The 115,343-nt window shown below is 70.0% G+C and carries 83 protein-coding genes and 13 pseudogenes (2 of these 96 cut by a window edge); 54 read left to right on the forward strand and 42 right to left on the reverse strand.

What is annotated here, in order from left to right:
* Positions 1-481, forward strand: the 3' portion of a protein-coding gene (locus ACFZCD_RS30270) for a hypothetical protein (RefSeq protein ID WP_391836253.1). 227 nt of this gene lie to the left of the window's left edge; the window shows 481 of its 708 coding nt (coding positions 228-708); the start codon falls outside the window, past its left edge; it ends in the stop codon at positions 479-481.
* A gap of 316 nt (positions 482-797) precedes the next feature.
* Here the strand turns inward: ACFZCD_RS30270 and ACFZCD_RS30275 are convergent, their stop codons facing one another.
* From ACFZCD_RS30275 to ACFZCD_RS30290, 4 genes and pseudogenes are all read right to left on the reverse strand, one after another.
* The gene (locus tag ACFZCD_RS30275; RefSeq protein ID WP_391836254.1) at positions 798-2,678 is read right to left on the reverse strand and encodes a ricin-type beta-trefoil lectin domain protein; all 1,881 of its coding nucleotides are present in this window, start codon (positions 2,676-2,678) and stop codon (positions 798-800) included.
* Between the two features lie 646 nt (positions 2,679-3,324).
* Positions 3,325-4,185, reverse strand: a pseudogene (locus ACFZCD_RS30280) (SDR family oxidoreductase).
* A gap of 182 nt (positions 4,186-4,367) precedes the next feature.
* Positions 4,368-5,537, reverse strand: a complete 1,170-nt coding sequence (locus tag ACFZCD_RS30285) for a hypothetical protein (protein WP_391836255.1) — start codon at positions 5,535-5,537, stop codon at positions 4,368-4,370.
* Positions 5,538-5,611: 74 nt separating this feature from the next.
* The gene (locus ACFZCD_RS30290) at positions 5,612-6,778 is read right to left on the reverse strand and encodes a protein-L-isoaspartate O-methyltransferase (RefSeq protein WP_391836256.1); all 1,167 of its coding nucleotides are present in this window, start codon (positions 6,776-6,778) and stop codon (positions 5,612-5,614) included.
* Positions 6,779-7,330: 552 nt separating this feature from the next.
* Between ACFZCD_RS30290 and ACFZCD_RS30295 the strand changes: the two genes are divergently transcribed.
* Positions 7,331-7,891: a hypothetical protein gene (locus ACFZCD_RS30295; RefSeq protein ID WP_391836257.1), complete on the forward strand. Its 561-nt coding sequence runs from the start codon at positions 7,331-7,333 to the stop codon at positions 7,889-7,891.
* Positions 7,892-7,982: 91 nt separating this feature from the next.
* On the opposite strand, the gene ACFZCD_RS30300 is transcribed toward ACFZCD_RS30295, so the two are convergent.
* Both ACFZCD_RS30300 and ACFZCD_RS30305 read right to left on the reverse strand, forming a co-directional pair.
* On the reverse strand, positions 7,983-8,537 hold the full coding sequence (locus ACFZCD_RS30300) for a hypothetical protein (RefSeq protein WP_391836258.1): 555 nt from the start codon (positions 8,535-8,537) through the stop codon (positions 7,983-7,985).
* A 92-nt stretch (positions 8,538-8,629) separates the two neighbouring features.
* Positions 8,630-9,652 (reverse strand): NucA/NucB deoxyribonuclease domain-containing protein, encoded by a 1,023-nt coding sequence (locus ACFZCD_RS30305; protein ID WP_391836259.1) that lies wholly within the window; start codon positions 9,650-9,652, stop codon positions 8,630-8,632.
* A 693-nt stretch (positions 9,653-10,345) separates the two neighbouring features.
* Here ACFZCD_RS30305 and ACFZCD_RS30310 point away from each other — a divergent pair.
* The 8 genes and pseudogenes from ACFZCD_RS30310 to ACFZCD_RS30345 all read left to right on the forward strand — a co-directional run bounded on the left by ACFZCD_RS30310 (position 10,346) and on the right by ACFZCD_RS30345 (position 16,363).
* Positions 10,346-11,569 carry a hypothetical protein gene (locus tag ACFZCD_RS30310; RefSeq protein WP_391836260.1) on the forward strand — a complete coding sequence of 408 codons (1,224 nt, stop codon included), beginning with the start codon at positions 10,346-10,348 and terminating at the stop codon, positions 11,567-11,569.
* 213 nt (positions 11,570-11,782) lie between these two features.
* On the forward strand, positions 11,783-12,598 hold the full coding sequence (locus ACFZCD_RS30315) for a class I SAM-dependent methyltransferase (RefSeq protein WP_391836357.1): 816 nt from the start codon (positions 11,783-11,785) through the stop codon (positions 12,596-12,598).
* Between the two features lie 87 nt (positions 12,599-12,685).
* Positions 12,686-12,826, forward strand: a complete 141-nt coding sequence (locus ACFZCD_RS30320; RefSeq protein WP_391836261.1) for a hypothetical protein — start codon at positions 12,686-12,688, stop codon at positions 12,824-12,826.
* Positions 12,827-12,974: 148 nt separating this feature from the next.
* Positions 12,975-13,418 (forward strand): NUDIX domain-containing protein, encoded by a 444-nt coding sequence (locus ACFZCD_RS30325; RefSeq protein WP_391836262.1) that lies wholly within the window; start codon positions 12,975-12,977, stop codon positions 13,416-13,418.
* Positions 13,393-14,023 (forward strand): annotated as a pseudogene (locus ACFZCD_RS30330) (class I SAM-dependent methyltransferase); the annotation flags it as partial. The gene ACFZCD_RS30325 and the pseudogene ACFZCD_RS30330, both read left to right, overlap by 26 nt.
* A gap of 53 nt (positions 14,024-14,076) precedes the next feature.
* Positions 14,077-14,469, forward strand: a complete 393-nt coding sequence (locus ACFZCD_RS30335; protein WP_391836358.1) for a CbrC family protein — start codon at positions 14,077-14,079, stop codon at positions 14,467-14,469.
* A 482-nt stretch (positions 14,470-14,951) separates the two neighbouring features.
* Positions 14,952-15,833: a methyltransferase domain-containing protein gene (locus ACFZCD_RS30340; protein WP_391836263.1), complete on the forward strand. Its 882-nt coding sequence runs from the start codon at positions 14,952-14,954 to the stop codon at positions 15,831-15,833.
* 38 nt (positions 15,834-15,871) lie between these two features.
* Positions 15,872-16,363 (forward strand): DUF4265 domain-containing protein, encoded by a 492-nt coding sequence (locus ACFZCD_RS30345; RefSeq protein WP_391836264.1) that lies wholly within the window; start codon positions 15,872-15,874, stop codon positions 16,361-16,363.
* 423 nt (positions 16,364-16,786) lie between these two features.
* On the opposite strand, the gene ACFZCD_RS30350 is transcribed toward ACFZCD_RS30345, so the two are convergent.
* Positions 16,787-17,374, reverse strand: a complete 588-nt coding sequence (locus tag ACFZCD_RS30350) for a histone-like nucleoid-structuring protein Lsr2 (RefSeq protein ID WP_391836265.1) — start codon at positions 17,372-17,374, stop codon at positions 16,787-16,789.
* A 389-nt stretch (positions 17,375-17,763) separates the two neighbouring features.
* On the opposite strand from ACFZCD_RS30350, the gene ACFZCD_RS30355 reads away from it, so the two are divergent.
* A complete protein-coding gene (locus ACFZCD_RS30355; protein WP_391836266.1) occupies positions 17,764-18,525 on the forward strand; it encodes an SDR family oxidoreductase in 762 nt (253 codons plus the stop codon).
* 317 nt (positions 18,526-18,842) lie between these two features.
* Positions 18,843-19,160 carry a hypothetical protein gene (locus tag ACFZCD_RS30360; RefSeq protein ID WP_391836267.1) on the forward strand — a complete coding sequence of 106 codons (318 nt, stop codon included), beginning with the start codon at positions 18,843-18,845 and terminating at the stop codon, positions 19,158-19,160.
* 1,724 nt (positions 19,161-20,884) lie between these two features.
* Here ACFZCD_RS30360 and ACFZCD_RS30365 read toward each other — a convergent pair.
* Positions 20,885-21,835 carry an SDR family NAD(P)-dependent oxidoreductase gene (locus ACFZCD_RS30365; protein ID WP_391836268.1) on the reverse strand — a complete coding sequence of 317 codons (951 nt, stop codon included), beginning with the start codon at positions 21,833-21,835 and terminating at the stop codon, positions 20,885-20,887.
* Between the two features lie 527 nt (positions 21,836-22,362).
* Here ACFZCD_RS30365 and ACFZCD_RS30370 point away from each other — a divergent pair.
* Both ACFZCD_RS30370 and ACFZCD_RS30375 read left to right on the forward strand, forming a co-directional pair.
* Positions 22,363-22,584, forward strand: a pseudogene (locus ACFZCD_RS30370) (transposase); the annotation flags it as partial.
* A gap of 40 nt (positions 22,585-22,624) precedes the next feature.
* Positions 22,625-22,846, forward strand: coding sequence for a hypothetical protein (locus tag ACFZCD_RS30375; RefSeq protein WP_391836362.1), 222 nt, complete (start codon positions 22,625-22,627; stop codon positions 22,844-22,846).
* Positions 22,847-23,179: 333 nt separating this feature from the next.
* Here ACFZCD_RS30375 and ACFZCD_RS30380 read toward each other — a convergent pair whose 3' ends face one another.
* A complete protein-coding gene (locus ACFZCD_RS30380; RefSeq protein WP_391836269.1) occupies positions 23,180-23,302 on the reverse strand; it encodes a hypothetical protein in 123 nt (40 codons plus the stop codon).
* Between the two features lie 587 nt (positions 23,303-23,889).
* Here ACFZCD_RS30380 and ACFZCD_RS30385 point away from each other — a divergent pair.
* Entirely contained in the window at positions 23,890-24,282 is a 393-nt protein-coding gene (locus tag ACFZCD_RS30385; protein ID WP_391836270.1) for a hypothetical protein, read from the forward strand.
* A gap of 9 nt (positions 24,283-24,291) precedes the next feature.
* Here ACFZCD_RS30385 and ACFZCD_RS30390 read toward each other — a convergent pair whose 3' ends face one another.
* Positions 24,292-25,407 carry a serine/threonine protein kinase gene (locus ACFZCD_RS30390; protein ID WP_391836271.1) on the reverse strand — a complete coding sequence of 372 codons (1,116 nt, stop codon included), beginning with the start codon at positions 25,405-25,407 and terminating at the stop codon, positions 24,292-24,294.
* A 360-nt stretch (positions 25,408-25,767) separates the two neighbouring features.
* Here ACFZCD_RS30390 and ACFZCD_RS30395 point away from each other — a divergent pair, with 360 nt between their 5' ends.
* The 5 genes and pseudogenes from ACFZCD_RS30395 to ACFZCD_RS30415 all read left to right on the forward strand — a co-directional run bounded on the left by ACFZCD_RS30395 (position 25,768) and on the right by ACFZCD_RS30415 (position 31,623).
* Positions 25,768-26,295, forward strand: a complete 528-nt coding sequence (locus ACFZCD_RS30395; RefSeq protein ID WP_391836272.1) for a hypothetical protein — start codon at positions 25,768-25,770, stop codon at positions 26,293-26,295.
* A gap of 238 nt (positions 26,296-26,533) precedes the next feature.
* Positions 26,534-26,738 (forward strand): annotated as a pseudogene (locus ACFZCD_RS30400) (ATP-binding protein); the annotation flags it as partial.
* Positions 26,739-26,807: 69 nt separating this feature from the next.
* A complete protein-coding gene (locus ACFZCD_RS30405; RefSeq protein ID WP_391836273.1) occupies positions 26,808-27,170 on the forward strand; it encodes a VOC family protein in 363 nt (120 codons plus the stop codon).
* Between the two features lie 492 nt (positions 27,171-27,662).
* Positions 27,663-30,224, forward strand: a complete 2,562-nt coding sequence (lanKC, locus tag ACFZCD_RS30410) for a class III lanthionine synthetase LanKC (RefSeq protein WP_391836274.1) — start codon at positions 27,663-27,665, stop codon at positions 30,222-30,224.
* A gap of 193 nt (positions 30,225-30,417) precedes the next feature.
* Complete coding sequence (locus tag ACFZCD_RS30415; protein WP_391836275.1) at positions 30,418-31,623, forward strand: MFS transporter; 1,206 nt, start codon at positions 30,418-30,420, stop codon at positions 31,621-31,623.
* Between the two features lie 112 nt (positions 31,624-31,735).
* On the opposite strand, the gene ACFZCD_RS30420 is transcribed toward ACFZCD_RS30415, so the two are convergent.
* Positions 31,736-32,647: a helix-turn-helix domain-containing protein gene (locus tag ACFZCD_RS30420; RefSeq protein WP_391836276.1), complete on the reverse strand. Its 912-nt coding sequence runs from the start codon at positions 32,645-32,647 to the stop codon at positions 31,736-31,738.
* 224 nt (positions 32,648-32,871) lie between these two features.
* Here ACFZCD_RS30420 and ACFZCD_RS30425 point away from each other — a divergent pair, with 224 nt between their 5' ends.
* On the forward strand, positions 32,872-33,795 hold the full coding sequence (locus ACFZCD_RS30425; RefSeq protein ID WP_391836277.1) for a BTAD domain-containing putative transcriptional regulator: 924 nt from the start codon (positions 32,872-32,874) through the stop codon (positions 33,793-33,795).
* 54 nt (positions 33,796-33,849) lie between these two features.
* Here ACFZCD_RS30425 and ACFZCD_RS30430 read toward each other — a convergent pair whose 3' ends face one another.
* The 8 genes from ACFZCD_RS30430 to ACFZCD_RS30465 form a co-directional block, all read right to left on the reverse strand.
* Complete coding sequence (locus ACFZCD_RS30430) at positions 33,850-34,929, reverse strand: zinc-binding dehydrogenase (RefSeq protein ID WP_391836278.1); 1,080 nt, start codon at positions 34,927-34,929, stop codon at positions 33,850-33,852.
* A 39-nt stretch (positions 34,930-34,968) separates the two neighbouring features.
* On the reverse strand, positions 34,969-41,250 hold the full coding sequence (locus ACFZCD_RS30435; protein WP_391836279.1) for an acyltransferase domain-containing protein: 6,282 nt from the start codon (positions 41,248-41,250) through the stop codon (positions 34,969-34,971).
* Between the two features lie 227 nt (positions 41,251-41,477).
* Positions 41,478-41,885, reverse strand: coding sequence for a hypothetical protein (locus tag ACFZCD_RS30440; protein WP_391836280.1), 408 nt, complete (start codon positions 41,883-41,885; stop codon positions 41,478-41,480).
* 270 nt (positions 41,886-42,155) lie between these two features.
* Positions 42,156-44,504, reverse strand: a complete 2,349-nt coding sequence (locus tag ACFZCD_RS30445; RefSeq protein WP_391836281.1) for a CHAT domain-containing protein — start codon at positions 44,502-44,504, stop codon at positions 42,156-42,158.
* Entirely contained in the window at positions 44,501-45,310 is an 810-nt protein-coding gene (locus ACFZCD_RS30450; RefSeq protein ID WP_391836282.1) for a hypothetical protein, read from the reverse strand. Before ACFZCD_RS30450 ends, ACFZCD_RS30445 begins: the two co-directional genes overlap by 4 nt.
* Entirely contained in the window at positions 45,307-46,362 is a 1,056-nt protein-coding gene (locus tag ACFZCD_RS30455; protein WP_391836283.1) for a hypothetical protein, read from the reverse strand. The genes ACFZCD_RS30450 and ACFZCD_RS30455 overlap by 4 nt, the downstream gene beginning before the upstream one ends.
* Positions 46,359-46,715: a hypothetical protein gene (locus ACFZCD_RS30460; protein ID WP_391836284.1), complete on the reverse strand. Its 357-nt coding sequence runs from the start codon at positions 46,713-46,715 to the stop codon at positions 46,359-46,361. The genes ACFZCD_RS30455 and ACFZCD_RS30460 overlap by 4 nt, the downstream gene beginning before the upstream one ends.
* 512 nt (positions 46,716-47,227) lie before the next feature.
* Positions 47,228-47,866, reverse strand: a complete 639-nt coding sequence (locus ACFZCD_RS30465; RefSeq protein ID WP_391836285.1) for a hypothetical protein — start codon at positions 47,864-47,866, stop codon at positions 47,228-47,230.
* Positions 47,867-48,275: 409 nt separating this feature from the next.
* On the opposite strand from ACFZCD_RS30465, the gene ACFZCD_RS30470 reads away from it, so the two are divergent.
* From ACFZCD_RS30470 to ACFZCD_RS30510, 9 genes are all read left to right on the forward strand, one after another.
* Positions 48,276-49,205 (forward strand): ADP-ribosylglycohydrolase family protein, encoded by a 930-nt coding sequence (locus ACFZCD_RS30470; protein ID WP_391836286.1) that lies wholly within the window; start codon positions 48,276-48,278, stop codon positions 49,203-49,205.
* A 785-nt stretch (positions 49,206-49,990) separates the two neighbouring features.
* The gene (locus ACFZCD_RS30475) at positions 49,991-57,496 is read left to right on the forward strand and encodes an SDR family NAD(P)-dependent oxidoreductase (protein WP_391836287.1); all 7,506 of its coding nucleotides are present in this window, start codon (positions 49,991-49,993) and stop codon (positions 57,494-57,496) included.
* A gap of 151 nt (positions 57,497-57,647) precedes the next feature.
* Complete coding sequence (locus ACFZCD_RS30480) at positions 57,648-58,031, forward strand: hypothetical protein (protein WP_391836288.1); 384 nt, start codon at positions 57,648-57,650, stop codon at positions 58,029-58,031.
* Complete coding sequence (locus ACFZCD_RS30485; protein ID WP_391836289.1) at positions 57,995-58,711, forward strand: 3-oxoacyl-ACP synthase III family protein; 717 nt, start codon at positions 57,995-57,997, stop codon at positions 58,709-58,711. Before ACFZCD_RS30480 ends, ACFZCD_RS30485 begins: the two co-directional genes overlap by 37 nt.
* 526 nt (positions 58,712-59,237) lie before the next feature.
* A complete protein-coding gene (locus ACFZCD_RS30490) occupies positions 59,238-59,603 on the forward strand; it encodes a hypothetical protein (protein ID WP_391836290.1) in 366 nt (121 codons plus the stop codon).
* An 893-nt stretch (positions 59,604-60,496) separates the two neighbouring features.
* A complete protein-coding gene (locus ACFZCD_RS30495) occupies positions 60,497-66,652 on the forward strand; it encodes an amino acid adenylation domain-containing protein (protein ID WP_391836291.1) in 6,156 nt (2,051 codons plus the stop codon).
* Positions 66,653-66,671: 19 nt separating this feature from the next.
* Complete coding sequence (locus ACFZCD_RS30500) at positions 66,672-66,881, forward strand: MbtH family protein (protein ID WP_391836292.1); 210 nt, start codon at positions 66,672-66,674, stop codon at positions 66,879-66,881.
* A complete protein-coding gene (locus tag ACFZCD_RS30505; RefSeq protein ID WP_391836293.1) occupies positions 66,878-67,720 on the forward strand; it encodes a methionyl-tRNA formyltransferase in 843 nt (280 codons plus the stop codon). The genes ACFZCD_RS30500 and ACFZCD_RS30505 overlap by 4 nt, the downstream gene beginning before the upstream one ends.
* A gap of 300 nt (positions 67,721-68,020) precedes the next feature.
* On the forward strand, positions 68,021-68,224 hold the full coding sequence (locus ACFZCD_RS30510; RefSeq protein ID WP_391836294.1) for a hypothetical protein: 204 nt from the start codon (positions 68,021-68,023) through the stop codon (positions 68,222-68,224).
* 161 nt (positions 68,225-68,385) lie between these two features.
* On the opposite strand, the gene ACFZCD_RS30515 is transcribed toward ACFZCD_RS30510, so the two are convergent.
* A complete protein-coding gene (locus ACFZCD_RS30515; protein ID WP_391836295.1) occupies positions 68,386-69,150 on the reverse strand; it encodes a class I SAM-dependent methyltransferase in 765 nt (254 codons plus the stop codon).
* Between the two features lie 314 nt (positions 69,151-69,464).
* On the opposite strand from ACFZCD_RS30515, the pseudogene ACFZCD_RS30520 reads away from it, so the two are divergent.
* Positions 69,465-69,581: pseudogene (locus ACFZCD_RS30520) on the forward strand (IS5/IS1182 family transposase); the annotation flags it as partial.
* A 53-nt stretch (positions 69,582-69,634) separates the two neighbouring features.
* A complete protein-coding gene (locus tag ACFZCD_RS30525) occupies positions 69,635-70,255 on the forward strand; it encodes an IS5 family transposase (RefSeq protein WP_391836296.1) in 621 nt (206 codons plus the stop codon).
* On the opposite strand, the gene ACFZCD_RS30530 is transcribed toward ACFZCD_RS30525, so the two are convergent.
* The gene (locus tag ACFZCD_RS30530) at positions 70,212-70,757 is read right to left on the reverse strand and encodes a hypothetical protein (RefSeq protein ID WP_391836297.1); all 546 of its coding nucleotides are present in this window, start codon (positions 70,755-70,757) and stop codon (positions 70,212-70,214) included. The genes ACFZCD_RS30525 and ACFZCD_RS30530 overlap by 44 nt on opposite strands.
* 244 nt (positions 70,758-71,001) lie before the next feature.
* Here ACFZCD_RS30530 and ACFZCD_RS30535 point away from each other — a divergent pair, with 244 nt between their 5' ends.
* The 3 genes and pseudogenes from ACFZCD_RS30535 to ACFZCD_RS30545 all read left to right on the forward strand — a co-directional run.
* The gene (locus ACFZCD_RS30535) at positions 71,002-71,685 is read left to right on the forward strand and encodes a LysR substrate-binding domain-containing protein (protein ID WP_391836298.1); all 684 of its coding nucleotides are present in this window, start codon (positions 71,002-71,004) and stop codon (positions 71,683-71,685) included.
* Between the two features lie 258 nt (positions 71,686-71,943).
* Positions 71,944-72,429: a GNAT family N-acetyltransferase gene (locus tag ACFZCD_RS30540; RefSeq protein ID WP_391836299.1), complete on the forward strand. Its 486-nt coding sequence runs from the start codon at positions 71,944-71,946 to the stop codon at positions 72,427-72,429.
* Positions 72,430-72,550: 121 nt separating this feature from the next.
* Positions 72,551-73,022, forward strand: a pseudogene (locus ACFZCD_RS30545) (transposase family protein); the annotation flags it as partial.
* 110 nt (positions 73,023-73,132) lie between these two features.
* On the opposite strand, the gene ACFZCD_RS30550 reads toward ACFZCD_RS30545, so the two are convergent.
* From ACFZCD_RS30550 to ACFZCD_RS30560, 3 genes are read right to left on the reverse strand one after another with little or no spacing between them, the layout of a single operon-like run.
* Positions 73,133-73,711: a hypothetical protein gene (locus ACFZCD_RS30550; protein ID WP_391836300.1), complete on the reverse strand. Its 579-nt coding sequence runs from the start codon at positions 73,709-73,711 to the stop codon at positions 73,133-73,135.
* Between the two features lie 58 nt (positions 73,712-73,769).
* Positions 73,770-73,961, reverse strand: coding sequence for a hypothetical protein (locus ACFZCD_RS30555; RefSeq protein WP_391836301.1), 192 nt, complete (start codon positions 73,959-73,961; stop codon positions 73,770-73,772).
* Positions 73,962-73,982: 21 nt separating this feature from the next.
* Positions 73,983-74,354 carry a hypothetical protein gene (locus ACFZCD_RS30560; protein ID WP_391836302.1) on the reverse strand — a complete coding sequence of 124 codons (372 nt, stop codon included), beginning with the start codon at positions 74,352-74,354 and terminating at the stop codon, positions 73,983-73,985.
* 1,058 nt (positions 74,355-75,412) lie between these two features.
* Between ACFZCD_RS30560 and ACFZCD_RS30565 the strand changes: the two genes are divergently transcribed.
* Entirely contained in the window at positions 75,413-75,949 is a 537-nt protein-coding gene (locus ACFZCD_RS30565; RefSeq protein ID WP_391836303.1) for a hypothetical protein, read from the forward strand.
* Positions 75,950-76,516: 567 nt separating this feature from the next.
* Here ACFZCD_RS30565 and ACFZCD_RS30570 read toward each other — a convergent pair.
* A pseudogene (locus ACFZCD_RS30570) lies at positions 76,517-77,193 on the reverse strand (IS5 family transposase).
* 68 nt (positions 77,194-77,261) lie between these two features.
* On the opposite strand from ACFZCD_RS30570, the pseudogene ACFZCD_RS30575 reads away from it, so the two are divergent.
* Positions 77,262-77,581, forward strand: a pseudogene (locus tag ACFZCD_RS30575) (transposase); the annotation flags it as partial.
* Between the two features lie 17 nt (positions 77,582-77,598).
* Here ACFZCD_RS30575 and ACFZCD_RS30580 read toward each other — a convergent pair.
* Positions 77,599-77,835, reverse strand: a complete 237-nt coding sequence (locus tag ACFZCD_RS30580) for a hypothetical protein (RefSeq protein ID WP_351220362.1) — start codon at positions 77,833-77,835, stop codon at positions 77,599-77,601.
* 305 nt (positions 77,836-78,140) lie between these two features.
* Here ACFZCD_RS30580 and ACFZCD_RS30585 point away from each other — a divergent pair, with 305 nt between their 5' ends.
* Positions 78,141-78,578: an SMI1/KNR4 family protein gene (locus ACFZCD_RS30585; RefSeq protein WP_391836304.1), complete on the forward strand. Its 438-nt coding sequence runs from the start codon at positions 78,141-78,143 to the stop codon at positions 78,576-78,578.
* 34 nt (positions 78,579-78,612) lie between these two features.
* Here ACFZCD_RS30585 and ACFZCD_RS30590 read toward each other — a convergent pair whose 3' ends face one another.
* The 4 genes and pseudogenes from ACFZCD_RS30590 to ACFZCD_RS30605 form a co-directional block, all read right to left on the reverse strand.
* Positions 78,613-79,353 (reverse strand): transposase family protein, encoded by a 741-nt coding sequence (locus ACFZCD_RS30590; RefSeq protein ID WP_391836359.1) that lies wholly within the window; start codon positions 79,351-79,353, stop codon positions 78,613-78,615.
* 137 nt (positions 79,354-79,490) lie between these two features.
* Positions 79,491-79,733, reverse strand: a pseudogene (locus ACFZCD_RS30595) (IS5/IS1182 family transposase); the annotation flags it as partial.
* Positions 79,734-79,900: 167 nt separating this feature from the next.
* Positions 79,901-80,431 (reverse strand): GNAT family N-acetyltransferase, encoded by a 531-nt coding sequence (locus tag ACFZCD_RS30600; RefSeq protein ID WP_391836305.1) that lies wholly within the window; start codon positions 80,429-80,431, stop codon positions 79,901-79,903.
* Between the two features lie 81 nt (positions 80,432-80,512).
* Entirely contained in the window at positions 80,513-81,094 is a 582-nt protein-coding gene (locus ACFZCD_RS30605) for a Tn3 family transposase (protein WP_391836306.1), read from the reverse strand.
* Positions 81,095-81,389: 295 nt separating this feature from the next.
* Between ACFZCD_RS30605 and ACFZCD_RS30610 the strand changes: the two genes are divergently transcribed.
* The 3 genes and pseudogenes from ACFZCD_RS30610 (at position 81,390) to ACFZCD_RS30620 (ending at position 82,836) form a co-directional block, all read left to right on the forward strand.
* Entirely contained in the window at positions 81,390-81,857 is a 468-nt protein-coding gene (locus ACFZCD_RS30610; RefSeq protein WP_391836307.1) for a hypothetical protein, read from the forward strand.
* Between the two features lie 77 nt (positions 81,858-81,934).
* Positions 81,935-82,117 (forward strand): annotated as a pseudogene (locus tag ACFZCD_RS30615) (transposase); the annotation flags it as partial.
* Positions 82,118-82,428: 311 nt separating this feature from the next.
* Positions 82,429-82,836 (forward strand): TipAS antibiotic-recognition domain-containing protein, encoded by a 408-nt coding sequence (locus ACFZCD_RS30620; RefSeq protein ID WP_391836308.1) that lies wholly within the window; start codon positions 82,429-82,431, stop codon positions 82,834-82,836.
* Positions 82,837-83,032: 196 nt separating this feature from the next.
* On the opposite strand, the gene ACFZCD_RS30625 is transcribed toward ACFZCD_RS30620, so the two are convergent.
* Positions 83,033-83,829, reverse strand: a protein-coding gene (locus ACFZCD_RS30625) for an IS5 family transposase (protein WP_391836309.1) whose coding sequence is annotated in 2 segments (ribosomal slippage) — positions 83,033-83,740 and positions 83,743-83,829 — 795 coding nt in all. Because the reading frame shifts where the segments join, the coding sequence is not laid out codon by codon here.
* 40 nt (positions 83,830-83,869) lie between these two features.
* On the opposite strand from ACFZCD_RS30625, the gene ACFZCD_RS30630 reads away from it, so the two are divergent.
* The 5 genes from ACFZCD_RS30630 (at position 83,870) to ACFZCD_RS30650 (ending at position 87,241) form a co-directional block, all read left to right on the forward strand.
* Positions 83,870-84,139, forward strand: coding sequence for a hypothetical protein (locus ACFZCD_RS30630; protein WP_391836310.1), 270 nt, complete (start codon positions 83,870-83,872; stop codon positions 84,137-84,139).
* Between the two features lie 602 nt (positions 84,140-84,741).
* The gene (locus ACFZCD_RS30635) at positions 84,742-84,924 is read left to right on the forward strand and encodes a hypothetical protein (RefSeq protein ID WP_391836311.1); all 183 of its coding nucleotides are present in this window, start codon (positions 84,742-84,744) and stop codon (positions 84,922-84,924) included.
* Between the two features lie 367 nt (positions 84,925-85,291).
* On the forward strand, positions 85,292-86,236 hold the full coding sequence (locus ACFZCD_RS30640) for a RimK family alpha-L-glutamate ligase (RefSeq protein WP_391836312.1): 945 nt from the start codon (positions 85,292-85,294) through the stop codon (positions 86,234-86,236).
* 204 nt (positions 86,237-86,440) lie between these two features.
* The gene (locus ACFZCD_RS30645) at positions 86,441-86,665 is read left to right on the forward strand and encodes a hypothetical protein (RefSeq protein ID WP_391836313.1); all 225 of its coding nucleotides are present in this window, start codon (positions 86,441-86,443) and stop codon (positions 86,663-86,665) included.
* A 48-nt stretch (positions 86,666-86,713) separates the two neighbouring features.
* Positions 86,714-87,241, forward strand: coding sequence for a hypothetical protein (locus tag ACFZCD_RS30650; protein WP_391836314.1), 528 nt, complete (start codon positions 86,714-86,716; stop codon positions 87,239-87,241).
* 1,202 nt (positions 87,242-88,443) lie between these two features.
* Here the strand turns inward: ACFZCD_RS30650 and ACFZCD_RS30655 are convergent.
* A complete protein-coding gene (locus ACFZCD_RS30655; protein WP_391836315.1) occupies positions 88,444-88,767 on the reverse strand; it encodes a DUF1877 family protein in 324 nt (107 codons plus the stop codon).
* Between the two features lie 385 nt (positions 88,768-89,152).
* On the opposite strand from ACFZCD_RS30655, the gene ACFZCD_RS30660 reads away from it, so the two are divergent.
* Positions 89,153-89,602 carry a hypothetical protein gene (locus tag ACFZCD_RS30660; protein ID WP_391836316.1) on the forward strand — a complete coding sequence of 150 codons (450 nt, stop codon included), beginning with the start codon at positions 89,153-89,155 and terminating at the stop codon, positions 89,600-89,602.
* A gap of 263 nt (positions 89,603-89,865) precedes the next feature.
* On the opposite strand, the gene ACFZCD_RS30665 is transcribed toward ACFZCD_RS30660, so the two are convergent.
* From ACFZCD_RS30665 to ACFZCD_RS30680, 4 genes are all read right to left on the reverse strand, one after another.
* The gene (locus ACFZCD_RS30665; RefSeq protein ID WP_391836317.1) at positions 89,866-90,444 is read right to left on the reverse strand and encodes a hypothetical protein; all 579 of its coding nucleotides are present in this window, start codon (positions 90,442-90,444) and stop codon (positions 89,866-89,868) included.
* Positions 90,441-90,656, reverse strand: a complete 216-nt coding sequence (locus ACFZCD_RS30670) for a hypothetical protein (protein ID WP_391836318.1) — start codon at positions 90,654-90,656, stop codon at positions 90,441-90,443. Before ACFZCD_RS30670 ends, ACFZCD_RS30665 begins: the two co-directional genes overlap by 4 nt.
* Before the next feature lie 111 nt (positions 90,657-90,767).
* Positions 90,768-91,001, reverse strand: a complete 234-nt coding sequence (locus tag ACFZCD_RS30675; protein WP_391836319.1) for a hypothetical protein — start codon at positions 90,999-91,001, stop codon at positions 90,768-90,770.
* A gap of 122 nt (positions 91,002-91,123) precedes the next feature.
* Entirely contained in the window at positions 91,124-91,774 is a 651-nt protein-coding gene (locus tag ACFZCD_RS30680; RefSeq protein ID WP_391836320.1) for a TetR/AcrR family transcriptional regulator, read from the reverse strand.
* 51 nt (positions 91,775-91,825) lie between these two features.
* On the opposite strand from ACFZCD_RS30680, the gene ACFZCD_RS30685 reads away from it, so the two are divergent.
* Positions 91,826-92,809 carry an NADP-dependent oxidoreductase gene (locus ACFZCD_RS30685; RefSeq protein ID WP_391836321.1) on the forward strand — a complete coding sequence of 328 codons (984 nt, stop codon included), beginning with the start codon at positions 91,826-91,828 and terminating at the stop codon, positions 92,807-92,809.
* Positions 92,810-93,051: 242 nt separating this feature from the next.
* Here ACFZCD_RS30685 and ACFZCD_RS30690 read toward each other — a convergent pair whose 3' ends face one another.
* Positions 93,052-94,320, reverse strand: coding sequence for a HEAT repeat domain-containing protein (locus ACFZCD_RS30690; RefSeq protein WP_391836322.1), 1,269 nt, complete (start codon positions 94,318-94,320; stop codon positions 93,052-93,054).
* Positions 94,321-94,409: 89 nt separating this feature from the next.
* Positions 94,410-94,946, reverse strand: a pseudogene (locus tag ACFZCD_RS30695) (IS5 family transposase); the annotation flags it as partial.
* On the opposite strand from ACFZCD_RS30695, the gene ACFZCD_RS30700 reads away from it, so the two are divergent.
* The 3 genes and pseudogenes from ACFZCD_RS30700 (at position 94,893) to ACFZCD_RS30710 (ending at position 96,281) form a co-directional block, all read left to right on the forward strand.
* Entirely contained in the window at positions 94,893-95,165 is a 273-nt protein-coding gene (locus ACFZCD_RS30700; RefSeq protein ID WP_391836323.1) for an L-threonylcarbamoyladenylate synthase, read from the forward strand. The pseudogene ACFZCD_RS30695 and the gene ACFZCD_RS30700 overlap by 54 nt on opposite strands.
* Positions 95,166-95,173: 8 nt before the next feature.
* Positions 95,174-95,734 (forward strand): annotated as a pseudogene (locus ACFZCD_RS30705) (L-threonylcarbamoyladenylate synthase); the annotation flags it as partial.
* A 151-nt stretch (positions 95,735-95,885) separates the two neighbouring features.
* Complete coding sequence (locus tag ACFZCD_RS30710; protein WP_391836324.1) at positions 95,886-96,281, forward strand: hypothetical protein; 396 nt, start codon at positions 95,886-95,888, stop codon at positions 96,279-96,281.
* 19 nt (positions 96,282-96,300) lie between these two features.
* Here the strand turns inward: ACFZCD_RS30710 and ACFZCD_RS30715 are convergent, their stop codons facing one another.
* Entirely contained in the window at positions 96,301-96,942 is a 642-nt protein-coding gene (locus ACFZCD_RS30715) for a carbonic anhydrase (RefSeq protein ID WP_391836325.1), read from the reverse strand.
* A gap of 186 nt (positions 96,943-97,128) precedes the next feature.
* Here ACFZCD_RS30715 and ACFZCD_RS30720 point away from each other — a divergent pair, with 186 nt between their 5' ends.
* Both ACFZCD_RS30720 and ACFZCD_RS30725 read left to right on the forward strand, forming a co-directional pair.
* Complete coding sequence (locus tag ACFZCD_RS30720; protein WP_391836326.1) at positions 97,129-97,563, forward strand: hypothetical protein; 435 nt, start codon at positions 97,129-97,131, stop codon at positions 97,561-97,563.
* 20 nt (positions 97,564-97,583) lie between these two features.
* Positions 97,584-97,769, forward strand: a complete 186-nt coding sequence (locus ACFZCD_RS30725; protein WP_391836327.1) for a hypothetical protein — start codon at positions 97,584-97,586, stop codon at positions 97,767-97,769.
* 129 nt (positions 97,770-97,898) lie between these two features.
* Here ACFZCD_RS30725 and ACFZCD_RS30730 read toward each other — a convergent pair whose 3' ends face one another.
* From ACFZCD_RS30730 to ACFZCD_RS30740, 3 genes and pseudogenes are all read right to left on the reverse strand, one after another.
* On the reverse strand, positions 97,899-98,138 hold the full coding sequence (locus tag ACFZCD_RS30730; RefSeq protein ID WP_391836328.1) for a hypothetical protein: 240 nt from the start codon (positions 98,136-98,138) through the stop codon (positions 97,899-97,901).
* 40 nt (positions 98,139-98,178) lie between these two features.
* Positions 98,179-98,436: pseudogene (locus ACFZCD_RS30735) on the reverse strand (methyltransferase domain-containing protein); the annotation flags it as partial.
* A 67-nt stretch (positions 98,437-98,503) separates the two neighbouring features.
* Complete coding sequence (locus tag ACFZCD_RS30740) at positions 98,504-98,896, reverse strand: hypothetical protein (protein WP_391836329.1); 393 nt, start codon at positions 98,894-98,896, stop codon at positions 98,504-98,506.
* 986 nt (positions 98,897-99,882) lie between these two features.
* Here ACFZCD_RS30740 and ACFZCD_RS30745 point away from each other — a divergent pair.
* Positions 99,883-115,343 carry the 5' portion of an amino acid adenylation domain-containing protein gene (locus ACFZCD_RS30745; protein WP_391836330.1) on the forward strand. The gene runs 211 nt beyond the window's last position, so 15,461 of the gene's 15,672 nt are visible here — the first part of the coding sequence; it begins with the start codon at positions 99,883-99,885; its stop codon lies beyond the right edge, outside the window.

A 115,343-nucleotide genomic window follows, 5' to 3' on the forward strand; every position in this document is an offset into this window, starting at 1 on the left:
GCCCGAGTCGGTGGTCGAACGGCAGATCGCGATCGCCCAGGCGCTGGTGCCGGCGATCGAGGCGGTGGTGGCCAACCATGTGGGCACCGACACCCCGGTGATCCTGGAAGGGGACTACGTCCTGCCCGGACCGGCGACGCCCAAAGGCCCGGTCCGTGCCGTCTTCCTCCACGAGGACGACGAGGGACAGGTGACGGCCAACTATCTGCGCCGGGAGCCGGAGGCCGGACCGCAGCGCCATCGCGCACGCGTCAGCGTGCTGTACGGCCGGTGGCTCGCCGCGCAGGCGCGGGCGGCCGACGTGCCGGTCGTCGCTCCGCGTCCGTGGGAGGACCTGGCCAACCGTGTCGCCGAGACAGTGGGGGGTGCCTCTGCTCACACCGCGGCGTCGGCCCGAAGCGTCGCTGCCCAGAGCCTTCCGAGGAGCCCGGCGGCTTCTCGATCCGAAGGTGATGGTCAGCGCCTTCACCACTCTGGATGATCTCGTCGTGCTGTACACCGTCGCCCCGGCGGCGGACGCGCCGCTGGAGACCAGACCAGGGGTGGACGCGCCGGTGGACGACGGTGTGGGAGGCGTCCCGGGCGGAGGTGATCTGCCCGGTCCAGGACGTGGCCGCCTTCCCGCGCCGACCGCTGCCGGTCTTGGGGTTCCTGGGCGGCATTGAGGCCGCCATCCGGCCGACCCCGGCTCGGATGGCGGCGACCGGGCCCTTAGTCCCCCGAAGCCGGGTCGGCCCGGCCTCGGGAGCCGGGCCGCCCGGGCCGGTCGTGCGGCGGTCCGGGCGGCCCGGTGGGATTCAGGGGTTCACCACGTTCCAGCGTTCGGCCGGGATGTCCTGGCACTTGTAGAGCTCGGCCTTGCCGTGGTCGGCGTCGGGCGCCCGCAGGCACAGGTGGTTCGCCTCGTTGCGGTACCGGATGGTGCCGTCCGCGTAGCTCTCGGCCAGCCAGCGCTGGCCGGCCCCGGCGACGCCGCGGGCGTCGTCACACGTCTGGAGCACGGCATCCGCTTTCGTGGTGGCGTGCTCGTCCCGGCTGCCCAGGCACTGGTTGTTGCCGTCCATGCTCTGGATCCGGACCAGGTTGTCGTCCTTGCTGATCCGCTGGATGTTCCAGCCGAAGTCCTTGCGCTCCCAGAACAGCCAGTAGATCCACCACTGCTTGGGCGGTGTGGGTTGGGTGTAGGCGTCGGTCCCGGGGACATTGCCGCTCCGCCGAAGCCGGCCTCCGAGCCATGAGGATTCGAGCCGGACGTTCCCCGTAGTGGTCTGCCCGTTCGCAGGGACGGCCGTAGGGCTGTCCCACCACCGCTGGGCAGCGTTCTCGGTGCACGGTTCCGCGGTCACCGACCTGTTGGACGGGGTCAGGCAGAGCCCGGGGAAGGCCACGTTCTGCCAGCGCTGCGGTCCGCCGTTGTCCTCGTTCCACACCACGTCGTCCTCGAGGTGGCTGACCGTCCACTGCGCCCGCGGGTCGTCACACTTGCCGGCGACGATCCGGGAGGACACATCCCGCCGGGTGCCGGGCGCGATGGCGATGCAGTCTCCCGTACCGACGTTCTGCAGGTAATGGGTAAGCGCGCCGGTGGTGAACATCTGGAAGGTCTGGTTGTTGTCGTAGCGGGCGTCGCCGATCCCGATCGAGCGGTCCGGGTTCTCCTGGAGCAGATTGCCGGTGGGTGTGGCCAGCACGGTGCTGTAGACGTGGGACCGGGTCGGCGCCTGGGCCGGCGGGGGTGTGCGGGCGAAGGACACGGGCACATGGTCGGAGCCGGCGCCCTGCGGGCGGATAGCGGTGAAGCCGCCCGGCAGGCCGTGCGTGATCGCGTAGTCCAGCTCGCTCGGATGGTCGCCGTTGATGAACGTCGGCTGACCGGTGCGCAGCAGGGTCTCGTCGGCGCGCAGGTGCAGCGACTGGTTGCGGGCCTCGCCATTGGAGCGGTTGAGGATGTTCAGGTTGAAGTCGCCGGCCAGGACCCAGTTCCGGCGGTCCCTGGCCGCGAAGTCGCGGACCTGGTCCAGCAGCCCGGGGCGATTGCCTCGCCGGACCACGTCCTCGCCGCGGGCGTGCGTGTTCCAGTACCAGGTGTTCCCGAACCGCAGACCGAGCAGGGGACGTGCCCGGTAACGGTTGTTCGGGGCGTTCGGGTCGGGGTCGTAGGTGGGGTTCTCGATCACGCGGACCTCATCGGCCCGGGAGTCGGTGACCGTCGCCAGGTTCATCTGGCCGCCGTCCCACGTGTCCTGTCCCGAAAGGCCGACCCTGCGCGGGTCGCTCTGCAGGTAGTACACGTAGCGGGTGGCGTTGTTGCCGATGGGCCAGGCAACCAGCGTGACGGAACTGGGCTGGGGGTCGCGGTTGGGAGTGAGCCGGATGTGCCGGTAGTTGTCCCGGTTTTCGTTCACCGGCATGGGTGGCCCGGCGCCGACCTCCTGCAGCGCCACCACCGCGTGGTTCGCGGCCAGTTGTTCGATCTCCGACCGCCAGGTCTGGCCGTTGTCGGAGCCGTGCATGTTGTACGTGGCGAACGGCGAGGTGCCGCCGTTGTTCACCGCCTGCGCCGCCGGGGCGGCCACCGTCACGTTGGCGGCCAGGGCCGCCAGCGCGGCCAAGGCGGCGACCACGGCGGCAGTCCGCCGCCGTACCGGTTCCCGCGTCATCAGATGGGTGTGTCTCATCAACGCTCCGCTCAATGATCCGTCCTCTCCCGTCGGCCCGGGCACCAGGCGGCCCGGGGCCCTGTCAACGCCGTCTCCGCAGCACGGCGGCGAGCACATCGGTCAACGGCATGAGCGGTCCTTCCGGTCGTTGTTCGCGGTGACCGATGGGTCGACCGGGCGGCCAGGCGGCAACAGGTATCAAGCGGCACAAAGGCCCTGCGTGTAAAGGGAGTTCATGGATTTTCAGCCATTCCCGCTTGCAACGGCGTCGGCTGGGAGATGACGCTGGAAGGGCCAACGGTCCTTCTCAAGGACTCAGTCACACCGGTCTACGGCGTCCTGCCCGCCATCCCGGCCCGCTGCCCCGCCGGGGGGCTTCCGCCCACGCGTGCGCGGCGTGAGGCAAGAACCGGGCGCCCAGCCCCACCGGGCCCGGCGGCCCGTCAGCGCGGCGGCCATCGCCACGGTCAGGCTCGTTTCCATGCAGGCGAGCCGTCCGCGCCACCACGGCGGCCGCACCGACAGCACGGCCGCGTGCAGCATGCCCAGATCCTTCGGTGTGGCGTAGGGCAGGCGGGGCGCGGCCTGCAACAGCTGTATGCGGGCGCGCAGCGGCAGCCGCAGGACGGCCAGCGGTACGGTGTGCAGGTCTTGCCGCTTCGGCTTATGGGCCGACGGGCTGGGCGGTCACACCGGTGCCCATGCAGAACTGCCGGGCGCCGCGAAGTGTTTTGGTCAGTTTCCGCCTGGTTGCCCGGCTGTCGAGGTGCACGTCGAGAGCGCCGGGCAGGGTGCTGTGAGCTCGCAGGCCCTCGGGCAGCCGGGAGATGTCGAGACCGTCACGCATGGCAATGAGAATGAGGGTGTCGAGCTCGTGACGGCTCGCAGCGTCGGGCCCTGCGAGATGGTGGATGCGGACGCGTCGTTCGACGCCGACTCCAGGAGGGCGGCCGCCAGGTCGGCGACGTGTACAGGACAGCGGATGTCGTCGGTGAACAGGACACCGCTGCGGGTGCCGGCGACGAGCTCGTGCACCAGTGGCTCGTGGACGGACCCCCCGTTCCCGACGATCAGGGACGTGCGGGCGGCGACAACTGCCTTCGGATAGACCGCGAGGAATCCGGTCTCCGCGGCCGCTTTCGATGCTCCGTACGGGGTGACGGGGTCAGGGAGACAGGTCTCGTATCGTAGTGGACCCGGGCGACGGAGAACACGGCATCGCTGGAGACGTGGACCAGGCGGCTTCCGTGTTTCGCCGCGGTTTTCGTGAGCCGGACGGGCCCCTGGGCCGTTACCGCCCAGTCGTCCTTGCGGCTCGACGTGTCGATGACGGCCTGCGGGCTGACTTCGGCCATGACGGCGTCGAGGCGGACCGCGTCCCGCAGGTCAAGGGGGCACCACACGGTCTGAGAGACGTCGCCGGGCTGGTCGCGTACGTCGCGGCCGCGGCGTGCCCTGCCGCTGTCGCTTGCCGGACCAGCTCGGCCCCCAGGAAGCCGCTGCCGCTGATGATCAGAACTCGCATGCGCGGCACGGTAGACCGGCCCCCTGGCGGCGGGCCGGTTCCCCCTCATAGGCCGTCCGTGCTGGCGAACAGTCCGGTTCCCGCAGCGGGGTGGACAGCAGCGGCCACAACCCGGCGGTCCAGTCAGCCGGCCTTGATCACGGACTTATGGCCCACAGACTGCATGACCAGCGCGCTGTGTTTTAGAGTCCGGCCGCGTCGAGTTGGCGCAGGAGGGCCTTCTTGGTGGTGTGAGCCAGGCGGAAGCGCTGGTAGCGCTGGTCGAAGACGTCACCGGTGTGGTCGCTGTCGGCCAGGGTGGCAAGGTCTCCCAGGATCTGGACGGCGTCGGGGTAGTGGACGCCGGTCCGGTTCGCGATCAGCTCGCCCACGCGCTTCCATCCGGCTTCCGGGTCCTTGGCGAGGTCGGCGAGGCGGCGTAGCTGGGCGGTCCGGGCTGCTGTTTGGGCCTTCTCGTGGCAGGCTTCGGCCTCCCGCTGCTCGCGGGCGACGCGCAGGGCGGCCTGGTCGGAGACTGCGGCGCGGAGCTCGGCGGCGGTACGGCCGGGGCAGGCGGGTGCGGGGCGGGGGTGGTCGTGGTGGAAGCGGCGGCGCAGTTCGGTCAGGACGTGTTGGTCGTTGTCGTGGAGCAGGCGCGTCAGCGCGGTGTCCTTGTCGGTGGCATCCAGCCGGCGGATCCACTTCGCGTAGTCGGTCCGCCTGGGTGCGGGCGGAAGGTCGGGGAGGGGCTGGGCGGCGGTGATCAGGTCGGGGTCGATGCGCAGGAAGACGGCCAGATCACTGAGGCTGTCCGACAGCTCTGCGAGGCCCGCGGGCAGGGGCGGTTCGGCGCCCTCGTCGTCCACCTGGCCGGCCTGCAGGCACAGCAGCCATGCGAGGTAGAGGAGGCGGAGGTCGCCGGCGGCGACGTCCGGGCGGGCCCGGGCGATGGAGGGCAGCCACTGCTCCCCACGGTCGCCGTCGACGTCACTGAAGTCGAACAGATCGTTGAAGTCGTCCAGTTCCCCGTCCTCGTCGTCGGAGAACAGCGTGAGCAGCACCTGGTCACCGTGACGGCGCGCGGTGGCCGAGGGGCCGGTGCAGTAGCTCTCGGCCACCTCTGGGGGGAGCTGCTCGGCGGGCCAGCGCAGGATCACGCGCCGGGTGCCCCAGTTCGCGAAGTACAGGTGTCCGTCGTAGAGGTCGGCCACCAGGCCCTCAGGGCTTCCCTTGAAATCTCCGAACTGGTAGGTGTTGACGAACGAGGTCGGCGTGAGGCGGGCGCGGGTGGTCAACTTCCGTACCTCTGCGAGCTGGTCGTGCCGCAACGGCCGTTCAGTGGCGACGAATTGGTAGAACTGGAACTCTGACACCGTGCCTCCGCTCGCCAGTGGCCGACAGCCGTGCGGTCCTCCCTGCGGCCGGAGCGCGCAAGGGGTCTACAGCATCAGGTCTGCTGACCGCCGCCGGCTTCCCCTTGTCTCCCGCGAACGATCCCGGACCTGCCGCGTCCTGTCTCCACCCACACGGTGTGCTCTCCGGCCGTGTCCACGCTGAGCCTGTACTGGCCGATGCGGGGGCGCCCGAGCGTCTCCCAGTGGGTGTACCCGGCGGTGATCTCGTCCCAGAGCAACCTCGGGCCCGCCTGGATCACAGTAAACCGGTCAGCGCTGTGACCGTCGTAATCCACAGCTGCCCAGGACGGTCCTTCGTCGTCGGCGATGTGCAGGCGAGCAGGGGCGTGTTCACCGCTGGTGTCCCAGGCGAAGGAGGCGCCCGGGACGGCCAGGCCGAGGTGGAACTCGGCGTCGAGATCTCCGCCCGCGACCAGCCACGGGGACAAGCTCGTCACTCCCTTGCGCCGGACGGAAACGGCTGCAGGTCCCGCTGTGTCCTGGCCGCTTCGTCTCATGGGCATGAAGGAGGCGAAGGCGTGGAACCGTCCGTGCGCGGTGCCGTCGGGGCCGGCCGTGAGGGCGAGGGTTCCGTAGCGGCACCAGGACGAGGTCCACGGGGTGACGATGCGCCCGCCGACTACGGTCTGCTGCACCCAGGCCGGCGGGATCCTGTCGACGGAGAACGTCGCGATCACTCGCTCGTACGGGGCCCTGGGCTGCCACCCGGCGGCCGCGTCACCGCAGGAGGCTACCGGTGCGAAACCCGCGGTCTGCAGGTTCCGCGCCGCCTGTGCGGCGAGCAGCGGGTCCAGTTCGACCGTGCTGACTGCGCCATCGCCCAGCAAGGCGCACAGCAGGGCGGCATTGAAGCCTGTTCCGGTCCCCAGTTCCAGAACCCTTCGAGGCCGGACTTCATCTGCGGCCTCGCCGATTCCGGCCAGCAGCAAGGTGCGCAGCACCATGGAGGGCATGGAGGCTGATGAGGAGGGCAGCCCATCGGTGAACTGGGTGACGAGCGGGGTGTCGGTGTAGGCCGCGGTGAGCCACTCGTTCGGGTCCGTCGACCGGTCGCAGGGCCGGTAGCCGCCTTCGCCGTCGCGCAGCCACAGCCGGCTGGGCAGGAACAGGTGCCGAGGGACCGTGCGCAGCGCGCACTCATACTCTGGCGGTAGTTGCCGGCCCAGGAGCTCGGTGACATCGGCCAACAGCTGGTCCACGTGTGCAGCGGGCGCATCCGGGAAGGCCTGCACGACGGTGGCTACTTCTTCTCCGGAGCCGGCGGAGGCGGAGGGGGCGGTGGGACGGGCCGGTTGGGCTGATGCCCGTCATCTCCGATGGGCGAGCGGTGCTTGGCCTGCACAACCTTCACGTCAGCCTCCCCGGGTCTCCCGACCACGGTAGAGGGACACGGCGGGCCCCGCAGAGCTTCCGAACCACCACCACGCCGGAATCCGGCCAGGTTGCCATCAGCTGGGGGCTGAGGAGGTGTGAGGGTTCGCGAAGAAGGGGTGTGGTTACAGTCGAGCGACCGCTCGGACGTCTTCCTGATCGCTCGGCTCGCTGTCTCTCACCCCGTCTCGGCATATGGGCCTGGACCTCACAGTTCGGGTCTTTGTCAAGCTCTCGCGAATCTTCGCTACGGCTGCGGCCCGGCAGCGTCCGCACGGTTCAAGGGTCGACAGGAGATTTTCGCGAGAACGCGACACAATCCCCCGGCCCCGCCCGAAGTGCTCCTCCCATCGCAACTCCCCGAGTGAAAGACAGAGCAGATGAACAGACAGACGTTCGAGGGAGGTGTTGCAGCCCTCGCCCAGCACAAGAACCGCACCGGCTCCCTGACCGTCCCCTGGGCCCACGTGGAGACCCTGCCGGACGGGACTGAGGTGAAGCGGGGTGCTCCTGTCGAACACCAGACGTGGCGCGCCAAGCTCATCGCGGGCAAGTTGATGTCTGCTGCACGTACCCGAATGACCGCCACCCTGGTGGCCGTCGCCGCGTCCGCCATGGTCTTCGCTCTGGCGTCCGCCGCAATGGCCGACGACCACGATCACGGCCACGGCCTGGGCCCGCTGCCGATGGCGATGGCGATGGCGATCGTCTCCCCGGCACCGGGGGAGATCACCAAGGAGCACAAGGTCACCGACTCCTACCAGTACGACGCCAAGGGCGGATCGTCCTCCTCGCCCGAGCAGCCGCCGTCCTCTCCGACCCGCCGCCTGCCCCCCGCCCCTGAGCCCGGCCCGCTCACCTCCGCCAAGGACACCCTCAACGCCACCGCCCAGACCGCAACCGCCGGCGCCTCGAGCACCGCCGACTCCGCCCTGAAGTAACCCCAGCGGCCAGGGCCTGGGCCGTAGTACCACCAACGGTGTGCCGGCCGTCGCGCGGGCACGCGGGGAGATGCGGCCCGCGGGCGGACGGTTATTGCCGCCAGGCGGCGGTGCTCTGGTCGAAGTCCTCCTTGTAGGAGCGGCGGAGTGCGAGATCGGATGGGGTCAGTTCCGGGTGCACCGGCGGCTTCTGCGGGGCGGTCCACAATTGGATCAGGTGGTGCTCATCACGGTCGCCGACGCCGGGTTCGGGGTCTGTGGTGCGGCAGTACAGGCGCATCCGGATCCACACCGGTACCTGGTCGGTGGGCAGCGTGAGTGGGCCGTCGTCGGGTTCGGCCTCTTCGAAGTCGCCGCTGCCGAGGATGTAGATGACGGGGGTGTCCTCGGTGGCGTGCAGGCTGATTTCTTCTGCCGGGCCCCAGCCTGGGCGGGTTTCGGGTGGGGGCGGCTCGTCGTGGGTCTGGATGGTGATGGTGATGGTGCCGGTATCGGTGTCGGTGAGGATGTGCGCCGTGTCGCCCCCGATGGGCCCGCACCGCCAGCCGTACGGCCACTCGGGCGGCCATTCGTATTCCTCGCCGAGTGCGAGGAGGTAGCCGTACTCGCCGGTCTCCGGCGTCAGGGTGCTCTCAGCGATGATCACGGTGGTTTCCTCACGCAGGAGGGCACCCCCGGTTCTCGGGGGTGCCCTGTGTTGCCGTTCGGTCCAGCCTGTCAGAGGTCAGGCGATGACGGTCAGGCGATGACGTAGAACGGGTCGTTGTCCATGACGTGCATCGGCCGGCGCCAGTTCGTGATGCGGGCGCCCTGGGTGTTGTTCTCGTTCGGGCTCACCCACGTCGTCTCACGCTGTGAAGCCGGCAGCTTCTTGCCGCCCTCGTAGGTGGAGGCGAACGGGTACTCGTCACAGTACGTGCGCCCCACCCGCTTCATCTCCGGCGGCACTGTGCGGCCCCCGCAGACCGCCCTGCGGTTGTCGTTCTTCTGCTTGGTGTTGATCATCCAGTGCAGGGGCTTACCGCCGTTCGGGTCGCCGTAGCGGCCGCCGCGGGCGCGGAGCGTGCGGATCCCGTCGTCGATCCACGGGATACCCACCATCGACACCGCGGTGGGCTGGTCGGTCATGGCACAGCCGGAGGTGCCGTAGTAGTTGTCACACCGCCAGGTCGCCGAGGGGTAGGTGGTCGAGCCAGGGACATAGCCCGGTTTGGTGTACTGGAACGTGTACCTGGTCTGGGTCTTGTTGTTGATGCGGCCCTTGCGCATGGCCCCGGTCGTGTAGGCAACGCTGCCTGACGAGGCTGTGTCGAGCAGGTGCGGGCTGTAGTGCGTCTTGGCGGTGGTGCCGTTCCCGGCCGTGGCGTTGACGCTGACGGTGATCCCTTTGCCTTCGCCGGTGGTGCTGGCCTTGGAGAGCTGGAACTTCTCGTCCCAGTTCGCCGACTTCGAGTGCAGCGTCATCGTGTGACGGGCGGTGAAGGTGGCGGTGCCGACCTGTCGGGGTACGCCGTTGATGACACGGATGACCTTCAGGCGCAGGGTGACCCATTCACATTCGCTGAACCGGTTGATCGAGATCATGTTGATCTTGCAGGTGGCGTTGGCCTGCGGCGTTGCCACCACCCCCGCGGTGGTGTTCGACGGGGCGGTCTCCACGGCCACCGGGGCGATGTCGGCCTGGATCATTGCCGGGGCGGCCGGCTGAGACACAGCCGCCTGCGAAGATGCCGCGGCCGGGACGAGCAGTCCGGCCGCCAAGGCGGAGACGGTGAGGCTTCTGACGATTTGTATTCGCAAGACGCTTCCCCCTTGCGCCGTGCGACTCCCGTGGGCCGTGTTGCCCTTGGTGGGGCGCGACGCGGTCAACGAGCGTACGCCGAACGTCAGTTGCAGGGAACGTCTTTGCGGCACAGTGGCCGAGAACCGCCGGCGCCGACTGCCTACACCTCATGTGCCCAGACCTGCACCAGCCCGAATGAGACGGCTCTGTGGAGACGGCTCCGGCGTACGTGTAGCTGGCCGTCGAGCACGCCCCCCCCCCCCGGAGGGCGAGACCGTCGAGCGGACCGTGGAGGAAGTCATGCGCCCGGCATCACCGTCCTGGGTCTGTACCTCCCGCCGGCCCGGCCGTGGCTCGTCTCCCGGGGTGCCCTGCCGGAATCCCGGACCTACTCCAGGACAGGCCTGTTCTGACCGGGCGCCCGTTCCGGCACGCGCGGCGGAGGGGCGACGGGTGGTGCACCTGATCACCTGCCGCTCGTGGATGGCCCGCGGAACGCACCCGGGGGCTTTGGCCCGGGCGGCGAACGTCACCCTCCGGCGAGGTGGACGGATTATTCATGGATTTCGACAGCACCACAGCCTCGTCGAGGGCTCGGTGTGTTCGGCCGGAACGGGGCCCGACGATATCGCCTGGCGGGCCGGTGCCCGAATCGGGCAGAGTTCCGGGTGATGAGCGATGAGTACGAGATGACATACGCCCACCCCGACTCACTCGAGGGCCTGCTGCAACGGGGGCGTGGCCTGGGTGCGGCCCGCGCACTCCAGAATCCGCAGGGTGCCGCCGCAGCGGTGTACGACGGGATTCGCCGTGAGTGGCGGTGGGACGGGACCGACGATCGGTCTCTGTACCTGGCGCGGCTGGTCCAGGACCTGAAACTGTCCCTCACACCAATCGTGGACCAGCTGGTGGGGGACGAGGAGTCCTGCTTGCGGGCCTGCCACGTCCTGGAGCTGCTGGCCCTCGCCGGATCGGACGAGGCACGGGAAGGGCTTCGGGAGTATGTCCGAAGAGGCGAACATTGGGTTCGTGTCCTGGAATCGGTATCAGCCGGGTGGCCGGCAGAGTGGTGGGAAGACCTCGGTGATGTCGCACGCGCTCGAATCGGTGGAGAAGCGGAGCTTCCGTGGCCCTTCGAGCCGTGGAAGCGGTTCGGGATCCACGTGCAGAGCCGCCCGTCCACACCGCGGCCGTCACTGACCGGGCTCAGCACCGCAGAGCTCCTCACCGTGCTCGCCGACGCTCCTGCGGAAGATGCCATGGAGTGCGAAGCACTGCGCGCGCTGAACAGCCGGGAACCCGCTGAGGAACTGATCCCGCTGGTCCCCTCACTGGCCACTGCGGATGGTCACCGGCCCCTGCTCCCGCTCAGGCGGGCCGTTGAGCGCCTCGGCACCGCTGCCGTACCAGCAGCCCACGGCTGGGCGCAGGACGAACGCCCCTGGCTGGCGCAGCTGGGAGCCGATCTCCTGGCCGATCACCCAGAGCCCGATGCATTGCCAGGGCTCGTGGAAGACCTCGCAGAGCAATGGGCGGCGCGGACTTGGTGCGGCCCCGACCGGACGGCCCGGCGCCTGGCCCGGTTCGGGTCCGACGCCGCCGGCGCGGCGCCCTACCTGCGGCGCTTCTGGCTGTGCACCCCGCACTCCTATGAGCGGACCGCATATCTGGAGGCACTCGCCGCCATCAACCAGGAAGGCCTGGAGTACGTGTACACCGAGTCCCTCTGGGACTGCGAGGAGAGGGCGCGGCTACTGGGGATCTCCTCTGCGCCCGCGACCCCGGAGACCCTGGGGCGGATCGCCCTCCTGCGCGATGATCCGATGGAGACGCCCGAGGTACGCGCCGCGGCCCGAGCACGGCTGCCGGCCCCTTCCGGTCTGCGCCGGACCTGACCCTGTTCGGACCAGCAACCCGAGCCTCCTAGCGCTCACATTAAGGGTGTCTGCCGACTTCGCCTCACGGTGGTTTGAGTGGTGGTCGTAGGCGGTCAGTGCGCGGATCACCGGCCGGCCGCGCATGACCCGTCTCTCCTCATCAGGCCCCTGCAGTCGGTCATCTAGGCTGGCGCGGTGACTGATGAGCAGGAGCGGGTGCAGCCGTCGGGAGTGTGGGCCACGGCGGTGGGCGTGGCCAGAGTGCGGGCACTGGAGACCGAGCGGGAGAACGCGCTCTTCCGTGACCCGCTGGCGCAGGCCTTCGCCGCCGCCGGTGGTCTGTGGCCCTCGCCGCCGCCGCGGCCCGATGACGAGGCCGCGCAACGCCGCCGGCTGGCCGTGTCGTTCTCCATCGTCATCAGGACGAAGTTCCTCGACGATCTGTTGCAGCAGGCCTCCGCTTCCGGGGTCCGGCAGGTCGTGCTGCTCGGCGCCGGCGTGGACAGCCGGGCCTTCCGGATGGACTGGCCCGAGGGCACCCGGCTGTTCGAGGTCGACACTGCAGCCCCACTGGACTTCAAGGCTTCGGTGCTGCGCCAGGAGCGGGCCGTCCCGCGCTGCGAGCGGATCGCTGTCGCGGTGGATCTGCACGAGGACTGGCCGGGCGCGCTGGCTGCCGCAGAGCACGACCCGGCCGTGCCGACCGTGTGGATCGCCGAAGGACTGCTGATTTATCTGCCCGAGGACGCGGTGGAGCTTCTGCTGGCCCGGATCAGCGCGCAGTCGGCGGCGGGCAGCCGGATGGGACTGACGTTGGGCTCGCGCGGGGTGATCGAGCGCTTCGGCGCGGATACCGTGCCGGGGTCGCCGACGTCCCTGTGGGTCTCGGAGATGCCTGACGACCCGGTGGGGTGGCTGGCCGGGCACGGCTGGGAGGCTGAATGCCACACCCTGCGCGAGCGTGCTGCCGCCTACGGCCGTCCGATCAGCACCCCGCCGCAGCCCGAGGAGCGGCCCGGCGGCCTGATCTCGGCCGTCCGCCGGTAGAGCACCTCCCGGTTCCCTGGATGACCGATTCCAAGGAGGGCTGCGGGCCCGATGAGGGGAGTCGGTTTCATGCGAGGTCGGCCGGCCATGCGGGCACTGACCGCCTACGAGACTGAAGTCCGCCCGGAAATCGTCGGGCCGGACCGTGGTGTGGTCGGCAGCCCTGTCGGCGAAACCAGCCAAGAGGTGCATATTTATCAGCATGTGCCTTCCGATGGAAAGAGTTGAGGAGCAGGGAGGGAACCAACAAGACGTTCAGAGATTTTCCAATGTAGTTCGCGAACGGGTTATGGAGCTTCTGGGCACTCCCTAAAAAAGACTCTTCCTCGGCTCACTCGAGGGCCCCAGTAAGACAGAGGCGTATGAGCACGTCGAGGTGGCGGACGGGGTCCGTGCCGCAGCGCTCGACCGGGCTGGTCGAGCCCTGCCACTCGAGGATGGGCGGCGAGCAGAGCCGGACGAGGAACCTCTCACGGCCGCCCGCCGCGAGCTGGAGAAGGAAACCGGATGGCGCGCCGCATCTGGCAGCGCCGCCGCCCCACGGCGGCTCCGTCAGCCTCGCGGCAGCCGCCTGAGGAACAACTTCAGGAACTGGCCCAAGCACCACCCCAAGAGCCGCCGTATGCCCTTCAGCAGGGTAAGGAGCGGCCGCGCGCGCAGGGCTGCGGGCTCGGCTCGCGGCCCCTCTCCCAAGCCCGCCAGCGCCATTGCAAGCCGTCGCACCAAATGCGCTGGCCTGGGATTTTGCACTGTCTGGCCGTACCGTCTCCTCAATCACGAAAGGAGGGGGCTGGATGGACCGCCACATCCGCACCGTTGAAGACGTGCTGAAACTCCTGGACTACCTGTTCACACCGGAGACCGACCGCTGGACGAACGACGCAGCAACCCGGTGGGACACCTTCTATGCCGACCGTTCCAAATCAGTGCCGTTCTTCGCGGCAAAGCCGGACGAGAACCTTGCCTCATACCTCGAACGCCGGCTCATCACCCCGAGCCGGGCGCTCGACTTGGGCTGCGGCCCCGGACGCAACGTCCATTACCTCAACTCCCACGGTTTCCCGGTGGACGCCGTCGACCTCTCCCCAGCAGCCGTCAGCTGGGCCGAGTAGCGCCCGTGAGGCCGGGGCCTGCATCCGATTCCACACAGTAGATGCCTTCGCTCTAGCCGGCACCGAGCTGAGCGCACGCTATGACCTGATCTACGACTCGGGCTGCTTCCACCACCTGCCGACCCACCGTCGCATCAGCTACCTTGCCCTGCTCGACCAACACCTCGCGCCCGGCGGCCATTTCGCGCTCAATTGCTTCACAGACGGAGAGACGGGAGGATCCGACCTCCCCGACGCGGCCTTCTACCGCGACGCCTGCCTCCACGGTGGACTCGCCTACAGCCCACAGGCCCTACGCCTGGTCTTCTCCGACTCCCGCACCACCCTGACCCTGTTGCTACGGGCGTGGTGGTTCCGTCTGGTGCCATGTGCATCTGCTGTAGGCGGGAATGCGGGTACACCTACAGGGGTCCGGTCTATGCAGCCGAGCGACTCAACGGCCATCTGTGCCCGTGGTGCATTGCGGACGGCAGCGCCGCAGATCGGTTCGACGCTCGCTTCACGGGGGGAACGGGCCTGGGCGAGGACGTGCCCCATGAAGTCTTGGAGGCCGTCGACAGGCGTACCCCGGGATTCGCCGCGTGGCAGGAACCTCAGTGGTTCTTCCACTGCGGCGACGGCGCCGCGTTCCTGGGCCTGGCCGGGGCCGCTGAACTTTCCGCTCATCCCGACGCACTGGAGATGCTGCGGCGGGAGACGACCGGTTGGGGCTGGCAGGTGGACCAAGTCGAGGATCATCTCGGCTCGCTGGACAAGTGACGACCAGCCGACGGCGTATCTCTTCCGGTGCCGGTCGTGCGCAGCCCACCTCGCCTACTCTGACCTGCCATAGACGCACAGGCGGTCGAACGGTGTCACTCACCCGGGAGTTCGGCGTATGTCGGCAGCACTCCTCGCGTGATCCTTCGTGCTGGACCGGAGCACGGGAGCTCACCGGCCTGAGAGCCGCTGTTGGGGTCAGTCTGCGGAACCACGATGTCGGGCAGGAATTGTTCGACCGCGACGATGACCAGCACACGGTGCGCGTCCGCGACGAGTCCGAACCCGCCCGCGCCGACAGGCCGGTCATCGCCCTGTCCCGCGCCTGGTACGCGACTGTGGGGCCGAATACATATCCCCCTTCCAGTGCGCGTCACGGTGCAGAACCGTGCTGGAGGACGTGCGGGATTCGCTGGCCGTGTGAGGCATCCCTCTCCCGTCAATCGTGGCGCTGGTGGCCCAGGAAGGTTGACCATGGAGCCATGACTTCCTCGCCACACCCGCCGCACGTCGATAACCGACCGGATCCGACAGGCGGAACTCCCACGCTCGGTGGAGAGCCCACTCCCGCCCGCGGGTACCTGCTGGACAACGCGCGCGCCGAGGCGGGCGAGCGATTCGCTTGGCTGGCCGAGCTGTTCGACGGTGTGACGCGCGGGCACTTCGATCGACTGGGGGTCAGGGCCGGCTCGCGCTGCTGGGAGGTGGGGGCCGGTGGTCCCGGCATCCCGCAGGCGCTAGCGGCGGCCGTCGGCCCGACCGGGCACGTACTGGCCACGGACATCAACCCGTCGTGGCTGGAGGCGGGCGACGGGTACGAGGTGCGCCGGCACGACGTCGCCGCTGATCCGCCCCCGGAGCCGGGGACGTTCGACCTGGTGCACGCCCGGCTCGTACTGGTCCATGTACCCGACCGGGCACGCGCGTTGGCCACGATGGTGGCAGCGCTACGGCCCGGCGGCTGGCTGCTGATCGAGGACGCCGACACCGCTCTGCAGCCACTGGCATGCCTGGACGACAGCGGCCCTGAACAGCAGCGGGCCAACCGGCTGCGCGACGCAGTCCGAGAGCTGCTGAAGCGCCGCGGCGCGGACCTGCGCTACGGCCGGACACTACCGCGGGCATTGCGTGAGGCCGGTTTGGTCGATGTCGCCGCGGCAGGCTCTTTCCCGGTCGGCGGCCTGGCCTGCGACCGGCTGGAAGCGGCCACCATCCGGCACGTGCGCGGCGAACTGCTCGCGGCCGGCCTGACCGACGACGCCGAGATCGACGCGCACCTGGCCGCCATCCACGCGGGCAAACTCGACCTGACACTGGCGCCGCTGATCTCGGCCTGGGGACGCCGCCCTGCCGGCGACGTCTGAACACGCCCCGCTTCATCGAGACCAGGCAGCTGGTCTGGATGTTGGGGTGGGGCCCCAGCTCCAGGAGGCACTCCATCACCATCATCACGCACGAGGACCCGGTCGGCCGGGGCACCACCAACTACGTGATCCACGGCGACCTGTCGGACCGGCAGAACGGCTGGCGCGAGCAGCTGTGGACCCGCCAGCTCACCAAGAACACATTCGAGGTGGCCTGTCTGCCGTTCTTCACCTACGGCATCTGCTACCGCGACGTGGTGACCATCAACAGCAACCACCTGGTGACCGGGGTCGTACGCAAGTCCGGCCATAGGACCCTTCGCGTCGCACTCGTCATGAAACACGCGGACCATGACCAGGTACACGAGTTCCTGCACGGCAGGGCAGTCGAGGCCGGCCTGCCGCATGAGTGGCTTGAAGGCACCTACCTTGCCGTGAACCTTTCTCCTGGCTCGGACGAGGCGCCCTTCGTCGAAGCATTGGAACCCCTTGCCCAGGCCGGCGCCCTCCACTGGGAGATCGACTCCTGACCCGAAAGATCACTCCGTTAGGAGTTCTGAGTCTGGCCGATCCGGCCGTTGAGGCCGTATCGCACGCAGCCGGCTCCGGGCGCCACTCAGATTCCACCTGGCCCAGGCGACCACTACGGCGCCGTACGCCTTGCCCAGATGCTCGCAGCGGCCGCAGTGTCGGCGAGGAGGTGGTCCAGCGTGGCGGGGTCGGGCACGAGGCCAGCGCACGGACCACCGAGGACGACTGCCCGTTTGCATCCCGAAACCAGTACCCCAAACCGACGCCGCCCAGAGGCTCTCACCGCAGGACGGCCCAACCCCCCGGCGACGCGGGAGATACCGGTTGGTACACAGCAGCTGGCCGTGGGCACCCCGCCTCTTCGAAGCCTGCTTGTCACCAGGGGTGACGTCCGGGGTAGCGGGTATGGGCCTCTCTGGCTGCTACTGCCCGTGGGCTTGCCTCCAGCCGTCGACGATGCCGCCGGGAATGCGGCCCCGGTCGGGGACGTCGTAGCCATGGGCGCGTGCCCAGGTACGGATCTCCTGGGTGCTTATGGCGGTGCTGGTCGGCACCTCCTGGTGCAACTGCCGTGGGGCCGGCACCGAGGGAGTGAAGTAGACGCCTTGATCGAGGACGTCTTTCGGGAAGAGGAGAACCCTTGCCTGGCCCGTAAGGACCGCGACGAGGAAGTCAGCGATCCCGCCCTCATACGCGTACCAGCGGGGTCCGCGGGCTTCGTTGAGGGCGATGTGCCACTGATCGGGGACAGTGGGCGGTTCGGTGACCCAGAAGAGGTATTCGCCGTTGTCCGTTGCCCCCATGGGGAAGAGGTGCCGCGGGTCGTGCGGGACGGGGTGGGTGCCCCTGTCGCGGTCGTGCTGGAGCTGCTGCCGGATGGTGGCAGGCATGGGGCCGGTCAGGTCCACCCACTGGGTGGGGGCATGGGGATGGTAGAGGTGGAGGAATCCGCAGAAGGTGCCAGGGCCGTAGGCGTCGGCGAGTTGCTTGTAGTCGTCTGGCAGGGGCATACCGAAGTTTTGCTCGATGGTGGGCCAGTCGACAGGCGACGTACCACCGGGCGCAGGGCAGATCTCACGTAGGCCGTCGATGGTAGTCACGGGAGGAGTCCTCGACGGTGTCGCTGTTGGTGTGCTGGATTCTTCAGGATCTTATCGACGATGACGGTGTCGAGGCCCGCCCCCGGCACCCGGCCGAAGTCCTGCCCCAGGGAGCAGCTCCTCCCCCGCTCCCCGCGGCGTTCCCGCATCCGTACCGCCCGCCACAGCCCGGTTCCTGGTGGTGGCAGCACCAGGACAACCGCCCTCCTGGCTGGCCCGGCGCGTGACCCACAGGATGGGACTTGCCGCCGGCCGTACCGGTGCCGGCCGGTCATCCGTTCCTCGCAAAGGAGCCTTCCATGAACTACGCCACCCTCGCCGGACGGACCGCAGTCGTCACGGGCGCCGCCAGCGGCATGGGTGAGGCCACCGCTCGCCTGCTGGCCGCCAACGGCGCCCGTGTCGCACTGCTGTCCCGCCGCCGCGACCGGCTCGACGAGCTGGCCGCGAAGATTATCGCCGACGGCGGTCAGGCCCTGGCCGTCCCCGTGGACGTCACCGACCAGGCTTCCGTCGACGCGGCGGTCGCCGCGGTCCACGAGGCGTACGGCCCCGCCGACCTCGTCGTCAACAACGCCGGCGTCATGCTGCCCAACCCGATCGGCGACGGCCGCGTCGACGAGTGGTCGCGGATGATCGACACCAACATCACCGGCGCCCTGCGCATCATCCGCGCCTTCACCGCCGACCTCGTCGCCGCGGCCGGGGACGACCGCACCGCCGACCTGGTCAACGTCTCGTCGATCGCCGCCCATCTGATGTTCCCCAACTACGCCGTCTACAGCGCCACCAAAGCCGCCCTCACCCACCTGTCGGCCATGCTGCGCACAGAGCTCGGCCCGCAGGACGTCCGCATCACCAACATCGAGCCCGGCATGACCGACACGGAGCTGAGCGAGCACATGGACAACGCGGCAATCGCCGAGGAGCTGCGGGGGCTGCAAGACGCGGTCGGTGCTCTGTCGTCCGATGAGATCGCCGACATCATCGGCTTCGTCACCAGCCGCCCCCGGCACGTGAACCTGCGACAGGTGATGGTGCTGCCGACCCGCCAGGCGTGACGCCCCGCGATGGACCGGTCCTTGCCAGCAGACAAGGGCGCTTCTGCCCTGGGTTAGGGCGTGTCCGACGGGTCGGGCGCCACAACCCTCGGTCGGGTGGTTTTGAAGCCGCCCCTTCCCTGTCGCACCGGGCTGACCGGAAAGATGAGGTCGGCTGTTGCCGTCGGGAAGGACGTCCGGCCCGTCGGGACCAAGGGGAGGGAAACGTGGTGGGAATGAAATGGTCTGCCGCTTCACGGGGAGTAGGGCTGGCCCTGGCGACTGTCGTGGCGTCTGCGGCAGGGCCGGCGGCTGCTCACGGCCGGGCAGCGCACCAGATGGCCGAGCGCGTTGCTCTCACGAACGCGGACAACGGCCGGACCGTGGCCGCGCACACCGGTGACGACATCGAGGTCACCCTCACCGGCTCCCGCGAGAACGGACTCACGTACTCCTGGAGCATCCCGGTAAGCGACTCCACCGTGCTCCACCGGACCGCGGGCAGAAAGTCCCCGACGGGCGGCGCCACGGCGCGCTTCCGCGTGGTGAAGGACGGCATCGCCGCGATCAGCGCGGCGAAGCACTGCCGGTCCGGCGGCGGACGCCTGTGCCCGCTCGTCGTCACGCCGTGGAAGGTGCGGGTGGAGGTGAAGTGACCGACTCAACGGGGGCCATTCTTCGTCGGCCGCCTGACCCACCGGGTACGTCCTAGGGTCCGTTTGCTGGAAGCACTCGGGGCGCACAACGCCCAGGTGGTGGAGCAGGACGCCGAGCAGCAGGCCCCGAGCACCTACAAGCTCGTGCAGAAGGTTGCCCAGGGCCAGGAAAAGCGGGGCAGAGGGGCAGGTCCGACGGCCGGTCGAGGGGGTCGCCGTCCATGGGCCCAGCGCCTATGCCCGCAGCGTCGTCACCGCATGGGCGACCGTCCACCGCGGGCGCTCGCACCCGGGCATCGGCGCAGCCTCGGGCCGGGTCACAAAGGATCCGATCCAGCTGAGAAAGCCGCCTCAGCCGGTCGGGCGTTTACGCCCGCTGCTCGTCTTCGTCGCCATGGTCTTCTCGGAAGCGGTCTTCTTCACCAGAGGTCGCTTCGTCCCAGTGCTCCCGACCGCCGGAGCCGCGGCCTCCGCGCCAAGCGCCAGCTCGCGGCGGAAGACTACTTCCATGAGTGGCGGTGCCAGGCGAGGGCGGCCGGTGGTCGACCACGCAGCTGGTCTCCAACGTGGCGCTTATCGAGCAGGCCGCAATCGCTGTGCGGGGCGGTCGCCCGGCGGACCTCATCCCGGCCGTCGGTCAGCCGGAGAACCGGCCCGTCGGCCGTTCCCAAGACAACACTGAGCAGAACAGCTACAAACCTCCCTCCCCTCCCCCGACATCAACCGGTCCGGAGGATCCCCCTACCCGGATCGAGGGCAAGGAAGAGCTGACGAGGAAGAGCTCTCTTCCGCCGAGACCGCGAAGCCCGCACCGGGTGTTCATGCCGTCCCCGGACCGCTGGCCGAGCGCGGCGCATTGGCCCTCGCAGTCGTCTCACACGGCGAACAACGATTCGACTGTCCGGCCGCGGGCTGACATGCGTGGCCCCACTGGCCAGTGAATGGTTCCAGCGCGGCGCCGCAATGGCTGACCTACGTGAAGCCCTCGCCGACAGGCTTCCCTCGACGGTTCACTCTCCAGCCGGCCTCATCCGACACCGGCTACTGCACCAAATGCCCCCAGTGCCGGCCTTCACCGAGCAACACTCGCCCAATTACGCGCAACCGGCAGACAGTCACGAATTTCCGGCACACGGGAATGCCAGCCCGCCATGCCGCAACGAAGCAGCCACAGACAGCCAGAACACGAAGCCCAAGCCAGCCGTGGCGGCGACCCTGCGTTCGGTGTTCTCCGGATGGGCCTGCCCCGAGAGGGTATGACTTTGCTCCCTGCGTCCCCGCAGTACAGGAAGACCCGGTGCTCCACCGGCATGACGGGCGGCTGTGAGCGCTACCGCCGAGCCCGTGCTTACCCTGGCAGTCACGCCTCTGTCACATGACTCAAACCAGGGGCCATCCCGATCGCCCGTGGGCGTGGCCCTCCGCCTCCCCCCAATGAGGGCACCCCCTGTAGCCGGGCCTGCCCATGCGCGGCAGCCTCCGGATTGGGGGTATGTCCCCCCGGCGGGAGAAACAACACATACCCCCGCCTCCGCCCGCGCTCGGGCCGCGTTCGATTCCAGACCATAAATGTCAAGATCAGTGCCTGTGCGGGAGCCTCTTATCTTGAGGCCGTGGTCGCCCTTGTGGAGAATGGTGATCAAGGAGTAGCAGCTGTGGCTGAGCAAGCCAGTTGGCCGCTCCGAGCACATCCGATTGGCCGCGCCCTGGCCTGCTCGCCTGGCCTATCCGGGTGTGGCCTCGGGGTCGACGCCGGTCAGGTCGCAGCTGACGTCCCACAACCGCGCCGCGACGGCGGTATCGGTGAGATGAGTCCATAGCGCTTGTTGCCGAGGTGCGCCGCGCAGGCTGAAGAGGCGTGGTCCCCACAGCTGACCCCCGCGCACCGCCGGGTCGAGTACCGCTCGGACCGCGGGCCACGCGCCGGCGTGCTTGCCCTGGACGAGAAGGGCGGCGGGGGCCGCGCGCAACCGTGCGCCGACGGTTCGTACATGGACCGGCGGTCGTGACGGGGTGAGGGCGTCCAGGGCGCCGCCGGGATGGACCACCACGCTCTCCACCGAGCTGCCGAGAGCACGCAGCCGGCGGTCGAGTTCGAGCCCGAAGTGCATCTGTGCCAGCTTCGATCGTCCATAGGTGCGCTTGGGCTGGTACTCCCGCCGGGACTGGAGGTCGTCCAGGTCCAGCCTCTCGGACTTCGCCGCGAAACTGCCGACGGTCACGATCCGTGCCGCCGACGCGGCCGCCAGCAGCGGCATCAGCCGGCTGGTGAGTGCGAAGTGCCCGAGGTGGTTCGTGCCGAACATGAGCTCATGACCGTCCCCTGTCTCGCGGCGTGGAGGGGTGTCCAGCGCAACCCCGGCATTGTGGATCACCGCATCGAGACGATCCGCCTCCAGGGATTCCACCGCCGCGCCGAGAGACGACAGCTCGGCGATGTCCAGCCGTATGGCGTGCACCTGCGCGCCAGGCACACGCAAGCGGATCGAAGCGACGGCCGCTTCGGCCCTCACCGGGTCCCGGCTGCCCAGCACGACGGTGGCTCCACTCGCGGAAAGCTGCTCCACGATGAAGTACCCGATACCCGCATTGCCGCCGGTGACCAGGAAGACGCGTCCCTCGGCACGCGGTAGTCGGTGCACGTCCCAGGGCGGGGTGGAGGATGCGAACGACATGACGGCAGGCTCCCTTGGTCCGGAAGGACGAGACGGTCACGACCGCCCGGGGCGGGAGCGGCTTGTCACCAACGGTTCCAGTGGGAACCGACACATCGCCTATAGATCACCGATATGCGCGTCGGGATGCCGCCATTCCAATCGATGTGCGGCGCTGGCCTGTGTCCCGCCGCTGTGACTGAGCGCGCCAGTTGGCCTTACGTTCCTGGGACGGGATGGCCGAGCCCTTCGTATGGTTGGGCCGCCCAGAGGTGCCGGGTACGCCTTCCAGTTGGCTGCCGTCCGTAGCCGCAGTGGCTTGACTGCCCGGCGCCCCACGAAGACCCGGCCGCCGGATTGGGACGTGCGACAAAGATCGCTGCGTAAGGCCATGTCAGCGAGGTCGTCTGCGACAGGGCCCACCACACTGCGTCGCCATCGACCAGGATGGGGCGAAACTGCTGTCGCGGCGGGCGCCGAACGGAGAGCCTGAGTTGTCACCTGGGCCGTCGACATGGCCGGCGGCGAGCCCGCACTCTCCGGCCCTGATGAGCGGCCACGACCACGAGCTCCTCTGCATCCCCGGCCGGGTCGTCAATCGGGCCGGCGACGGTTACCGCGGCGAGGACAAGACCGACGCCCGCGACGCCCTGATGATCGCGGACCAGGCCCGCATCCGCCGCGGCCTCAAGCCGATGAGGCCCACCGACGAGGCCACCATCGAGCTGAAGATCCTCATGAACCGCCGCACGGACCTTGTCCGTGACCGGACGCGGGCGATTCAACCGCCTGCGTTCCACGCTGACCTGCATGTTCCCTGCGCTGGAACACGCTCTCATCCTCACCAGCACCGGCCCGCTCGTGCTCCTCGACGGCCACCGGACCCCGGCCGCGATCCGCCGCATGGGCATCGCCCGGTTGACTCGCCGGCTCCGCGCTCGGGACGTCCGCAGTCCGGAGGAGCTCGCGAGGACGGCAGTCGCAACCGCCGAACAGCAGCTCACCCCGCGGTCCCCGGCGAGGCAGCCATAGCCCAGCTCGTACGGACCAGGCAGCCGTCGGCCGCCTTCGGCAGCGGCGCCGAGACCAGACTGAACGGTGTCCTCTGACTATCGTGATGCCGCATGCTCACCCACTGGCAGCTCGGGCGGCCCGGTGCGCTTACGACGGGCACGGACGGCAAAGGCTTGTGACATGTCACAGCACCTGCGTTTCAGCAGCTTCATGCTGGTCGCGCAGGCGCCATGGGCTGGTCCGGAAGGCCGGCAAGGAGGGGGTGCTCTTGGCCTTAACGTGCCCGGACAGAGTTGTGGGCGCTGACCGGTGCGTAGTCCCTGTTGCCGTCGAAGGTGGCGTCGTACCCGTTCAGACGAGCTGTGTGAGGGGCAGTGGTGCAGGCAGGAGGGAGTTCTTGCACTCGGCGTAGCCGTTGGTGTCGGTGGTGGCCTCGCAGAGGAAGGACTTGTCTCCGCTGACGGTGAACTTCACGGGGAGGCCGGCCGCAGGGGTGCCGTCGACGCGGGTGATCTTGGCCTTCAGGTTGTTGGTCTGGCGGGCGACGACGTCGGGGGTCCCGTAGTAGGCGGTGGCGTTGAGCCGCTGCTGTGGTCGTGGTCTGCGGCACCGGCGTTGCCGACGGCAACGCCGGTGCAGGTGACCAGAGCCAGCGTGAGCACGGCGAACGACCGCCCGGGAGCGACGAGCTTCATTGAGAGCGTCTCTGGAGGAGTTCTGGTGGCCGACTGCTTCGCAAGCAGCAGCACGCGAAGCCCCGAAAGCACGGTCAGACCGGTTGCACACAGGAAACGAGGTGCGGCCCACATAGATACGACAACCAGACCGTTGTGCTCCGCATGAGTGATGAGGCCTGAGTCGTTTGCCGGACGAGGGTCGCCTATAGCGAGTACAGGCGCATATCAGCGGTGGGGATCTCCGCCTCATGCGGTGACCGTCGCTGCCGGCGGGGGCGGCTCGCGCGGAGGCGTGACTTTTGCGATCTTCGGAGGTTAGTGCAAGCGGACCGCGCAGGGTGGTCCACTCGGCTCGGCAACACTCAGGGGAAGGGGACGGTCACCATGACTCGTCATGCCAGGATCTTGGCCGTACTGGCTATTTCGGCGATCACCGTATGCGGCGGTGGAGGTGCGGCCTACGCCCACGCGGGCAAGGGCACGGGCGGCGAGGACATTGCGGGCAGTGTCCTGTCGGTGCTGGCCAGCAGCACCAGCACAGGCCACGCCAACCAGTGCGGAGCTCCCATCGGCAGCCTGGGAGTGAAGTCGGTCTGTCGGGCCAAGCGCGATCACGCCGACCGTGGCCGGCCGGACGGTGAGCGGGTGGACGGTGGGCTGCTGTCCAACGTCGCCTCCTGGAACGCGACGGGGCACAGCAACAACTGCGGCAATCCCAACGTTGCCGTGTTCAGCGACACGACCTGCATCACCGAGGACGTGCACCACGGACACTGAGCCCCGGCCTCAGAACCGTCCGGACCGCCTGGGGAAGTAGTCCTCCAGCTCGCCCTCGCGGTGGACGTCGAGCGTGGCGCAGTGCAGTCCGCCGCCGAAGGGAGCGACGTCCCAGAACGGCACTGGGACGACCTCGAAGCCAAGCCGGTCGAGTTGTTCCATCTGCGCGGTCTCGCTCGCTTCCACGCAGACCGTCCCGGGGTCCAGCACCAGTACGTTCATCGACAGCCAACGGCTGCACGCGGACAGTGGCGGCGGGCTCTGCCGTCCGGGGGTGGCGGCTTGGACGACCTGCCAGTCGTTGACCTTGAGATGGTGCAGCAGTTCCTCCTCGGCGGGCCGTTCGGCGCAGTGCAGGACGAGGCCGGGTCGGAGCGGCACCCAGGTGGCGTCGATGTGCATGGGGTGCGCGTTCTCGAATGTCACTCCGTGCACGCGGTGCTCCGGCAGATGCTGCCGGAGCCAGCGGATTCCGGCCACGTTGGTGGCGAGGGAGCGTTGGACGAACAGGTCCTTGCCGCAGCGGGCGATGTCGGCGGCGTCGAAGAGCGGCTCGGCCTCGGTCAGTACCAGCTCCCCGGCTCTGACCCGGGTGATCTGCTCCTCGACCGGCAGAGCGTCGTATTCCTCCCAGAAGCCCGGCCGGTACGACGCTTCGGTCAGCCGGGGCTTGGGGGCCGTCTCCCATCTCATGTCCGGGTCGGCGCGGAAGTAGGACTCGATCAGTGGCCGGTGGGCCAGGAACTCGAACCAGCGGCTGCGGAACGACATGGTCGCCTCGAGCAGCTCGTTTCCGATCACCACCAGGACGTCCCGCACCGGCATGGCGCCGAACATGCTCTGCTGCGACCACTCAGGGGTGCTGACCTGCCGGCCGAAGTCCAGCGGCCGGGGCCGGTCGACCCGGATTCCGCGCTCTTTGAGGATGCGCGCGAAATTGTCCAGCTGCTCGTTGGCCGCCGCCGTCATCTCCTCGGGCAGCGGTCCGTACGTTCCGCGCGGAAAGCCGTGTTCGGGCCAGTCCCGGACGACCGCCGGCTCGGGAGCCTGCACCATGGTGCCATCGGCCCGGCCGATGACGACGTGCCTGAGCGGATCCCACTCGTTCCAGGAACCGACCTTCACTGATTCCTCCCCCGGGATACGCCGTGTACGACCCGCTTGCCGAGAGCGGAAAGCGGCGAGGGGCCAGTCTGGCGTCTCCCCGGCCGCAACACGAGGGGCAGGTCCGGGGCGCGTGAGGTGACGAGGGAGTGCCCGGCGCACGAGCGGCGAGAGAAAGTTCACGGGCGCGATGGGGGTGCAAGATGGCGCACGCCCACTCGTCGAGGTGCTGGTGCACTGGAGGGCGCCCAGGGGCGCGGAGCGGGTGGCTAGCGCGCCTGTGCTGCGCGAGGGTGTGATACCGATCTGGCCAGCTGGCTGATACCTCTGCCCTAATGGCTGAACCGTGCACCACTGTTCCGAACAGCCATAGGAGGCACCGTGCTCGCCGGCATACGCTCCCGGACCTTCGGCACCACCCTTGCGCTCGCCCTCGCGGTCAGCGGTCTCCTCGTCCCCGCCACCGCCCACGCCGCCGTCGGGGACCTGGAGTGCCAGGGGACGCAGGAGACCACCTTCGACCCGCCCCTGACCAACACCACCCGGCTCACTAAGGTGAAGGTCACCGAAACATGGTCCACCTGCGCAGACCCGGCCGGCATCACGTCCGGCCGCGGTGATCTTGAGGTGACCGTCCCCTCGTCCTGCCAGTCCCTCGGCTTCGGCCCGGAGTCCACAGTCGAGTACAAGTGGAACAACGGCCGGAAGTCCGCCCTGCGCTGGACCACCGTCTCGGTGACAAGGCTGACGGCCACCAGCGAGGTGGTGAAGACGGGATCCGTCACCGACGGATACGGCCAGGACGATGCAGCAACCGAAACGATCACCCTGGTCAACCCGGACCTGCTGGCATGCGCGGCATCGGGGGTGCCCAGCGCGCAGGGGGTCGAGGTACTGACGTTCCAGTAACCCCACACGTCATACCAATGAGCGTGTCCGGCGCGCACTGGTCCGCACTCATCGGGCTCTCTCTGATGCTCGGAGCCTCCCCCGGTCAGCCCGGAGCTGCGCGGAGATGTGCGCCGAGGAATGGGAGCCCCTCGAGGATGAGCGGGTAGAAGCGCCGGACGTTTCTTTCCGCCCGGGAGATCAGGATCGAGACTGACCTACAACGGCCGACTACTGATTTGGGGACACCGCCACCCGCATCCGCACCACGGCCGCCAAGCCCCGCCTGCCCCACCTGGCCGAGCCCCTGAACGAATACGTCCATCGGGCCGACGAAGCCAAAATGGGCTACCTCGACTTTCTCAGCCTCGTGCTGTCCGAAGAACTTGCCGCCCGCGACGACCCGCCACTTCCGCAACGGACTGCGGCTCTCCAAACTGCCGCACCACAAGACGCTGGACGACGCAGAACGTGCCGACCATACCGACTATCTAGGACCCAGCCTGCCCTAGATCTCTCATACGCTCCCGCCTATGAGCCATGAAGACACGTCAGTACCCACATTCCGCTACTCGGCTGTCACCTTCGACTGCCTCGACCCCGCCGAGCTGGCCCACTTCTACGGAAAGGTCCTCGGTCTGCCCGTGGTCTTCTCCACCGACGATTTCGTCCTGCTCGGCCAAGAGGGAGCCGCCGGACTGGGATTCAACCGGCTCACCGATTACCGCCGCCCCACTTGGCCGGACCCCTCCCAGGAGAAGCAGGCCCATATAGAACTGGGCGTCGACGATCTGGACGCCGCTCAGGCTCACCTGCTCGCCCTGGGGGCCACCCTACAGGTTGGCGAGATCCGTAGGGGCCCCGCGTGCGGGGACGACGAGGCCTGCCACAGCTGATCGCCGTGATGCCGCGGGCTACCCCCGCATGTGCAGGGACGGACCTCTGGCCGCGGGGACCTGCCCCATGAACAGGATCGCAGCAGTCACGGTCACCACGGTCGCGTGGTCCGGGTCGGCGACCTGGGCCAGCGTGACACCCGGCTGCCCCTTCGGGCGCCCAGGCCCGCGACCAGACCCGCCGCGCAGTGACTTCGGCGTCGGCTTGGCCAACCCGAGCAGCCCGCGGAAACCGGCCGGCTGAGCCGGCTGCTCGCGCCTTCGGTGGCCGGTGACAGCGCGGCGTTGATCGTCGGCAGCCGGACACGGATCCGTTCGGCGATCTGGCCAGCCTGTTTGACCATCCGGGACCGGGTCTCCGGGCCGAGCTGATCCACCTGTCGACCGGTTGTCGACGGATTGTCGACGGCGACTGCCAGCATCGACCACATCGTGCAGCGGGGCTCGGCGGTGACAGCGGTGCATTCGCTCCGCATCAGAACGGGGACCGAAATGGATGAGCAGAGCTACTGGGCCTACTGCCTGGCGGACGACACCTTCTTCGAGACACCGGACCGGATGGACGACGTCGGCAACCGGTTCGGGCTGGCGGACCGTCCTGCTCCCGGCGGCTGGCAGCGTGATGAATGGGACATGTGGGTCAGTCTCCACGCACCCCACGCCGCCGCCCCCTCCCAGGGGTGGAAGATCCACGTTTCGGTGACCTTGGCCGAAGCACCGCAGTGTCTCGACGCCGTCTGGGACTACTGCGTGGCGAACGCGATGAGTTTCAAGTTCCTTCGCAGCCGGGACGCGGCTCTGCTGGCCAACGCGAAATACGCGACGCGGGGCGCCAGTGGCAAACTCGCGACTCTGTACCCGCGCGACGAGGTGCAACTCGCTCACGCGCTGAAGACGCTCGGCGACCGGCTCGGCGGTATGGCCGGTCCGTACGTCCTGGGTGATCTGCGCATCGGCGCTGGTCCGCTCTACGTGCGTTACGGTGCATTCACCGAGATGTGGTGCCAGGGCGACGACGACCGACCGGTACTGGCCATCAAGGATCCGCACGGAAATCTCGTCCCTGATCGCCGGGCACCGGTTTTCACCATGCCGGAATGGGTCCGGGTGCCGGAGGTATTGGCGCCCCACCTGGAAGCTCTCCGCTCGGGTGGCGACGCGGCACTTCCTTACGAGGTGGAAAAGGCGCTTCACTTCTCCAACGCCGGGGGCATCTACCTCGCCAAGGATCGGTCAGGTGCACAGGTGGTGCTTCGGGAGGCGCGGCCGCACGCCGGCGTCGACCGGCACGAGCGGGACGCGGTGGCCCGGCTGGGCCTGGCGCGGACCGCGCTGCTCAGGCTCGCCGGGCTCGACTGCGTGCCTCGGTTCCTCGATTACCTCGTGGTGCAGGACCACCACTTCATCGTCGAAGAGTACGTGGACGGCATGACATTGCTGGAGGCCATCCAGAGTCACCGTCCCATGGTGCATCCGGCACCGACTGCCGCGCAGATCGCCGAATACCGGACCTGGGCCGTCGAAGTGCTCGATCGGGTGACGCAGGCGCTGATGGCCGTGCACGCTCGCGGAGTCGGCTTCGGGGACCTGCATCCGCGAAACGTTCTGATTCGGCCGGACGGGCGGATCGCGTTCGTGGATTTCGAGTTCGCCACCGATTTGACCGACGAGGCGCCGCAGGAGGTGGCGGTGCCGGGGTTCACCGCCCCGGCCGACGCGACCGGCGCAGCGGTAGACCTCCACTCCCTGAGCTGTCTTCGGCTCTACCTGTTCACGATGTCCAACCAGCTGATCGATCTGGACCGGCGCAAGGTCACGACGCTGGTCAGGCAAGCCTGCGAGACCGAGGGAATGCCCGCCGAGCTGGGCACCGAGCTGATGCGAACACTGAACCCCGAAGGCACGGAGCTCGGGCGGGATAAGGCCGCCGAGTTCTTCATGACGGAACACCCGTCCTGGCCCCGGATCCGGGATTCCCTGGTCGCGGGCATCCACGCCAGCGCCACGCCGGACCGCCCGGATCGGCTGTTCCCCGGCGGGCCCGCCCAGTTCCGCACCGGCGGTGCCGGGATCGCGCACGGCGCCGCGGGAGTGCTCTTCGCACTCCACCAGGTCGGCGCCACCGTACCGGAGGACTACATCGCCTGGCTGGTCCGTGCTGCCCGGGAATCACCCGGACGGCCGCCTCATGGGCTCTACACCGGCACACACGGCGTCGCCGCGGTGCTCGACACGCTCGGCAGACACGATGAGGCACTTGAGATGCTGAAGTCGGCCCGGCAGTTCGACCACCTGCGGTCTTCGACGAACCTTTACGCCGGGACGGCCGGCCGGGCGCTCAACTTACTGCGCTTCGCGCACGTCACCGGCGACGATGAACTCCGTGAGGCCGCCTTGCGCGCAGGCGAAGACGCCGCCGCCGTGCTGGCGAGGCGGACGAAATGGACAGGGGGCCAAGGCTTGTTGCGCGGGCCCGCCGGAATGGCGGTGCTTTTCCTCCGGCTGCACGAGGAGACTGGTGCATCCCGCTATCTGGATCTCGCCCACCGGGCCCTGCGCGCCGACCTCGATCGGGGCGAACTACTTCCGGACGGCACCTTCCAGCTCCGGGACGGCCACCGATATCTGTTCTACCTCGACGGCGGCAGCGGGGGCGTCGGGCTCGTCGTCCGAGAGTACCTGCGGCGACGCGACGATCCCGAGCTGGACCGCATCCTGGCCGGTATCCGGCGGGGGTTTTCGGTGCCATTCGTCTATCAGCCCGGGATGTTCAGCGGACGCGCGGGCATCATCGCGATGATCGCGCAACTCGGCATCGAAGAGGACGGTCCCGCGCTGCGCGAACACGTGCGACGGCTCGGCTGGCACGCCCTGGACCGCGGCGGAAACCTGGCGTTCCCCGGCGAGCAGCTGCAGCGCGTCTCCATGGACCTGGCGATGGGCTCGGCAGGCATCCTGCTGGCCCTGCACGCGGTGTACGAGGGTACGGCGGCGTTCCTGCCGCTCCTCGACCTGCGATCGCCGACAGCCCAGCCAGTCAAGCGAGGGAGGTGAAAACAATGGCGTCCATTCTGGTATTGCAGAACCTTGCTGTGGCCGACGCGGTCGACAGCCGGAGCTGCTTCAGCTTCGAGTCCCCTAGCAAGACCAACTTCCGGTTCTGAGGTGCGTGGGAACGGCGCGGTTTGCCACTGCCGGGTGCAGTCGGCAAACCGCGTCGCCCTGCCGCGGTCGAGGAGGCATCGGCGTGGACGGCACGACGACCGGCCTTCCGCTGCGGAAGAACCGTGATTTCCGGTTGCTGTGGTTCGGCGGGCTGCTGGCGAACCTCGGTTCCCGGATGTGGACACTCGCCTTGCCGCTGCTGGTCCTTCGGGAAACGGGCTCCCCGGCCGAGGCCGGGCTGGTCGGTTCGGTCGCCGGCATCACCCTGGTCGCCGCGGTCATCCCGGCCGGCGCGGTCGCGGATGCCGTCGAGCGCCGACGGCTGATGCTCGGCTGTGAGCTCGCCGGGGTGGCGGTGTCCGTCACGCTGGCCATGTCGGTTCTGGCCGGGAATCCGATGCTATGGCTGATGCTGTCGGCCGTCGCGGTGGTTTCGGTCCAGGGCCTGGTGTATCTCCCGGCGGCCAACGCGCTGCTGCGGGCGGTCGTCCCCGCCGGCCAGGTCGGCCCCGCCCTGTCCCGGTTGCAGGCACGGGAGGCCGGAGCCGCGGTCGCCGGCCCGCTGCTGGGCGGTCTGCTGTTCGGGGTTTCACCGGCGGTGCCGTTCGCCGCCATGGCCGGCGGTCTGCTCGTGTCGTTCTGGTGCCTGCTGGCGATTCGGGCACGGTCGGCACCCGGCCGGACGGAACGCCCGCTCACTCCTCGGCACATGGTGGCCGGACTGCGGTTCGTGTGGCGCCAGCGCTACGTGCGAACAGTCTTGGTCGTGTTCGGCGGTGGGCTCAACGCCGCGTTCGGCGGAGTCATGCTGGTGGCGCTCACCACGGGTGCCCGGACGGACCCCAGCGGACGTTCCAGCGGAGGGATTGTCGCGCTGGCCGCCGTCGGCTCGCTCGTCGGTGCTCTGCTCGCGCCACGGCTTCGCGCGTTCGAGCACACCCGGTCCGCGGTGACCCTCTGCTGCTGGACGGCGGGCGTCATCGTGCCACTGCTCGCGGCGGTCACCGCACCGCTGCTGATCGGCGCTTTGCTGGCCGTGGTCCTGTGCGTCACGGCAGTGGGCAATGTCGCGTTCAGCACCGAGCTGCTCCAGCTCACCCCCGAGGAGCTCACAGGCCGGGTAAGCTCCGCCACGAACTTGATCTCCATGGCGTCCCAGCCGATCGGTCCGCTGGCCGGCGGCCTCGTGACCGACCGGTTCGGGCAGGCGATCGCTTTCCTCGTGTTCGGCGCCGTGATCATCATCGGTGCCGTCGTCCTGACGGCTTCGTTGCGGCACCAGACCTGATGGCACGCCGGCTTGATCACCCTCCCAGGCGCGATGGGTAACCTGGCCCGGCTGGTGGACTTTGTGGGACGGCAGTTCCGGTTGGCGGGCGGGGCGGCGGCCTGGTCCTGGGCTACCAGGCCGGACCCGTTGCCGCCTCCCGCACCTGCAGCGGGGTACACCCGTACTCGCGCCGGAACGCCCGGTGGAAGCTGGTGACGTCGGCGAACCCCGCTGACACCGCCACGTCGATGACGCGCAGGTATGACCGTGCCGGGTCTTGCAGCTCACGCCAGGCGTGCTCCAGGCGGCGGTGCCGCACCTCGGTGGCATAGCTGCGCTGCCGCCCGGCGAAGACCGCGTAGAGCAGCCGCGCCGAAACCCCCAGGCGGTGGGCGGTGGCCGGCGCGCAGAGGTTGTCGTCGGTGAGGTGCTCGTCGATGTCGTCCAACGCGGCCCGGTGCAGCCGGTCGCCTCGCACCGCCGGGATGCCGGCGGCGAGTGGCTGCTCCAGGGCCACGGCGATCAGTCCGCAGGTGTGGGTGGCCAGTCGCGCCGCAGTCTGCGGGGCGAGGTCGCCGCGGCTCAACGCGCCCAGCGCGTGCCGGACCGCGGCACCCACTCTGGCACCGGTGTCCACCCGGGTCGCGGTCGGCACGCCCTGCCCGAGCTGGCTCTCCAGCAGCGGGCCGGGCAGGTACAGCGAGAGCTGTACGAACGCCTCGGGGAAGTCGAAGGTGAACGGTTCCGCGGTGTCGACCACCGCCAGGTCACCGGGTCGTAGCACGGTGGAACGGCCCTGTTGTGTCATCCCGCTGACCCCCTGCAGCTGGAGGTTGGCATAGTAGCCACGGTGCGGGGCGCGGTCGATGTCCCGGTCGGTGCGGCTGACCCGCTGGCGTTGGGAGTCGATCCTGGCCAGGCTCAGGCCGGCGAACTGCCACTGGGTAACTGCGCCGGTGAATCCGTCGCGCCGGTCCGACTCCGGGGTCAGCGACAGGAACGCCTCGCAGATGAGCTCGCGCCAGTCGGTGAAGCTGTCCACCCGCGCTGTCTGTCGCGCTGATCCGTGCTGGACCATCAGTGCCCCCAACCCCGACGTGGCGGGTCCACAGGCCGGCTCCTGCACAACGGGCAAGTGAACCGCGCAGCCCTTGCAACACCCGCACGCGCGGGATCGTACACCGTGGAGGGTGCGGATCGAACGCCTGTGTCCGTACGGGCAACGGGAGTTGAGGGCGAATCGTCGACGGGGAGGGGGGATCGCCGGTGGTGACCCAGCAGGGCGGATTCGAGTTCAGGTTACTGGGTCCCTTGGAAGCGGTCGGGGACGGCAGGGCGATGCCGCTGGGCGGACCGCAGGTGCGGGGCGTGCTGGCCCGGCTCCTGGTGGATGTGGGGAGGACGGTGAGCGTGGCGGCGCTGGTCGACGAGCTGTGGGGGGAGCGGGCGCCGGGTGACGCGCACCGGACCGTGCGCACCTACGTCTCGCGGTTGCGCCGGGCGATGGCAGGTCCGCCGCGCGGTGGCTGTGGGGAGGTGCTGGTCACCCGCCCGCCGGGGTACCAGCTGGCGACGGACCCGGAGGCGGTCGACGCGGTCCGGTTCGAGCGGCTCGCCGCCCAGGGACACCAGGCCCTGGCCGAGAGGCGCCCCGGGCCGGCTCACGAGTTGCTCACTGCGGCCCTGGCACTGTGGCGCGGCTCTGCCCTGGCGGAGTTCGAGGGCCTGTCCGTGGTCGGTTGCGAGGCGGTGCGGCTGGAAGGGCTCAGGCTCACCGTGGTGGAGGACCGCATCGAGGCGGCGCTGGCCGCTGGGCAGCACGGGCCACTCGTCGGCGAGTTGGAGGGACTGGTTCGCGCCCACCCGATGCGGGAACAGCTCCGCGGCCAACTGATGATCGCTTTGTACCGGTCCGGCCGACAGGCCGAGGCGCTGGGCGCGTTCCAGGACGCGCGGTCCGTCCTGGTCGGCGCGTACGGGGTGGAACCCTCACCCTCGCTGGTCAGCATCCATCAGCGGATTCTCCGTCAGGAACCGGACCTCGGCCTGGGCGCTGTGGTCGCGACGGCCGCCGGTACAGGCTTTCCGGTAGGCCTGCAGGAGCGCGAAGCGAATCCGGCAGCCCCACTCCTCCCGGTCCGGCGCATCGGAACGCCGCGAGGTGTGCTGCCCTTTGACGTGGGGGGATGACAGGCCTTCCCTCAGCAGGACGGCAATGCCCTGCCCGGCGAGGACGGCAGTGCCCTACGCGGCGCCGTCGGGCGGGGCCGGCGTGGAAGGGAGGAAGGAGACGAGGGCTTGGCCGGTGTTCCGGCCGGTGCTCAGGCTCTGCAGTGCCTGGTAGGCGTTGTCGATGCCGTGGGTGATGGTGGTGGTGCAGGTCAGGGCTCCGGTGGTGAGCCAGGTGGTCATGTCGGTGGTGAACTCCGGAAAGCGTGTGGCGTAGTCGAAGACCTTCACGCCGGTGAGGCGGAGGGCTTTGCCGATGACGAGGGGGAAGTTGTCGGGCCAGTGGATGTGGTCCTGGGTGTATTGGGAGTGCATGCCGCACAGGAGGATGCGCCCGTGGGGTGTGAGGGCGTTGAGGGCGGCGGCGAGGTGGTCGCCGCCGACGTTGTCGAAGTAGACGTTGATGCCGTCGGGTGCGGCGGCTTCGAGCTGGTCGGCGAGGCTGCCGTGCCGGTAGTTGATGGCGGTGTCGAAGCCGAGGGTGTCGGTGAGCAGGCGGGTCTTGGCCTGGGTGCTGGTGCTGCCGATGACGCGGCCGGCGCCTTGGAGGCGGGCGATCTGGCCGGCGATGGCGCCGACCGCGCCAGCTGCGGCGGAGATGAACACGGTGTCGCCGTTGGTGATCGCCTCGCTCCCTTTGAGGGCACCGTATACGGTCAGGCCGTTCAGGCCCAGCGGGCCGAGGTGGACGGTGGGGTCCAGCCCGGTGTCGGGGAGCTTTTCCACAGCGGTGGCGTCGGCGACAGCGTAGGTACGCCAGGCCAGGTCGTGGCGGACCAGGTCGCCGGGGCTCATGCCCTCGGCGCGGGAGGCGAGGACCGTGCCGATGGCGGGGCCGGTCATTGCTGCCCCGACGTCGTAGGGAGTGTAGGGGGAAGTGGGGTTGAGGGGGCCGCGGACGCCGCAGTACTGGGCGGTGGGGGTGGGCAGCATGCGGCCGAGCATGGAGGAGTGCACGGACATGTAGGTGTTGCGGATCGGCACCTGTCCTTCGGCCAGGGGCGGCAGCCGGTGTTGTTCCAGCCGGACGTGTTCGTCGCCCAGGAGGCTGCCTGGGCGGCGGTCGAGGACCCAGACGGCGGTGTGGTCCGGCAAGTCCGATCGGGGGGCGGGTTGTCCCTGTGTTGGGGCTGGTCAGGGTGTCGGGCGTTGTCCGTGAGTGGTGTGCCCGCGTGGTGGGGGTGTCTCGGCGGTGGTGTGGGGTGTGCCGTGTGGCCGCGGGGCGGGGGTGGGTTCCACGCTGGTGCGGGCAGGCTGGGGCAGATGTTTGTCGAGGTAGTCGGCCAGCGCGGTGATGGTCGCCCCGCTGTGCAGGACGGTACGGGGCAGCGGGATGCTCAGGGACTGCTGGAGGCGGTTGCGGAGCCGGACGGTGATGAGGGAGTCCATGCCCAGGGCGGGCAGCGGGATCTGTGCCTCGACGCGGTGGGGTGAGCAGCCCAGAAGGGCGGCGGCCTGATCGGCAAGGAAGTCCTGCAGCAGCTGGTGGCGTCGGCCGGATGGGGCCTGCAGCAGTGCTTGGAGTCGCGCGTCCCGGCCGGTGGGGTCGTCGGCCTGGCTGGTGGATGCGGCGGCGGGCAGGAGGGGGCTGAGGTAGGGGGAGGCGGCAACGGCCGGGTAGGGCTCGAGCCAGCCGGCGAGGTCGAGGGTGACGAAGCCGGTGTGGGTGCGGGCATGGGTGAGCAGGAGTTCGAGCCCGGCCAGGGCGTCGTCGAGGGGGATGGTGGCGAAGCCGCGGTCGCCCAGGGTGCGGGCGCCGATGCCGGTCTCGGCCCAGGCGCCCCAGTTGATGCCGGTGGCGGGCAGGTCGGCGGCGGCGCGGTGGGTGATGAGGGCGTCCAGCCAGGCGGAGGCGGAGGCGTACGCGGTCTGGCCGGGAGAGCCGAGGAGGGGGACGAAGGAGGAGAAGCCCACCCACCAGTCCAGGTCGAAGGATGTGCTGGCCTGGTGCAGCAGCCATGCTCCTTGTGCCTTGGGGCGCCAGACCCGCTCCAGCAGATCCTCGGTGAGCGCGGTGGCGGTGGCGTCGTCGACCACGGCCGCGGCGTGGATGACCCCGCGCGGGGTGTGGCCGTGGTGTTCGGCGGTGCGCAGCAGATGTTCGGCGGTGCCGGGCTCGGCCAGGTCGGCGCAGATCACTTCGATCCGGGTGCCGGTGTGCCGCAGTTCGCTCAGGAGGGTCTGGGTGTGCCGGCCGGGTGGGGTGCGGCTGTTGAGAACGATGGTGCCCGCGCCTTTGCCGGTGAGCCAGCGGGCCAGCACCATGCCCAGGCCGCCGAGCCCGCCGGTGATCACGTAGGCGCCGTCGGGGCGGACGAGGGGGACGCGGTCCGGCGGCAGGGAGGCCGTGACCGTGCCGGTGGGCCACCGGTAGGCCGCGAGTTCGCCGGAGGGGGCTTGGCGGGTCGTGTGCTCGAGGGGCAGCTGGGTGACGGGCAGCAGCGGCAGTGTCTCCCGGTCGAGAGCCTCGGTGACGTTGCGGAGCAGGCATGCAACGGCACCGGGGGTCGCCTTGAGCATTGCCGCGATGTTCATGGCGCGTGCTGCGGTGCCCTGCGCACCGGCTCCGGCCGGGTGGGGGACGCTGGTCAGAAGCTGGCCGGCCGGTGCCAGGAGGCGGTGGGGGCGCGGATCGGGATCGGGGGTGGTGTCGATGATGATGTCCCACAGGCCGCTGCGGTCGGTGGCCGCGGTGCTGGTGTGCACTTGGGCCCCGGCAGCGGTGGCCGTGTGCCGGAGGGCCGTGGCCAGGGGCTGGGAGCCGAGGATCAGGACGCGGTCGCCGGGGCGGACGCGGGCCACGTGGTGCAGGCCGTAGTGGGCGGTGAGGTAGGGCAGCAGTGAGCCGGCCAGGGGCGCGGCGTCGAGGTGGGCGGGCACCGGTACGCACCAGCGGTCTTCGACGGTCAGATGGCTGACCAGGTCCGCTTCGGCAAGGAGGACGACCACCTGCTGCCCGACGGCCAGGGTCGTCCTGGACCCTGTTGCCGTCACGGTTCCGGCGCAGGTGGCCGGCGGTGGCGTGCCGGGGCCGGCTTGGGGGCGGCAGGTGGTGTGTACGGCGATCCTCACCTGGTGCCGGGCCGGCTCGGGGAGTGGTTCGGCGGCGGTGAAGGTGACGGTGGTGCCGTCGGGTTCGGCGCGTACCGGGTGCTGGTCGAGCCGGCAGGCGGTGGTGCGGCGTTCGGCCGGGCTCAGTGGGGCGGGCGCCAGGCGGGCGACGTAGCGCAGGCCGTTGCGCCAGGCCACCTCGTCCTCGGTGTCGTCGGCGAGCAGCTGGGCGGCGACGGCTTGGGCAGGGGTGCGGGTGTCGGTGTCGCAGAGGGCCAGGTGTAGTTCAGGGTGCTCGTACAGGAGGGTGCGCAGTGCTCCCCGCAGCCCGGCGTGGCCCAGTGCGACGGTGTCCTGCGGGCCGGTGGCCTGGCCGTGGTGGCTGAGGATGTGCAGGCGGGCGGGCGGGCGGCAGTCGGCCAGAGCCTGCACGACGGTGATGAGGCGGGCCGTGCGCCGGCGGGCCCGCTGCACGGCAGCGATGCCGTCGCCGTTGTCCGGTTCCAGGAGTACGACGGCATGGGTGGGTGGCTCGGTGCTGTGGCGCAGGGCTTGGTCGAGGCTCCGGCGGGCCTGGCCGGCTTCGTCGTCCAGGGGCAGGGTGAGTCGGTTGCAGGTGACCGGGGGCCGGTTGAGGACGGTTTCGAGCTCGCGGTGCCAGGGGTGGAGATCCTCGTTTTCGGTGATCAACAGCCAGGTGGCGGGTTGTCGGTTGCGAGGGGCGGTCAGCGGGCGGGGCTGCCAGCGGTGCTGGATGAGGTAGCGCTGCAGGCGACCGGTGCCGGGATGCTCGGGGGTGTGGGCGAAGCGGATGTTCTCGGCGCGGCCGACCACGTCTCCGGCGGTGGTCAGCAGTCGCAGCGAGCCGGTGACGGTGTGGTCTCCGAGTTCGTCGATGCGGACGTGGCAGTACACGCCTGTGACTGTGTCTCCGTGTACCTGCAACTCGCCGATGCTCTGGGGGTAGGCGGTGCCCTGCGGCAGGTCGACGCGGCTGGTCCACAGGGCCAGAAGGGTTTGCAGACACCCGTCCAGCAGTACGGGGTGCCAGGCGAAGCGATCGGTGTACGGGCGGGCCGCGTCAGGGATGTGCAGGCGGGCCAGTGCTTCGGGCCGCCCGGTATCCGGTGACAGGTGCAGGCTCTGTACGGTGCGGAAGGCCGGGCCATAGACCACGGAGCAGGTGGCAGCCCAGCGCTCTCGTACCGGTGCGATGTCCAGCTGGACGGAGCAGGCGCGCCGAAGTCGTTCTACCGGTACGCGGGCGGGTGGTGTGTCGTCGGTGGCGTGGGCGAGGGTGGCACCGGCGTAGGGTTCGAAGGCGTCACCGGCTCGCGCCGTCACCCTCCATGTGGCCGTACCGCCGCCCCCTTGCGCGGAGGAGGCCAGGTGCAGCGGCTCTTCGCCGAGGGGGAGGAAGGCGTCGAACGTCACCTCTCGTACGCACACCTGCTGTACCGGTTGGGTGAAGGTGTGGGCGGCGGCGGTCAGGGCCATTTCGCACCAGGCGGCCCCGGCCATCGCCGGTTCTCCGGCCGCGTGATGGTCTTTCAGCCAGCGCTCCTGCTGCGGGTCGACGGTGGCCTGCCACAGATGCCGCCCGGGCTCGGCCGGGTCGAGGACGTGTACGCCCAGCAGCGGGTGTGTGTCCGGGAAGCCGCCGTGGGCGGCGGTCAGGCCACGGCTCAGTTCCGACGGTTCGATCCAGTGGTGCTGCTCCTCCCAGCAGGTGCCGGGGGCGTCCACCAGCCGGCCCCTGAGGTGCGTGTTCCAGGGGACCGGGTAGCCGGCGCAGTGCACCGCGGCCACGTGAGCGGCGAAGTCCTGCTCTTCGTCCCCCTCCCGCCGCAGGGTGGGCACGACCACCGACTCGCCGGCACCGTGGGCGGCCAGTGTTTCGCTCATCGCACCGGCCAGCAGCGGATGGGCGTTGACTTCGACGAACAGGCGGTGGCCCGCGGCCTGCGCGGCCCGGACGGCTGAGGCGAACCGCACCGGCCGGCGCTGGTTGTCCGCCCAGTACCCGGCGTCCAGCCTGACCGGCTCGCGGGGGTCTTCGGTGACGGTGCTGTAGAAGGGGATGGACGGGGGCCGTGGCCGCACGTCAGCGAGCCGGTCGCGCAAGGGGGCGAGGATGGGGTCCATCTGCGCGGAGTGGGAGGCCACCTCCACCGCCACCCGGGCGGCCTCCACCACTCCTTCCTCTTCCCACTGGTGCAGAAGCCGTTCGATCTGGCCCGCGTCCCCGGAGATCGCCGTACTGCTCGGGGAGGCGACGACCGCCACCTCGACCCGGTCGCAGCTGCCGTCCGCCAGCACCCTGGACACCTCATCGGCCGGCAGCCGGACCACCGCCATCGCCCCGCCGCGGACCCGGGTGAGCAGCCGGGAGCGGCGGCAGATCACCTTCACCCCGTCGGGCAGGGCAAGCGCCCCGCAGGCCACCGCAGCAGCGACCTCGCCCATCGAGTGCCCGATGACAGCTGCCGGTACCACCCCGCGGGCACGCCACATGGCCGTCAGCGCCACCTGCAGGGCGAACAGTGTCGGCTGGACCCGCTCCACCCCGCTCACCACCGTGCCGGAGGCCAGGACCTCGCGCAGCGAGAAGCCGCTTTCCGCCTGCACCAGCGGCTCCAGCTCATCAAAGGCGGTGGTGAACGCCGCATCCCGGCCGATCAGCCCCTGGCCCATGCGGGCCCATTGCGAGCCGTGACCGGAGTAGACGAACACCGCCCCGTCCTGTGCCGGGCCGGTCCGGCCGGTGGTCACGGTGGCCGCCGGCCGGCCGGCCGCCAGCCGGCGAAGGCTCTCGGCCAGCTCACTGCGGTCGCCGGCCAACACAGCGGCCCGGTGTGCCTGGTGCGAGCGCCGCACCGCCAGCGTGTAGGCCGCATCCGGCAGCGGTTCCCCCGCCCCGTCCCCCTCGAGCCAGTCCGCCAGCTTCGCTGCGGACTTGCGCAAGGCTCCCGGTGAAGCGGCGCTGATCAGGAATGTCCCGGCCGTGGCCCGGGACTTGTGCTTGGGCTCCGGTGACCGCTGTGGTGGTACGGCAGGGGCTTCCTCGACGATGACGTGCGCGTTGGTGCCGCCGACGCCGTAGGAGGAGACCGCCGCCAGCCGAGGCCGGCCCGGCACCGGCCACTCGGTGGCCCGCGTGGGCACGAACAGCCGGCACCCGCCGGCATCGATCTCCGGGTGCCACCGGGTGAAGTGCAAGCTGGCCGGAACCCGGCCCCGTTGCAGGCACACGACGGCCTTCAACAGTCCCACCACACCGGAGGCGGGCTCGGTGTGGCCGATGTTCGTCTTCACCGACCCGATCGCACACCGCCCCGACCCAGTTCCGTAGACCTCCTTCAGCGCGGCGAACTCCCGCGGATCACCCACCGGTGTTCCCGTACCGTGCGCCTCCACCATCCCCACCCGCCCGGCCTCCACTCCGGCGCGACCCAGCGCCTCGGTGAACACCGCGGCCTGTGCCCGGGAGGAGGGCACGGTCAACTGGTCGGAGTGGCCGTCCTGATTGACGGCGGATCCCCGCAGCAGCGCCAGGACCCGATCCCCGTCGCGCCGGGCGGCGGCCAGCAGCTTGAGGACCACCACACCGCACCCCTCGGCCCGCAGATAGCCGTCGGCCGCCTCGTCGAAGGCCCGGCACCGGCCGGTGGGCGAGTACATCCGCCACCGGGCCGAGGCCGCACTGACTTCCGGCCCCAACGCGGCCGAGACACCGCCCGCCACCGCAAGGGGACACTCACCGGCCCGCAGGGCCTGGCACGCCAAGTGCACGGCCACCAGAGAAGAGGAGCATGCAGTGTCGACCGCCAGGCTCGGGCCGTGCAGATCCAGCAGGTACGACAACCGTCCTGCCCCCACCCCGTGCACGGCACCGGAGAACCAGTACGCATCCGCCTCCTGCGGACGCCGGTGCCCCCGCAGCAGGTTGTCCATCGAATACATCCCCGCGAACACACCCGTACGCGAGCCCCGCAGCGCCTGCAGCGGGATCCCGGCGTGCTCCAGCGCCTCCCACGCGACCATCAGCAGCAGCCGGTGCTGCGGATCCAGCCAGTCCGCCTCCCGCCCCGACATCCCGAACGCCTGCGGATCGAACCCGCCGATGTCCCCCGCGAGCCACCCGCCGACCCGCGTCAACTCCGCCACCTGCTCCGGCAGAACCCGCTCCAGCGCCTGAGCGTCCCACCGGTCCTCGGGTACCGGACCGACCGTCTCGCGCCCCTCCTCCAGCAGACGCCACAACGCGCCCAGCGAGTCGACACCACCCGGCAGACGACACGACGCCCCCACCACAGCAACCGGCTCGACGGGTGTGCCGAAGGAGCCGTCACAGTATTCGGTCATCATTCCCCCGGGTGGCGCGCACTGTCCCTTTACGCAAGCCCGCGGAAGGAACCTGCGAGCTCCTCGGGCTTCAACAGGAACTCAACCCGCAGATTCCGGACGACAGGCCGCGCTGGAACGGCATCGCTCGCTCGCCGCCTGCACGACACTCCTACCGACATTCGTCGCCCAACAGCACACAAGGCGCCACCTGACGGTGAGAACAGGCTGACGAAAGCGGTCTTCCGCTACTCGGGGAAATACCGCCACACGTGTTTCACTGTTCCCCTGCCGGTCATTTCTGCCCGGGCCAGCAACGGCTTCCCGTTCAGGTCGCGGAATTTCTCGGCAGTGCTGCGCGCATGCACAACGCCCTCGAAGCGCACCGAGTCGCCATGCACGGCTCCTGACGCACTACCCGTCAGGACCAGCAGGTCACCGCCCTGCACCGCGTGCACCACGATCCTCACGGTCGCTGTCTCCGTCCCGTCGGCCAGACGCACCGAGGTGTGGGTCGCGATATCGGCCACCTGGTGACCGTTCACCTCTCCCCCACCCGTGGCCGAATACTCCAACCGCACCATGTCGCTTTCCACATCCGTCACCCGGGTCGCGTTGACCGTGTTTTCGATCACCCCTACCACTTCATCGGACACGTCACACCCCTCTCGTCAAAGACCGGCTTTATGTATACGGTAAAGGTGAACGGAGAAAAGCAACATGGAAATTTCCAAGATCTTCCAAACGCGCAGGTTCGTAGCGTTATCGACGCTTCGGCACGTGATCCCCTGCTGCGGTACAACACGGGCAGCAGGGTTTCGGCATCAAGGCGTCTCGCGCGACGAGATCTCCGACCTTCACCACGCGGCCCGGTAGACGTGAGGCGACTCGCGGGGACGGCCACGCGGATGGAACAGACACGTGCCTCAGGCGCCGGTGAATGTGAACGCGGCCCAGAAGATGGGTGCGGCCATGGTCCGCTCCTCCGGGTCCGCCAGCACAACCTGTTCCCAGCCGGCCGTCGCGACGGCCGGGGAGAAACGGTCGGAGGTGTCGAGGTGTGCTGCGAAGAAGGCACTCTTCTCCCTGTTGGTGGTGTCGCGCACCCACTGTTGGGCGCGGCGCAGCGCCTCGGCCGGTGGGAGGCCGTCTGCCCGCCAGTACCCGTAGAACATCGTCATGATCATCATGGCGTCACGGTCGGGCAGCGGCCATTGGGACGCGACGGTGCCGGCGGCTCCAGCGCGCACGAACGCGCCGGCGAGGCCTGCGGCCTCGTCCGGGAACCGCTCCTGGGGTGTGGCGGTGTCACAGGCTGAAAGCACGGCCAGCCGGGTGTTCAGTGTGAGGGAGAAGATGTCGTCGAGGGTGAGGGTCCTGCCGCCGGCCAGTACCAGGCCGGCGTTTCCGCCGTCCCAGCCCTGCGGGATGGCGTGGCAGGCGAAGTGCACGATGTCCGCCCTGGTCAGGGTGCTCAGGACCGCTTGCTTGGTCGCCCTGTCGCGTGCCAGCCGTGTCTTGCGCGCCCAGTACGCGCCGGCCGCTTCTCCCTCGATCTCGGCGAACGGCAGCTGGGGCAGGTGCGGATCCGCCGCGCCGGGATCGGATGGGTCCTCAACCGTGAGGAGCACCTCGTCACTGGCCTGCGCGGCACGCCGTTGCGACCGTCCCAGCGCCCGCAGGCTCGGTGCGTACACGATCAGCGTGTCATCCATCGCGTACCGGCGGCCGGTGGGCCTGGATGGGTCCGGCCGCCAGGCCGCGTGCAGCGGGAGCACGCACAAAGGACCGCACGGGACGAGCGCGATCCGCGGCTGATCGCCGAGTTCCGCGAGCACAGGCCCCATCGCGCTGTTCCAGAGCCACTCGCCTGCCCAGTCCAGCATCCGCTCCCAGGTGTCACGGTCGGTGCCCCGCTCCTCTTTGGCGCGCAAGAGCCGCTCCGACCAGCCGAGCATGGGATCCGCGGCCAGATCGGGCAGCGGCAGGTAGGTCGCCCGGCCCTCACGGGCGATCACGGCGAAGCCCGACTGTTCACACGTCGCTAAGAAGACTGTGGGCGTGTCCCTGCAGGCGGCGAGCAACTCGTCGAGTTCGGGCAACTGCGGATCGGTCAGCACCGTGCGCCACTCCTCCAGGGTGAGCAGCGCCTTCTCCGGCCGTCCCGCCTCAGCCCACGCATAGGCAGCCTTCGACGCCAGTCGTACGTCCAGGCCGAGCATCCGCCGCCGATGGGCTGGATCGCCCTGGGCCTCCAGCAGCCTTCGCATCAGGGACAGTTTCACGGTGAAGGCCTCGGCGGCCTCGCGCCACGAGCGGCGTTCGAGGGACCAGTCGCCGAGTTCGTCGGCCGCCCTGATGCTGGCGGCGGGATTGCCGGAGAGCGCAGCCTCCGTCGCTGACCGAAGCGCGGTCATCCCCTCGTCGAGGTCTTCACGGCTTCCAAAGACGGCATGGCGTTCCCGCAGGGCGCGGCCCAGATTCTGAAGTGCCGCGCCACGCTCGATGAGATCGTCCTGCGCGTCGGTCACGCCCGTGCGCGCCAGTTCGACGGCACGCTGGAGCACGGCTTTGTCCCGCGTCGCCCGGTACAGGTCGAGGCAGGCCTCGGTGAGACGGTGCCGCAGGATGGCTTGGCCGTGTGCGTCCTTGCGTCCCGTGAGGCCGAGCGCCTGCTCGAAGAGTCCGACTGCCTCGGTCAGCAGGCGGGGGTCCTGGCGGAAATGGTGCTGGACGACGAGGGCTTCGCCGAGCTGCTTCCTCGCCTCGATGCGATCGTCTCTCGTTCGAGCTGTCGCCATCGCCTGACGGCCGGCGGCGAGCCCTCGGGCGAGATGATGGCTCTCTTCGGTGCGGGTGACGAGGGCGGACCAGACCTTGCATTGCATGGCCAGGACCGCGGACCTGCCCTTGCCGATCGCGGGGTCGGCGAGGGCGAGGGCGAGGATCTCCGCCGCGCGCTCCAAGTCGTCGACGGGTCCGCCACGGCCCTGACGGATGAAGAGGATGGCGGCCAGGTTGATCGCGTAGTCGGCGACGCGCGGTGACCCGCGGGACAACTCGAATGCGCGGTGGTAGGCCGGGAGTGCGGTGCCGAGGTCGCCGTCGCCGGAGTGGGCCATCGCGAGATTCAGCCAGGCGGCAGGGGAACGCGGATACATGGTGGTCATCTCGTCGGCTGGTTGTATCGAGGCTCCCTTGGCGACCAGGACCTCGAGGAGTCGGTCCACCTTGGCCGCACGCCGCTCGGCGCGGCTACGCCTGTTCCAGATCATGGCCGCTCCGCATCGCGGAGCGCGGCTTCGTAGACCATCGCGTCCTGCGAGCCCGCAAGTGCCCCATCGCGCGCCGCGCGAAGTGCGGCGATGGCCCGTGCCCGGTCGACCGGATCGCTTGTGGCCTCCGCCAACGACAGCAGCGAACGGCCGAGTTCGTACAGCGCCTCGCACCGGGCCGGTGAACCTTCTCCGGCGTGATCGCGGGCGCTTTCAAACAGCTCGACCGCCGTGGCGAGCACGTCGAGATCGCGGGTGGATTCGTAGGCGTGTTTGTGCGCCAGGCCGGCGTTGTGGCGCAGCCACCGGACACGGCCATGGGTGGCGTCCGGTTCCATGAGCCGCTGATCTGCGAGGACGTCCCGCCACGCGGCCAGGGCCGCCGCTATGTCGGCCTGGCTGCCCGTGGCCATCGATCTGCGCAGCAGGCCCTCGGCCAGCTCCATTCGGTCCCACGATTCGCGCAGCGCGCGTTCCAGGACCGCCGGTCCGACACCGAGTTCGCGACAATGCCTCAGGAACTTGATCTGGTCGAGGAAGAAGTCCAGACCTTCGCGGTCGAGCGTCGGGGCGAGGACGGAGATGACCGCGCTCGCCACCTGTTCACCGATATCGGTGAGCAGTTCGGGGAAGTCGCTCAGCGCGTCGGCCTCGTCCGCACGGGTCTCGGGGGTGAGGAACCGGGAGACGCCCGCCAGGAGTCGTTCGGCGTGTCTGACGTTCTTCGCCGGAATCTCGTAGGCGCCGATCACCAGGTGTACCGAACGGCCGTCGATCCGCACGATCGGTGCGTGGGCATCCGTCATGTCAGCCGCCTTTCACCTGACGGATCTCCCGGGGAGGCTCGGTGCAAGGCATCCCCGGCCTGCGGTGGTATGCCTCGCCAGAGGTACGCGGTCAGATCTCTACCGCGTTCGGTCTCCTCGGTGGGGTCGGCGGGTGGAGGGAGGTGCGCGGCCTCGTAGAGTCGGTGCCGGTTCAGCGTGAAGGCCGCCTCGACCAGCGTCCCGTACAACCCCGCCGAGGGGAGGAGCGAGAGGCGGTAGACCAGAACGCTCGCCGTGATCGCGGCCGGAAGCGCCCACCACGCCCAGAACGTCCAGAGAACGAAGATGATGCTCCACAACCATGCCCGGGCGGCCGTGTTGAGCCGGCTTCGCGCCGCCACGACTTCTGCCTTCGTGGGCTCGTCAAGGAGCAGCCAGAGATAGGGCCAGCACACGGCCACGTCGAGGCCGAACCGGTCGCGCGGGCGGCTCTCCACGGCACGCAGCAGGTTACCCAGCCGTGTCGGCATCACGAGATCGAGGTCGACCGGGATGGTCCTCAGGGTGAGCTGGGCGCGTACGAGAGGCCGCTGGACCCTGGCCGTCCCCTCCTGCGCCTGGTAGGCACGCCAGGCGGCGCGGGCGTCCGTCGCGAGCGCCCGAAGGCCGACCGGGGCGGGAGAGGGCGCGGCTGACGGTGACGCGGTCCGCAGGGCCTCGGCTGCCGCGGCCTGGGCGGCGCGCTGGGCTCGGAGCCGCCGGTAGAAGTGCCAGGGCACGAAGAGACGGTGGAACGGCCGGGGCCAGTACCCCTCCAGCGTTCGGAGGATGGACGGGGTGATCCGCTCCGCGAAGGCCGCTGAAAGGGTGACGACCAACAGTGCGCCGAGAAGCAGCGCCAGCTGCTGGGTGACCGGCAGCCGTGTTGCCTGCCGTCCGAGTTCGTCGAGCCTGGCCGTAAAGCCCCTGGGAGACCCCCAGATCCAGGCAGCGAGGCCGCCGAGCCAGAACCCGAGGGCGGGCGTCAGCAGGCGCGCCATCCACTGCTCGGTCGCCTTGCCGGCGAAGGTCTCCCAGAACTTCCCGATCACGCGGTTTCCTGCGCCTCGTACGGGACGCCGTCGTCCGGGCAGACGGGAATCTCGTCGCGCAGGTCGAACCGGAACCACGGTGGCCGATCGCAGCGTGGGCAGCCGTACCGTACGACCCGGATGCGCTGCGGATCCCCGAGCAGATCCTCGAACGCTCGCTCGCGCCGAGGCACGGTGAGCAGGTCGTTGGCCCACCGCCGGGTGGGCTCATGCGCGGCGAGCAGACCGATGACCTTGACCTTCACCGCTTCGCCCCGCGAGCCTTGATCGATCAGGGCGGCGAGTTCCCGGGTGATGTCCGGCGCCAGGCTCCCGAGGAGCTCCGGCAGGTGAGGTCGGATCGCCCGGGCCACGTCAAGAACCTCAGCCTCAGTGAATGCCACGTCTCCCCGCCTTGGAAGCAGCACACCACGACCAGCCGCCGATCGCGGGCATATAGTCTTGCATCCTGGTCTGAGGCAGGTGGCATTTTCGCGAGATCGGTCACGCAGCATCACGACCTGCCGGGCAGCAAGGCACGTCGGCCGCACCTGGCGCTCGGCATTACGGGGTGGATCGTGGATGCCCGGTTCAGCCGGGGGCGAGTGACGACATCCAGCGAGCTGGCCCGGCCATCCTCGTACGCCTCATCGCGGCATAGCGGTTCTCGAGAGGGTGCGGCAGCGGGAGGGGGCCAGCCGGCTCGTCAGCCGAGGCCGGTACATGCGCGGAGGGCCGGGTAGGCGGGCCGAAGCCGTTGGCGACGGCCACCTCGGCGAAGCCGCTTCAGCCCTCGGCGCCATCGCACAGTTCAGGCTGGTTCAGGTCACTGGAGAGCAGCATCTTCAAGGCCTCCTGGTGAGTGTCAGCACCGGCTGTGCGCCGCCTACTTCTTCGCGGCCTTGGCCGCCTCGTCCGCGGCGGTGGCCGTCGCACGCTCGCCGTCCTGGACCTGCTGCAGCCGCTTCAGCGTGGCGGCGATCATGTCATGGGCGCCTGTGGTGTCGCCTCGGGTGTGTTGGACTTCCACCTTGATGGCAACGCTGCCGGATCGGCTGAGCGCGTAGACGGTGCCCTGGGCATCGGGGTCGACGAGAAAGACCGATTCCTCACCCACGGTGTCCTTGCTGTCCTGCTCCTGGAGGTTCTTGTCCTGCCAGGCCGCATAGGCGCTTTTCGCGTTGTCGGGCCCGTCGAACAGACAGATCGTGGCATACGCCATGTCGTCGGTGGAGCCGTTGTGGAGGTACGAGGCCCTGCCCGCACGCACCCAGCCCTTGGGCGCCGGGCTGTCCACCAGCGCGCAGCTATCAGGAGCCTTCACAACGCCCTTGTTCCTGTAGGGCTCCCACTCACTGATCACCTCACCGGCTCCGGGGAGTGCCTGCGTGATCTGCCCCTGGGAGAGTTGCTGGGTTATGGGCTTACCCGCCCCCTCTCCTGATGCCTCTGAGGAACACCCGGTGAGGGCCGCAAGGCCGGCGAGAGCAGCAAGGGAAGTAGCGATGGTGCGTGTGCGAGGCATGGACATACTCTAAGCAACACCCCCGGCCCGGTAGGTGCGGGCTGGTTAGGCCGTGCCGTCGCCCACCGGTAGGTCGGTAGCAAGATGTGCGTTGCCGGAGCCGATGCTCGACACGCCCGTGGACCGGCTGCCTGTCTTCGACGGACAGAGCGCGGATGAGTTGAAATGGGACGTCGTCTCCCGCCGAGGCGCCGCTATGGCCCGAGCGTTCCCAGACATCGTGACGGCCAGGGAACAGGATCTGCCAGGTGACTGCATGCCGGCCGGCGTTATGTAACCTGGCCCGGCACACCAGGCCCCGGATGTCTCAGGCGGCGCTCGGACGCGATGCGTTCGCCACCGATGGTCCGGGAGCGGAAGGAATAGTAGGGCGCCGCGTTCGTCTGCGCGGTACAGATAACCTGCGCGAATGAAGCGGATTGAGCGGGCCGCCGGCGTGATCGTCGGCTCAGCAGTGGGTGACGCGCTGGGCGGCCCCTTCGAGTTCGGTCTCCCGGGAGCGTTCTCCGCGCGGTTTCCCACGCCTGGTGCCGGTGGCGAGATGTGCGGAGGCGGTGGCTGGGACCCCGGCGAGGCGACCGACGACACGCAGATGGCCGTCCTGGTCGCGGAGTCGCTGCTGGAGCGCGGTGGACTGGATTTGCCGGACGTCTTCGCCCGCTTTCAGCGGTGGGCAGCCTCAGAACCGAAGGACATCGGCTTGCAGACCGAAGATGTCCTGACCAATGGCATGCCCTGGGACCGCGCCGCCGCGGTCCATTTCCAGGTCAACCAGCGAGCAGCGGGAAACGGCTCCTTGATGCGGGCATCGACCTCCGCGGTCCACTTCGCTGCCGCCGGCCAAGAGGCCACCATGGATGCGGCCCGCCGGATCGCCGCCCTGACCCACGGTGACCGCGCGGCTTGGGAAGGCACCGCAATCTTCCACGAACTCATCCGCGTCACGTTCGAGAACACCGACCCCCTCACCGCACTCCCGGACATCCTGGCTCGTGTCCACCCCGACCACCGCGACCGTTACACCACTGTCCTCGCGCCTGACTGGCACCCCGACCAGGCGACCGAGTTCAACGGCGCCGTCTGGCCCTGCCTGGGCTCCGCTGTCTGGGCCTTGCGCACCACCACCAGCTTCGAAGACGCGATACGCGCGGCAATCGACCTCGGTGGTGACACGGACACCGTCGCCGCAGTGACCGGAGGCCTCGCGGGGGCCTACTACGGGCTGGATGCCATCCCTGCCCGCTGGACCCGGCCGCTCCACGTCCCCCTCCCAGGCTTCCACGGACGGGTACTGCGCCTAGCAGATCTGCTCCACCTTGCACACCGCCTCGGAGGCTGAACCAGGTACCTCGCTGGCCGGCACTGGAGGCCGGGCGCTGGAACTCGCGGTCGGGACCGGCCGCATCGCTCTTCCCCTTGCGGGCCTCGGTATCCCAGTCGCCGACATCGCCGTCTCCCCAGTCATGCTCGACGAACTGCACCGCCACCGCGGCGACCGGGCCATCACATCGAGGCGACCATGCCGCGCGCCCCCGGGCCTCCTCGCCGGTACGCCAGCAACGCGCCATCCGTGACCTGGCCGACGACCACCTGAGCCTGTCCGCGACCACCCACGACCCCTTCGCCCAGACCATCCGGCCGGGCCCGAGCGCAGATGTGCGTGAATCTCGGGGCCACTGCGACAGTTGGTCAGGTGAAGTCGGTTTCCGGTAGGGCAGTCGTCGTCCTGGTCGTTCTCGTCGTTCGTACGGGTCGACGCAGCGCGCAGACCGCTCCTGCGCTGGTGCGGCGCTGCAGCGTCGCTCGGTTGCGGCCGCCCGTTCCCGGACGAGGCGTCGCCCACCGCTTCGCAGACCTCCGCCGCGCCCCGTGCACTCCGGCACCCGCTCGCTCGGCTGAAGCTCCACTCGGAGCACCGGAGAAGAGACGCGATCTCCGCGATGACTCGAAAGCAAACGATGCCCCTCCGCGGCCATTGTTCATGTGTGCCCGGGGAGCCCCGTACGGGTGAGGAAGGTCTCCTTCCTCCTTGGGGGGCGCAAGAAGGGGGAAGGGTCTGACGATGCGGGTCAAGTCACGCCGGGGGTGGGGGATTTGCCGAGTTCGGGTGATGCGGACGGGCACATGGCCGCAAGGGGTGAGTGGCCGGCTGGAGCGGTGGCCGTCGTGGGTGTGGCGTGCCGGCTGCCTGGCGAGATCGATTCCCTGGACGGACTGTGGGCGGCATTGGAAGAAGGCCGCGATCTGGTCGGGGAAGTGCCCGAAGGGCGGTTCGAAGTCGCCCGGTGGTGCAGGCCCGGGCACCCGGCACCGGGCAAGTCGTACTCGGCGAGCGGCGGATTCCTGAAGGACGTCGCGGGCTTCGACGCGGACTTCTTCGGGATCGCTCCGGTGGAGGCGTCCCGGGTGGATCCGCAGCAGCGTCTGCTGCTCGAGTGCGCGGTGGAGGCGTTCGACGACGCCGGCATCGACCCGGCCGGGCTGGCGGGCAGCGACACCGCGGTGGTGATGGGGGTGTCGTCCCGGGACTACGCGGACCTGCTGCAGCGGCGCACCAGAATGTCCAATGCTTATTCGATGAGCGGCTCGGCGTCCTGCAACACGGCCAACCGCCTCTCCTACGTCTTCGATCTGCGCGGGCCGTCGCTGGCGGTGGACACCGCGTGTTCGTCGGCGCTGGTGGCCGTGCACCAGGCGTGCGAGGCCCTGCGGTCCGGGCGCGCCGCGCTGGCCCTGGCCGGCGGGGCCAACGTGCTGATCAACCCTGCCGGATTCGTGGGGTTCTCGCACGCGTCGATGCTCTCCCCCACGGGGCGGTGCCGGCCCTTCTCCGCCGCGGCGGACGGGTACGTACGGGCCGAGGGCGGCGGGGTGTTCGTCCTCAAGCCGCTTGAGGCGGCCCTGGCGGACGGTGACCGGGTGCACGCGGTGGTGCTGGCCTGCGGGGTCAACGCCGACGGTCGCACAGCCGGGCTGGCGCTACCCAGTGCGGGGGCCCAGGCCGCGCTGCTGGCAGACGTCCTCGGCGCCGCGGGTGCGGGGCCGGACGATGTGGTGTACGTGGAGGCCCACGGTACGGGTACCGCGGTGGGGGACCCGTTGGAGTGCGAGGCGTTGGGCCGGGCGCTGGGCCTACGGCGTCGTAGTGGGGCGTTGCCGGTGGGGTCGGTGAAGTCCAACCTGGGGCATCTTGAGGCGGCCTCGGGCGTAGCGGGACTCCTCAAGGCACTGCTGGTGCTGCGCGAGGGGCGTATCCCGGCGTCCTTGCACGCCGCTCCGCTCAACGACGCCATCGATTTCCCGGGGCTGGGCCTGGAGCCGGTGACGGTCATGCGGCCGTTGCCCGAGGTGGGCCGGGGCGTGGTGGGCGTCAATGCGTTCGGGTTCGGTGGGGCGAACGCGCACGTGGTGCTGGCGTCCGCCCCCGCGCCGGAGAAGGGTGCCGAGGAAACGGCTGTGGCGGGGCCGGGCGAGGGCCGGTTGCCGTTGCTGGTCTCGGCCCGTACGTCCGAGGCGTTGTCCGCTGCCGCCGATCGTTGGGCCCATCACCTGGAGCGGGAGGCGGCGGGGGATCGGAACCGGCTGGATTTCTACGATGTGGCGTTCACCGCCTGGCATCGTCGTGCCCGCTACGAGCGGCGTCTGGTGGTGCTGGCGGCGAATGCCGAGGAGGCTGCCGAGAGGCTGCGGACGGCGGCCGGGGGCGATGCCGCTCCGGGAACGGCCCGGGCGGCAGGGGTGCGCGGCGGCCGGGTGGGGTTCGTCTTCAGCGGCAACGGGTCCCAGTGGGCGGGCATGGGCGCTGCTCTATTGCGGGAGGACACCGCTTTCCGCCAGGAGGCCGCCGCGCTCGACGCCCTGCTGACGCCGCTCCTCGGTTGGTCGGTCGTGGAGGAGCTGGCCGCGCCGGCCGACGACGGGCGGTGGGAGCGGACCGAGATCGGGCAACCCCTGTTGTTCACACTACAGGCGGCGCTCGCGGCGGCGCTCGGTGCGCGCGGCATCGTGCCGGAGGCGGTGGCCGGGCACAGCGTGGGCGAGGTGGCGGCGGCCTACTGCTGCGGGGCGTTGGACCGGGAAGCCGCCTGCCGGGTGATCGCGGAGCGCAGCCGGGCCCAGGCCGTGACGGCGGGGTCCGGGCGGATGGCCGCAGTCGGGCTCGGGCTTGCCGACGCCGAGCGGCTGCTGGTGTCCCTCGGCGTGAGGGGACGCTTGGTGATCGCGGCCGTCAACGGTGCCCGCGACGTCACCGTGAGCGGCCAGGCAGCGGCGCTGGCTGAATTGGAGGCCGCGCTGGCCGACCGGGAGGCGTTCTTCAAGGATCTCGGGTTGGACTACGCCTTTCACAGCCCGGCCATGGAAGCCCTCAAGCTCCCGTTGCAGCGGGCTCTGACCGGCTTGCAGTCCCACGTCCCCGGGATCCCGATGTACTCCACGGTCACCGGTGGCCTCCTCGGCGGAGAAGCGCTCGACGGCCGGTACTGGTGGCGCAACGTGCGGGAACCGGTGCTGTTCCACGACGCGATGGAGGCGATGGCCGGCTCCGGTGGGTGCGATGTGCTCGTGGAGATCGGCCCGCACCCCGTCCTGAGTCCCTACCTGCGCCGTATCAACGGCGGGAGTGCGCGACCCATCGAGGTCGTACCCACCTTGTCCCGCGGCGAAGACGACCCGGCTGCGCCGGACACGGCCTTGGCGCACGTGCTGGCGGCGGGGGCCCGGATGGACGACGGCCGGGTCTTTCCGCGCCGGGGCCGGGTGGTCTCTCTGCCGGCGTACCCCTGGCAGCGTACGCGGCACTGGACAGGTAGCCCGGCATGGTGGCGGGAGGCGCCTGTCGAGGAGGGCGCGGCCGCCTCGGCGGAGCATCCGCTGCTGGGCGTCAGGCAGTCCTCGTCGGCCGCGGCGTGGCAGCAGGAACTCGACCCCGGGGTCGTGCCGTGGCTTGAGGACCATCGGGTCGGGGACGCGGTCGTCCTGCCGTTCGCCGCCTACACGGACATGGCTCTGGGTGCCGGCCGGCAAGTCTTCGGCGAGGGACCGGTGGAGATCATCGGGCTGTCGGTCGTGAAGGCTCTGACCGTGCCGGTGGACGATCCGACGATGAACCCGCGCCTGCACACGACGCTGGCCGGCGACGGTGCCTTCACCGTCGCCGGCCGCACCGCGGACCACGGGGACTGGACGGAACACGCCCGGGGCCGAGTGCGGCGGCTGCTGGCCGACCGGCCCCCCGCGCTGGATGTCGAGCAGATCCGCTCCCGCCTGACCGGCTCCCTCTCCGCGCCGGAGCACTACGAGCTGTGCGCGCGGGCCGGGCTGCGGTACGGGACGACGTTTCGCACGCTCACTCGCCTGTGGACAGGAGCGGGTGAGGTGCTGGCCGACTACGCCGCTGCCGGCGAGCTCGACCCACGGCACCCGGCGCATCCGGCTGTCCTGGACGGTGCTCTCCAGGCCCTGCTGCCGCTGCTCGCCACCGGGAACGACCGGCCGGTCCTCTACCTGCCCACCGGCCTGGGCGGCGTACGCAGCTGGCGGACCATGCCGGCCCAAGGGCTGATCCACCTCAAGTCCCGTTCGGTCAGCGCCCAGGAAGCCGAGTGGGACGTGACCGTCGCCGGGCCCGACGGGGCAGTCGCCCTGGAGCTGTCGGCGTGCCGCGCCCGGCGGTTCGAGGGTGTCGGCTCGCCCGAACCGACCGTCCTGACCGAGGTGCTGCGCGTCGCCCCCCGGCCCGGGCCGTTAGCCGATCCGGCGCCCTTGCCCGGCCCGGACGAGGTCCTCGCTGCCTGCCGGACCGTCTTGGGGGGCCTTGAGGCGGAGCAGCCCGCCCATCTCTACGCCACGTTGAAAACCCGGCTTTCGGAGCTGATTGCGCACTTCGTCACCGCTGCCCTGCAGCAGATCGTGCCCGGCGCGACCTCCTTCTGCCCGGACGATCTGATCGTCGCCGGTGTGTCACCACGACATCGCCGGCTCCTGGAATCCCTCATGGACCTGTCGGTGCAATGCGGGATGCTGACCGAGCACGGAAAGGGCCGGTGGCAGCCGACGGCCCGCCCCACGCCCGAGTCGCTGTTCGCCGCTCTGCTGCGCGACCACCCGGGCGGATCGATGGTTGCCCTCATCTACGGGATCTGCGGCCGGGAGCTGCCGAAGGTACTGCGCGCGGAGTCGGACCCGTTGGAGCTGCTGTTCTCCGAGCCCGATGCTCTGGCGACCCGCTTCTACGACCACTCATGGATCACACGCCGCCAGAACAGACTGGCTCGGTTCGCGCTGCGCACCATGGTGGCCCACTGGCCGGCCGAGCGACCACTGCGGATTCTGGAAGTCGGCGCCGGCACGGGCGGCACCACCGCGGACCTGCTCCCCGAACTGCCTCCTGAGGGCACCCGCTACACCTACACCGACGTCTCTGCCTCCTTCTTCGTCCAGGCGCGCTCCCGCTTCGCCGCCTACGACTTCGTCGACTACCAGGTCCTCGACCTTGACAGCGACCCGGCGGAACAAGGCTTCAGCCCCGGCTCCTTCGACCTCGTCATCGCCGCCAACGCCCTGCACACCGCCCGCGACCTGAAGGCTGCCCTGCGCCGCATCCGCGGCCTGCTGGCCGACGGAGGACAACTGCTCGCGGCGGAGACGCACACCCACGACATGCTGGTGCCGGTCTTCGGCCTCCTGGACTCCTACTGGGGGTCCACCGACACCGGACTACGCCCGCACGGCCCCCTGCTGCCCCGCCACACGTGGCCCGATGTCCTCCGGGATTGCGGCTTCACCAGTGTGGCGCACACCGGTGACGTCACCGAACCCGCCGGCAGCGACTACTCGGTCCTCCTGGCCGCGCGCGCTCCGCACCCGGCGGACCGCCGGCCGGTCACCACGGCCGAAGGCCGGTCCGACGCCGCTCCGAGGAGGTGGGCGGTGGCCTGCGTGGACCTCCACAGCGGCCCCGACGCCCAGCGAGCCGTCACCGAGGTGCTGTGCGCTCAGGACGACGACCCGGTCAGTGCCGTCCTCACCCCTCACGAGGCCGGCGGGTGGGCCGAGTTCCTGGCAGACCGCGAAGGCCCGGCCGGCATCGTCCTGATGTCGACACAGGCCTCTGCCACCACGCCCGCGGAGACCACAAAACGCGCCGTACACGCTCTCGCGGTACTGCGCGCCCTGGCCACCGCCCGGCAGCAGGCGCCCACCCGGGCCCGGACGATGGTCTGGCTGGTCACCCTCTCCCCGGACGGGGTCACGTACTGCCCGCCGGCGACCTCCGGCCCCGCAGCGGCCCTCTGGGGCGCAGCGCGCACCTTGGCCAACGAACATCCTTCTCTCACGGTCCGCAGGGTCGCCCTCACAGGGGCGGTGGCACCTGACGCGCACGGCGCGGGCGACTTCGCCCGACGCCTGTGGGCGGAGCTGAGGTCGCCCTCGGAAGAGGACGAGGTGCTGCTCACGCCCCAGGGCCGGTTCGTCACACGAGTCGTTCCCGCGGGTCCCCCGCCCTCGCCGAACGGGGCCGCGCCCGCCTGGACCCTGGCAGTCGAGCGTCCCGGCCGGCAATATCGGCTCGCATGGAAAACCACCACCATTCCCGAGCCCCGGCCGGGCGAAGCCGTCGTGGCAGTCGCCGCCGCGGCCCTGAACTACCGCGACATCACCACCGTCACCGGACTCATCCCGGCTCTTCCTCTGGACCGGCGTCCGGATACCGTCCCGCTCGGCATGGAGTGCGCGGGCGTCGTCTGCGCCGTGGGGTCCGGCGTCACCGGGCTGTCCGTCGGTGATCGCGTGGCCGGTCCGGCCGACGGTTGTTTCGGCACCCACGCCCTGGCGAATGCCAGCATGCTCATGCCCGTACCTGAAGGAATGACGCCGGCCGAAGCCGCCACCATGCCCGTGGCGTTCCTGACGGTGTACCACAGCCTGCATCACCTGGCCCGCCTGGCAGAGGGCGAGACGCTCCTCGTCCACGGCGCGGCCGGTGGCGTGGGCCTGGCCGCACTTCAGCACGCCCGGCACGTCGGCGCCCGCCTCATCGCCACCGCAGGCAGCCCGGCCAAACGCCACCTGCTGCGCCTCCTCGGCGCCGACCACGTGCTGGATTCCCGCAGCCCGCACTTCGCCGACCACGTCAAGGAGCTGACCGGCGGCCAGGGAGTGGACGTGGTCCTCAACTCCCTGGCCGGAGAGTCGCTGACACGCAGCTGGTACCTGCTCAAACCCGGGGGCAGATTCGTGAAGTTGGGCAAGCGCGACATCCTGGCCGACAACGCGCTGCCGATGGGTCCCTTCCTGGCCAATACCGCCTTCTTCGGCGTCGACCTGGGCCCTCCTCTCATCGCCGGGACCTCTCTGGCCAGGTCCCACCTGACGGCACTGCGCACAGCGGTGGAGAGCGGGATATACCGTCCACTCCCCCATCGCACCATCCCCGCCACCCGGATCCAGCAGGCGTTCACCCTCCTGCAGCACTCGCGGCACTTCGGCAAGGTTGTCGTGACCTTCGACGAGCCGGTCTCCGTCCGAGGGACGCAAGCCCCGATTCCGCTGGACGAAAACGGCACCTATCTGATCACCGGTGGCCTCAGCGGTCTGGGGGCGGCCACCGCCCGCCACCTCGCCGGACGCGGGGCGCGCCACCTGACCCTCCTAGGCCGGCGCGGCACCGACACCCCCGAGGCGCCCGCCCTCGTCGCCGACCTCCAAGCGCGCGGCGTGCGAGTGGAGGCACACGCCGTCGACGCCACCGACTTCGACGCGCTACGCCGGGTACTGGCGGGCCTCGACGCCGACGGCCGGCGCTTGGCCGGCGTCGTCCACGCCGCGATGGTCCTCGACGACGCGCCCTTGACCGAACTCACCGACGCCCGCCTGCACGACGTCCTCGCCCCGAAAGTCACGGCCGCACACTGCCTCGACGACCTCACACGCAACCGCGACGTGGACTTCTTCATCGTCTACAGCTCCCTGGCAGCGCTCGTCGGCAACCTCCGCCAATCCGCCTATGTAGCCGCCAACACCGCCATGGAAGCCCTGGCGCGCGACCGCCACCGCGCCGGCCTGCCCGCGCTGGCCGTCCAGTGGGGCGCCATCAACGACACCGGATACGTCCACCGCACCGGCCTGACCTCCGAACTTGCGGCCATCGGGCTGACCGGTATGCCCGCCGACGAAGCACTGGCCGCCCTCGACCGGCTCCTGACACGACCCGACATCGTCGTGGCCTCCATCGCTCTCGCCGACTGGCGCCGCCTGAGCCGTTTCCTGCCCGCCTTGGCAGCTCCGCGAACAGCCGGGTTGCTCCCGGACACCGACGAGACGGACGCGGACGAAGCCCTGCGCGAGGCCTTGGCCCAAGCCGACGGGGAGCAAGCCCTCGTCCTGATGGAAGAAACCCTGATCGGCCTTCTCGCGCAGGTCCTGCAAGCATCCCCCGAACACATCGACCGAACTCGCCGGTTGGACCAACTCGGGGTGGACTCGCTGATGGGCATCGAACTCGCCCACCGGCTCAGCCGGAAACTCGGCCACGAGGTACCCGTCATGGAACTGGCCACGGCCACCGACTTCACCAGCATCGCCCATCGCCTTCTCATCCGCCTGGGCCACCGTCCCCCGACGGAGTGACGTCAACGACCAGCCCGCGACATCCACTCCCCTCAGCACGACAGAACGCGAGGAAACCAACCATGCGATCGAAGATGAAGAGGGCCCGGCCTGTCATCACGTTACGGCCTCCCCGCACCCCCGCGAATCTCCCGCCGACGGCTCCCATCCGATGACCGGACACCGCGCCCGCCTGGTGGGAGCCGCCGTTCACCTGCCCCCGCGGTGGAGGTCCTCCGCCGAGACCGAACGCAAGATCTCCTACCGCCTCGACCCGGCAGACGTACCCGACCCCGGCTTCCTCCTCGAAACGACCGGCGTCCACGGCGTCCACGTCATGGAGGACGACCAGAACGCCTCCGACCTCGCCGCGCTCGCCGCACACCAGGCCCTGGCCGACGCCGCGCTCACGCCGGCCGACATCGACCTGATGATCTTCGCCGCAGCCGGCCAGGACGTCGCCGAGCCCGCCACCGCCCACATCGTCGCCGCGGCCATGGGCCTGACCTGTCCTGTCCTGTGTTCGATATCAAAAACGCCTGCAACAGCGTCCTGAACGCCATCGAAGCAGCCACCGCACTCATCACCGCCGGCATGTACCGCACCATCCTGATCACCTGCGGCGAGTGCAGTTCCCGCGTCGTGCGCTGGACCATTCCCACACGGCGTCACCTCACCCGCTCGCTGGCGGGCTTCACCTTCTCCGACGCGGGCGCCGCCCTCATCCTGACCGCAAGCACCGACGGCCCGGACGATCCCGGCGTGCTTCACACCGCGTTCTGGGCGGACTCCGCCCAATGGCCCTTGGCAACCGTGGGCGGCGGCTCCCGCTGGCCACGCGAAGACTCCTCATTGGACGACGACGAACGCTACGCACAAATCGACGGCGCCGCGCTCTTCGCCGCATCACGACGCCTGGCCGAGTCAGCCATCGATCCGCTGCCCCTGACGCCCGAGTACGGTCGTCTGCCGACGGAAGAAGGCTGGCGTTCCTTCGCCCTGGTCGGGCTGCATCAGATCAACGCCTTCTACCACCGAGCCGCCATCGCGGCCTTCGGCATCCCGCCGGAGCTGACCATCGCGACAGTGGCCGAACACGGCAATCTCGGTGCCGCCACCCTTCCCTTGCAACTCGTGCGCGGCCGCGCCCGTGGCCTGGTTCGCCCCGGAGACCTGGTCGCCCTGATCGGTATGGGCAGCGGCTTGAGCCTCGGCATCGTCGTCCTGAAACTGTGACACCCCGCGGCAGCCTCGCCTTCGCCGCCACGCCCGTGACCCTCGCGGCCGGGCGCTCGGCCCGAGCAAAGGGGGCGGTCAGGCCGCTGTGTTCCGCCAGGTGTCCAGGACGGCTTGGACGGCGTTGGAGACCTTTCCCTGCTGATCGTCATCGGCTCACTGGTGGGCGTCGTGCTCGCTGAGCCGGACCGTCGGCCCGGTGATGGTGGCGGTCGACTGCCTCACCCTGGGACAGCGCCGTGCCTTCCGCCACGTCTCACCCGTGTCTTCGCCCCCGGCCTCCGTACGGGCCTTCACACAAGCGCATCCGGTCTGCGTCGGGCGTCCACCGCCGCCCACGACTGTGCCGCACAAGCGGCACGGCGGCTTCCTTAAAGCCTCCAGAAAACCTTGAGAAGGCCCTTCTCGGCCTTTCGCGGCCGAAAATACTCTTCATAAAACCTTTACATAGGCCATTGAATGCCCGTGACCAATACTGATCCCTCATCAGCGCATCAGTGCACTCTTCACACTTGGGAGACACTCCATGAGACGACTCCGCACCGCGGGTCTGGCACTTCTCGGCGCGACACTCGTCGCCTCCGTCACGGCGAGCCCGGCCCAGGCATCGCCGGGCGAGACCCGCACGGTGTGCGCCGACTCGATGACCCCGGACGGCTGGGTCGACGTGAACTGGGGCACCAGCGCCTCGTGCCGCGTGATGAGCGGCTCGAACATCAAGATGATCAAGCAGCTCGACGGCCTCCCCGTCGGCACCCAGGTCAACGCCTGCGCCAGCGCACAACCGCCGAAGGGCTGGACCAAGATCCAGACCTACTACAGCGGCGGCTGCGTGGTCTTCGTCAACTCCTCCTTCACCCCGAACGCCTGGCTGCTGCAGAAGACCTCCTGACCGGAAGGCGGCGAAGGCGTGACAGCCGGCCAAGCGGCCGTCACCGACGAGCTCACCCGGTCCGGAGGCGTGCGACCTCGGCGTACGAGACGGAACGAATACGGGGCACGCAGCACATCCACTGGCGACGCACCGGCGGGCACAGCACCCTCACCGGCCCGTGACACGCCCACGAACAACGACAGCCGGGCCCCCAGGTGTGCAGAGCAACACCAACCGCCGGGTGCTCCCGCGTCGACTGGGCCGCCAGCCGCGATAGCCCCGGCGCCGTCGAGTTGCACCAAGCCCTCGGCGCTGAGCTCCAGCCGGTAAAGCCTTCTTCCGGATTGAGCAGACCCCCTGAGGCCGCCGGGTAGACGGTTGCGGCCCGCCTCCAAAAGAGGCAGGCCGCAACTGCCCCTATGGACCGGACCACGACGTCAGGCGATACAGCCGGCCCGATGCCCAGCAACACCTCCAGCCGCACCGCGGCACCCGGTCGCGCACACCACGGTCATGCCGGCCCGGGCCCGCTTGGAGCAACGCAGGCACAGGCCCCTGGCGACCACGGGCCGCCGACAAGCCGTACAGGCCGGGCAGTTCTTGGGGAGTTCACCACCCCTGGCTCCTCTCCTTCGTGACCAGCGGGCGGGCGGGCCCAGCCTAGAACCCGCGCGCCCAGCTGAGCCTCACGGTCGGCGGCGCCGGTGACGCAGCCATCTGTAAGCGTGGTTCGTGACACTCCCGCCTGGACTGCGACATGCGCGATGGGACGGCTCTCGATGCGCGGCGAATGTTCGACGATGGGACCTTGTCTGAGGGACCCGCAACCATGATCTCTTTAGGGTGGTCATGATCACTCCTGCGGGTGACCAGGTGCCATGGCACCTGGATGGTGCGGTTCTCATGATCCCATGAACCTCTCAGTCTCCGCCGGGGCAGCTTCCCTCAGCGGTAGTCGGGGCCTGCCCCCGGATCTGCCCGTCCACCGTGCCTTTGCCGCTGTTGCCCGGCAGTTCCCGGCAGCAGCGGCCGTCGTGGAAGAGTCGGGTGACACCTGGTCCTACCGCGAACTGTCCTGTTGGGCTGCGGTGCTGGCCGACGGGCTGCGCTCCCGGGGGGCCGGTCCCGGTGCGACCGTCGCGCTGAGGCTGCCCCGTTCGGCTCGGCTGATCGCCTCACTGCTCGCGGTCCTCGACACCGGGGCCGCCGCTGTCGTGCTCGATCCGCGGCTGCCCCAAGAGCGCCTCGCCGCCGTCGAGGCAGACGCCCGGTGTGCCGCGGTGCTGACCCCGGCTGTCGTGCCTGCCATGGCGAAAGGCGCTCCGCCGGCCGATGGCCTGCCTGTCTCCGGCCTCAGCGGTGAACTCGACCGGACTGCCTTCGTGTTCTACACCTCCGGTTCCACCGGGCGCCCCAAGGGCGTGCAGATCACGCACCGGAATCTGGGGCACTTCGCCGCTGCCCCGCACTGGGACGGCCCGGGGCACCGGGTCACCGCACTGGTCTCGGCGCTCGGCTTCGACGCGCTCTCCCACGACCTGTGGCTGCCCCTGACCCGCGGGGGCACGGTCGTCGTGCCGGCCGACGACCGGATCGATGCCCACCGCCTCGCAGCGCTGGTCCGCGCGCACAGGGTCACCGGGGTGTTTCTGACCACGGCGTGGTTCAACCAGATCGCGGCGGACGAACCCGCAGCGCTCCGCGGGCTGCACACGGTGCTGACCGGGGGTGAGGCGTGTGATCCGCGCGCCTTCGCCCGCGTGCGCGAGGTCTGTCCCGAGCTGACGCTCGGCCACGTGTACGGGCCGACGGAGTGCACCACGTTCACGACGCTGCACACGCTGGCGGCCGGGGAACCTGTCCCCTCCACCGCGGTGCCGATCGGCACCGGGCTGCCCGCGGTCACGGTGCGCTTGCTCGGCCCGGACCTGACCGAGGTCGCGGAGGGGAAGCCGGGTGAGGTGTACGTCGCCGGCGAGCAGGTCGCCCATGGGTACCTGGGACTGCCAGGACGTACGGCGGAGCGATTCGTCGCCGACCCGCACGGCCGGGCCGGCTCGCGCATGTACCGCACCGGTGACCTGGCTGTGCGTGGCCCCGACGGAGCACTCACCTACCTCGCCCGCGATGACGACCAGGTGAAGATCCGCGGCCACCGCGTCGAGCCGGGCGAGGCCCGCGCCGCGCTGATCGCGCTGCCCGGCGTGACACAGGCGGCCGTCATCGCCCGCGACGGGAAACTCGTGGGCTACGCGGTCGGCGGTGAGGGCACCGCCCTCGACGGCGCGGCTCTGCGCGCCGAACTTGCCCGCATCCTGCCCGAATACCTCGTGCCCTCGGCGGTGGTCGTTCTCGACGCCCTTCCCCTCAGCGTCAACGGCAAGATCGACCGGGCCGCCCTTCCCGCCCCGCGTACGGCCCACGCCGGACAGGGGCTGCCGCGCAGCCCTGCCGAGAAGGCGCTGTGCTCCGCGTTCGCCGAAGTCCTCGGCACCCCCGAGGTCGGCACCGAGGATGACTTCTTCGCGCTCGGCGGCGACAGCATCACGGCGATGCGCCTGGTCAGCCGGGCCCGCCGCGAGGACGTCGCGATCACCTCGCAGGACGTCTTCACCCTGCGAACGCCAGGCGCACTCGCGGCAGCGGCGCACGCCTCGGTACCGAAGGCGGACCTGCTGCACCAGTCGGCCACCGGCCCGCTCCCCCTGCCGCCCATCGCACTGTGGCTGCGCGAACAGGGCTTCGGAACAGAGGAGTTCGTGCAGTCCGTCCTCGTGGAGACGCCGTCAGGAATGTGCCGCGACGCGCTCGTCGGCGCACTCCAGGTGATCCTGGACCGCCACGATGCGCTGCGCACCCGCCTGCCGGACCCGTCCCCCGACGCCGTCTGGCAGCCGGAGATCCTGGCGCCCGGGGAGATCGACGCGGCGGATCTGATCGACGTGCGGGAAACCGACGCCTGCCCCTCCGACGTGCGGGAGGCTGTGTCCTGCGCGATGACCCGCCTGGGCCTGCCCGCAGGCAAGGTGTTGCGGGCGGTGTGGTGGCCCCGGGCGCGGCGACTGCTGATCGCCGTGCACCACCTGGTCGTCGACGGCGTGTCCTGGCAGGTGCTCCTGCCGGATCTGGCCCGGGCCGTCGAGGACCCGCAGTCACTCGCCGCCTGGGGCGCGGCCGCCCCCTACCGGGGCTGGGTCAAGGCCCACAACGCCCGCGCCGAGAGCGCCGACGTCCTGGCCAGCCTGCCGCACTGGCGGGCGACGACCGCGCCGACCGGTCAGACGTGGCCCGCGTCCGGGCCGCTGGATCCAGCACTCGACACCATCGCCACTTCCCGGACCCTTCAGAGCACGCTGCCGGCCGACGTCGGGCGGGCCCTCCTGACGAGCGCTCCGGCCCGCCACGGCGCGACCACGCAGGAACTTCTGCTCACCGCGCTGACCATGGCCGCCGCCCGGTGCGGCTCGCTGCGCACCCTGGTTCTGGACACCGAGGGCCACGGCCGCGACGACCACGCCGCCGGGCTGGATGTGTCGGCCACCGTCGGCTGGTTCACCTGCATGTATCCACTGCGCCTGGCATGTCCCGCACCCGGCACCGACCCCGCCGACGCCGTGGTGGCGGTGCGCGAGCAGTGGCAGCGGCTGCCCGAGGACCGCTCCTCCTACGGACTGCTGCGACACCTGCACCCGCAGGCATCCGGCCTCCTCGCCGCCGCGCCCCCGCGCCCCGTGCTCTTCAACTACCTGGGGCGCTACGCCGTCCAGGGCCGCGACCCCTGGCCCTATGCCGCCGAGGCCCCCGTCCTGGGCATCCACCGGGCCGCGCGGCAACCACTGTCCCACCCGCTGGAGATCAACGCCGTCATCGACGAGCGCTCCGGTGAGCCCGTGCTCACCGCCGAGTGGCGCTGGGCGACACGGCTCGTGGACGCCGGCGACGTCGCCGCACTGGCGCATGAATGGACAGCGGCACTCGAAGAGTTGACGGCTTCCGGGGAAGCGCGGTGGCCCTGCTCCCCGCTCCAGGAAGGGCTGCTCTACCACGCCCACCGCGCACCCGAAGGCGCACCCGACCCCTACCACGTACAGACCGTCCTCGACCTCGCCGGAGACGTGGACGAGGATGCCCTGCGAGCGGCGCTCGCGGCGCTGACCGCCCAGCACCCCGCGCTGCGGGCGGGCTTCCGGTGGAGCTGTGGCGGGCAGGCCGTGCAGAGCGTGCCCGACACCGTCCAAGTGCCGCTGCGCGTCGTGGACGTGGCGGAGCCGCAACAGGCGGACGAGGAGGCACGCCGGGACCGGGACGAACCCTTCGAGCCGGCCCAGCCGCCACTGCTGCGGGCCGTACTGCTGCGCCTTGGTGAGGGGCGTTCCCGGCTGCTGCTGAGCTACCACCACATCCTCATGGACGGCTGGTCGATGCAGGTCGCGCTCGCCGACCTCGCCGACCTCTACGGCCAGGCCGCTGCCGGACGCACCCCGGTGCCCGCCACCCGCCCGTCCGCGCTCGCCTACCTCCGCCATGTCGCCTCCCAGGACACGGACGTGGCGGCCAAGGCGTGGCAGATCCTCCTGGACGGAGTCAGCGAACCGACTCTCCTCACCACCCCTGGCACCGTGGAAGTGGCCCGGCCGCAGACCGTGCTCCTCGACGTTCCCGCCGAGCACACCAGGGCACTGCGCGCAGAGGCCCGTGCACGCGCCCTGTCACTGAACACACTGGTCCTCGGTGCCTGGGGGCTGGTCCTCGCCCAGCTGACCGGACGCGACGACATCGTCTTCGGCACGGTCGCCGCCGACCGTCCGCCGCACCTGGACAACGTCGAGTCCATGGTCGGGCTGATGAATAACGCCGTGCCGGTACGCCTGGACATCAAAGCCGGGACGGACCGGGGTACGCTCCTGGCGGACCTCCAGGAGCAGCGGGCCTCGATGATGCCGCACCAGCATCTGGGGCTCGCCGAGATCACCAGGGCTGCCGGGCTGCGGGAGCTCTTCGACACCGTCGCGGTGCTGGAGCCGTACACGGACGCCTTCGCCGCCGAGTGGGGTGCCGGCGTGCGGGTCACGTCGAGCGAGGTCCGCAACGGTACGCACTACCCGCTGTGCCTGCTGGTGTCGATGGGGGACGGCATCCGGGTCCGGGTGCAGTACCGGCCGGGGCGGCTGACCGAGAGCGCGGCGCGCGAGATCGGCGAGCGGTTCCTTGAGGCGCTCGGTGCGCTCGCGGAGGATCTGGATGTCCCCGCGCGCCGGCCGGTCGCTGCGATGCTGCCTGCCGCACGGCAGCCCGTGTCGCAGACGACGGTCCCGGTTCCGGTGCTCGACCGCTTCGCCGCACAGGTGAAGGACTTTCCCGACCGGGTCGCCGTTGTCGACAGCCGCGGCCCGCTCACCTACTGGGGCCTTGACGCCGCGTCCGAATGCCTCGCCGCGGAACTGACCGCGCGCGGCGTGGGTGCCGAGCAGGTGGTGGCGCTGTGCCTGCGGCGCGGCCGGGACGCGATCACAGCCATGCTGGCCGTCCTGAAGGCCGGAGCCGCCTACCTGTGGCTCGACCCGCGCCACCCGGCGCAACGTGTGGCCGCACTCGCCGCCGAGGGCCGTCCACACCTGCTCGTACACCAGTCCGAGTTCGACGAGGCGCTGGCTCAGATTCCGGCCGGGGTGCCACGCCTGCTCCTCGACGCGCAGCACGTCCAGCCGAAGCCCGTTGAGGCAGTGCCCCGTCCGCCGCGCCATCCCGGGCACCCGGCGTACGTCGTGCACACCTCCGGGACACAGGGTGTGCCCAAGGCCGTGGTGATGCCGGGCGGGGCCCTCGACCGGCTCGTCGAGTGGCACGAGGAGCGGTTCCCCGCCGAACCCGGCGCGGTGACGGCCCAGTTCACATCCATGGCGTTCGACGTTGCCACGCAGGAGGTCCTCACCGCGCTGTGCACCGGCCGCACGCTGGCCGTGCCCGACGCCGACACACGCGCGGACGCCGCCGCCTGGACACAGTGGCTGCGCGAGCACCGGGTGACCGAACTGTTCGCCCCCACCCCTGTTCTCGCCGCGCTGTGCGAGTTCGCCGACGGGGAACGGGAGACGCTGCCGGATCTCAGGCACCTGGTGCAGGCGGGCGAAGCCCTCGTGGTCGGCCCACAACTGCGGGCCCTGTGCGCGCGGGGCGGCAAGCGCCTGCACAACCACTACGGCCCCGCCGAAACCCATGTGGTGACCGCGGGCGAGGTCACCGGGAAGCCGGACGCCTGGCCCGCCCGCCCCGGCATCGGCACACCGGTCCCCGGCTCGCGGGTCATGCTCCTGGACGCGGGCTTGCGCCCGGTCCCCGAGGGGCTCGCCGGTGAGCTGTACCTCGGCGGCGACCAGGTGGCCCGCGGCTACCTCGGCCGGCCCGGCCTCACTGCGGCCCGCTTCGTCGCCGACCCGTGGGGACCGCCCGGCGCCCGCATGTACCGCACCGGCGACCTGGCCCGTCAGCTTCCCGACGGCACGCTGGAGTTCGGCGGCCGCAATGACGACCAGGTCAAGATCAGGGGGCATCGCATCGAGCCGGACGAGGTCCGCGCCGCCCTCACCGCGCTCCCCGGCGTCGTCCAGGCAGCTGTACTGGCCCGCCCCGACGGCCGTGGCGGCAAGGAACTCACGGGCTACGCGGTCGGCACCGGCCTCGACGGCGCGGCCCTGCGGGACCGGCTCGCTGCGATCCTGCCGGACTTCATGCTCCCCGCCCGAATCCTGGTCCTGGACCGCATGCCGCTCACCGTCAACGGCAAGGTCGACCGCCGCGCCCTGCCCGAGCCCGCCCGCACCACCACCAAGGTCCGCGGCCCGCGCACGACCGCCGAGCGGATCGTGACCGACGCCTTCGCCGAGGTCCTCGGCCTCGACCAGGTCGGCATCGACGACAACTTCTTCCACCTCGGAGGCCATTCCCTCCTCGCGGCCCGCCTCCTGCACCGGCTGCGCGAACGCCTCGCCCCCGAAGCGACGCTCACCCAGGTCATGGAACGCGCCACCCCCGCAGCCCTGGCCGCGGCCCTCACCCCCAACGACTGACCCCGACGGAGTCCCCCTGATGAACCCCTTCGACGACCCCGACGCCACCTTCACCGTCCTCGTCAACGACGAGGACCAGTACAGCCTGTGGCCCGCCCACCTGGCCGCCCCCGACGGCTGGCGTACGGCGCACCCGCGTGCCGACCGCGCCACCTGCCTCGACTGGATCGAGACGCACTGGACCGATCAGCGCCCCGCCTCACTGCGCACCGAGGAGCCCGCACGATGACCGGACCCCTGCGCATCGCCGTCATCGCGGCCCTCCCGCAGACCGCGCCGCCCCTGGTGGAGGCGGTCCGCGCCCTGGGCCACCAGGTGCCGGTCGTGATCGGACTGCGGCGCCCGCTCGACTGGCCGGGCCACCTGCTCGGCGAACGGGACCTGCCGCCCGGCGTCGACCTGGCCCTGCCCGCCCACGTGGACGCGGTGGCAGGACTGCTGCACGCCTACGCCCCCGACGTAGCCGTCAGCTACGGCTATCCCCGCAAGCTCCCGGCAGCCGCAGTCACGGCACCTCGCCTCGGCACAGTGAACTGCCACCCGTCCCGCCTCCCCTCCTACCGCGGCCCCAACCCGGTCGGGTGGGCGGTACGCAACGGCGAACGCGAGATCGGCGTCACCTGGCACCGCATGGACGCGGACCTCGATACCGGACGGGTCCTCGCCCGCACAACCATCCCCCTCGACCCCGAAATGTGGTCGTTCACCGGCGTCAACGCCCGGGTTCTGGACGCGGCCTCAGCCCTGCTGCCCGGCGTCCTCGAACGCCTCGCCGCCGACGACCCCGGCGAGGAGCAGCCTGCGCGGGAGGGCAGCTGGGCCGGCTTCTTCGACGAGGACTACGCGACCGTGGACTGGTCGGCCCCGGCCGCGCACATCCACACCCAGGTCCGTGCCTGGAACATCGCCGGCCACCACCCCCGGACACGTGGCCCGATCGCGGAGATCGACGGTACTCGCTGGCAGCTGCGCCGCACCACACTGCAGCAACCGCCAACGGGTACCGGCAGGCGGATCACCTGCGGGGACGGAAAACTGTGGGTCCTGGCGGCTGACCCAGTCGACTGACCGACGCACACACTCAGATCCCCGGACTCAGTCGCACACCTCAGAGCCGGGGCCCGCATCCACACTCAGGCATGCGCCGAGCCAGGACACGACCCTGGCTCGGCGGGAGTGCCCGCCCTTGCCACCATCAGCCCGCACACGAAGCGCCCACGAAAGGGACTCGCGTGCGGGTTCCGGCGTAGCGACGTCCGAGAATCAGCGAACCCGCGCGCCTTCGCCTGCGGCCAGGACAAGCAGCCGGACCGCGACCGCCAGGGCTACCCGGCCGGTGAGCGCACTACGGGCTGGATGCCGCGCCGGATGACCACGGGCACCCTCCGGATGCATCAGCACTGCGTGGGTGCCGCCGATGCAGGCGCGATGCTGGGGCGGCTGCACGACAGGCCGGCCTGGCCGGTATTTACGGTTTCGCTGGAAGGCGGGTTCGTGATCGTCGTGCGCTACAACAGCGGCGAGGAGTTCACGAGCACGGACTACTTCCTGACCCGCTCGAAAAGCCCCTAAGTGGCTGTTGTTGTTTCGATCTTGAGCGGTGTCGCTCGAACGGGAGTCTCGGTATCGGGAGACCAGGGTGGGTGCTGGGCATGAGGAGGCCGCGTATACGGTCGTCTCGGCGCAGACCATCGTGTGAGGCTCGCCGTGGTGCCCACGGAGGAGTGTCGCCCCTACTCGGACCGCCGACGCGCGAGATGGACGATGATGTCGGCGGCGATCTCGACTGTCCCGGGCAGGACGCGCGTGATCGCGTCGTACGCCTCCTGTCGCTTCGATTGCGGCAGTTGGAGGTACGCCGAGACGGTCGACAGGTAGCCGACGTAGTCAGGAGCGCTCATCGTCAAGCGCCGTTTGACGACGGCCTGCCGAATGTCGAGGAACAACGGAGACTGCTGCAGCTCCGTGCCTGGCCACTGCATCTCCTCGTCAGGAGCAGTTGTGTCGGGAGATGGAACCTCGTCGCTTTCCAGGAACGGCGCCCGCGCCGCACGCACAGACTCCTCGACAGCTGGGTCGGCCAGCTGAACCTGACCACCGAATGAGGCGAACACGCCCTCCGGTTCCAGTAACGCGGCCGCTCTTGACCACCGACCCTCCGGGCGTGTCCAGTGCAGGGCGGCCGCCGCATATACCAACCCGTAGGTTTCACTTGGCCGCAGGTCCTCGAATGCGGCTCGCACGGTCGTCACGTTCGCGGGCACGGTCTTGTTCAGCTTGGCGAGCATGGCGGCGTCGGGCTCCGTCGCCGTGACCGTAACCCCGTGAGCAGCGAACAGGCGGGTTGCTTTGCCGGTCCCCGCACCGATCTCCAAGGCCGTCCGAACCGGCCGGCCCGCGTACGTCATCACCAAGTCGAAGAGCTCCTTGGGATACCCCGGCCGGAACCTTTCGTAGGCTTCCGCAATTGCGCCGAAGCTCAGTGCACGAGCAGACATGCCAAGCATCCTGGCACGACCGGGGCAGACAGCACTTGGCAATACTCAGCGGCCTGACCGTCCGATCTTGAGGGGTGCTGGTCGAACGGGAGTCTCGATCGAGTGACTGTGGCGGGTGCGGGGCATGAGAGCAGGGCCTCTTGGCAGCTCGAAGGGCGTCTACGCCAAAGAGCGGCCCAGGAGGCCTGTTGTCGCATTTGTACGGCATCGCGGGAGCGGGGTCCGCTTCGGCCATTCTCGCATGTGACTGCCTGGCACGCCGGTTCGGGAATGCCGCCGACCACGGGGTCCGTGCGCGCCGCTACCCGACGGACATGTCCGATGAGGAGTGGGCGGTGGTGCGGCCGCTGCTGCCGGTGCCGGGCTGGCTGCTCGGGCGGGGCGGGCAGCCGGAGGCATACTGCCACCGCGCGATGCTGGATGCGGTCCTCTACCTCGTCGACAACGGAACGAAGTGGCGGGCGATGCCGACCGACTTCCCGCCGTGGACCGGGTCCACGCGTTCTTCCGCCGCTGGCGCGACCACGGTCTGGCCCGGGAGTTCCATCACCGGCTCCGCCGCCGGGTCCGCGAGCAGGCCGGGCGGGAGCCGGAGCCGAGCGCGGGCGTGATCGACTCCCAGACGGTCAAGGCGGACGCCGTCGTCGGCCATGACAGCCGCCGCTTCGATGGCGGCAAGTTGATCAACGGCCGCAAGCGGCATGCCGTGGTCGACACCCTCGGCCTGCTGCTGGCCGTGATGGTCACCTCGACGGACATCGGCGACCGAGTTGCCGGGCAGGTTCTGCTCACCCGGGTCGCCGCCGCGCACCACGGGCTGTCGCTGGTCTGGGCCGACGGCGGCTACACGGGCAGCCTCGTCGAGTACAGCCTGGCCGACCTCGCCCTGGTCCTCGCCATCGTCAAGCGCAGTGACGACATGCGTGGCTTCGTCGTGCTGCCCAAGTGGTGGATCGTGGAGCGGTTCTTCGCCCACCTGATACGAAGCCGCCGCCTGGTGCGGGACTTCGAACGGTCGACCAGCAGCGCGGAGGCGATGGTCTACTGGTCGGTGACGATGCTCATGTCCCGCCGCCTGGTCCGGCCACGGCCTTCGCGAGCGTGAATCGGCCCGGCGCCGGCTCGGCCAGCCACCCGCGCGCTGTCAGCCGCTTCGCCTTTGACCGCAACGCCTCGATCTTCGCGGGCACCGGGTCCAGGCCGAAGCAGCCGGCCATCTCCTGGCAGGTCAGCGGGCCCTGACCGAGCCGGCCCCGGTCCGCGAGAGCCTGCACGATGCGCTGGTAGTCCACCGACGGCGCCGACCAGGCCAGCCCCGCACGCCGCATCGGCACCACCGACTTCGACCTCGCCGCCGCCGAAGACGCGGGCGGCGCGGGCGGATCACCGCGATCCGACGGCTCCTCGGTGGCGTCCGGGCCGACGGCGTCTCCTTCGCCCGGGGACAGCACCTCGCCGACGCGTGAACGGACGACGACCCCCTCGTTCCACTCCAGCTCGGCCGCGACCAGCTCGGCCTGGATCCGGTCCGCCTCCTCCCGCAGCGCGTCCACACGACGGCGAGCGGTCAGCTCACGCTGTTCCAGCAGCCCCACGACCGACGGCATACCCGACCGCCACCAGAGCGACGACACGACACGTCACCACTCCCCGAGGCCGTCGGCCCCATTCCTGAACAGCGGAAACACAGCCCTCAAGTCCGGAAAGACAACAGTCACTAAGCACGTTGACGTGCCTCCCGCGGGCCCCGTCATCAGCCCTTCGCTGATCAGCGGCATCCGGACTGCTCGGGCACCGCTCAGTGGAAGGCGAGACTGGCACGCTGCCGCCCAACGGCACCTCTTCAACCGCATGCTCGGACAGCTCTACCACTGCCTGAAGAACAAGCCGGGAGGCGATGCCGGGCTGCTGCGGGAGATCCTCGCCGTCTACCGGGGAACGGGTTCGCATCTGCCGCCGCCTGAAGTCGTCGTCGGCGGCAGCGGAGAGCCGATCGCCATGCTGCGGGACGGCCGTGCCAGCGTAGCGCTACTGCGCAGCCCGTTCGACGGTCAAGGGCTGGATTCCCAGATGCTCGTGGTCGAGCCGCGACTGGCCGTTCTCCCCGCCGCGCACCGCCTGGCCGGACGCCGGCGACTGCGGCTGACCGACCTCAAGGGCGAACCGATCACACGCTGGAAAGGGGATGCCCTCTCCACCACCGCCTACTACACAGGATGCGACGGGGCGGAAGCAGGCGATGGCCACACAGGCTTGGCGCCGGCCGACACTCCTGAGGGGCCGCTCGTGGCCAGCGTCGAGCAACTCCTGGAGGTGGTCGCGCTGGGCCAGGCAGTGGCGTTTCTGTCACTCTCCACCACCAAGCGGCACCAGCGCCCGGACATTGCATACCGGCCGGTCACCGGCCTCAGCCCCAGCGCGGTCATGGTCGCCTGGCCGGAGACCTCGCGATCCGCAGCCGTCGCCGCCTTCGTCCAAGCCGCCCATGACGTCGCCGCCCACCACCCCGACCACATGACCGCACTGGCTTACTGACCGGGGGCACTCACCCCTCGCCATGACGATCACCGCAGGACCAGTTTCAGACAACCACCAGCGCGGAGAAAGGCCAGCACCCCCTCACCCGCTACCGCCAAAACCCGGACCGATCCTCCCCGAAGGCCTATTCGGGGGCACGGCACATGTCACCGCCCGCCGGCCCGAGGAGAGGCACGAAGCTGGAGCGGTGACGAACCGGGGGTGTTGTGGACTCCCCGTGGACTGCTGCCCGAGTGTCGCGGCAGACTCGTGGGCATGGTGCACCTGAGGGTTCTCACGATGAGCGACTGGCCGTTGTGGCGGGAGGTTCGACTCGCTGCACTGAGGGAGGCACCTCACGCCTTCAAGACTGGGCTCGCGGAATGGCACAACGGTGGGGAGGAGCGGTGGCGTGACCGCTTCGCGATGCCCGCGACCTACAGCATCGTCGCGTTGCTGGACGGCCGAGCCGTAGGGATGGCCGCCGGTCTTCCCGGGGGTGGTGATGGCGCATGCGAACTGAGGTCGTTGTGGGTCAGCCCCCAGGCGCGGGGCCGCAGCGTCGGAGACCAGTTGATAGCGGCAGTCGAGGAGTGGGCCCGGCAGAGGGGTGCTACGGCTCTGAAGCTCGCGGTCCTACCGGGCAACGAGTCCGCTGTCGCGCTGTATCACCGCAACGGTTTCCTCGATACGGGAGAACTCGGAGACCTGTTGTCCGACGGGGTGACCAGGGAACATCTGATGGTGAAGATGCTTCGCTGAGAAAACGGCGTGCGAGCAGGACGGTCATCCACCGCGGGAGCGGTTGCTGTCGATCCGAAGGCCACCGGCACTGTGCACATTGATGCGGAGGCGGGACGGTCGCAGTTGAGATGATCTTGGCATGGCCGGTGTGATCACGGCGTCGGAGCCGTCCTGGACAGTCCCGTTCACCGGACTGAGCCCGTGTGCCTTCGGGAAGCTGGTGACGGGTCTGCGACGCGAGGGTGCGGACGCGGTCCGCAGGGTCCGGCCGTGGAGCCCTCCGCTGGAGGACCGGGCCCTGCCGGTCGCCGCGTACTGACGCACGGACCTGACCATGCGGCAGCTTGCTCCGCTGTTCGGGTGTCGAAGTCTGCGGCGGACCGGATCATCGACCATGCCGGGCCACTGCTCGCGTTCAAGTCCCGCAAGCGGTTTCGTCAAAGACGCCGTGCTCATCGTGGACGGCACCCTGCCCCCCCAACCAGGGACTGAACCACCAGGTCGTCATCGACGCCGACACTCGCCGACAACCCTTAGGACTCGACCGAAAGGCCGTCCAGAGGTACGCCACAGGTCTTGCGTTTGGTCCGACGGCACTTGGTCTCGACGGCGTGGGGTAACAGCAGGCTGGGCTCGACGGTGCAGACCTTGAGACGGCGCACTCACGGCGGCCGTGGCCGCTGAGCGGCGTCAGGCTGCACGAGCTCCGTCAGCCCAGCGGTCAGTGGCGACCGTGAAGTGCCTTGTGGACACCGTACGCTTCGATGAATGCCTGAATCGTCTGCAGGTCGTCCGCAAAGGATGCGGATCGCCACTTTTCCTTCCGGCCGTCGCGGTAGTTGAGGTCCACCCATACGTCGAGATCCGCGAGCATGCTTCCGGAGGAGGTGCGTGCGGTCGCTCTCAGCGTCATTCCCGCTAGATCGTTGAAATCGACGATCGCCAGCGGCTTGCGTTCGTTCTTGTACTCGATGACCTCGCCAGGGGTGATGACCAACAGCGGATCCGGATCGTCCGACGTCCCGCGCAGGAAGCCGGACACCTTCCCCCGCTTCTTGGTGAAGACCCGCCAATTCTCCGGTACGGGACCTTGTCTTGCCTGCGTCAGGACCGTTCGGGGATCCTTCATGCCACCTCCCGTTTTCGCGACCGCGCCCAGCACGGTTACTGCAGGGCCAGGGCTTCTAGGCTGCACCACCTGCCCGAGTAACAGCTCGTCCAGCAGCACATGGACGAGATCAACGAGCGGCTGACCGCTGCCGGCAGTCGCACGATTGCTCGCAAGCAGGGTCAGCGCCACCCGGCGGCGCTGACCCTTGGCATTCCTACAGATTGAACATCGCCACCACGGCGAGTGGTCAGACGGCTTGTCGTGCGGGGCCGCCGGCCGGGCCTCCACGACCGTCGGCAGTTTGGCCGTTCCCCGTGGACACCTTCTGGAACTTCGCCAGCAGTGAATGGCTGATCATGATGTGGTCGATGAGCTCGTGCTGGCCCTCGAAGATGCGCGCGAAGCCGCCTTGTTCCAGGATCTTTGGGCCAGGTTCCACAGGCGCTCGGCATCGCCCGGGTCAGGGTGGTCGAAGCCGCCGGTGCCCATCTGCGAGCCGGGCGGACCGTACAGGATCTGGGTGGTGGCGGCCTGCCATTCGTCGTTGAGGCCGCCCAAGACGATGACGTCGTGGGTCCGGGTGGTCCGACAGCGCGGTGTGCCAGGTGCCGGGCAGCTTGGCCACGAGGTCGTCCAGGGCCTCCTGACTGCCGGCCTCCTGCACCCCGAGCAGGTCCGGACCAATCTCAGTGATGACGTCAGCCAGGGCATCTACCTTGGCATCGTAGGTCGCATGGTCCTTAGCGGCGCACTTGTTGGGGTTGGGCGGGCTGCCGGCCGGTAAGGGCCGGCAGAAGTTCTCCAGGTTCCAGGTCCCGATGACCGCGCTCACGGCTGCTCCTGTCGGTCGCCGGCCAGCGTCGGCGCCGACCTTCCTCACTCTTATCCCCGGCCGTGTGGCGATGAACGGAGACTCGCGCGGTCGTGGCTCGCACTTTCACTCGCGTGCAGCCGGGCTTGTCAGTACGGAGCGCAAGCGCACGACCGAGTGCTCGTATGCCCACAAGATGTGACCGGTGCAACGGGTCTGCAGCCAAAGAGGCCGCTGGAAGTACGGATCCTCACTACCGCCGGAATCCATGACAGACACCATCGCAGGTCCGCGATACGAGCAGCTATCGGATTCTCGAACATGCCCCAAAGCTCGCTACCGGCCACTTTGGATGCACGGCCAAAGCGTGTACAGGAGGCTGTTACCTGGCAGGCCAGGGCCGGGATTCGACCGGATTGCGTGAGCGTGACAGCAGGCCACTATGTGTGCCCATTCCGGATGCGGATGGGGCAGTTAGCTGGCGGCATGACCCGACCCTCTCGCGCTCTTCACGTTCAGTGGGAACGTTGGAGGAGATGCGGTATCCATGAACACCCACGAGGAAAGAAGAAAAATCTCACCATGTTTTCGAAGCTATTGAAGCCTAGAACACCATTTTCCGTGGGGGGCATACTGATATTTCCATGAGAGGTAGCAGCGCTCTGCGCATCGTGGCCACAAGTTGACACCTACCCTGGCCGTCAGGCTCTACGACGCAGATTTCACCTGGCCGAAATGAGAGATCCCATCCGGTGGGGGTCAACAGGAGCAAGGCATCGGGCAAATCTCGAATGGTCTCCGCCCGGACGCCAGCATTGCTGCGGAGCAGCATTCCGTCCCAATCCTTGCGCCAGATCCATTGGCTTTCGAGAGTACTGCTTCGGCCCCATACATACACCGCAGTAACGTCTCCAGATGGCCATGACGGAAACCTCGCGGCAAGTTCGATGCTTCGGGTACACCATGTGGCCTCCGGCGATCGGCCGGACTCACCCTGTCCCTCAACCCTCCGCTCCAGCATCCTGTGGCGTGCAAGGCGCGCACGACGCGCACCCGCTCCGAGCGAAGGGACAGGAACGATGAAGAAGTCCTCCTGGCTGATGACGGTGCTGGGCATCAGCGGCCTGATGGCCGGCAGCCTCCTGACGGCCTCCTCCGCGTCGGCGGGCCCGGGCGGCCCATCCGTCGTGGCCGAGCGGCACCTCACGACCTCACAGGACGTGGTGAGACAGACCTCGTCCGGGGTGCTGCTCAGCACCACGGGCGGTGTACCCACGACGGTGATCTCGGAGTCAGTGCCCGCCGGTTCGTGGGTGGTGTCCACCAACGCGACGCTGGTCAGCTGGGAACCGAGTGACTACACCCGCTGCACGCTCTACGCGGGCGAGACCGCCGTCGGCGGAGCAACCAGCATGATCGGCAACGCCTCCACGGGCGCAGGCAGCGGGGTGTACGCGGCCACAGTCGCCGCCCAGGGCGCCTTCTCCAGTACGGGCCCGACAACCGTCAGCCTGCGATGCGCACACGACACCACCCGGAACCGCGCTCCCTACGCGGACCCGGGCGCGACCCTTTGGCTCCACCGAAGCGACAGTCTGGGCCAACCCAAACGGTAGCCGGCCCCAGTCGGCCAGCAATCTCTCTCACCGACCGTCAACCACTCCTCAATCCCGCTGCCCCTACGAGGCAGCGTCCCGACGGCAACCACGCCCCGTCCACCTGGCATGGAAACCGATGATGCTGTAGCGGGGCCCCGGACGCGGCGGACGGTTGCGAGGCGCGTCGGCGATGCGGACGGCATCACAGTCGGCGTCGGGCAGAGGGCTCTTGACGCCCAAATACTGCTCACAGCCTCACGGATCACGCTGCCCACCGGGGGAAACAGGCTGTGAGCCGCACAGCTCACCGCCTGCTCGGGATGTCATACGGGCCCGATGACGGCCTTTGTGTCCGCCGGTGACAGGTGGCCCTGCGATGCCTGACCTCACGTCGCAGGCAAGCCGCAGGCTCTGCTCCAGTCCGCGTCGTCTCGTCATCCAGGTCGCCCTATTGAAGGCCCCTACGGTCGATGCGGCGTTGAGGCGGACCTGCCAGGTCCGCACAACCTCGTGCAGCGAGAGTCAGGTTGCAGGCCGACCCAGGGCCTTCCAACGGCCTTCCCCAGCCCTGGCTGACAAGCCGTTTCATTTGGTGAGCCGGCGGTACCAGATCAGGGTTGCAGCGATGCCTGCGAAGGCGAGGAAGTGCTCGGGTTTGCGTTCGTAGCGGCGGTGGAGTCTGCGGCAGCCGCTGAGCCAGGAGACGCTGCGCTCGACGGTCCAGCGGTGCCGGCCGACACGCTCGGACGACTCGATGCCGCGGCGGGCGATCCGGGGTGCGATGTGCCCTGAGCGGAGCCGTCTCCGTAGGTGAAGGCAGTCATAGGCCTTGTCCACGTGAAGTTTGGCCGGTCGGCGTCGGCGTGGGCCGCGTCGGGAGCCGGGTCGGCGGTATACCCCGGACGAGCGGTTCGAGGGCCTGGCTGTCGTGGGTGTTGGCGGCGGTAATGCCGATCGAGAGGGGAAAGCCGTTGCGGTCGGTGGCGAGGTGGATTTTCGAGCCGTTCTCGCCACGATCGGTCATGTTCGGTCTCGTCAGCCGCCCTCTTTGAGGGGCCCGGATGCTGACCGAGTCGATCGCGCACCGGGACCAGTCCAGATCACCCTGGCACCTAGCTCGTCCAGGACCAGGTGGTTCAGCTTGTCACGGTCCCCATGCCGCCGACGCCCTCCCCCTGCCGACGGACCGGCGCCGACGGCACGACACGCTGGAACAACTTCCCCAGACCGTCGGGCACCAACCGCTCAACCAGATTCGGCACCGGGCCAGCGTGCCGCAAGATCGCAGCCACATGAAAAGGCTTGTAAAAACGCCGGGCGACGGGAGGCCGGCGACGGCAGCACCTTCCCGACCACCGGCCACCTCGCCGCCTACGCCGGCCTCGCCCGGCGACCCGGAGCTCGGGGTCATCGATCCGCGGCGAGCAGCCGTCCCGGAGGGGAAACAAGCAGCCGAGACGGGCGTTCTTCCTCTCCGCGTTCGCCGCCCTCGGGGACCCGGCATCGCGGGCCTACTACGACAAGAAGATCGCTCAGGGCAAGCACCGCATCCAGGCCCTGCCCTGCCTCGCCAGACGCCGGGCTGACGTCCTCTTCGCGATGCTCCGCGACGGAACCTTCTACGAACCCAAACCCGCAGGAGCCAGGTGACAGTCCAGGCTCATCGATCAGTCCTCCTCCGGCCGAAGCCGTCGGCGAGCGGCCTCAAGCCGCTGGTCATAGTCAGGCGCGAACAGCCCAGGAAGTGACTTGTCCAGCGTCCCGGCGATGCGATGGATCGGCGCCCAGACCGCCGGATCGTCGACAACCCGGCTCAAGTCCGTCATCTGCAGCTTCTCCAACCAGTCCGACAACACCAACGCCTCGTCACTCGTGAGCTTGATCGTGACCTGGCTATCCCCCATGCGCACCCCTACGGTTCGGCCTCACCCTCGACCACACGAACCTACTGGTCCTCGACCTTGACCAAACAGATAGGGCCCCCGGAGAGACACCACTGCACGGCGTGGTGCCCTGACCACAGGCACGAAGGCGCCTTGGAAGCCCTACCGATACAGCCACGGCCCCTCGGGGAGGGCTTGCCGAGGCGGGCTGAGTTCAGTCAGCGGGACGCCGTTCAGGCAAGCGGTGAGACCGTCGGCAACGCCGTGCACCCGGCACGGAAGTCAGGCGCAAAGCCGAGCTTCTCGCTAGGACTACGCTTTCCCTCATGTGGCGAGAAGCAGCATGTCAGACGTTCTCCGGAGCCGGATTCAAGGAGCCTGCCACCGCAGCCAGGCCGGCCGCCGCTGAGCGGCAGCTGGGGTGCCGTTTGCCGGCGGAGCTCGTCAGTCTGCTCCAGGGAACCGACGGCATCGTGGGACACGACGGCGTGGACACCGTCTGGCCGTTGGAGCGGATCGTCGAGGACAACCTTCACTTCTGGTCGGACGGCTACCTCGCCGACTTGTACATGCCTTTCGGGGCACTCATCTTCTTCGGCGACAACGGCGGCGGCGACCAGTTCGCCTTCGTCCGCACCCCGCCCCGGCCCGACATCTTCGTGTGGCAGCACGAAGACCACAGCCGCCGATGGGTAGCCCGGGGCCTGCAGGACTACCCCGAGCGTGCACTCGTCGATGATGGCGGAGGCGATTGGTACAAGTAGCCAACCGCCCATGGCCAAGACAAGCTGCCCAGGGTCAGCGGCTCCTCAGCACCGCGACGCTGATTCCCTCTGTAGTGTGTCGAGAACTGGACCACGGAGAGTGAGCAATTCGGCCCGGACCCTGATCGCTGACCAGGTACGCCTTACGGCTTCGTCCGCGATTAGGGCTTGGGCGTGCTGGCCTGGCGGGTCGGCTGGTGGTTGACCAGCAGGCGGCCTGCCGGGCAGGCACGAGCTCGGTGTTCGGCTTGCGGCGGGTCGGTCGGCGAGCCGAACGGTCCGAAACCAATGAGGCGATCGCCTGGTGGTTGCGGCGTAGCCCTCGCGTGAGCCGGTGTGGCGCTGGAGCGGGCACCACTGCCGCAATTCGGCGTTGGCGTGCTCGACGCAGATCTGCTCCGAGGACTGCCGTCGGCGCATCTCCAGCCAGGCGCATTGCTGCCGAGCGGCGCGTCGCCCTTCGGCTTCTTCGGAGGGGCGCTGATCTGGTCGGGGAACTCGTTGGCCAGCCCCGGCAGCCCTTGCCAACCTCGGTCGTCACCTTCGGGTGGAGCCGGAACTGTTCGGCAATACCCTCGGTGCGCATCGCGGTCCGGTCGTGCATGCGGCCCGGGCAGTTCGCACCCGACCACAGCAGACGGCCCTGGCCGTCGCTGATGCTGGTGGTCTTGATGGTGTCCTGCTTCTTCTTGCCGGGGACGAAGGCCCGCCGTCCGGGCCTGCCTGCCTCCGGGCGGCGAATCCGGGTCTCGGCGCCATCGATCCGCCACCACATCCCCGCGGCCTCGGCGTAGGCGAACACGTCCGCCAGGGTCTCCGAAGTCGCACACCGGACTGGTCGGGGACTGCGAAGCCCCGCACGGCCAGCAACGGGCGGATCTCCCCGATGGCGCGGGAGATCGTGGAGCGGGCAATGCCGCACAGCTCGTCGAGCGCGGCGTGCGGGAGACTAGTGCGTAGGTGGACCAGGGTGACGAGCAGGAGGTCGGTGAAGATCAGGTCGCGCTTCGGGCCGGCACCGGCTTCCCGCTGTCGCTCGGTACCACGCCGCTCACGGAGCTCCGACTCGCAACGGGCGAGCCACGGATCCGCCAACTCTGCGACTGAATAGCCAAGGTGTGCACGCGAGGCGCTGCAGAAGGCAGGATGGGTCATGGCCGTACGGGCCCACTTCTTGGTCACGCTCGAGGAACCCGTGCGGCCACTGCCATGTCACGGTGGCCGCCGAGGATCAATGGGTGTGGCTCTTCTGTCAGAGCTGTCCGAGCTGGGAACTTCCCTGCAGAAGAGCAAACGCAGCCGGCGAAGCACCGGCCCGAGCATCAGGGCCTCAGCAGTCCTCCCACCCACCAGTCGTGCGGTTTGCCATCGTTGGCGATGTTGCGATTGTGCAGTGTCCCTTCGACGGTGAATCCGAGTTTCTCGGCGACGGCACGCGAGCCGGTGTTCCCGGCCATGGCCCACCACTCGATGCGGTGGACGTCGAGGGTGGCCCAGCCCCAGTCGCACAGGGCCCGAGCGGCCTCCACCGAGTACCCGCGTCCGCGCTGCTCCTTGACCGCCCAGTAACCGAGCTCCCAGACGCCACGGCTGACGAGGGTCAGGCAGTACGAGCCGACCAGGGCGCCGGTATCCTTACGGAACGCGCCGAGGGTGTAGTCCCTGTCCTCGGCCCACTGAACGGGCAGCTTCTCGCCGACAAGCTTCTCTGCGTCCGCACGCCGGTACGGCACCGGCACCGGCGTATAGAACTGAATGTCCTCGTCCTGGCAGGCTTCGTACACCGCATCCACGTCGGCAGACGTGAAGGCCCGAAGCACCAGACGGTCGGTTTCAAGAGTCACCGGATCCATTGCGGCAGTATGAACGCCACCAGCAAGCAGCGGCCAGCGAATATCCCCGAGCACCGCGCATCGCAACACACCCCGGACTGATCAACGGACGTCGAGCTGGGCGAGTTCACGTTCGTGGTCGACGGTGATCGAGCCGTAGTAGTTCACCGCTGAGCTGCGGGCCGGGGAGATGTGCGCGAGCACATCGGCGTCGACCTCGCGGCCGGCGGCGCGCAGGGTGTCGACGGCCAAGCCCAGGTACTCGGTGTGCCAGCAGATGACGGCGGTGGTCGTGACGGTCAGACACCACGCCTGCTCGCTCTGCTGCTCGGGTCGGCTGCGGGTGACCTTGCCCTCGCGGGCGTAGAGGAGCTGGCGGCGCAGGGAGTGCAGGGACTCGCCCTTGTTGAGCTGACGGGCGATCTGGTGCCGGTAGACCGGGTCGGATAGATACGTCGCGGCGTAGATCGTCCTTCTGAAGGATCCGTACTCCTTCAGCGCGGCGGCGAGGGCGTTCTTGCGGGAGGAGGCGGAGAGCTCGCCGACGATTATGGAGACAGCGGCGTGCCCGTACTTCAGTGACCCGGCGGAGCTGATAGGGGCTGAGTACGATCGATGCCCGAGCGAGTGCTTCCACGCGCGGGTTGTGAGCCCCTGCCCGGCAGATTGTGCGCCCCTGGACACTGTCGGAGCACGGCCTTGGCGACATTCTGGCAGCGGAGGCTGACGTGCCCGACACCCCGCGCGATGGCGCGACGATGACACCAGAGCGGGAACGGTCCCGCAGGGCTCACCAAGGGAGCCCACGGATTGCGGCGAGCGTCGACGTCCCGTAGCCAAGTCGGGTAGCCGGGTCACATTGCCGTGAGACCCGGCTACCCGACCAGGACTCATGTTCGGGCCGACATCTCACTAGCCGTGCGCGGCACCAGCGCACTCCATGGGCCTCGGTCTGTCTCGGGGTTCCGCAACTCGGGACTTGCGAGAGGTCATCATGGGGCGGGCTTGCACCACGAACGCCAATGAGCGCGCGAGCAAGGTGGTGGCGGTCACGAAGACGCCGGGCGATGCCGCACAGGCCCTTGCCCTGGGCGAGCAGGTCGTGGACGGCCGCGTGCCCAAGGCTGCCGGAGTGGCGCACCAACCTGTCGTCGGGGTCGGCTCGAGGCAACTCCCGGTCTTGCTGGTGGGGGTTTCAACCGGCGCGTTCGGACAGCGGCTCCTCGCGCATCGCGAGCGCCAGTACGAAGGCGAGGGCCATGAGGGGCAGGGTCCAGCCGAAGACGGGGTGGAAGGCCGCGGAGCTCTCCGCCGGGCCCGGCTGCGGGGAGTGGAGCCCTGCAGCGAGGATCGCTCCGAAGAGTGCGGCATCGTCATCAGCGTGGAGGTGCCGCCGGGCTCGTCGCGTGGCTACGAGACGAGCCCGGCAGCCTTCCTCCGCAGTTGATCCGCTTCGAGCATTGCCGCGAAGCCGGTTGAGTCGAGTACACATGTATGCCGTGTATCGAAAGTGGATCTTGAGCTGTGAATGATCTCGGTTCATGGGGTCGGGGAGATCTCACGGACGAACAGCGGGCGGTGCTGGAACCGTTGTTGCCGAAGGGCACGAGGGCCGGGCGGCCACCCGTCCGGCCTCGGCGGCAGTTGACCGACGGCATACGGTTCCATGTCCGAACCGGTGTTCCGTCGTGGAGACCGGTCGACCGGCCGTCATGGAACCGGCCCCGGTGCCAGCCGAGCTCGTCCTGCCGCGCACGGTCGCCGCGGGAATCCGGGCCGCGCGGTCGAGTGGCTGGACACATCGCTCCGACGGCTCACCGTTCGAGCTGCGCCTCTCCGCCGCCTGCTGACCGGGACGGAGCGCCGGGGGGTCCAAGAAATGGTTTGCCGACCCGGTGGCTGTGTGTCACCGTTCGGCCTGAACCGGCAGTTGATCATCGGCGGCCGGTCGATGTCGACATGCCGGCGGCCTCTCGGGGATCCACCGGAGAGGTAACGAAACGATGGGAGCCGGTGCCGTGGGGAACAACTACGAGGACGAGTGCCGCCGGTCGTTGGCCGAGGAGCAGGCGAAGAGCCTTGCCGGGACCAACAACTGGGAACATGTGGACAGGGAGCGGGTCCACCAGGACTGGGACGTCCTGTACCGGGAGATCACGGCTTTCCTGGACGGCGGCTCCCTGCCCGGGGACCAGCAGATCCAGGAGCTCGTCCGCAGACACTTCGACATCGTTAGCCGGTTCTACACCCCCTCCAGGGAGGCTTACGTCGGCATGTCGCTCTTCTACGCCGAGGACGAGGCCATGAGGGCGTTCCACGATTCCTACCACCCCGGGATGGTGGATTTCCTGGGCGCCGCGATCAAGGTGTTCGCCGAGCAGGGGAGCGGGTTCGCCCCCAGCGCAGGGACCGAGGCTTCGGCGTAGTCGGGCGACGGGCCAGGACATGCATGGACGGGGTAGGCCCCGGGGCCGTCGCAGCCCCGGGGAGGAGGAAGCAGAGACCGGGGTCTCGGGCTGGTGCCGAGGCAACATCGTGCGTGAGGACGACTTCGCCTGCGTCTCCTGCGGGAGCGATCTGCCCGCGGCGTGGAACGTGGATTACGCTGCGTGAGACCGCGGGTCACAGCCACTCGTTAATGGTTGCGACGAGGGCGGTCGCTTCGCAGCGGACGGCGGGCTTGTCGTATCGCGTGGCGACAGCGCGATGTCTCTTGAGGCGGTTGATCCCGCACTCGACCGCGTGACGCTCGCGGTAGTCGGCCGGGTCGAATCGCGGCGGCCGGCCGCCGCGGTAGCCGATCTTCCGGCGGTTGCGTGCCTGGTCGGCCCGCACCCGGTCGGGGCGGAGGCGTGGCCGGCCCGGCCCGATGCGAGGTACGCGGATCTTTTCCAGCACGGGCTCGAACTGAGGCGAGTCGCCGCGCTGACCGGCCGTGACCATGATCGTCATGGGCTTCTGGCCGTGCCCGACAGCCAGGTGCAGCTTGGTGGTGAGCCCGCCGCGCGAACGTCCCGGCCCGTGATCGCCGGGCTCGGTTGACACGCCATCCGGTGGTTCTTTCTGCAGGTCACCCTGCTTGCGGGCGCCGGCCGCATGCTGATGAGCTCGGCACGCCGTGGAGTCGACGCTCAGATCCCGTGTGATCACACCTTCCGCGTCGGCCAAGGGCTGGAGACGGGTGAGGATCTGGTGCCAGGTGCCGTTCCGCTGCCGTCGGCGGAATAGGTCGTAGATCCGGCCCCACGGTCCGTACTCGACGGGCACGTCCCGCCACGGAACACCGGTTCGGACACGGAAGCGTATGCCGTCGGTCAACTGCCGCCGAGGCCAGACGGGTGGCCGCCGGCCCTCGTGCCCTTCGGCAACAACGGATCCAGCACCGCCCACTGTTCGTGCGTGAGATCTCCCCGACCCATGAACCGAGATCATTCACAGCTCAAGATCCACTTTCGATACATGGCCTGGTCGGCCGCGGTGTGGATCTTGATGGGGCGAATGCCGTCCGCGCAGTCGATGAAGTCGTTCCCGGTGGCGAGGGCGCCGTCGAGGTCACCTTGGCGCAGGAGGAAAACGCCGGGCGAAAACGACCTCTACCACCGGCTCGAGGTCTACACGCCCAACGACACCGCCTCGGCCGACGCGCTGCATCTATTGTCCAATCAGGTCGCCGACAGGCAGAAGGCCGAAGCCATCCACGCGGAGGCGGCCCAGTACCCGGACAGGTAACTGCTGTCTACGACCGGCGATCCGCTGTCCATGCCGCCCCGCGGCCATCGGCGGCAGAAACCGGTTCGGTTCAGATCACACCCTGAAGTACCTGTAACCGGAGGTCGGGAAAGGGTTCAGCCGGCGTCTGGCGGCCGGCGTCGAACCGTCGTAGGCAGCGGCTCACGGAGCCCGATCCCAGGGTGCCCGCCGCGCGGGACGCGAAGCAGCGCACCATGCCCGTGCGGGCAAGGTGTATCGCACGGACGTAACAGAAGAAGAGCAGGGCACCAGCTCCCCGGAGTACCAGCCCGGCGAGAAGGCCGACGGCCAGGGCAGCACCCTCAGCCGGTCGTCCTCTCGGCGGATGAAGACGCGGCCATGGGGCCAGCGGCCAGCCGGCCCGGGACGGTCTCAAGGAATTCCCCAGGACTGACCGGCCGGTCGGCCCGCGGAGCTCAAACAAGCACTACGCCCCAGCCCACCCACGGTCACTCTCCGCTGCTCAGCAAGCTCGGACTGCAACGATGCCGGGTTGGGGGGCATCGGGGCGGATGCATCTTCCGAGCGCGCGTGTGAACCTGAATACGGGGTTGAAGTGCGAGAGAGATGAGATGGGAGCCATGACCTGGCTGCCTAAGAGGAAGCACAAGGAGCCCCATTCCGCCGAGGACAAGCACCGGCGGCGGGATGAGGCGGCACGGGCCGAGCAGGCACGGGAAGAGACGAAGGACGACGTCTACAAGACCCCACCCGAACAGGATGTCCTCGGCTGGGGCCACCGCAAGGATTACCCGCCCGACTGACCAAGCCCACGGCAGCAAAACGTGCAGCGACACAGCGGTAGTGCTGTCAGAGGCTCAGGAAAAGATCCAAGCCACACCTCACACCTTCCCTGGAGGTGATCTCGATGGCAACATTCCAACTCGGGGAATCCGTAAGCAGGACGAAGGGCCTGACAAGCATCGGTTCTGCGGCTCCTCCCCCGGTCGTCCTCAGAGCACAGCCCGATTCCTATGTCCGCCTGGAGACTCCCGATGAACTCCAGGCATGGGAAGAGGCCGTTCGCGCCACCACCGGCCTCAGGATCGATGCCAGCCGGATGGCAGGGTCGGCGTCCGAGTCCTGTTCGTGCGGTTGCAGCGACGATTGCTGCGTGGACTGCCCTGAGCAATGATCCTCACGGTCTCCGTCAGGGACGATCTCCACACCCTTGCCGTCCGTGAAGCCGCCGCCCGCCGTGGGTACACCGATTTTCACGTCATGGAGTGCGACCGGATCAGCGGGCGACGCAGCCTGGCGTGGAGTTCTCACGGAGAGTCGTCCGCCACGGTCCTGACGTCCGATGGGGTTGACCTGCCTCTGGCGGATGTCTCGGTGCTGTGGTGGCGGAGAATGCGAGCGAACCAGCAAGTCTCGGCTCAGACGTCGGACGACTTTCAGCGACGCCTGGTCAACAACGATTGCCGTGGCGCTCTCGGCGGTATCCTCGCGGCGGCCTACCGAGGTCTGTGGGTATCTCCGCCGGAAGCAACCGACCGCGCCGCGGACAAGTTGTACCAGATTTCCGTGGCGCAGGAGGCGGGGTTCCGCGTTCCACGGACCCTCGTTTCCCAGTCGCGCCAGGACGTCATTGACTTCGCTCGGCAGGTGGGACGGATCATCGTCAAGCCGGTGGTCGGTGCGAGCGGCCCGTTGATGTTCACGCAGTACATCGATGATCCGTTTTCCATCCCCGAAGAGTCCTTCACCGCGTGCCCAGCCGTATACCAGGAGTACATCCCCGGTCGGCGGCACGTGAGGCTCAACTGCTTCGGTGACCGCTTCTACGCTGCCTTGATCGAGACGGACAGCCTCGACTGGCGCCCCGACTTGAATGTCCCCATCTCCAAGTGGAGTGTTCCGACGGACATGGCCCGGCAAGTCGTGTCCGTGCTGCAACGACTCGGCCTGCGCATGGGAATCATCGACATCAAGCTCACACCAGATGGAGAACCAGTATGGCTGGAAGTGAACCCTCAGGGGCAGTTCCTCTTCCTCGAGCCGTTGCTGGGTGAACCGTTGGCCGACCACTTCTTCGACTTTCTCCTGTCGAGCTCAGAAGCTTCACGGTGGTGAGCAGCTTCACGGTGGTGATCGTGCAGCAGGCCGGCACACAGGCTCCCGGCCCGTCACCCTGCCGGAGGCGTGCGGTCGCGTCGGGCTCAGCCCGGTGTTTGGCTGAGGGAACCGCGGCTGCCGAGTGGCTCCCGCGCGTCCGAGTCGTCCTCACTCCATCGCCCGCCGCAGGGCCGGCGACAGGGGAGAGAAAGGTGCGTCCCCATGGCGAACAAGGGGCAGCAGTTCCGGGTCGAGTTCGAGGGCATCAGCCTGCCCGACGAAGTGGTGCAGCGGATCGACGCCGCCATCCGCAAAGCCGTCCTCACGGAACTGGCCACCGTCGACATCCAGGCCCAGGCCCAGGACCTGCTGGCCGAGGACCTGACGATCGGCCACATCGGCGGGGGCCACACCCAGGGCATCCGCGTGCGGCAGGTCGAGGTCTAGGTGGCACCCACGGGCTCCGGCACCGATCCGGTACCGGCCCCGGGAACCGTGGAACGAGGCACGCTGTGCCCCAGCTCCACCTGCCACGAGGGAGCCGTGCTCATCGCGGTGCTGGGAGAGGACGGGCGCCTCGGCTACGTTCGCCCTGCCATGCCGGTCGACGAGCAGTTCATCGAGGCATGCACAGGACACGGCGACCCCGAGTCCCGCTTCCGGTTCGCGGACACCTGCGCGCAGGAGGGCTGCGAACACTGGAGCGGCCGGCACTGTTCGCTGGTCGGCCGCTTGGCCGGCGCCCGGAGCGAAGCCGGGCCGGACCAGGGCGACGGCCTCCCGCGCTGCGGAATCCGCGCCGAATGTCGGTGGTTCGCCCAGGACGGGCCGCGCGCCTGCGGGGTCTGCCCGCTCGTCGTCTACCGGCCCACCCCGGTCGGCCGTCCCCCGGCAACGGGCACCTCGCAGACGGCGGAGGCAGCCGAGACGGCAGGAACCGCAGTGACGACGGCAGCAACCGCAGCGACGCCGAGGGCACCGCGTACAGCCGGGGCCGAGGGCCTCAAGTATGAGCCGGACTGAGCCGGTAGCCCGCCCTGACCACCGGCCCGGCTCACGCCGGCAGCAGCTGGCAGCAGCGGCGGACGACTCGAGCCGGCCAGTTCAGGAGCCACCCTCACCCCGCTTCCGCCCAGGCCCTGGCCCGGCCAGTGGCCTACCTCGGGGGGTTCGCGCTCGCACCGCTCGCGGAATCCTTGTCCGGCGACCACACGCTGGCCGAAACCCTACGGGCGTGGAGTCGCGGCATGGCGCCCGAGCAGGCCATGGCTATCGCCCGGTGGCTGCACGAACACGACATCATGACCGTAGCCGGCTGACGAGTTCGCCTGCGGGCTCAGCAGCAGCGCCCCTGCGCTTCGGCCTTGCTGAAGTTCCCCGCCGACGAACGCCTTCGCGCGGGGATCGTGAAGTACATCGTTCCGATATCGCCCCGCCCCCATCCGGGGTCCTCGTCCTCCGCGAGCTGGAGCAGATGGGCTACGGGGCCGTCGGCGCTTCGGTAGAACACCCCGGACCGTAGGAGGTGCCGGGCCGGCCGAACGTCTCCATCATCAGGCGATCACGCCCCCTCCGGCCCATCTCCCTCCCGGTCAACGTCCCAACGCACTACCACGGCCCGCCCGCAGACTCGCGCAGGTCCGCGGTGAACTCCGGTGACCGCTCGAACCAGCGGCATGGGGGGCTCGGCGGGGAAACCGCTCCAGCCGGGCCGGCGCTTGAGCCGCCTCCTCAACCGTCGCTCCTCGGCACTGCGAAGGTCACGGCCATTCAGGATGCGGCCGCCGCTTCTGGTTTCTCGTGCCCGCAGCCAGCGCCCACTTGAGGTCCGCCTTCTCGCACTCGAAGCTGATCCACACCGCCCTCCGCGCTTGGAGGTACTGCTCCCCCTCGGTCCGCCTCAAGCGTCTGAGCTGCGGGTACTTCGCTATCGCCTCGGGCGGTATGCGGTCTTGCCATGCCATCGGTGCGTCACTCCTGGATCTTGGTGCGGTGGGCGACGCTACCCGGGGGTCTGACACTATGATCACCCACCCGCCGCTCCCGTGACCCGCAGACGGCGCTCGGCGCGCGTCCGTGAACGAGGCCGGGACCGGTCCAGCCCGTCCGCACCACACTCCCCGGGGCTGACCCCATCCCCTCATGCGCACACGCCGCTACCCCTCGACACGACAGGCGCCGCGTTGGCCCTCATCGAGCCTTCTCTGAACTACGAGGAATCTCCTTCAGTCCCACCACGAAACGACAAACAGCCTTCGTTGTGCGGCCTCCGCGTAGAAGTCCCTCAGCGCTGTGAAGTGGGTCGTCAGGTAGGCCAATAGGTCGCCCCTGAAGTCGTCGCCGGCGAAGGTTTCGAGGCAGTCTGCCGGAATTTCGGCCATCACCCTGTCCCAGTCCAGCCCAGCAAGCTTCGCTGCGACGTCGGCCACGGAGGCCGGCGCGAGACCTGCGGGAGTGGGCCCGAAGCCACCTGTTGCTTCCGGATGACTCAGCACCGACACGTCGACGCTCGCATCACCGTTCAGCGCACAGTCGAGGGCCTCCAACATGGGCGAATCCACTCCTACGAGCTTGCAGGCGTCGCGGAGAAGGCGCGGGGACCAGTCGAGGTCGATCCAATCCTCGGCAGGCGGGCCCCAGTCAGGATCACCGTCTGGGCTGACCGCTGCCGAGGCGCGGCACCGAGCGATGTATGCCCCGCTCACTCGAGCGAGTTGTTGTGTCACGGCCATGTACTCAGTATTCCTTTGGCGGTCCGGGCTTGGGAAGTCCGGCCCAGGCCGCCAAGCGAGCGAGGCCGCTGGCCTGGATCCAGTCGAAGAACAGGGCAGCGGACGCTTGCGTTTGTTGCTCGCTTCTCCGGCCGGATGTCACGCATAGCCCCAGCTCGATTTACCCAGGCGGAGGCAACGGCTTCGCTGGCACAATCATTGGATGACCAGCAATGACATCCGGTTCGACTGCCGGCAGCGTGGCGACGGCGGCCCGCTCGTAATCGTCCCCCGCATCGACGGAGCACCACTCACCGAGCTGATCGATGGGTTCGAGATCGCGGCCGGGATGCAGCCCGCAGGCGACGCCTACGGCGGTCTGATCCCGGAGTTCTTCCGGTTCGGCCCGATGCAGGATCACTTCCTCGGACGGTCCGCCAATGCGATGGGGCCGAAGACACCCATTCTCGGTTGCGAATGCGGCGAATGGGGATGCTGGCCCCTGATGGCCCGCATCACCGCGACAGCCGACCTCGTGATCTGGGACTCCTTCGAGCAACCCCATCGCAAGACCCGCGAGTACACGGCATTCGGTCCGTTCCGGTTCGACCGTCGCCAATACGATGACGCCCTGCGCGCGCTGAACGCCGCAATCGACCCCGACGAGACGTAATCCGCACCCGTTACCGATAGTTCAGAAAAGCAGCTGTGCTCGTGCTGGCAGCCGGTGCCGTAGGCCGGCCGCAGTCACCTAGGGTGACCTTCCGCCGTTCGAAGTGACCGAGCAACTCTTCCCACCCTTGGTCGGTTGGGCTCGGATATTCCTTGCTGGGCCGTAGGGCCCGGCGACGGGTGATGAAGGCCCGGTGACCGTTGATGGCTTCCTCGGGATAGACCGCTGATGGTGGAGTCGGACATTGGAACTGCCTCAATGCCTCATCCAACGTGGATCCAGGTCGTGAAGTCGGCGGCGAGCCCGGGCGGGTTGGCCGCCTCGGTCCTGCGAGCTATCCCCTCGTAGTACTCCAGCTCGTGGAGGATCACGGGCACGGGCTTGCCGATGGCGCTCTTGATGACCCCGTCGTTGTGGAGGCCGCGAGCGAGCTGGACGCATGCCTGGTTGAAATTGGTCTCGATCAGCGCGGTGGTCGGCCCCACGGTTGTCATCCAGTCCTCGGGGTGCGTGGGCTCGTCGTACCAAAGCCCGAGTTCGCTGATCCACTGGTGGCGTGCTGTGGCTCCGTCGGGGTCTCGGGTGAGGTCGCCGATGACCGTGAGCTCGTTCTGTAGCCAGAAGGCGTAGTTCCAGCGGGCTTCCGCCTCGTCGGAGGCGTCCGCGACGGTGCGTCGGCACTGGGCTTCGGTGTTGTATCCGATGGTCAGGGTGGGCTGTCGTGGGTCGTCCCTCTCGTTGTCAATGAAGAACGAGATGACGTACATGTCCTCTGCCTCGGCGGCCGGGATCGAGCTGATCGCTCGCTCGGCAAGGGTTCGGAGATGGTCCTGGAAGGTCACGGGGCTGGAGCCTTTCGAGTGCGGTTGCTGACGTCGGCGGCGTAGGCGGCCCAGTCGCCAACGGCGGCTCGCTGCCATTTGACGGCTATGGTGATGTGGATGCCCAGCGTGCGGGCGAGGATCACGGAGGGCAGCTCTGTGGTGAGCTGGAACAGCGCGGTCGAGCGGGTCTCGGCGAGCCGGATGCCGAGCTTGCGGAGCCTTTCGCCCATGGCCCAGGCGCTGACCGGGCGGCCCGGTCGGCCGCCGGGGAGCCGTGATGGTTCAGTGGGCGTTGCGCAGCTCGTGCAGGAAGGGCAGCAGGCCGTGGAGACGGCCGTCGGCTACTCCTGGCCCTTCCGTAACTCCGCCAGCAGCCGCTCCTGCACCTGCACGAGTTCCCCGCCGGTGGTCTGCGCGGTGATGCCCGACTCGTCAGCGGTCCACATCTCCCCCAGGTCCGAGGCCTTGACGAGCGCCTCGATGGCGTCGGTGGCGTCCTGCGTGTCAACGTCGAGCCGACCGATGTGGTTGTTGCCGTCCCACACGATGGCAGCGCCGTTCCCGGTGCGCTGCACACGGTGCGTAACCGCTGGTGGGAGGATGCGGCGAGGGCGAGAAAGCTTCTCCGTGTGCTGCGCCGGATTCACCGTGCCGTGCGCGACCCGGGAGCAGGCCGGGCGGCGCAACTGCTGGGCGATCAGATGGTTCCGAAGGAAACGGCCTGCGTCACAACCGCCGGCGGCAGCCGGGCCGGCGGGGGCAGCGGCGGGAGGGCCGGCCCGGCCCGCAGGCCTTGAATCAGCAGCGTGGCGAAGCGCCGTGAGGCGGTCACCGTGGCGGCCGGGGAGGTGGTCCGGATGCCGCTGTTGGCCATGAGCACCATGATCAGGTCGTCCAGGACGAAGTCCGGGCGCAGCTTGCCGGCCGCTTTGGCCCGGCGGGCGAGTTCGGCGACCTTGCCCAGTGCCTGCTCCCGGTCCGCGGCGAAGTCGATCGCGCGGGGGAAGGCCGAGCTGAAGGCCGCGGTGAGCCCCCGGTCGCGCGCCTGCATTTCACACACCGTCTCGATCACCAGGCAGAGGCCGCGCCATGGGTCAGGGTCGGCCAGTCCCTCGTCGACGACGGCCGTGCAGGCCGTCATCTGCTCGCGGAAGGCTTCGGTGACCAGCGCCTCCTTGGTCGGAAAGTGCCGGTAGACGGTCGCGGGCCCGACCTCGGCGCGCCGCGCGATCTCGCGCATCGCCACGTCCAGCCCCTGCTCGGCGAAGGTCGTGCGGGCCACGGCGAGGATGCGCTCCCGGTTGTCCCGGGCATCGGAGCGCAGGGAGTGAGACAAAGGGTTCGTCACCGCTCTCACTTTAGCCAAACGGACAGGGTGTTCCGGATAACGTCCGGCGCCATGAGAGCACTGACATTCTCCGAGTACGGCCCCGCGAGCGTCCTGGAAGTCGCCGAAGTACCAGAACCACACGCGGGACCAGGCCACATCCGGGTGGGCGTACGGGCGTCCGGTCTCACTCCCGCCGACTGCCGCCTGCGTTCAGGCCGGTTCCGCGACATGGTGCCGCTGCGCCTGCCCCACGTACTCGGCATGGACGCCGCGGGGGTGGTCGACGAGGTCGGCACAGGGGTCACCGGTATCCGGCCGGGTGACGAGGTCTTCGGCATCGTCGACGTCACGGAACTCGGCGGTGCGAATGCCGAGTACGCCGTCCTGGCAGCATGGGCGCTCAAGCCGGACGCGCTGAGCTGGGAGCAGGCCGGCGGCGCCGCCGGGAACGTCGAGACCGCCACGCGGGCCCTCGACCGGCTGAAGGTCGGCACCGGCACGACCTTGCTGATCGAGGGCGCGGCCGGCGGGGTCGGCACGGTCGCCGTCCAACTCGCGGCGGCCCGCGGCGCGACCGTCATCGGCACAGCCGGTGCGCACAACCACGAGTTCGTCGCCGGGCTGGGAGCGACGCCGATCACCTACGGCCCCGGGCTGGGCGAGCGGGCCACCGCCCTGGCACCGGACGGGGTCGACGCCGTCCTGGACTGCGCCGGATCCGGCTCGCTGCCCGACCTGGTGGACCTCACCGGAAGCCCGGACCGGGTGGTGACCATCGCCGACATGAACGCCGCTGCGTACGGCGTCCACCACACGCGCTCGTCGGGCCCGGGAGCGGACCCGCAGGCGGTCGACGGACTCGCCGTGGCCGCCGCTCTCGCCGGTCAGGGCCGCTTTACCGTGCCAATCGCGGCCACCTTCCCCATCGAGAACGCGGCCGAGGCACACCGGTTGAGCGAAACCGGCCACGCCCGGGGGAAGATCGTGCTCACTCTCCAGGGGGCCCGTGGTTATCACATCGAATCGGTCGGTTCGCCGAGAAACTCGAGTTGACCGCCGCTCGGGTAGCTCGCGTGCCCTGCGGTTTCTCCGGTGAGCAGCGGAGCCCGGGGCCATGAGTGGCCACCTACAGTGCGACATTGTGGCCAAGCAGGAATCAACGGTCGTCCCTGGCCTGTGTCGCCCGACAAACTGCTGGCCATCTGTCGCGCCAAGTCACATCGATGTGGCGTTGCTCGATGCGACTGAGCGCTTCACCTGGCGGGTGAGCCGCCGAGTCGGCGAGGCTCAGTAGTTCAAACGGCGGGGCCCAGCGCGCGATGGTGATACCAGACGGCATGGAAGGCCGCGAAGTAGGGCGAGCCCTGTTCGACGGGGCCGAGGTCACGCAGTACCCGGTCGCCACGTGTGTCGTCGCGTAGGAACAGGGGGATCGCCGCCGCGACCCGGACCGCCTCATCCTCGTCGTTCAGGCATGCGGCAAGCGTTTCCGAAGAAGTGAAGAAATCCTTGGGCACGTCGCCGAGCACCCTGCATGCTTCCGCGCGTACCCGGGCCTCCGTGTCTCGGGTGCACGCCGTGAGGGTGGCCAGCGCCTCGGGGTTCCCCTTCCTGACGGCCCAGCCGAGGCCGGAAATCGCCCAACGCCGGACCTCCGGGTCGCCGTGCCGGGTGAGCGCCGGCAGCGGCTGCTGGGCCCGAGGATCCATGGCCCCTGCCAGGCCGGCGGTGAGTGCCCGCATCACCCGTGGGTCCTCCTCGCGTGCCGCCCAGGGGAGGAAGAGGTCGACGAGCGGCCCGTCAAAAGGGCTGTCGTCGCTATCGTCGCTGTCGTCGAAGAGGTTGATGAGACGCAGCACTTCGGCGCCGCAGTACCGCTCCAGAGGGTTCGGGCGCTCATGCAGGGCGGCGGCCTCCGGCCAGATGGTGGGCGCGTGGCGCTCCTGGAGAGTGAGCGTCGTCGCCGTCCACACCGGCTGGTCGACGTCCGGCTCGTCCAGGGCGCGGCCCATCAATTCCGCGAAGGGCGGTGTGATCCCGTACGTGGGTTCAAGCTCGGTGAGGATGGCGGTGTGCCCGTTGCGGACCGTCAGGCCGCCGAGTGACAGTTCTTTGCATTTGCGCCCCCACCCGTCCACGACCGCCTTGCTCACGACCGGCTCCGACGTACCGCTCCTGCGGCGCAGCTCGGCTTCGGCCCCTGTGAGGTGCCAGTGCCGCGCCAGTTCCAGGGCATTACGCCCTTCGGCGTCAGTGATCAATAGGTCTGCTCCGCCGCTGACGAGCTCGGATGTGATCTCGCAGGCGCCACGGTCTATTGCACGTAGCAGAGGCGTACGGCCCTCGGCATCGGTGCAGTTCAGCTGGACCGGCCGGTCCGACATCCTCAGCTCTTCGATGACCGCAAGGTCGAAGTTGTCCACGGCCAGACACAGAGCCGGAGTGCCGTGCTCGTCGACAGTATCTGGGTCGGCGCCCGCCGCCAGCAGCGCCGCCACCGCCTTGGCGTTCCCGCTCCGAACCGCAGCTATGAGCGGATCCTCACCCATGAATTCCGTACCCATCTTTCATCCCAGGGACCGCCACACCAGCGAGCCGTGAAGGCGTCCCTTCTCGGCGCACCGGACCAGAGTGTTGCATCCGGCCAGGCCCGCTAAGAACTCCTAACGCAACATGGTCGCAGGCAGCGCCGGCAGATCAGCGAGCAGGCGAGTTTGAGGAGTGTCTCGTGGATGTCGTCCCGGGTTTCCCAGCGGATGCGGAGGCGTCTGAACCAGTGCAGTAGCGCGATCGTCTGCTCGACGACCCACCGCTTGGTTCCCGGTCCGGAGCCATGGCCGGTGCCGCGCCGGGCGATGACCGGCTTGACGCCCCTTGCCCAGACCTGGCGGCGGTAGCAGTCATGGTCGTAGCCGCGGTCGGCGTAGACCTCCTTCGGCCGCCGGCGAGGTCGGCCGCGTTTGCCGCGGATGGGCGGAATCGCCGCCGGCAGCGGCATCAGCTGGGTGACGTCGTTGCGGTTGCCGCCGGTCAGGGTCACGGCCAGCGGGATGCCGGTGGCGTCGCAGATCACGTGGTGTCTGGAGGCCGGCCGGCCCCGGTCGACCAGGCTCCGTCCGGTCTTGGGCCACCCTTGGTGACCCTGCCGACCGAGACCGTCTACGGCCTGGGCGCCAACGCCGAGGACCCCGCCGCGGTCGCACGCACCTTCCCGGCCAAAGGACGTCCGCCCACCCACCCGCTGATCGTCCACATCGGCAGCGCCGGCCAGCTGGACGACTGGGCCGAGGAACGTGCCCGCCACCGCGCGCCTGCTGGCCGAGCACTTCTGGCCCGGCCCGCTGACCCTGGTCCTGCGACGCGGCCCGCGCGCGCCCCCTGGAAGCCACAGGCGGGCTGGAGACGGTAGCCGTGCGTGTGCCCGACCATCCCGTTGCCCTCGCGCTGCTGTCGGCCTTTGGCGGCGGTGTCACGGCCCCGTCCGCCAATCGCTTCGGCTCGGTGAGCCCCACCATGGCCGCCAACGTCCGTGCCGAGCTCGGGGATGCCGTCGACTTCGTCCTGGACGGTGGTCCCTGCGGTGCCGGTGTCGAGTCGAGGATCGTCGACGTCACGGGTGAGACCCCGGCCACCCTCCGGCCCGGCGGAGTCACCCGCGAGGACCTCGAAGCAGTGCTGGGGTGTCCGATCGAGGTCCCGTCCACGAGCCATGTCCGGGTGCCGGGTCACCACCCGTCGCATCACGCGCCGTCTGCGCGGGTCGTCCTGGTCGAGCCGGAGAAGGTCGCCGACGAAGCGCGGCTCGCGCAGGAGCAGGGGCACCAAGGCGGCGTCCTTCTTCCCCCCGTCCCTCGCCGACACCCCGGTGACGGCGCACGCCGCGGTGGAGGTCCCAGCGTCCCTGACAGGCTACGCGCGCGAGCTGTACAGGTTCCTGGGCGCATTCGACCAGCCGGGGGGTGCGACCTCATCGTTGCCTCCTTGCCGGTGGAGGACGGGCCAGGACTGGTGATCGCCAACCGGCTGCGCCGCGCCGCCAGGGCCCCGGCCCACCGCGTGACCGGCACCGGCGATTGGTCTCTCGCGTCACCGGACGCGATTGTTCTCCTCCTCTGGGCACAATGCCCTCGTGCAGCTGCTGCCCATTCCTTGCCCCGCCCACCTCATTCCGGACGCCACCGGCACCGACGCCTTCCACGACGTGTACCGGACCGCCACGGCGCAGCAAGCTGTATTCGTCGCCATCGAATCCGAAAGACGTCAGCGGTGGACCGTGAAGGCGGACACGCTCACTGCCGGCTCCGGCCACGCTGTCGAGGATGCCGTGAACGATGCGGTCCGGGCCGCGATCACCCGTCTGGTCGAAAAGCGTGAGGTCGACCTGGACGCCTACACGGGCCCGATCTACTTCATGATGCACGGCGTGCGGAGCGAAGGCCGGGCCCGCGAACTAGCGGCTGCGCTCCATGCCGCCCTATACGGAGACCCGGGACCTCTGACCCGCGCTGTGCCTCCCGTCTCCTGACCGTCGCGGCCCGCGGCGGTCAGGACGCCGTGGGCACAGCCGCATCGAGGCCGCGAGAGACGACGAGTTCCGCGCTGCCGTCGGCCAGGCGGTAGCGCAGGCCCACCACGGCGGTCCGGCCGGCGGCGACCTTGTCGGCGAGCACCCGGGAGCGGTCCAGCAGCAGGTCGGCGGTGTGCCTTATGTGCTCGGCGAGGATCTCCTCCGGCTCCACCCGTCCGGCGGCCCGGGCGGCCAGCACGCTGGGGGTCACCCGCTCGACGACGTCCCGGACGTACCCGGTGGGCGTCATGCCGTCCTCCAGCGCGGCGCACGCCGCGCCGACCGCGCCGCACGAGTCGTGCCCGAGGACCACGACCAGCGGGCAGCCCAGGACTTCCACGCCGAACTCGATGCTGCCCAGCACTTCCGGGCCCATGACGTGGCCGGCGGTGCGCACCACGAACAGGTCGCCCAGCCCCCGGTCGAAGATGATCTCGGCGGCCAGCCGGGAGTCGGAACACCCGAACAGCACGGCGAAGGGCTGCTGGCCCGGTGCGGTCTCGGCGCGGCGGACGGCATCCTGGTTCGGGTGTTCGGGGGTGCCCGCGACGAAGCGCCGGTTGCCGGCCAGCAGCAGCTCGAAGGCATCGGAGGGCGTCGGGGTCTGGGTCTCGGTCATGGCGGCAGCCTACGAGCCGGCACCTGCCCTCGCTCCGCCCGGTACCAGGCGGAGCTCAAGGCCGCCCGGCACAAGAGCGAGCCCGTCAAGAAGGCCGAGGCCGAGATCGACAAGCTCCGCGAGGGGCTGGCCAAGGCCCGCCAGGAGAACCGGAAACTGGCTGAGCTAGTGGGCACCTACACGGTCATGATCGAGCAGCTGGCCCTTGAACGCGCCGAGGCGGTCGCCGAGCGCTATCAGGCCCTCGCCGCGAGGGACGCCGCACTCGGCGTCACCCCCCTTACCCACCCCCGTCCCGCCGCAGCAGGGGACCGCCCCAGCCAGCGGGCGGACCCGTCGCCCGCTTCCGCGCGGGCGGCGCTGACGAGCTGCCGCGGCAGGCCCCTTCCCGAGCGGGTGGGATTGGCGGTTCGCATGGCGGGTCGTGAGGCGACTTGCCTGGGCTGCGGCGGTGTGAGCGGGCGGCGACCGGAGACCACCCCGCGGCGATGGGTGCAGCAGTTGGACCGCCACAGCACATCCGGCAAGTTGGTGCGGGACCGGATTCCGCAGATCATCCGCGAGGACGGGGCCGAGCCGGTCACCTACATCGCGGGCCGGAGGAATACCGCGGCAGGCTAAGGGACAAGCTCGGCGAGGAGGTGACCGAGTTCCTCGCCGGGGATGACGCCACGGCCCCTGAGGAACTCGCGGACGTGCTGGAGGTCGTGCGGGCGCTGGCTGCGGACACGGTGATCGACGCAGATCAGCTGGAGAAGCTTCGCGAGGCCAAGGCGAGCGAACGGGGCGGTTTCGCCGACCGGATCGTCTGGACGGGCAACCGCTGACCGCACGGTCGCTTCGGCCGTCATTCGGTACGCGACTTCGTGCACAACCTCGTACGCGACTGAGTACGTTCGGTGGTACGCGGCTGCATGCACCAGTCGGTACCCGGTTGGGACGACAGCGGGTACTTCTCACATCTCGGGCTTGGTCAGGACGGCATGGCACACGCCGGTCAGCGGGAGCGCGGGGGCACCGGCGGTGGGGACGAGTCCGGCCCGGCAGGCGAGTGCGGTGATCTCGCCCGGATTGATGCCACGCTGGAAGGTCCCCTTGCTCTGGCTGGACCAGAAGCCGTCGTGGTGGGCCGTCCAGCCGCCGTCCGCGGCCGGCTTTGGTGATCTCCCTGCCTGAGCGGGTGACGACCACGACATGCCCGCCGAGACGGGTGAAGGACGCCGCGTCCTTGAGGGCCTGGATCCGCTGCCAGGGGTCGGGCAGCACGTTGAGGACGAACATCGAGGTGACTAGGTCGAAGCCGGTCCGGTCGGGGCGAGGCCAGCCGAAACCGTCGTGCGGGTCGAACCCTCCGGTGTCCAGGCCGGCCGAGCGGTAGTGGACGACGTCGGCGCCGCGGCCGCAGCCGTGGTCCAGAACGCTTCGGACGCCCAGCGGGCCGGTCAGGTGCTGGGGCACCGCGCGGGAGACCGCAGAGAATGGCTGGCCGCTCATCGCGGTCTTATACGGCTGATACTCCCTCCCGGCGGGGGCGGCTGGGCTGTCGCCTCCGGGAGGTCGCTCAGCGCGAAGAGGACATCGTCCGGCTCGGCCGTCTGGGGGTGACGGGCAGGTCGATCAGCAGCGCGGAGTGGTTGGTGAACGCCTTCGGGCCGTATCGCACCGCCGCGTCGGAGCAAGCCACGTTCACCGCCGCCTCGACGGCAAGCTGACCTGAGTCTGTCCACACCACAGACAACTGGAACTCCAGCTGATCGCCTCCACCCGCATCCTCAATGAGGTCCAGGCCGAGGATGATGGGCGTGCACGGCTTCGGGCCTGGGAAGACTGCGTAGTCCAATATCCACTCCCACGTGCCCATGTATCCGTCGGCGCGAGCCGCATCGACGGCGCGGGCGGCATCCCTCAGGGAGTCGGCGCCAGTCGCCGAGAGAAGGGGGAAAAGCGTGGTCAAAGGGACGTCATCGAAGACACCTCGGCTTATAAACATTCATCGATCATCCGTTCTTCCGGACCCGGGCGGCAAGCACCCCTGCCTGTCAGCGTTGCGTCCACAACCCGCGACTTCCGTTCCGCGTGCGACGACCTGTTCGCGGCGTGGCGGGCCGCCGGCATCGTGTCCGGCGGCAGGCCCGCCTGACGCCGGGGCCACGATCGAGGAGGTAACCATGGCGGATTGGGTGGTGCACCTTTCGAGCGAGGTGGTCCACGAGGGCCCCTTCCTGACCTCCATCGCGACAGGGTCGTCAAGCCGGACGGGGTCAGCACCGGCTCGTACGAGCACATCAGCGTTGGCGACGCGGTCCGCGTGGTCGCGCTCGACGACCACGGGCAGGTCGCGATCGTCGAGGACTTCTTCTACCTCCAGCGCCGCAGAGTGCGGCACCTGCCGGGTGGCCCATGTCACCCGCGCCTTGAGCGTGTTCGCCGTCGGAGCCGAGGGGGCCGGAGCCGAGAGCCGGGGCGCCAAGGGGGCCGGAGCCGGGGGCCGGAGCCGGGGAAGAGCACTCGCGTCCAGTGAATGACCGGTGAACACCCGGCTCCGCAGCCCTCCTTTCGGTCATTGCCGGAGCACCGCCGGGAACCGTCCGCACACCGCCACAGGCGTCACCCGAGCACCGGCGGACCGGGCACGAAGACGGCCGGAGGCGGTTGCCATTCCACTCCCCCAAGGCCGTTTCAGGACGGGGGCGTTGGCCGGTTTTGATCCATTGACACGATCCGGTAGCACCCTCAACAATCGGCTGATCGCTCGGACCTGAACTGATCATGCCACCGCAACCGACGCCTTGCGGGCTTCTCGCCCCCCTCTTCATCCCTTTTCGCCTTCATCCCTTTTCGCCTTGGTGATGTGCACTCAATACGCCCGATCCGCCGGCTGCATCGGTCGTTGGACTCTGCGGGGAGAGTATGTTCGATTCTCGGGATGCCCGTCTTCCCTTGTCGGCTGCCCAGTCCGGCATCTGGTACGCCCAGCAATTGGCCCCGGAGAACCCCACTTACATCCTCGGGGAATACCTGGAAATCCACGGCCCGGTGGACGCCGCCCTGCTCGGACAATCGGCTCTCCGAGCCTTCGCAGAGGCGGAGGCCCTCCGCGTCCGGTTCGTCACCGACACGACCGGGCCCTGGCAGATCGTCACCCCGCTGGGGGACCTGACCATCCCGCTCATCGATGTCAGCGGAGAACCCGATCCACGCCGGGCGGCCCTGTCCTGGATGGAGGCCGACCTGGCGCGACCGCTCGACCTGACGTCCGTCCCGCTCTTCACCTGTGCCTTGTTCAAGGCGGCGCCCGACAGGTTCTTCTGGTACCAGCGCGTCCACCACATCGTCATGGACGGCTTCAGTGCGGCGCTCGTCATCCAGCGGATCTGCGAAATCTACACCGCACTGTCGAGAGGCCTTCCGGTCGACGACGAGACCTTCGGCCCGTTGCGCCTTCTCCTGGAAGAAGAGCGCGCATACCGCGCGTCCGAACAGTTCGCCGGGGACCGCGAGTACTGGACCGGCCGTTTCGCCGACCTGCCCGAGCCGGCGACCCTCGCCGGCAGGTTCGCGACGCCGTCGCCCAGCGTGCGGCGGGTGACAGCACACCTTCCCCCCTCGGGCATGGACCGGCTGCGGGCAGCGGCTCGCAACGCCCGGACGACCTGGCCCTCGGTGGTCGTCGCCGCCACCGCGGCCTATCTGCACCGCATGACCGGCGCCCGGGACGTCACGGTCGGCCTCGGGGTCACCGGCCGCGATACGACGCGCTCGCAGGAAATACCGGGAATGGTGTCCAACGTGCTGCCGCTACGGCTGGCGGTGCGCCCGGACACGGTCTTCTCCGACCTCGTGCGGCAGGCCTCGCACGAGGTCTTCTCCGTCCTCCGGCACCAGCGCTACCGGTACGAGGACCTGCGCCGCGACCTGGACCTGTTCCGTGACGACGGGAAATTGTTCGGCCCCGTCGTCAACATCATGCCCTTCGATTACGACCTGCGTTTCGGTGAGTCCCGCGCGACGTCCCACACCCTGTCGGCCGGCCAGGTCGAAGACCTGTCGATCACCGTCTACCAGCGGGCGAAGGACCAGGGCCCGCGCATCGACTTCGACGCCAACCCTGCGCTGTACGAGGACGACGAGCTCGCCGCCCACCACCGGCGGTTCCTGCGGATCCTGGACGCCGACGCCGGCCGGCCGGTCGGCGCGATGGAACTGCTCTCCCCACGGGAACACCGTCTGCTCGCGGCCTGGAACGACACGGGGGACCCCGGGCCCGCGGACGCCGGCGGCGCCGCCACCGTCCAGCGCCGCTTCGCCGAACAGGCCGCCCGCACTCCGCACGCGCTCGCCGTCCGCTCCGACGACGAGGAGCTGACCTACCGCGAAGTGGACGCGCGGGCCAACCGGCTCGCCCACCGGCTCATCGGGGCGGGGGTGGGCCCGGAGACCCGGGTGGCCTTCCTGCTCCGGCGCTCGGCCGACCTCGTGGTGTCCGTCCTGGCGGTACTCAAGGCGGGCGGCGCCTACGTACCGCTGCACCACAGCTACCCGCCTGCCCGGAAACGGGCCATCCTGGCCGAGACCGGGGCCGAGGTGCTGCTCACCGACCGGGCCTCGCAGGACCAGGCGCTCCCGTACGGCGCGTCCGGCACCCGCGACCCGCACGACACACGTGCCGCCCACGACGCACCCGGCGTAATGGTCCTCGTCGTCGACGCGGACGCGCGCCTCGCCCGCGAGGACGACACCGACCCCGGCGTGGAAGGCCACCCGGACCAGCTGGCGTACATCATGTACACCTCCGGGTCGCTCGGCGCCGCGAAGGGCGTGGCCGTCACCCACCGGGACGTGCTGAGCCTGGCCGCCGACCGGTGCTGGCGCGGCGGCCACCACGAGCGGGTGCTGCTGCACTCCCCGCACGCCTTCGACGCGTCGACCTACGAGCTGTGGGTTCCCCTGCTCAACGGCGGCGGGGTCGTCGTGGCACCGCCCGGCGAGCTGGACACCCGGGTGCTCGCGCGCCTCGTCGCCGGCGGCGGCATCACGGGCCTGTGGCTGACCGCGGGCCTCTTCCAGGTGATGGCCGAGGAGTCGCCCGGCAGCTTCGCGGGCGTCCGGGAGGTGTGGACCGGGGGCGACGTCGTCCCGGCCACGGCGGTCCGGCGGGTGCTGGACCACTGCCCGCGCACCGTGGTGGTCGACGGCTACGGCCCCACCGAGACCACCACGTTCGCCGCCCACCACGCGATACGGGCGCAGGACCGCGTGCCCGGCAGCGTGCCCATCGGCCGGCCCCTGGACGGCGTGCGGCTGCACGTGCTCGACGGCGGCCTGCGCCCGCTCCCGGTCGGCGTGGTGGGTGAGCTCTACATCGCGGGAGCCGGGGTGGCGCGCGGCTACTTCGGCCGGCCGGGCCCGACCGCCGAGCGGTTCGTCGCCGACCCTTTCGGCCCCGCCGCCTCCCGCATGTACCGCACGGGGGACCTGGTCCGCAGGCGCGCCGACGGGACCCTCGACTTCGTGGGCCGGGCCGACGACCAGGTGAAGATCCGGGGCTTCCGGATCGAGCCGGGCGAGGTCGAGACCGTACTGGCCCGGCACCCCGGCCTCGCCCAGGCCGCCGTCGTCGCCCGTGAGCACCGGCCGGGAGACACCCGCCTCGTCGCCTACGCGGTGCCGGTGCGGGCGGCCGGACCGGTGACGGGCGACGATCCGGCGGAGGCGGACGCCGGAGGACGGCGGGCCCCCGTCCCCGTGCCGGAACCGCGGGCCGCGGAGGAACAGCAGGTCCGCGAATGGCAGTCGATCTACGACACGCTCTACGAGGACGCCGCCGCCCGGCCGGCCGGGGAGGACTTCACGGGCTGGAACAGCAGCTACGACGGCCGCCCCATCCCCCTGGCCGAGATGCGGGAGTGGCGTGCGGCCACGGTCGAGCGGATCCTGTCGCTGCGGCCCCGCAGGGTCCTGGAGATCGGCGTCGGCACCGGCCTGCTCCTGGGGCCGCTCGCCCCGCAGTGTGAGGCGTACTGGGCGACCGACTTCTCCGCCTCGGCCGTCGAGGCGCTCCGGGCCCGGACCGGGCGCGATCCCGGGCTCGCCGGCCGGGTGACGCTGCTGCGCCGGCCGGCCCACGACTTCGACGGGCTGCCGGCCGGGTTCTTCGACACGATCGTCATCAATTCGGTGGTGCAGTACTTCCCCGGCGCCCAGTACCTGGTCGACGTGCTGCGCAAGGCGGCGGACCTGGTGGTCCCGGGCGGGGCCGTGTTCGTGGGCGACATCCGCAACCTGCGTCTGCAGCGGTGCTTCCACACCGCTGTACAGGCGCACGACCCCGGCCCCGCGCGGGACGCGGACCGCATCCGCCGCGCCGTCGAGCAGAGCGTGGCTCGGGACAAGGAACTGCTGATCGACCCGGACTTCTTCGCGGCGCTCCAGCACGCCGTGACCGGAGTCGACGGCGTCGACCTGCGCGTCAAGCGCGGTCAGCACCACAACGAGCTGACCCGGCACCGCTACGACGTCGTGCTCCACAAACAGCCCGCGAAGCCCCTCCCGCTCAGCGAGGCGCGCACCTTGCTCTGGGGGCGGGACGCCGGCGGGCTGCGGGAACTGCGCGAGCAACTGTCCGCCCGGCGCCCCGGGCACGTGCGGCTCGCGGGGGTTCCCAACGCCCGCCTGTCCGGCGAGCTCGCCACGATGCGGATGCTGGACGGCGGCGGCCCCGGCGCGGTTCCGCGCGAACGCGCCGGAAGGGAGGGGGCGGAGCCGGCTCCTCCCGACCCGGAGGCCTTCCACGAACTCGGTGCGGAGCTCGGCTACCGGGTCGCCGTGACGTGGTCGGGCACGGCCGGTGACGGCAGCCTCGACGTCGTCTTCGCCGACGCGGCGCAGGCCGCCTCGGCCACGCCCGTGGAGGTCTACGCACCCGCCGCCGCTCACCGGGACCTCTCGGCGTACACCAACGACCCCGGCGCCGGGCAGCGGGCCGGCACACTGATCGCGGACCTGCGCTCGTACCTGCGGGACCGGCTGCCGGACTACATGCAACCGGCCGCCGTCGTCGTCCTCGACCGCCTGCCGCTGACCCCCAACGGCAAGCTCGACCGCGCGGCCTTGCCCGCACCGGACTTCGGCGCGGCGTCGACCGGCCGGGCACCGCGCACCGCCCAGGAGGAGCTCCTGTGCGGACTGTTCGCGGAGGTCCTCGGCCTCCCCGCCGTCGGCGTCGACGACAGCTTCTTCGACCTCGGCGGGCACTCCCTGCTGGCCACCCGGCTGGCCGGCAGGGCCAGGGCGGAGCTGGGCATCGAGCTCCCCGTCCGCCTGCTCTTCGAGGAGCCCACCGTCGCCGGTCTGGCCGGGCGGCTCACCACGGCGCGGCCGGCCCGCCCCGCTCTGCGCCCGATGGCCCGCCCGGACGAGATCCCGCTGTCCTTCGCGCAGCGCCGCCTGTGGTTCCTGCACCGGCTGGAGGGGCCCGGCGCGACGTACAACGTCCCGCTGGCCGTACGGCTGTCCGGGGACCTGGACCACGAGGCGCTCGGCGCGGCCCTGACCGACGTGGCCGGCCGGCACGAGACCCTGCGCACCACGTTCCCCGAGCGCTCCGGGCAGCCGCGCCAGCTCGTCCTCGACGCGCCGGCCACGCCTCCGCTGGAGATCGTCGAGACCGACGGGCCGGAGCTCGCGCAGAAGGTGAGCGAGGCGGTCCGTCACGCCTTCGACCTGGCCACCGAGCGGCCGCTGCGCGCCACGCTCTTCCCCCTCGGCCCGCGCGACCACCTCCTGATTCTCGTGCTCCACCACATCGCGGGCGACGGCTGGTCGCTGGCGCCCCTGGCCGCGGACCTGGGCACCGCCTACCGGGCACGGGTCGCCGGCACCGCGCCCGCGTGGTCGCCGCTGCCGGTCCAGTACGCGGACTACACGCTCTGGCAGCGGGAACTGCTCGGCGACGAGGAGGACGCGGACAGCCTCGCGTCGCGGCAGCTCTCGTACTGGCGGGACGCCCTCGCCGGCCTCCCCGAGCACCTGGAACTGCCCACCGACCGGCCGCGCCCGGCCGTGGCCGGCCACCGGGGCGCCGACCTGACGTTCACCCTGGGCGCCGAGCTGCACCGGGGGCTCGCCGAGCTCGCCAAGGAGTGCCGGGCGAGCGTCTTCATGGTCGCCCAAGCGGCGCTGGCGGCCCTGCTGACCCGGCTGGGCGCGGGCACGGACATCCCGATCGGCTCCCCGGTCGCGGGGCGCACGGACGAGGGCCTGGACGACCTCGTCGGATTCTTCGTCAACACCCTGGTGCTGCGCACCGACACCTCCGGCGATCCGGCGTTCCGGACGCTGCTGGAGCGGGTCCGGGAGACCGACCTGGCGGCCTACGCCCACCAGGACGTGCCGTTCGAGCGACTGGTCGAGGACCTGCGCCCCGCCCGCTCCCTGGCCCATCACCCGCTGTTCCAGGTCGCGCTGGCCTTCCACAACACCGCCGAGCCCCGTCTGGACCTGCCGGGCCTGCGGGCCGAGGCCGAAGGGGTGCGGACCGGCACGACCAAGTTCGACCTCACCGTGGAACTCACCGAGCGCCGGGACGGCGACGGCGCCGCCGCGGGCCTCGACGGCCTCGTCGAGTACAGCACCGACCTGTTCGACGCCGATACCGTGCGGGCCCTGGTCGGCAGGTACCGGCGGCTGCTGGAAGCCGTGGTGGCTGACCCCGGGCAGCCGATCGGCCGGATCGGCGTCCTCGGCCCGGAGGAGCGCGAGCACCTGCTGGTGACGTGGAACGACACCGCGCTCCCGGTGCCGGAGACCGATCTGCCGGCCCTGTTCGAGGCGCGGGCCGCGCGCGGCCCCCAGGCCCCGGCCGTGGTCTTCGGCGGCCGCGAGCTGACCTACGCCGAGCTCAACGCCAGCGCGAACCGGCTCGCGCACTTCCTCGCCGCGCGGGGCGCCGGACCCGAACGCGTCGTGGCCGTCGCCCTGCCGCGGTCGGCGGAGCTGGTCGTGGCCCTCCTGGCGGTGCTGAAGACGGGCGCCGCCTACTTGCCCGTCGACCCGGAACAGCCTGCCGAGCGGACCGCGTTCATGTTCGCCGACGCGCGCCCCGTAGCGGTGCTGACCACCGCCGGCAGCGGACGGGCGCTGCCCCCGCGCACACCTCGCCTGGCGCTGGACGAGCTCGGCGCGGCCGGCGCCCTGGACGCCTGCCCGGACACCGACCCCGGCCGCGCGGGCCGGCCCGGCGCCCTTCACCCCGCCTACGTCATCTACACCTCCGGCTCCACGGGCCGGCCCAAGGGCGTCGCGGTCCCGCACACCGCGATCGTGAACCGGCTCCACTGGATGCAGGCCGAGTACCGCCTCGACGCGACCGACCGCGTCCTGCAGAAGACGCCCTTCACCTTCGACGTCTCGGTCTGGGAGTTCTTCTGGCCGCTGACCGAGGGTGCGACGCTGGTGGTGGCACCGCCCGAGGCCCACAAGGACCCCACGCGCCTCGCCGAGCTGATCCGCGCCGAACGGATCACCACGGCCCACTTCGTCCCGTCGATGCTGCACGCCTTCCTGGAGACGCCTGCCGCCGCGGACTGCCGGACGCTGCGCCGGGTGTTCAGCAGCGGCGAGGCCCTGCCGGCCGAGCTGATCACCCGCTTCCGCAGCACGCTGGACGCCCGGCTGTACAACCTCTACGGGCCGACCGAGGCCGCCGTCGACGCCACGGCCTGGGCGTGCCCGGCGGACTTCGCCGGAACGGTGTCGATCGGCGCGCCGATCGCGAACATGCGGGCCCATGTGCTTGACGACGCCCTGCAACTGGTGCCGCCGGGAGTGACCGGCGAGCTCTACCTGGCCGGGAGGGGGCTGGCCCGGGGATACGTGAACCGGCCCGGGACGACAGCGCTGCGGTTCGTCGCCGACCCCTTCGGCCCGGCGGGATCCCGCATGTACCGCACGGGAGACCTGGTGCGCCGCCGCCCGGACGGCACGCTGGAGTTCCTGGGCCGCACGGACGACCAGGTGAAGGTCCGGGGCTTCCGCATCGAGCCCGGCGAGATCGAGGCGGCGCTCGTGCGGCACCCGGGCGTCGCCCGGGCCGCGGTGACGCTCAGGGAGGACGGGCCGTCCGGGCGGCGGCTCGTGGCGTACGTGGTGCCGGCTGCCGCCGGTCCCGCAACGGACGCTCCGGACGCCCCCGGTGCTCCCGGCACCCCGGACGCCGTGGAGCCCGCGGGACTGCGAGAACACCTGCAGGGCCTGCTGCCGGAGTACATGGTCCCGGCCGCGTTCGTGGTGCTGGCCGAGCTGCCCCTGCTGCCCAGCGGCAAGCTCGACCGCGCGGGCCTCCCCGCACCCGCCGTCACCAGCGCCCCGGGAGGCCGTCCGCCGCGCACGCCCCGGGAGAAGATCCTCTCCGGCCTCTTCGCCGAGTTGCTGGGCGTGGACGAGGTCGGCGCCGAGGACGGCTTCTTCGCCCTGGGCGGGGACAGCATCGTGTCCATCCAGCTGGTGTCCCGGGCGCGCGAAGCGGGTCTGGTCATCACCCCTCGCGATGTCTTCCTGCACCAGACCGCGGCGGCCCTGGCCGCGGCCGCCACCGAGGAGGACCGGACGGGCTCCGAGGACCGGGCGGACCCCGGCCGGACGGCCCCCGGACCGGCCCTTCCCCTGGTCGCGCTGACGCAGGAACGGCGCGCCCGGCTGGCGGAGGCGTGGGGCGACGTCTCGGCCCTGCAGGACGTCCTTCCTCTCTCGCCCCTCCAGGAAGGGCTGCTCTTCCACACCTCCTTCGATCAGCAGGCGCCGGACGTCTACACCGTCCAGCTCGCCTTCGACCTGCACGGACGGGTCGACGCCGCAGCACTGCGGGCCGCGGTGGCGGCCCTGCTGCACCGGCACCCGAACCTGCGGGCCGGGTTCTGGCAAGAGGGCTCGGACCAGCCGCTGCAGGTGATCCCGCGCGCGGTGGAGCTGCCGTGGCGCGAGGTGGAGCTGGCGGGCGAGGACGACCAGGGGCAGCAGGAGGAGCTGACGCGGCTGGTGGCCGAGGACCGGGCCCGGCGCTTCGATCCGGCTCGCCCGCCCTTGCTGCGCTTCACTCTGGTGCGGCTCGCGCCCGAGCGGTACTGCCTGGTGTTCCTGTGCCACCACCTCCTCATCGACGGGTGGTCACTGCCGAACCTCGTCCAGGAGCTGTTCACCCTCTACTCGCGGCGCGGGGACGCCGCCGGGCTGCCACCGGTCGTGCCGTACCGCACCTACCTGGCCTGGCTGGCGGGGCAGGACCGGGGCGCGGCCGAGGAAGCGTGGCGGGAGGCGCTGGCGGGGGTGGAGGAGCCGACGCTGCTGGCCCCGGCCGGCAGCGGCAGCACGGTGTGCCCGCCCGAAGAGGTGGTGCGGGAGCTCCCGGAAGAGCTGACGTCGGAGCTGGCGCGGGTGGCCCGGAGCCACGGGCTGACGCTCAACACCGTGGTGCAGGGGGTCTGGGGAGCCCTGCTGGGGCACGCCCTCGACCGGCGCGACGTGGTCTTCGGCGCCACCGTCTCCGGCCGTACGCCGGAGATCTCCGGCGTCGAGGACATGGTGGGGCTGTTCATCAACACCGTGCCCGTACGGGTCCGCTGGGACGCGTCCGAGTCGTGGTCGGACCTGCTGGCCCGGCTGCAGGGCGAACAGGCGAAGCTGCTGGAGCACCAGCACCTGGGGCTGGCCGGGATCCAGCACATGACGGGGATGCGCGAGCTGTTCGACACCACGACGGTGTTCGAGAACTATCCGCTCGACACCGACGCCGTGCAGGCCGCCCTGACGGACGTCCGGGTGACGGGGCTCACCGCCCATGACGCGACGCACTACCCGCTGACCCTCGTCGTGTTCCCGGGCCGGAGCCTGCGCTTCTCGCTGGGCTACCGGCCGGACCTGTTCACGGCGGACGCGGCCGGGACGATCGCGGCGCGCCTCCGCCGGCTGCTGGAGGCGGTGGCCGCCGATCCCGGGCGGCCGGTCGGGCAGGCCGACGCCCTGACCGGCGGGGAACGGCGCCGGCTGCTGGTGGAGTGGAACGACACGGCGCGGCCGGTGCCGCCGGCGAACCTGCCGGAGCTGCTGCAGGCGCAGGCCGCCCGCACTCCGGACAGGCCCGCCGTGGTGTGCCGGGACACCGTGCTGTCCTACGCGGAACTCAACGCGCGGGCGAACCGGCTGGCGCGGGATCTGGTCCGCCGGGGCATCGGACCCGAGCGGATCGTCGCCCTCTTCCTGCCCAGGTCGGCCGAGCTGATGGTGGCGATCGTCGCCGTGCTCAAGGCGGGGGCCGCCTACCTTCCGGTCGATCCGGAGTACCCGGCCGAGCGCGTCTCCTTCGTCCTGGAGGACGCCGGGGCAGCGCTCGTCCTGACCACGTCCGCGGTCGAGGACGGCCTCCCCGGTGCGGGCACCGCGGGGACCGTGCCCCGCATGGTGCTCGACCGCCGGAACACCGAGGCACTTGTCGCCGGCAGACCGGAGCGTGATCTCTCCGATGCCGACCGGGTCCGCCCCCTCTCGCCGCAGAACCCGGCCTACGTCCTCTACACGTCGGGTTCGACCGGACGGCCCAAGGGCGTCGTCATGCCCTGCGGCGGGCTCGTGAACCTGCTGGACTGGCACAGGACGGCCGTGCCGGCCGGCGACGGCGACGGCGGCAACGAGGGCGCGGGCGGAGGCACGCGTACGGCGCAGTTCACGACGATCAGCTTCGACGTGTCGGTGCAGGAGATCCTCGTCGCGCTGACGTCCGGGCGCTCGCTGGTGATCACCCCCGAGGACGTCCGCCGCGACGCCGGCGAGCTCGTGGCGTGGCTGGAGCAGCACGAGATCGGCGAACTGTTCGCCCCGAACCTGGTCGTCGACGCGGTGTGCACCGCGGCGGTCGAGCAGGGGCGGAGGCTCCCGGCGCTGCGGCACGTCGCGCAGGCCGGAGAAGCACTGGCCCTGACGGACGCGGTGCGCCGGTTCTTCGGCGAGGGGACGCGGCGGCTGCACAACCACTACGGGCCCACCGAGACGCATGTCGTGACCGCCCACCACCTGCCGGAGCGGGCCTCGGAGTGGCCGTCGGCAGCACCGATCGGTGCGCCGGTCTCCAACACGCGGGTGTACGTGCTGGACGGCGGGCTGCGGTTGCTGCCGCCGGGGGCGGTGGGCGAACTGTACGTCGCCGGCGAGGGTGTGGCGCGAGGATATGTGAACCGCCCCGGTCTGACGGCCGGGCGGTTCGTGGCGGACCCCTTCGGGCCGCCCGGTTCCCGCATGTACCGCACCGGGGATTTGGTCCGCTGGAGCCCCGACGGCGAGTTGGCCTTCGTCGGCCGGGCGGACGACCAGGTGAAGGTCAGGGGATTCCGGATCGAACCGGGCGAGATCGAGGCCGTCCTGTCGCGTCATCCGGGCGTTTTCCGGGCTGTCGTCGCGGTCCATGAGCCGGAGCGGGCACAAGCGCACGCCGGGGCCGGGAAGCGTCTCGTGGCGTACGTGGTACCGGAAGCCGGGACCGCCCTGGACGTCGCGGACGTACGGGACTCCGCCCGCCGCACGCTCCCGGACTACATGGTTCCCTCGGTCTTCGTACCGCTGGACGAACTGCCCCTCCTCCCGAACGGAAAGCTCGACCGTACGGCCCTGCCCGTACCCGGAGCCGGTACGGCAGCGACGGCGGCAGCGACGCGTGCCCCGCGCACGCCGCAGGAAGAACTCCTCTGCGGGCTCTTCGCCGAGGTCCTCGGCATCCCCGAGGTGGGCGCCGAGGACAACTTCTTCGAGCTGGGCGGGCACTCGCTCCTCGCCACGCGGCTGACCAGCCGGATCCGTTCGGCGCTGGACGCCGAGATCTCCGTCCGCGCGCTCTTCGACGCACCGACCGCCGCGGGCCTCGCCGAGCGGCTCTACGGGCAGGAGCGCACGCGCGTACCGTTGCGCGCGGGAGCACGGCCGGACGAGGTTCCCCTGTCCTTCGCACAGCGCCGGCTGTGGTTCCTCAACCAGTTGGAAGGGCCGAGCCCGGCGTACAACCTCCCGTTGTGCCTGCGGCTGTCCGGCGCGGTGAACACGGAGGCTCTGGAGGCGGCGCTCGGCGACGTCCTGAACCGGCACGAGAGCCTGCGGACGGTGTTCCCGGAGGCGCAGGGCGTACCGCGCCAGCACATCGCCGACGCGCCGCAGCGGCCCGCGCTCGAAGTCGTGGCGACCAGCGACGCGGACCTGCCCGCGGTGCTGCGGGCAGCGGCCCGCCGGCCCTTCGACCTCGCCGCTGAGCTTCCCGTGCGCGCCTGGCTGTTCACCGTGGGCGCTCGGGAACAGGTGCTGGCGCTCGTGGTGCACCACATCGCGGCCGACGGCTGGTCGCTCGCGCCGCTGGCGCGTGACCTCGGCGAGGCGTACGCCGCGCGGTGCCGGGACCGGGCACCGGCGTGGGCGCCGCTTCCGGTGCAGTACGCCGACTACACCCTCTGGCAGCACGAGGTCCTCGGCAGCGAGGAGGACCCCGGCAGCCTCGTCTCCCGGCAGCTGGCCTACTGGCGCGCCGCCCTCGACGGCATGCCCGGCCAGCTCGACCTGCCGGCCGACCGCCCCCGCCCCGCCGCCGCGAGCTACCGCGGGGACTCGGTCGCCTTCCGGATCGACCCGGAGCTGCACCGCGCCCTGCTCGCCCTCGCCCGGGGCCACCGGGTCAGCCTGTTCATGGTGCTGCAGGCGGCGGTCGCCGCCCTGCTGACGCGCCTGGGCGCGGGAACGGACATCCCCGTCGGCAGCCCGGTCGCCGGCCGCACGGACGAGGCGCTGGACGAGCTGGTCGGCTTCTTCGTCAACACCCTCGTGCTGCGCACGGACACCTCCGGCAACCCCACCTTCGGCGAACTGCTCGGCAGGGTCCGCGAGACCGATCTCGCCGCGTACGCGCACCAGGACGTGCCGTTCGAACGGCTGGTGGAACTGCTCAACCCCGACCGGTCGCTCGCCCGCCACCCGCTGTTCCAGGTGATGCTGGCCTTCCAGAACACCCCGGAGGCCGGTCCCGTGCTCCCCGGGCTCACCAGCGCGCCCGAACCCGTGGAGGCCGGCGTCGCCAAGCTCGACCTGACCTTCACCGTGCGGGAGTCCCGGGCGGACGACGGCGCGCCGGGCGGCCTCGAAGGCAGCATCGACTACCGCACCGACCTGTTCGACCGGGCCACGATCGAGCCGCTGGCGACGCGGCTGCGCATGCTGCTGGAAGCGGTGGCCGCGGACCCCGGGCAGCCCTTGGACCGGGTCGACGTGCTGACCGCGGAAGAGCGGCACCGCCTGCTGGTGGAGTGGAACAACCCGGGCCGGGAGGTTCCCGCCGCGGGCGCCGGGAACGCCACGCTCCACGAGTTGTTCGAGGCCCAGGCGGCCCGGACACCCGACGCGGCGGCCGTGGTGTTCGAGGACACCGGACTGTCCTACGCGGAACTGAACGAGCGGGCCGACCGGCTGGCCCGGCGCCTGATCGAGCGGGGAGCGGGTCCGGAACGCTTGGTCGGTCTCGCCGTGCCCCGCTCGGCCGAGATGGTGGTGGCCCTGCTCGCGGTGCTCAAGTCCGGAGCCGCCTACCTGCCCGTCGACCCGGGCTACCCGGCCGACCGGATCACGTTCATGCTGTCCGACGCCCGCCCCGTGCTGTGGCTGACGACCAGCGCGGTCGCCGCCGGCCTGCCTCGTACGGAGACACCGCTGATCGTGCTCGACCGCCCCGGCACGAGCGAGGACTCCGGCCGCCGGGCCGCGGCGGACCTCGGCGCGGCGGAGCGCCGCAGGGCCGGTGCCGACCACCCGGCCTACGTCATCTACACCTCGGGCTCCACGGGCCGGCCGAAGGGCACGGTGGTCTCCCACCGCAGCGCCGTCAGCCTGGTCCGCTGGGCCGTGGCCGAATTCGGCTCCGGGCAGCTGTCGAAGGTGCTGGCGTCGACGTCGCTGAACTTCGACGTCTCGGTCTTCGAGGTGTTCGGCCCGCTGGCGGCCGGCGGGACCATCGAGGTCGTCCGCGACGTGCTCGCCCTCACCGAGCGTCCCGAGGGCCGGGGGTGGACCGGCTCCCTGATCAGCACCGTGCCGTCGGCCCTCTCCCCCCTGCTCGCCAACGACGTCAAGGTCACGGCCGGCACGGTGGTCCTGGCGGGCGAGGCCCTGCCGGCCCACCTCCTGCGTGACGTCCGCAGGGCGCTGCCGGACTGCCGGGTAGCGAACGTCTACGGCCCCACCGAGGCCACCGTCTACGCCACCGCCTGGTACGCGGGCGACGATCCGGACGCCGCGCCGCTGATCGGTGTGCCGCTCTCCCATGTGCGCGCGTACGTGCTGGACGGAGGCTTGCGGCTGGTGCCGCCGGGTGTGGTGGGCGAGCTGTATCTGGCCGGGGCGGGTGTGGCGCGAGGGTACGTGAACCGCCCCGGCCTGACGGCCGGGCGGTTCGTGGCGGACCCGTTCGGGCCGCCCGGGGCGCGCATGTACCGCACCGGGGACCTGGTCCGCTGGACGTCCGGTGGTGAGCTGGCGTTCGTGGGCCGGGCGGACGACCAGGTGAAGGTCAGGGGCTACCGGATCGAACCGGGCGAGATCGAGGACGCCCTGTCCCGCCACCCCGGTCTCCTGCGGGCCGTCGTCGTTCCCCAGGAGCACGGGCCTTCGGGGAAGCGGCTCGTGGCGTACGCGGTCCGGGCGGGCGGTTCCCCCGTGGACATCGCGGACCTGCGGGCCTTCGCCCGGCGCACGCTGCCCGGCTACATGGTCCCGGCGGTCTTCGTGGTGCTGGACGAGCTGCCCTTGCTGCCGAACGGGAAGCTGGACCGGGCGGCGCTGCCGGCACCAAGCCTCGCCGGGACGCCGCGCACGCGGGCCCCGCGCACGCCGCGCGAAGAGCTGCTGTGCGGCCTGTTCGCACAGGTGCTGGACGTGGCCGGAGTGGGTGCCGAGGACAACTTCTTCGAGCTGGGCGGCGACAGCATCATGTCCATCCAGCTCGTGTCCCAGGCCCGCGCCGCCGGGCTGGCCATGAGCGCCAAGGACGTCTTCCAGCACCAGACCCCCGCCGCGCTCGCCGAGGTCGTCACCGCGAGCGAGGGGCAGGGGCCCGCCCCGGATCCCGGCGTCGGCCGGATGCCCGCCACCCCGATCATGCACTGGCTGCGGGAACAGAGGACGGAGCAGTCTCTCGACGAGTTCAGCCAAGCGGTGCTGCTGACCACTCCCCCGGGCGTGACCGAGCCGCAGCTCACGAGCGCCCTGCAGGCGGTCATCGACCACCACGACGTCCTGCGGACGCGCCTGGAACGGCCGGCCGATGGCGACTGGTCGTTGTACGGCAGCCCCCGCGGCTGTGTCACGGCCGCCGGACTGGTCCGGCGGATCGACGTCGGCGGCGCGGGCGCTCCGGGACCGGTGATCGCGGACGAGGCCCGCCGGGCGCGTGCGCGGCTGCGGCCCGGCGACGGAGTGATGCTGCAGGCGGTGTGGTTCGACGCCGGGCCCGCGCACCCGGGCCGGTTGTTGCTGGTGCTGCACCACTTGGTGGTGGACGGGGTGTCCTGGCGCATCCTGCTGCCGGACCTGGCCGCCGCGGCCACGGCGATCGCCGCCGACCGCCCCGTCGCCCTGGCTCCCGTACCGACGTCCTTCCGCCGCTGGGCCGAACTGCTCACCGAGCACGCCCAGGAGCCCAAGCGGATCGCCGAGGCGGCATGGTGGGAGCGGGTTCTCGACGGTCCGAGCGTGCTCCTGACCGATCACCCGTCGCAGGAGGACGGCGCCTCGCGCTCCGTGGTGGTGACGATCCCGCCGGAACGCACGGCAGCGTTGCTGTCCGAGGTACCGGCCGCGTTCCACGCCAATGTCAACGACGTGCTGGTGGCGGCCCTGGCCGTCGCCGTCCTGGCCCGGCACCATCGGCGAGGCGAGACCGGGGCGGAGCTGCTGGTCGATGTGGAGGGGCACGGCCGGGACGAGTTCGCCCCCGGACTGGACGTGTCCCGCACCGTGGGCTGGTTCACCAGCCTCTACCCCGTACGCCTCGCACTCCACGACATCGACCTCGACGACGCCCTCACCGGAGGTCAAGCCGCCGGCCGGATCCTCAAAGCCGTCAAAGAGCAACTCCGGGCGGCCCCCGACCACGGCATCGGCTACGGCCTCACCCGCTACCTCAACCCCGGCACCCGACCCCGCCTCTCCCAACAGCCCCCTCCGCAAGTCGGCTTCAACTACCTCGGACGCTTCTCCCCCGCAGACACCGGCCCATGGACCGTGGCCGAAGAAGCCGACACCCTCTTCGATCCCGCCGGCGCCGCCCTGCCACCGGGGCGCCGTCTCGACATCAACGTCCTGGCCACGGACCGCGCCGAGGGGCCCGA

Source organism: Streptomyces sp. NPDC008001, assembly GCF_042958085.1.
Lineage (GTDB): Bacteria > Actinomycetota > Actinomycetes > Streptomycetales > Streptomycetaceae > Streptomyces.

Excerpts from the sequence above, each read along its gene's own strand:
- ACFZCD_RS30275 (WP_391836254.1), bottom strand. The coding sequence starts at position 2,678 with ATGAGACACACCCATCTGATGACGCGGGAACCGGTACGGCGGCGGACT.
- ACFZCD_RS30295 (WP_391836257.1), top strand. The coding sequence starts at position 7,331 with ATGAACAGACAGACGTTCGAGGGAGGTGTTGCAGCCCTCGCCCAGCAC.
- ACFZCD_RS30310 (WP_391836260.1), top strand. The coding sequence starts at position 10,346 with ATGAGCGATGAGTACGAGATGACATACGCCCACCCCGACTCACTCGAG.
- ACFZCD_RS30320 (WP_391836261.1), top strand. The coding sequence starts at position 12,686 with ATGCGGGCACTGACCGCCTACGAGACTGAAGTCCGCCCGGAAATCGTC.
- ACFZCD_RS30335 (WP_391836358.1), top strand. The coding sequence starts at position 14,077 with ATGTGCATCTGCTGTAGGCGGGAATGCGGGTACACCTACAGGGGTCCG.
- ACFZCD_RS30340 (WP_391836263.1), top strand. The coding sequence starts at position 14,952 with ATGACTTCCTCGCCACACCCGCCGCACGTCGATAACCGACCGGATCCG.
- ACFZCD_RS30345 (WP_391836264.1), top strand. The coding sequence starts at position 15,872 with ATGTTGGGGTGGGGCCCCAGCTCCAGGAGGCACTCCATCACCATCATC.
- ACFZCD_RS30350 (WP_391836265.1), bottom strand. The coding sequence starts at position 17,374 with ATGCCCCTGCCAGACGACTACAAGCAACTCGCCGACGCCTACGGCCCT.
- ACFZCD_RS30355 (WP_391836266.1), top strand. The coding sequence starts at position 17,764 with ATGAACTACGCCACCCTCGCCGGACGGACCGCAGTCGTCACGGGCGCC.
- ACFZCD_RS30360 (WP_391836267.1), top strand. The coding sequence starts at position 18,843 with ATGGCCGAGCGCGTTGCTCTCACGAACGCGGACAACGGCCGGACCGTG.
- ACFZCD_RS30365 (WP_391836268.1), bottom strand. The coding sequence starts at position 21,835 with ATGTCGTTCGCATCCTCCACCCCGCCCTGGGACGTGCACCGACTACCG.
- ACFZCD_RS30375 (WP_391836362.1), top strand. The coding sequence starts at position 22,625 with ATGTTCCCTGCGCTGGAACACGCTCTCATCCTCACCAGCACCGGCCCG.
- ACFZCD_RS30385 (WP_391836270.1), top strand. The coding sequence starts at position 23,890 with ATGACTCGTCATGCCAGGATCTTGGCCGTACTGGCTATTTCGGCGATC.
- ACFZCD_RS30405 (WP_391836273.1), top strand. The coding sequence starts at position 26,808 with ATGAGCCATGAAGACACGTCAGTACCCACATTCCGCTACTCGGCTGTC.
- lanKC (WP_391836274.1), top strand. The coding sequence starts at position 27,663 with ATGGATGAGCAGAGCTACTGGGCCTACTGCCTGGCGGACGACACCTTC.
- ACFZCD_RS30435 (WP_391836279.1), bottom strand. The coding sequence starts at position 41,250 with ATGACCGAATACTGTGACGGCTCCTTCGGCACACCCGTCGAGCCGGTT.
- ACFZCD_RS30445 (WP_391836281.1), bottom strand. The coding sequence starts at position 44,504 with ATGATCTGGAACAGGCGTAGCCGCGCCGAGCGGCGTGCGGCCAAGGTG.
- ACFZCD_RS30450 (WP_391836282.1), bottom strand. The coding sequence starts at position 45,310 with ATGACGGATGCCCACGCACCGATCGTGCGGATCGACGGCCGTTCGGTA.
- ACFZCD_RS30465 (WP_391836285.1), bottom strand. The coding sequence starts at position 47,866 with ATGCCTCGCACACGCACCATCGCTACTTCCCTTGCTGCTCTCGCCGGC.
- ACFZCD_RS30470 (WP_391836286.1), top strand. The coding sequence starts at position 48,276 with ATGAAGCGGATTGAGCGGGCCGCCGGCGTGATCGTCGGCTCAGCAGTG.
- ACFZCD_RS30475 (WP_391836287.1), top strand. The coding sequence starts at position 49,991 with ATGGCCGCAAGGGGTGAGTGGCCGGCTGGAGCGGTGGCCGTCGTGGGT.
- ACFZCD_RS30480 (WP_391836288.1), top strand. The coding sequence starts at position 57,648 with ATGACCGGACACCGCGCCCGCCTGGTGGGAGCCGCCGTTCACCTGCCC.
- ACFZCD_RS30490 (WP_391836290.1), top strand. The coding sequence starts at position 59,238 with ATGAGACGACTCCGCACCGCGGGTCTGGCACTTCTCGGCGCGACACTC.
- ACFZCD_RS30495 (WP_391836291.1), top strand. The coding sequence starts at position 60,497 with ATGAACCTCTCAGTCTCCGCCGGGGCAGCTTCCCTCAGCGGTAGTCGG.
- ACFZCD_RS30500 (WP_391836292.1), top strand. The coding sequence starts at position 66,672 with ATGAACCCCTTCGACGACCCCGACGCCACCTTCACCGTCCTCGTCAAC.
- ACFZCD_RS30505 (WP_391836293.1), top strand. The coding sequence starts at position 66,878 with ATGACCGGACCCCTGCGCATCGCCGTCATCGCGGCCCTCCCGCAGACC.
- ACFZCD_RS30510 (WP_391836294.1), top strand. The coding sequence starts at position 68,021 with ATGACCACGGGCACCCTCCGGATGCATCAGCACTGCGTGGGTGCCGCC.
- ACFZCD_RS30515 (WP_391836295.1), bottom strand. The coding sequence starts at position 69,150 with ATGTCTGCTCGTGCACTGAGCTTCGGCGCAATTGCGGAAGCCTACGAA.
- ACFZCD_RS30530 (WP_391836297.1), bottom strand. The coding sequence starts at position 70,757 with ATGCCGTCGGTCGTGGGGCTGCTGGAACAGCGTGAGCTGACCGCTCGC.
- ACFZCD_RS30535 (WP_391836298.1), top strand. The coding sequence starts at position 71,002 with ATGCTCGGACAGCTCTACCACTGCCTGAAGAACAAGCCGGGAGGCGAT.
- ACFZCD_RS30540 (WP_391836299.1), top strand. The coding sequence starts at position 71,944 with ATGGTGCACCTGAGGGTTCTCACGATGAGCGACTGGCCGTTGTGGCGG.
- ACFZCD_RS30565 (WP_391836303.1), top strand. The coding sequence starts at position 75,413 with ATGAAGAAGTCCTCCTGGCTGATGACGGTGCTGGGCATCAGCGGCCTG.
- ACFZCD_RS30580 (WP_351220362.1), bottom strand. The coding sequence starts at position 77,835 with ATGGGGGATAGCCAGGTCACGATCAAGCTCACGAGTGACGAGGCGTTG.
- ACFZCD_RS30585 (WP_391836304.1), top strand. The coding sequence starts at position 78,141 with ATGTGGCGAGAAGCAGCATGTCAGACGTTCTCCGGAGCCGGATTCAAG.
- ACFZCD_RS30590 (WP_391836359.1), bottom strand. The coding sequence starts at position 79,353 with ATGTGGTGGCGGATCGATGGCGCCGAGACCCGGATTCGCCGCCCGGAG.
- ACFZCD_RS30600 (WP_391836305.1), bottom strand. The coding sequence starts at position 80,431 with ATGGATCCGGTGACTCTTGAAACCGACCGTCTGGTGCTTCGGGCCTTC.
- ACFZCD_RS30630 (WP_391836310.1), top strand. The coding sequence starts at position 83,870 with ATGGCCTGGTCGGCCGCGGTGTGGATCTTGATGGGGCGAATGCCGTCC.
- ACFZCD_RS30635 (WP_391836311.1), top strand. The coding sequence starts at position 84,742 with ATGACCTGGCTGCCTAAGAGGAAGCACAAGGAGCCCCATTCCGCCGAG.
- ACFZCD_RS30640 (WP_391836312.1), top strand. The coding sequence starts at position 85,292 with ATGATCCTCACGGTCTCCGTCAGGGACGATCTCCACACCCTTGCCGTC.
- ACFZCD_RS30645 (WP_391836313.1), top strand. The coding sequence starts at position 86,441 with ATGGCGAACAAGGGGCAGCAGTTCCGGGTCGAGTTCGAGGGCATCAGC.
- ACFZCD_RS30655 (WP_391836315.1), bottom strand. The coding sequence starts at position 88,767 with ATGTTGGAGGCCCTCGACTGTGCGCTGAACGGTGATGCGAGCGTCGAC.
- ACFZCD_RS30660 (WP_391836316.1), top strand. The coding sequence starts at position 89,153 with ATGACCAGCAATGACATCCGGTTCGACTGCCGGCAGCGTGGCGACGGC.
- ACFZCD_RS30670 (WP_391836318.1), bottom strand. The coding sequence starts at position 90,656 with ATGGGCGAAAGGCTCCGCAAGCTCGGCATCCGGCTCGCCGAGACCCGC.
- ACFZCD_RS30685 (WP_391836321.1), top strand. The coding sequence starts at position 91,826 with ATGAGAGCACTGACATTCTCCGAGTACGGCCCCGCGAGCGTCCTGGAA.
- ACFZCD_RS30690 (WP_391836322.1), bottom strand. The coding sequence starts at position 94,320 with ATGGGTACGGAATTCATGGGTGAGGATCCGCTCATAGCTGCGGTTCGG.
- ACFZCD_RS30715 (WP_391836325.1), bottom strand. The coding sequence starts at position 96,942 with ATGACCGAGACCCAGACCCCGACGCCCTCCGATGCCTTCGAGCTGCTG.
- ACFZCD_RS30720 (WP_391836326.1), top strand. The coding sequence starts at position 97,129 with ATGATCGAGCAGCTGGCCCTTGAACGCGCCGAGGCGGTCGCCGAGCGC.
- ACFZCD_RS30730 (WP_391836328.1), bottom strand. The coding sequence starts at position 98,138 with ATGTCGTGGTCGTCACCCGCTCAGGCAGGGAGATCACCAAAGCCGGCC.